General features: G+C 61.2%; 114 protein-coding genes and 1 riboswitch (2 of these 115 only partly in view). Of the genes, 74 read left to right on the top strand and 40 right to left on the bottom strand.

Going from position 1 to position 111878, the window contains the following annotated elements; genetic code table 11:
• A protein-coding gene (locus tag GTP45_RS04470; protein WP_161012644.1) for a pseudouridine synthase crosses the window boundary here: on the top strand, positions 1–89 show its 3' end. Its footprint begins 802 nt before the window's first position; only the last 89 of its 891 coding nucleotides appear in the window; the start codon falls outside the window, past its left edge; the stop codon is at positions 87–89.
• Positions 90–92: 3 nt separating this feature from the next.
• Here GTP45_RS04470 and GTP45_RS04465 read toward each other — a convergent pair whose 3' ends face one another.
• Together GTP45_RS04465 and GTP45_RS04460 are read right to left on the bottom strand one after the other, a co-directional pair.
• Positions 93–3089 carry a beta strand repeat-containing protein gene (locus tag GTP45_RS04465; protein WP_161012643.1) on the bottom strand — a complete coding sequence of 999 codons (2997 nt, stop codon included), beginning with the start codon at positions 3087–3089 and terminating at the stop codon, positions 93–95.
• 147 nt (positions 3090–3236) lie between these two features.
• Complete coding sequence (locus GTP45_RS04460; RefSeq protein ID WP_161012642.1) at positions 3237–4010, bottom strand: exodeoxyribonuclease III; 774 nt, start codon at positions 4008–4010, stop codon at positions 3237–3239.
• 76 nt (positions 4011–4086) lie between these two features.
• On the opposite strand from GTP45_RS04460, the gene pyrE reads away from it, so the two are divergent.
• The 3 genes from pyrE (at position 4087) to GTP45_RS04445 (ending at position 6061) form a co-directional block, all read left to right on the top strand.
• Entirely contained in the window at positions 4087–4764 is a 678-nt protein-coding gene (pyrE, locus tag GTP45_RS04455; protein WP_229258326.1) for an orotate phosphoribosyltransferase, read from the top strand.
• 74 nt (positions 4765–4838) lie between these two features.
• The gene (locus tag GTP45_RS04450) at positions 4839–5210 is read left to right on the top strand and encodes a hypothetical protein (protein ID WP_161012641.1); all 372 of its coding nucleotides are present in this window, start codon (positions 4839–4841) and stop codon (positions 5208–5210) included.
• On the top strand, positions 5210–6061 hold the full coding sequence (locus tag GTP45_RS04445; protein WP_161012720.1) for an alpha/beta fold hydrolase: 852 nt from the start codon (positions 5210–5212) through the stop codon (positions 6059–6061). Before GTP45_RS04450 ends, GTP45_RS04445 begins: the two co-directional genes overlap by 1 nt.
• A 3-nt stretch (positions 6062–6064) precedes the next feature.
• Here GTP45_RS04445 and GTP45_RS04440 read toward each other — a convergent pair whose 3' ends face one another.
• The 5 genes from GTP45_RS04440 to gatC all read right to left on the bottom strand — a co-directional run bounded on the left by GTP45_RS04440 (position 6065) and on the right by gatC (position 11156).
• Positions 6065–7186, bottom strand: coding sequence for a M56 family metallopeptidase (locus tag GTP45_RS04440; RefSeq protein ID WP_229258325.1), 1122 nt, complete (start codon positions 7184–7186; stop codon positions 6065–6067).
• 140 nt (positions 7187–7326) lie between these two features.
• Positions 7327–7698 carry a BlaI/MecI/CopY family transcriptional regulator gene (locus tag GTP45_RS04435; protein ID WP_161012640.1) on the bottom strand — a complete coding sequence of 124 codons (372 nt, stop codon included), beginning with the start codon at positions 7696–7698 and terminating at the stop codon, positions 7327–7329.
• Positions 7699–7823: 125 nt separating this feature from the next.
• A complete protein-coding gene (gene gatB, locus GTP45_RS04430) occupies positions 7824–9284 on the bottom strand; it encodes an Asp-tRNA(Asn)/Glu-tRNA(Gln) amidotransferase subunit GatB (protein ID WP_161012639.1) in 1461 nt (486 codons plus the stop codon).
• A 26-nt stretch (positions 9285–9310) separates the two neighbouring features.
• On the bottom strand, positions 9311–10783 hold the full coding sequence (gene gatA / locus GTP45_RS04425) for an Asp-tRNA(Asn)/Glu-tRNA(Gln) amidotransferase subunit GatA (RefSeq protein WP_161012638.1): 1473 nt from the start codon (positions 10781–10783) through the stop codon (positions 9311–9313).
• 70 nt (positions 10784–10853) lie between these two features.
• Positions 10854–11156, bottom strand: a complete 303-nt coding sequence (gatC, locus tag GTP45_RS04420) for an Asp-tRNA(Asn)/Glu-tRNA(Gln) amidotransferase subunit GatC (RefSeq protein ID WP_092279424.1) — start codon at positions 11154–11156, stop codon at positions 10854–10856.
• Between the two features lie 255 nt (positions 11157–11411).
• Here gatC and GTP45_RS04415 point away from each other — a divergent pair, with 255 nt between their 5' ends.
• From GTP45_RS04415 to GTP45_RS04390, 6 genes are read left to right on the top strand one after another with little or no spacing between them, the layout of a single operon-like run.
• Positions 11412–12455: a rod shape-determining protein gene (locus GTP45_RS04415; RefSeq protein ID WP_072789105.1), complete on the top strand. Its 1044-nt coding sequence runs from the start codon at positions 11412–11414 to the stop codon at positions 12453–12455.
• A 50-nt stretch (positions 12456–12505) separates the two neighbouring features.
• The gene (mreC, locus tag GTP45_RS04410; RefSeq protein WP_161012637.1) at positions 12506–13675 is read left to right on the top strand and encodes a rod shape-determining protein MreC; all 1170 of its coding nucleotides are present in this window, start codon (positions 12506–12508) and stop codon (positions 13673–13675) included.
• Positions 13672–14184 (top strand): rod shape-determining protein MreD, encoded by a 513-nt coding sequence (gene mreD, locus GTP45_RS04405; protein ID WP_161012636.1) that lies wholly within the window; start codon positions 13672–13674, stop codon positions 14182–14184. Before mreC ends, mreD begins: the two co-directional genes overlap by 4 nt.
• Positions 14185–14197: 13 nt before the next feature.
• A complete protein-coding gene (gene mrdA / locus GTP45_RS04400) occupies positions 14198–16246 on the top strand; it encodes a penicillin-binding protein 2 (protein WP_161012635.1) in 2049 nt (682 codons plus the stop codon).
• Between the two features lie 9 nt (positions 16247–16255).
• Positions 16256–17371 carry a rod shape-determining protein RodA gene (rodA, locus tag GTP45_RS04395; protein ID WP_161012634.1) on the top strand — a complete coding sequence of 372 codons (1116 nt, stop codon included), beginning with the start codon at positions 16256–16258 and terminating at the stop codon, positions 17369–17371.
• Positions 17371–18399 carry a septal ring lytic transglycosylase RlpA family protein gene (locus tag GTP45_RS04390; RefSeq protein ID WP_161012633.1) on the top strand — a complete coding sequence of 343 codons (1029 nt, stop codon included), beginning with the start codon at positions 17371–17373 and terminating at the stop codon, positions 18397–18399. The genes rodA and GTP45_RS04390 overlap by 1 nt, the downstream gene beginning before the upstream one ends.
• On the opposite strand, the gene GTP45_RS04385 is transcribed toward GTP45_RS04390, so the two are convergent.
• A complete protein-coding gene (locus GTP45_RS04385; RefSeq protein WP_161012632.1) occupies positions 18400–19554 on the bottom strand; it encodes a helix-turn-helix transcriptional regulator in 1155 nt (384 codons plus the stop codon).
• A 117-nt stretch (positions 19555–19671) separates the two neighbouring features.
• Between GTP45_RS04385 and GTP45_RS04380 the strand changes: the two genes are divergently transcribed.
• Positions 19672–20598 (top strand): hypothetical protein, encoded by a 927-nt coding sequence (locus GTP45_RS04380; RefSeq protein WP_161012631.1) that lies wholly within the window; start codon positions 19672–19674, stop codon positions 20596–20598.
• 5 nt (positions 20599–20603) lie between these two features.
• Here GTP45_RS04380 and GTP45_RS04375 read toward each other — a convergent pair whose 3' ends face one another.
• From GTP45_RS04375 to argS, 7 genes are read right to left on the bottom strand one after another with little or no spacing between them, the layout of a single operon-like run.
• Positions 20604–21278, bottom strand: coding sequence for an SPOR domain-containing protein (locus GTP45_RS04375; protein WP_161012630.1), 675 nt, complete (start codon positions 21276–21278; stop codon positions 20604–20606).
• Between the two features lie 12 nt (positions 21279–21290).
• Positions 21291–22043 (bottom strand): type III pantothenate kinase, encoded by a 753-nt coding sequence (locus GTP45_RS04370; RefSeq protein ID WP_161012629.1) that lies wholly within the window; start codon positions 22041–22043, stop codon positions 21291–21293.
• Entirely contained in the window at positions 22040–22828 is a 789-nt protein-coding gene (locus GTP45_RS04365) for a biotin--[acetyl-CoA-carboxylase] ligase (RefSeq protein ID WP_161012628.1), read from the bottom strand. The genes GTP45_RS04370 and GTP45_RS04365 overlap by 4 nt, the downstream gene beginning before the upstream one ends.
• Positions 22821–23603 carry an SDR family oxidoreductase gene (locus GTP45_RS04360; RefSeq protein ID WP_161012627.1) on the bottom strand — a complete coding sequence of 261 codons (783 nt, stop codon included), beginning with the start codon at positions 23601–23603 and terminating at the stop codon, positions 22821–22823. Before GTP45_RS04360 ends, GTP45_RS04365 begins: the two co-directional genes overlap by 8 nt.
• 2 nt (positions 23604–23605) lie before the next feature.
• Positions 23606–24289 (bottom strand): thiol:disulfide interchange protein DsbA/DsbL, encoded by a 684-nt coding sequence (locus GTP45_RS04355; RefSeq protein WP_161012626.1) that lies wholly within the window; start codon positions 24287–24289, stop codon positions 23606–23608.
• Positions 24290–24298: 9 nt separating this feature from the next.
• Complete coding sequence (locus GTP45_RS04350; RefSeq protein ID WP_161012625.1) at positions 24299–25000, bottom strand: SPOR domain-containing protein; 702 nt, start codon at positions 24998–25000, stop codon at positions 24299–24301.
• A 21-nt stretch (positions 25001–25021) separates the two neighbouring features.
• Positions 25022–26731: an arginine--tRNA ligase gene (argS, locus tag GTP45_RS04345; protein ID WP_161012624.1), complete on the bottom strand. Its 1710-nt coding sequence runs from the start codon at positions 26729–26731 to the stop codon at positions 25022–25024.
• 191 nt (positions 26732–26922) lie between these two features.
• On the opposite strand from argS, the gene rsmB reads away from it, so the two are divergent.
• The 8 genes from rsmB (at position 26923) to GTP45_RS04305 (ending at position 34911) form a co-directional block, all read left to right on the top strand.
• A complete protein-coding gene (rsmB, locus tag GTP45_RS04340) occupies positions 26923–28332 on the top strand; it encodes a 16S rRNA (cytosine(967)-C(5))-methyltransferase RsmB (protein WP_161012623.1) in 1410 nt (469 codons plus the stop codon).
• 64 nt (positions 28333–28396) lie between these two features.
• Positions 28397–28924, top strand: a complete 528-nt coding sequence (locus tag GTP45_RS04335; protein WP_229258324.1) for a DUF4390 domain-containing protein — start codon at positions 28397–28399, stop codon at positions 28922–28924.
• Complete coding sequence (locus GTP45_RS04330; RefSeq protein WP_161012621.1) at positions 28925–31216, top strand: sensor histidine kinase; 2292 nt, start codon at positions 28925–28927, stop codon at positions 31214–31216.
• Positions 31217–31276: 60 nt separating this feature from the next.
• A complete protein-coding gene (locus GTP45_RS04325) occupies positions 31277–31990 on the top strand; it encodes a response regulator (protein WP_161012620.1) in 714 nt (237 codons plus the stop codon).
• Positions 31991–32282: 292 nt separating this feature from the next.
• The gene (locus tag GTP45_RS29135) at positions 32283–32414 is read left to right on the top strand and encodes a hypothetical protein (protein WP_308494579.1); all 132 of its coding nucleotides are present in this window, start codon (positions 32283–32285) and stop codon (positions 32412–32414) included.
• A 99-nt stretch (positions 32415–32513) separates the two neighbouring features.
• Positions 32514–32771: a BTH_I0359 family protein gene (locus GTP45_RS04315; RefSeq protein ID WP_161012618.1), complete on the top strand. Its 258-nt coding sequence runs from the start codon at positions 32514–32516 to the stop codon at positions 32769–32771.
• A 39-nt stretch (positions 32772–32810) separates the two neighbouring features.
• The gene (locus GTP45_RS04310) at positions 32811–33584 is read left to right on the top strand and encodes a class II glutamine amidotransferase (protein ID WP_161012617.1); all 774 of its coding nucleotides are present in this window, start codon (positions 32811–32813) and stop codon (positions 33582–33584) included.
• A gap of 46 nt (positions 33585–33630) precedes the next feature.
• Complete coding sequence (locus GTP45_RS04305) at positions 33631–34911, top strand: EAL and HDOD domain-containing protein (protein ID WP_161012616.1); 1281 nt, start codon at positions 33631–33633, stop codon at positions 34909–34911.
• 24 nt (positions 34912–34935) lie between these two features.
• On the opposite strand, the gene metH is transcribed toward GTP45_RS04305, so the two are convergent.
• Together metH and GTP45_RS04295 are read right to left on the bottom strand one after the other, a co-directional pair.
• The gene (metH, locus tag GTP45_RS04300; RefSeq protein ID WP_161012719.1) at positions 34936–38697 is read right to left on the bottom strand and encodes a methionine synthase; all 3762 of its coding nucleotides are present in this window, start codon (positions 38695–38697) and stop codon (positions 34936–34938) included.
• A 141-nt stretch (positions 38698–38838) separates the two neighbouring features.
• Positions 38839–39420: a 2-hydroxychromene-2-carboxylate isomerase gene (locus GTP45_RS04295; RefSeq protein WP_161012615.1), complete on the bottom strand. Its 582-nt coding sequence runs from the start codon at positions 39418–39420 to the stop codon at positions 38839–38841.
• Between the two features lie 65 nt (positions 39421–39485).
• Between GTP45_RS04295 and GTP45_RS04290 the strand changes: the two genes are divergently transcribed.
• Both GTP45_RS04290 and GTP45_RS04285 read left to right on the top strand, forming a co-directional pair.
• Positions 39486–39935 carry a hypothetical protein gene (locus GTP45_RS04290; RefSeq protein WP_161012614.1) on the top strand — a complete coding sequence of 150 codons (450 nt, stop codon included), beginning with the start codon at positions 39486–39488 and terminating at the stop codon, positions 39933–39935.
• Positions 39932–40819, top strand: a complete 888-nt coding sequence (locus GTP45_RS04285) for a DUF2145 domain-containing protein (RefSeq protein ID WP_161012613.1) — start codon at positions 39932–39934, stop codon at positions 40817–40819. The genes GTP45_RS04290 and GTP45_RS04285 overlap by 4 nt, the downstream gene beginning before the upstream one ends.
• 4 nt (positions 40820–40823) lie before the next feature.
• Here the strand turns inward: GTP45_RS04285 and GTP45_RS04280 are convergent, their stop codons facing one another.
• The 3 genes from GTP45_RS04280 to def form a co-directional block, all read right to left on the bottom strand.
• Positions 40824–41462: an NAD(P)H-dependent oxidoreductase gene (locus tag GTP45_RS04280; protein WP_161012612.1), complete on the bottom strand. Its 639-nt coding sequence runs from the start codon at positions 41460–41462 to the stop codon at positions 40824–40826.
• 97 nt (positions 41463–41559) lie between these two features.
• Positions 41560–42513, bottom strand: coding sequence for a methionyl-tRNA formyltransferase (gene fmt / locus GTP45_RS04275; protein WP_161012611.1), 954 nt, complete (start codon positions 42511–42513; stop codon positions 41560–41562).
• A complete protein-coding gene (gene def, locus GTP45_RS04270) occupies positions 42513–43055 on the bottom strand; it encodes a peptide deformylase (protein WP_161012610.1) in 543 nt (180 codons plus the stop codon). The genes fmt and def overlap by 1 nt, the downstream gene beginning before the upstream one ends.
• A gap of 173 nt (positions 43056–43228) precedes the next feature.
• Between def and GTP45_RS04265 the strand changes: the two genes are divergently transcribed.
• From GTP45_RS04265 to GTP45_RS04250, 4 genes are all read left to right on the top strand, one after another.
• The gene (locus tag GTP45_RS04265) at positions 43229–44320 is read left to right on the top strand and encodes a LysM peptidoglycan-binding domain-containing protein (RefSeq protein ID WP_161012609.1); all 1092 of its coding nucleotides are present in this window, start codon (positions 43229–43231) and stop codon (positions 44318–44320) included.
• 8 nt (positions 44321–44328) lie between these two features.
• Positions 44329–45459 carry a DNA-processing protein DprA gene (dprA, locus tag GTP45_RS04260; RefSeq protein WP_161012608.1) on the top strand — a complete coding sequence of 377 codons (1131 nt, stop codon included), beginning with the start codon at positions 44329–44331 and terminating at the stop codon, positions 45457–45459.
• 43 nt (positions 45460–45502) lie between these two features.
• Positions 45503–45967 (top strand): Smg family protein, encoded by a 465-nt coding sequence (locus GTP45_RS04255; protein WP_161012607.1) that lies wholly within the window; start codon positions 45503–45505, stop codon positions 45965–45967.
• Between the two features lie 198 nt (positions 45968–46165).
• A complete protein-coding gene (locus tag GTP45_RS04250; RefSeq protein ID WP_161012606.1) occupies positions 46166–48817 on the top strand; it encodes a DNA topoisomerase III in 2652 nt (883 codons plus the stop codon).
• Positions 48818–48845: 28 nt separating this feature from the next.
• Here the strand turns inward: GTP45_RS04250 and GTP45_RS04245 are convergent, their stop codons facing one another.
• A complete protein-coding gene (locus GTP45_RS04245) occupies positions 48846–49445 on the bottom strand; it encodes a hypothetical protein (RefSeq protein ID WP_161012605.1) in 600 nt (199 codons plus the stop codon).
• 287 nt (positions 49446–49732) lie between these two features.
• Here GTP45_RS04245 and GTP45_RS04240 point away from each other — a divergent pair, with 287 nt between their 5' ends.
• From GTP45_RS04240 to GTP45_RS04205, 8 genes are all read left to right on the top strand, one after another.
• Complete coding sequence (locus tag GTP45_RS04240; protein ID WP_161012604.1) at positions 49733–50377, top strand: hypothetical protein; 645 nt, start codon at positions 49733–49735, stop codon at positions 50375–50377.
• A 43-nt stretch (positions 50378–50420) separates the two neighbouring features.
• Complete coding sequence (locus GTP45_RS04235; RefSeq protein ID WP_161012603.1) at positions 50421–50675, top strand: type II toxin-antitoxin system HicA family toxin; 255 nt, start codon at positions 50421–50423, stop codon at positions 50673–50675.
• The gene (locus GTP45_RS04230; RefSeq protein ID WP_161012602.1) at positions 50672–51004 is read left to right on the top strand and encodes a type II toxin-antitoxin system HicB family antitoxin; all 333 of its coding nucleotides are present in this window, start codon (positions 50672–50674) and stop codon (positions 51002–51004) included. The genes GTP45_RS04235 and GTP45_RS04230 overlap by 4 nt, the downstream gene beginning before the upstream one ends.
• 214 nt (positions 51005–51218) lie before the next feature.
• Positions 51219–51974: a formylglycine-generating enzyme family protein gene (locus GTP45_RS04225; RefSeq protein WP_161012601.1), complete on the top strand. Its 756-nt coding sequence runs from the start codon at positions 51219–51221 to the stop codon at positions 51972–51974.
• Between the two features lie 229 nt (positions 51975–52203).
• Positions 52204–52410 (top strand): DUF5076 domain-containing protein, encoded by a 207-nt coding sequence (locus GTP45_RS29270; RefSeq protein WP_161012600.1) that lies wholly within the window; start codon positions 52204–52206, stop codon positions 52408–52410.
• A complete protein-coding gene (locus GTP45_RS04215) occupies positions 52407–52754 on the top strand; it encodes a hypothetical protein (protein ID WP_161012599.1) in 348 nt (115 codons plus the stop codon). Before GTP45_RS29270 ends, GTP45_RS04215 begins: the two co-directional genes overlap by 4 nt.
• 25 nt (positions 52755–52779) lie before the next feature.
• Entirely contained in the window at positions 52780–53286 is a 507-nt protein-coding gene (locus tag GTP45_RS04210) for a DUF2199 domain-containing protein (RefSeq protein WP_161012598.1), read from the top strand.
• A gap of 2 nt (positions 53287–53288) precedes the next feature.
• Positions 53289–53630: a YciI family protein gene (locus tag GTP45_RS04205; RefSeq protein WP_161012597.1), complete on the top strand. Its 342-nt coding sequence runs from the start codon at positions 53289–53291 to the stop codon at positions 53628–53630.
• Positions 53631–53874: 244 nt separating this feature from the next.
• On the opposite strand, the gene GTP45_RS04200 is transcribed toward GTP45_RS04205, so the two are convergent.
• Both GTP45_RS04200 and GTP45_RS04195 read right to left on the bottom strand, forming a co-directional pair.
• Positions 53875–54549 carry a hypothetical protein gene (locus tag GTP45_RS04200; RefSeq protein ID WP_229258322.1) on the bottom strand — a complete coding sequence of 225 codons (675 nt, stop codon included), beginning with the start codon at positions 54547–54549 and terminating at the stop codon, positions 53875–53877.
• Complete coding sequence (locus tag GTP45_RS04195) at positions 54546–55565, bottom strand: NADP-dependent oxidoreductase (protein ID WP_161012596.1); 1020 nt, start codon at positions 55563–55565, stop codon at positions 54546–54548. The genes GTP45_RS04200 and GTP45_RS04195 overlap by 4 nt, the downstream gene beginning before the upstream one ends.
• A gap of 75 nt (positions 55566–55640) precedes the next feature.
• Between GTP45_RS04195 and GTP45_RS04190 the strand changes: the two genes are divergently transcribed.
• The 3 genes from GTP45_RS04190 (at position 55641) to GTP45_RS04180 (ending at position 58811) form a co-directional block, all read left to right on the top strand.
• Positions 55641–56561: a LysR family transcriptional regulator gene (locus GTP45_RS04190; protein WP_161012595.1), complete on the top strand. Its 921-nt coding sequence runs from the start codon at positions 55641–55643 to the stop codon at positions 56559–56561.
• A 55-nt stretch (positions 56562–56616) separates the two neighbouring features.
• On the top strand, positions 56617–57102 hold the full coding sequence (locus tag GTP45_RS04185; RefSeq protein ID WP_161012594.1) for a hypothetical protein: 486 nt from the start codon (positions 56617–56619) through the stop codon (positions 57100–57102).
• 128 nt (positions 57103–57230) lie between these two features.
• Positions 57231–58811, top strand: a complete 1581-nt coding sequence (locus GTP45_RS04180; RefSeq protein ID WP_161012593.1) for a methyl-accepting chemotaxis protein — start codon at positions 57231–57233, stop codon at positions 58809–58811.
• A gap of 40 nt (positions 58812–58851) precedes the next feature.
• Here GTP45_RS04180 and GTP45_RS04175 read toward each other — a convergent pair whose 3' ends face one another.
• The 4 genes from GTP45_RS04175 to GTP45_RS04160 form a co-directional block, all read right to left on the bottom strand.
• A complete protein-coding gene (locus GTP45_RS04175; RefSeq protein ID WP_161012592.1) occupies positions 58852–62436 on the bottom strand; it encodes a M1 family aminopeptidase in 3585 nt (1194 codons plus the stop codon).
• 9 nt (positions 62437–62445) lie between these two features.
• Complete coding sequence (locus GTP45_RS04170; RefSeq protein ID WP_161012591.1) at positions 62446–63339, bottom strand: ABC transporter ATP-binding protein; 894 nt, start codon at positions 63337–63339, stop codon at positions 62446–62448.
• A gap of 167 nt (positions 63340–63506) precedes the next feature.
• Positions 63507–64703, bottom strand: a complete 1197-nt coding sequence (locus GTP45_RS04165; protein ID WP_161012590.1) for an ABC transporter permease — start codon at positions 64701–64703, stop codon at positions 63507–63509.
• A gap of 3 nt (positions 64704–64706) precedes the next feature.
• Positions 64707–65486, bottom strand: coding sequence for an ABC transporter ATP-binding protein (locus GTP45_RS04160; protein WP_161012589.1), 780 nt, complete (start codon positions 65484–65486; stop codon positions 64707–64709).
• Positions 65487–65597: 111 nt separating this feature from the next.
• On the opposite strand from GTP45_RS04160, the gene GTP45_RS04155 reads away from it, so the two are divergent.
• Entirely contained in the window at positions 65598–66032 is a 435-nt protein-coding gene (locus GTP45_RS04155; protein WP_161012588.1) for a hypothetical protein, read from the top strand.
• A 35-nt stretch (positions 66033–66067) separates the two neighbouring features.
• Entirely contained in the window at positions 66068–66709 is a 642-nt protein-coding gene (coq7, locus tag GTP45_RS04150) for a 2-polyprenyl-3-methyl-6-methoxy-1,4-benzoquinone monooxygenase (RefSeq protein WP_161012587.1), read from the top strand.
• On the opposite strand, the gene GTP45_RS04145 is transcribed toward coq7, so the two are convergent.
• The gene (locus tag GTP45_RS04145; RefSeq protein ID WP_161012586.1) at positions 66706–67128 is read right to left on the bottom strand and encodes an OsmC family protein; all 423 of its coding nucleotides are present in this window, start codon (positions 67126–67128) and stop codon (positions 66706–66708) included. The two genes, coq7 and GTP45_RS04145, sit on opposite strands and share 4 nt — an antisense overlap.
• A gap of 224 nt (positions 67129–67352) precedes the next feature.
• Between GTP45_RS04145 and rplM the strand changes: the two genes are divergently transcribed.
• From rplM to GTP45_RS04120, 5 genes are all read left to right on the top strand, one after another.
• The gene (gene rplM / locus GTP45_RS04140; RefSeq protein ID WP_056157909.1) at positions 67353–67781 is read left to right on the top strand and encodes a 50S ribosomal protein L13; all 429 of its coding nucleotides are present in this window, start codon (positions 67353–67355) and stop codon (positions 67779–67781) included.
• Between the two features lie 9 nt (positions 67782–67790).
• Positions 67791–68183, top strand: a complete 393-nt coding sequence (gene rpsI, locus GTP45_RS04135) for a 30S ribosomal protein S9 (protein ID WP_092279325.1) — start codon at positions 67791–67793, stop codon at positions 68181–68183.
• Positions 68184–68353: 170 nt separating this feature from the next.
• Positions 68354–69391, top strand: coding sequence for an N-acetyl-gamma-glutamyl-phosphate reductase (gene argC / locus GTP45_RS04130; protein WP_161012585.1), 1038 nt, complete (start codon positions 68354–68356; stop codon positions 69389–69391).
• An 85-nt stretch (positions 69392–69476) separates the two neighbouring features.
• The gene (gene erpA / locus GTP45_RS04125; RefSeq protein ID WP_092279321.1) at positions 69477–69827 is read left to right on the top strand and encodes an iron-sulfur cluster insertion protein ErpA; all 351 of its coding nucleotides are present in this window, start codon (positions 69477–69479) and stop codon (positions 69825–69827) included.
• Positions 69828–69923: 96 nt separating this feature from the next.
• Positions 69924–70925 (top strand): DUF4351 domain-containing protein, encoded by a 1002-nt coding sequence (locus tag GTP45_RS04120; RefSeq protein ID WP_161012584.1) that lies wholly within the window; start codon positions 69924–69926, stop codon positions 70923–70925.
• A 17-nt stretch (positions 70926–70942) separates the two neighbouring features.
• On the opposite strand, the gene GTP45_RS04115 is transcribed toward GTP45_RS04120, so the two are convergent.
• Positions 70943–72064, bottom strand: coding sequence for an FAD-dependent oxidoreductase (locus GTP45_RS04115; RefSeq protein WP_161012583.1), 1122 nt, complete (start codon positions 72062–72064; stop codon positions 70943–70945).
• A gap of 72 nt (positions 72065–72136) precedes the next feature.
• Here GTP45_RS04115 and GTP45_RS04110 point away from each other — a divergent pair, with 72 nt between their 5' ends.
• Positions 72137–72799, top strand: coding sequence for a TetR/AcrR family transcriptional regulator (locus GTP45_RS04110; protein ID WP_161012582.1), 663 nt, complete (start codon positions 72137–72139; stop codon positions 72797–72799).
• Here GTP45_RS04110 and GTP45_RS04105 read toward each other — a convergent pair.
• Genes GTP45_RS04105 through GTP45_RS04095 form a run of 3 tightly spaced genes read right to left on the bottom strand, consistent with a single transcriptional unit; the run spans position 72796 to position 78315 of the window.
• Positions 72796–73893 (bottom strand): anhydro-N-acetylmuramic acid kinase, encoded by a 1098-nt coding sequence (locus GTP45_RS04105; protein WP_161012581.1) that lies wholly within the window; start codon positions 73891–73893, stop codon positions 72796–72798. The two genes, GTP45_RS04110 and GTP45_RS04105, sit on opposite strands and share 4 nt — an antisense overlap.
• Positions 73894–73924: 31 nt before the next feature.
• On the bottom strand, positions 73925–76882 hold the full coding sequence (locus GTP45_RS04100; protein WP_161012580.1) for a sensor histidine kinase: 2958 nt from the start codon (positions 76880–76882) through the stop codon (positions 73925–73927).
• 41 nt (positions 76883–76923) lie between these two features.
• Positions 76924–78315: a M23 family metallopeptidase gene (locus GTP45_RS04095; RefSeq protein ID WP_161012579.1), complete on the bottom strand. Its 1392-nt coding sequence runs from the start codon at positions 78313–78315 to the stop codon at positions 76924–76926.
• 158 nt (positions 78316–78473) lie between these two features.
• On the opposite strand from GTP45_RS04095, the gene tyrS reads away from it, so the two are divergent.
• The 7 genes from tyrS (at position 78474) to GTP45_RS04060 (ending at position 84923) form a co-directional block, all read left to right on the top strand.
• Positions 78474–79727 (top strand): tyrosine--tRNA ligase, encoded by a 1254-nt coding sequence (gene tyrS, locus GTP45_RS04090; RefSeq protein WP_161012578.1) that lies wholly within the window; start codon positions 78474–78476, stop codon positions 79725–79727.
• Positions 79724–80170: a D-aminoacyl-tRNA deacylase gene (gene dtd, locus GTP45_RS04085; RefSeq protein ID WP_161012577.1), complete on the top strand. Its 447-nt coding sequence runs from the start codon at positions 79724–79726 to the stop codon at positions 80168–80170. Before tyrS ends, dtd begins: the two co-directional genes overlap by 4 nt.
• Position 80171: 1 nt before the next feature.
• Positions 80172–80822: a histidine phosphatase family protein gene (locus tag GTP45_RS04080; RefSeq protein ID WP_161012576.1), complete on the top strand. Its 651-nt coding sequence runs from the start codon at positions 80172–80174 to the stop codon at positions 80820–80822.
• A 147-nt stretch (positions 80823–80969) separates the two neighbouring features.
• Positions 80970–81986 (top strand): tRNA dihydrouridine synthase DusB, encoded by a 1017-nt coding sequence (gene dusB / locus GTP45_RS04075; protein ID WP_161012575.1) that lies wholly within the window; start codon positions 80970–80972, stop codon positions 81984–81986.
• A gap of 110 nt (positions 81987–82096) precedes the next feature.
• Positions 82097–82330, top strand: coding sequence for a helix-turn-helix domain-containing protein (locus tag GTP45_RS04070; protein ID WP_072788986.1), 234 nt, complete (start codon positions 82097–82099; stop codon positions 82328–82330).
• Between the two features lie 90 nt (positions 82331–82420).
• Positions 82421–84007: a bifunctional phosphoribosylaminoimidazolecarboxamide formyltransferase/IMP cyclohydrolase gene (gene purH, locus GTP45_RS04065; RefSeq protein ID WP_161012574.1), complete on the top strand. Its 1587-nt coding sequence runs from the start codon at positions 82421–82423 to the stop codon at positions 84005–84007.
• A gap of 205 nt (positions 84008–84212) precedes the next feature.
• Positions 84213–84923, top strand: coding sequence for an SDR family NAD(P)-dependent oxidoreductase (locus GTP45_RS04060; RefSeq protein ID WP_161012573.1), 711 nt, complete (start codon positions 84213–84215; stop codon positions 84921–84923).
• A gap of 19 nt (positions 84924–84942) precedes the next feature.
• Here GTP45_RS04060 and GTP45_RS04055 read toward each other — a convergent pair whose 3' ends face one another.
• From GTP45_RS04055 to GTP45_RS04040, 4 genes are all read right to left on the bottom strand, one after another.
• A complete protein-coding gene (locus GTP45_RS04055; protein ID WP_161012572.1) occupies positions 84943–85614 on the bottom strand; it encodes a carboxymuconolactone decarboxylase family protein in 672 nt (223 codons plus the stop codon).
• A 90-nt stretch (positions 85615–85704) separates the two neighbouring features.
• The gene (locus GTP45_RS04050) at positions 85705–86118 is read right to left on the bottom strand and encodes a nuclear transport factor 2 family protein (RefSeq protein WP_161012571.1); all 414 of its coding nucleotides are present in this window, start codon (positions 86116–86118) and stop codon (positions 85705–85707) included.
• Positions 86119–86187: 69 nt separating this feature from the next.
• Positions 86188–86385: an SDR family oxidoreductase gene (locus GTP45_RS04045; protein ID WP_217363293.1), complete on the bottom strand. Its 198-nt coding sequence runs from the start codon at positions 86383–86385 to the stop codon at positions 86188–86190.
• A gap of 119 nt (positions 86386–86504) precedes the next feature.
• Positions 86505–87431 carry a LysR family transcriptional regulator gene (locus GTP45_RS04040; RefSeq protein ID WP_161012570.1) on the bottom strand — a complete coding sequence of 309 codons (927 nt, stop codon included), beginning with the start codon at positions 87429–87431 and terminating at the stop codon, positions 86505–86507.
• Positions 87432–87537: 106 nt separating this feature from the next.
• Between GTP45_RS04040 and ruvC the strand changes: the two genes are divergently transcribed.
• From ruvC to GTP45_RS04010, 6 genes are all read left to right on the top strand, one after another.
• Positions 87538–88089 (top strand): crossover junction endodeoxyribonuclease RuvC, encoded by a 552-nt coding sequence (gene ruvC, locus GTP45_RS04035; protein WP_161012569.1) that lies wholly within the window; start codon positions 87538–87540, stop codon positions 88087–88089.
• 19 nt (positions 88090–88108) lie between these two features.
• Positions 88109–88687, top strand: a complete 579-nt coding sequence (gene ruvA, locus GTP45_RS04030; RefSeq protein ID WP_161012568.1) for a Holliday junction branch migration protein RuvA — start codon at positions 88109–88111, stop codon at positions 88685–88687.
• A gap of 41 nt (positions 88688–88728) precedes the next feature.
• Complete coding sequence (gene ruvB, locus GTP45_RS04025; protein WP_161012567.1) at positions 88729–89784, top strand: Holliday junction branch migration DNA helicase RuvB; 1056 nt, start codon at positions 88729–88731, stop codon at positions 89782–89784.
• Positions 89784–90236 carry a YaiI/YqxD family protein gene (locus GTP45_RS04020; RefSeq protein ID WP_161012717.1) on the top strand — a complete coding sequence of 151 codons (453 nt, stop codon included), beginning with the start codon at positions 89784–89786 and terminating at the stop codon, positions 90234–90236. The genes ruvB and GTP45_RS04020 overlap by 1 nt, the downstream gene beginning before the upstream one ends.
• Complete coding sequence (locus tag GTP45_RS04015; protein WP_161012566.1) at positions 90229–91158, top strand: LysR family transcriptional regulator; 930 nt, start codon at positions 90229–90231, stop codon at positions 91156–91158. The genes GTP45_RS04020 and GTP45_RS04015 overlap by 8 nt, the downstream gene beginning before the upstream one ends.
• A 111-nt stretch (positions 91159–91269) precedes the next feature.
• On the top strand, positions 91270–92019 hold the full coding sequence (locus tag GTP45_RS04010) for an SDR family oxidoreductase (RefSeq protein ID WP_161012565.1): 750 nt from the start codon (positions 91270–91272) through the stop codon (positions 92017–92019).
• Here GTP45_RS04010 and GTP45_RS04005 read toward each other — a convergent pair whose 3' ends face one another.
• Entirely contained in the window at positions 92020–92391 is a 372-nt protein-coding gene (locus tag GTP45_RS04005; RefSeq protein ID WP_161012564.1) for a YbaN family protein, read from the bottom strand.
• A gap of 69 nt (positions 92392–92460) precedes the next feature.
• On the opposite strand from GTP45_RS04005, the gene GTP45_RS04000 reads away from it, so the two are divergent.
• The gene (locus tag GTP45_RS04000) at positions 92461–93222 is read left to right on the top strand and encodes a ThuA domain-containing protein (RefSeq protein ID WP_161012563.1); all 762 of its coding nucleotides are present in this window, start codon (positions 92461–92463) and stop codon (positions 93220–93222) included.
• Positions 93223–93225: 3 nt separating this feature from the next.
• Here the strand turns inward: GTP45_RS04000 and GTP45_RS03995 are convergent, their stop codons facing one another.
• On the bottom strand, positions 93226–93666 hold the full coding sequence (locus tag GTP45_RS03995; RefSeq protein ID WP_161012562.1) for a DUF2147 domain-containing protein: 441 nt from the start codon (positions 93664–93666) through the stop codon (positions 93226–93228).
• 112 nt (positions 93667–93778) lie between these two features.
• Here GTP45_RS03995 and GTP45_RS03990 point away from each other — a divergent pair, with 112 nt between their 5' ends.
• Together GTP45_RS03990 and GTP45_RS03985 are read left to right on the top strand one after the other, a co-directional pair.
• On the top strand, positions 93779–94405 hold the full coding sequence (locus GTP45_RS03990) for a helix-turn-helix transcriptional regulator (protein ID WP_161012561.1): 627 nt from the start codon (positions 93779–93781) through the stop codon (positions 94403–94405).
• 18 nt (positions 94406–94423) lie between these two features.
• Complete coding sequence (locus GTP45_RS03985) at positions 94424–95389, top strand: threo-3-hydroxy-L-aspartate ammonia-lyase (protein ID WP_161012560.1); 966 nt, start codon at positions 94424–94426, stop codon at positions 95387–95389.
• An 88-nt stretch (positions 95390–95477) separates the two neighbouring features.
• Here GTP45_RS03985 and GTP45_RS03980 read toward each other — a convergent pair whose 3' ends face one another.
• On the bottom strand, positions 95478–98273 hold the full coding sequence (locus GTP45_RS03980; protein WP_161012559.1) for a valine--tRNA ligase: 2796 nt from the start codon (positions 98271–98273) through the stop codon (positions 95478–95480).
• A 102-nt stretch (positions 98274–98375) separates the two neighbouring features.
• Here GTP45_RS03980 and GTP45_RS03975 point away from each other — a divergent pair, with 102 nt between their 5' ends.
• The 3 genes from GTP45_RS03975 to GTP45_RS03965 are packed head-to-tail and all read left to right on the top strand — an operon-like array spanning position 98376 to position 99706.
• Complete coding sequence (locus GTP45_RS03975; protein ID WP_161012558.1) at positions 98376–98597, top strand: CopG family transcriptional regulator; 222 nt, start codon at positions 98376–98378, stop codon at positions 98595–98597.
• A 3-nt stretch (positions 98598–98600) separates the two neighbouring features.
• Positions 98601–98876: a type II toxin-antitoxin system RelE/ParE family toxin gene (locus GTP45_RS03970; RefSeq protein WP_161012557.1), complete on the top strand. Its 276-nt coding sequence runs from the start codon at positions 98601–98603 to the stop codon at positions 98874–98876.
• A gap of 14 nt (positions 98877–98890) precedes the next feature.
• On the top strand, positions 98891–99706 hold the full coding sequence (locus GTP45_RS03965) for a crotonase/enoyl-CoA hydratase family protein (RefSeq protein ID WP_161012556.1): 816 nt from the start codon (positions 98891–98893) through the stop codon (positions 99704–99706).
• Here the strand turns inward: GTP45_RS03965 and GTP45_RS03960 are convergent, their stop codons facing one another.
• Positions 99707–101041, bottom strand: coding sequence for a M20 metallopeptidase family protein (locus GTP45_RS03960; RefSeq protein WP_161012555.1), 1335 nt, complete (start codon positions 101039–101041; stop codon positions 99707–99709). It abuts the gene before it with no gap.
• A 96-nt stretch (positions 101042–101137) separates the two neighbouring features.
• Positions 101138–101240, top strand: a riboswitch (TPP riboswitch).
• A gap of 81 nt (positions 101241–101321) precedes the next feature.
• Between GTP45_RS03960 and thiC the strand changes: the two genes are divergently transcribed.
• The 11 genes from thiC to GTP45_RS03905 form a co-directional block, all read left to right on the top strand.
• Positions 101322–103205 carry a phosphomethylpyrimidine synthase ThiC gene (thiC, locus tag GTP45_RS03955; protein WP_161012554.1) on the top strand — a complete coding sequence of 628 codons (1884 nt, stop codon included), beginning with the start codon at positions 101322–101324 and terminating at the stop codon, positions 103203–103205.
• 5 nt (positions 103206–103210) lie between these two features.
• Positions 103211–103414 (top strand): sulfur carrier protein ThiS, encoded by a 204-nt coding sequence (thiS, locus tag GTP45_RS03950; RefSeq protein WP_161012553.1) that lies wholly within the window; start codon positions 103211–103213, stop codon positions 103412–103414.
• Positions 103415–103535: 121 nt separating this feature from the next.
• Positions 103536–104327 (top strand): thiazole synthase, encoded by a 792-nt coding sequence (locus GTP45_RS03945; protein ID WP_161012552.1) that lies wholly within the window; start codon positions 103536–103538, stop codon positions 104325–104327.
• Positions 104324–105109 (top strand): bifunctional hydroxymethylpyrimidine kinase/phosphomethylpyrimidine kinase, encoded by a 786-nt coding sequence (gene thiD / locus GTP45_RS03940; protein WP_161012551.1) that lies wholly within the window; start codon positions 104324–104326, stop codon positions 105107–105109. The genes GTP45_RS03945 and thiD overlap by 4 nt, the downstream gene beginning before the upstream one ends.
• Positions 105110–105127: 18 nt before the next feature.
• Complete coding sequence (gene thiE / locus GTP45_RS03935) at positions 105128–105745, top strand: thiamine phosphate synthase (RefSeq protein WP_161012550.1); 618 nt, start codon at positions 105128–105130, stop codon at positions 105743–105745.
• A gap of 71 nt (positions 105746–105816) precedes the next feature.
• A complete protein-coding gene (locus tag GTP45_RS03930) occupies positions 105817–106449 on the top strand; it encodes an ANTAR domain-containing response regulator (RefSeq protein ID WP_161012549.1) in 633 nt (210 codons plus the stop codon).
• A gap of 201 nt (positions 106450–106650) precedes the next feature.
• Positions 106651–107103 carry a response regulator gene (locus GTP45_RS03925; protein ID WP_161012548.1) on the top strand — a complete coding sequence of 151 codons (453 nt, stop codon included), beginning with the start codon at positions 106651–106653 and terminating at the stop codon, positions 107101–107103.
• A 99-nt stretch (positions 107104–107202) separates the two neighbouring features.
• Positions 107203–108135 (top strand): Gfo/Idh/MocA family protein, encoded by a 933-nt coding sequence (locus tag GTP45_RS03920; RefSeq protein ID WP_161012547.1) that lies wholly within the window; start codon positions 107203–107205, stop codon positions 108133–108135.
• Positions 108136–108173: 38 nt separating this feature from the next.
• Positions 108174–109280 carry an S-(hydroxymethyl)glutathione dehydrogenase/class III alcohol dehydrogenase gene (locus tag GTP45_RS03915; RefSeq protein ID WP_161012546.1) on the top strand — a complete coding sequence of 369 codons (1107 nt, stop codon included), beginning with the start codon at positions 108174–108176 and terminating at the stop codon, positions 109278–109280.
• A gap of 76 nt (positions 109281–109356) precedes the next feature.
• Positions 109357–109791: a MarR family winged helix-turn-helix transcriptional regulator gene (locus GTP45_RS03910; RefSeq protein ID WP_161012545.1), complete on the top strand. Its 435-nt coding sequence runs from the start codon at positions 109357–109359 to the stop codon at positions 109789–109791.
• Between the two features lie 166 nt (positions 109792–109957).
• Positions 109958–111878, top strand: partial view of an efflux RND transporter permease subunit gene (locus GTP45_RS03905; protein WP_161012544.1) — the 5' portion only. Its footprint extends 1268 nt past the window's final position; 1921 of the gene's 3189 nt are visible here — the first part of the coding sequence; its start codon is at positions 109958–109960; the stop codon falls past the right edge of the window.

The raw sequence follows: 111878 nt of genomic DNA, 5'->3' as shown, positions 1-111878 counted from the left end.
AGCCCTTGCAGCTGCTGGCGCGCGCCATCAGCTTTATTGATCCCCTCAGCGGCGAATGGCGCGAATTCCGCTCGCGCCGCACGCTGTAGTCATTACGAGGTTTGCGTGAACATGTCCACCGTGATGTTTTGAGCGATCAGCAGCGTCATGCTGCCGCTGCCTTGGCCATCGTGATAGATGGTGTAGCCGTTTTGCGTGCCCGCCGCGCCCCAGACAAAACTTTCGAGGTGCACCGTCGAGCCGCTGGCGCTGGCCGAGATGGTCAAGTGGTCGGCGTCGCTGAAGTTGTGCAGGCTGGCAGAGGTGGTGATGGTCAGGCTATTGGCGCCGGTGTCGCTGAAGTGCAGGTTGTCGATGCCGGTGATGCCGCTCAGCGACGACAGCGAAATCGTGTTGAGGCCACTCAGATACAGGAGGTCGGTGCCGCCGCCGGCGTGCACGGTGGCGCCGCTGGCAGTGCCGATCGTGATCACGTCAGCGCCGTTGCCGGTGGTGATATTGGCGCCGCTGGTGGCAATCACGGCGTTGTTGCCGTTGCCGGTGGTGACCGTGGCGTTTGCGCCGACCGTGATGACGGCATCGTCGCCGGTGACGATGGTGTCGTTGTTGCCGCCGAATACGGCCGCGTGGTCGCCAAGCGTGATGGTGTCGGCGCCGCTGCCGCCGAACACCGGGGTGTAGGTGTCGCTCGGGTGATAGAAGGTGACGCCGCCGCTGGCGAGGTAGTAGGCCGGCTTGGATTCGGGCAGGCTGGCAAACGGCGTGATGTTGCCTGCCTGGTCGGACAGGCGCACGCCGAAGTTGTTGCCCAACTGGGCCGAAATGCCGCTCAGGCTCCAGGTCGCCGTGCCGGAACCGGTAAAGGTGGTGCTGGCCTGCACCCAGGTCGCGCCGTGGTCGAAGGTGACTTCGACAAATTCATTGCTGAAATCCGTGCTGTCGCTAACGGCGCCGTTGATGCTATTGGCGCCGGCGCTGAAGGTGGGGGTGGCGACCACCACGGCGCTGGACGGCTCGGTGTCGACGACGAGCGGGGTGTGGATGCGGCTGATATTGCTCTCGACCCCGGCCACGGTTTGCTTCACTTCGATCTGATCCATGGCATAGGTGCCGTCTTCGAGGTCGAAGCCGTCGCCATCGCCGAGGAGCCAGTTGCCGGTCGGGCTGAGGCGGTAGTACCACACGCCTTGCGGATCCAGGCCGGTCAAGCTGATGTGGCGGTTGTTGGTGATGCCGTCGTGGTGGAGCGTCGAGCTGGAATTGGTGTCCGAGGCTGGCGCGGTGTCGGTGTAGCCAATGACAGGCGCATCCGGCGCCGAGCCGCCGGAGCTGGCGCCGGCGGTGACAAAGTGCAGCATCGGCGTATCGCCGGTGACGCCGGCATTGCCCGCGATGTCGGTGATGATGGCGCCTTGTACCGTGTAATGGGTGCCGGCGGTGAGCGGGCTGGTCAAGTTGATGGTCAGCGTCTTGCCGCTGACCGCGCTGCTCGACAGCGTGATTTCCTGCACGTTGTCGCTGTTGCTATCGTCGCTGATGGTGACGATGGTGCCGTTGGCAATCGCGATGTTTTCGTTGAAAGTGAAGGTCAGCTTGGTCAAGCCGGTGCTGACGTCGATCTCGTCTTCCAGCGGCGCCGAGGTCGATAGCACCGGCGCGACATTATCGACGGTCACCGAGGTAGTGCCGCTGGCGGCCGCCGTGTTGCCGGCCACGTCAACAATGCGCGCGGCCAGCGTGTGCGCGCCTGCGGCCAGCGAGTTGAGATTGATATCGACCGTGGTGCGCTGGGCCGGGTTGTACTGGTTGATGCTGAAGTAGTCGTCGCCGTAGTACAAGTCGCTGGACTGGATCACATAGCTGCCCACCACCGCCGAGCTGTGGCTGGTGTCGACGATTTCGATGGTGTCGCCGGCGTGGAAGCCGTGCAGGCCGGCCACGTTCAAGGTGACCTTGCTGGCGCTTTGCGTAATGCCGTCGCTGGACGAGACGCCGCTGTCGGTGCTGCCCGGCAGCGTTAGCGCGTGGCCGGACAGCGATACCGTGCTGGTGATCAGCTTGTAGCTGGCCGATGCCACCTCGCTGGTGTTGCCGGCGCCGTCGGTCACGCGCGCCAGCACTTGGCGGTCGCTGCCGGTCAGCAGATTGAGCTTGGTGTTGCTCGACCAGGTGCCGTTGGCGGCGCTGGCATTGACCCAGGTGGTGCCGCCGTCCACCGACACTTGCACCACCTGGCCGCTTTCCAGCACGCCGCTGTAAGTGCCGCTGATGGTTTGGGCAGCCGTTTTGGTGATGCGGTCGCTAGTGCTGCTGCCGGTGTCGGCCGAAAGCGTGAAGTTGCTGCCGACCTCGATTTCGATCGGATGGTTGCTGTAGGTGTAGCTCTGGCTGGCCGTGGCGCTGCTGCCGCCGGCCGTGTTGCTGACGCGCGCCAGCAGCGTGCCGTGGAAGGAGCCGCCGCCGGCCTCGGTCAAATTATCTTCATTGACCTCTTCGCTGTAGCTCCAGCTCTTGTTGGCGCCCAGCGTGGCCTTGTGCCAGCTGGCGCCGTTGTCGAGCGACACTTGCACGAAATCGTTGGCGCCCAGCGTGCCGGTGTAGGTGCCGGTCAGGGTCTGGTCGAGCGTGGCGGTGACGTAGTCGCTGCTGTTGGTGCCGGTATCGACAAAGTGCAGGGTGGATGCCACCACAGCCGTTGGCGTCGCCACCGTGGCGGCGCTGCCGCTGGCCACAAAGGTAAACAGTTTGGGCGAAGTGATGGCGGCGTTCCCGTCCGTGTGGCCATCGGCGTCGATCACGCTGCCCATGCCCATGGTGACGCTGTAGCTGAGGCCGTTCTTGAGGGCGCTCGACAGGGTGATGGTGAGATCGTTGCCGTTGTAGCTCAGACTGCTGTTACCGGCGTCGAGGATGCGCTGGTCGGTGGCGCCGACCAGCCGCGTGGCCAGTCCGCTCGTGCCCACATAAGTCTGGAAGAAACCGTCGCTGATGACAATGCTGGGGTCGCCGGGAGAAATGGCGCGGTCGAAATGCAGGACGACAGTGGCGTTGTTGGACGAGGTAACGGACTGCAGGACAGGCGAGCTCATGGTGTTTTCATCGTTATACTGGGCGAAGCATCAATGATAACAATGAAACACACTTATTTCTGATTAGATAATTCCATAGACCCTAACTTGTGCGGCGATACAACGAACTTGCTGCGCCCGCAACGGCAGGCGCAGCGAAGTGGGTACTTACAAGGCGCCGTATTCGATGGTCAGCGGCGCGTGGTCGGAGAACTTTTCTTCCTTGTAGATGGCAACGGTGGTGGCCTTGGCGGCGATGCCCGGAGTCGCCACGTGGTAGTCAATGCGCCAGCCGACGTTCTTGGCGTAGGCCTGGCCGCGGTTGCTCCACCAGGTGTATTGCTCTTCGCGCGGGTCGAGGCCGCGGTGCACGTCGACGTAGCCGACTTCGTCAAAGATGCGGGTCATCCATTCGCGCTCTTCCGGCAGGAAGCCGGAATTTTTCTTGTTGCCTTTCCAGTTCTTCAGGTCGATCTCTTTGTGGGCGATGTTCCAGTCGCCGCAGATCACCACTTCGCGGCCTTCCGCGTGCAGTGCCTGCAGGTGCGGCAGGAACAAGTCCATGAAGCGGAACTTGGCTTCCTGGCGTTCCGGGCCGGACGAGCCGGACGGGCAGTAGACCGAGATCACCGTCAGCTTGCCGAAGTCGCAGCGCACGTAGCGGCCCTCGGCGTCGAATTCCGGCGAGCCAAAGCCGATCACCACGCGATCCGGTTCGATCTTGCTGTAGACGCCGGTGCCGGAGTAGCCTTTTTTCTCGGCATAGTGGAAGTGGCCGTGGTAGCCGCCCGGGTTGAGGAATTCCGGCGTCATGTCCGGCGCTTGCGCCTTCAGTTCTTGCACGCAGACGAAGTCGGCGTCCTGCTTGGCCATCCAGGTGAAGAAGCCTTTGGAGGCGGCGGAACGGATGCCGTTCAAGTTGGCGGAGATGATTTTTGGCATAGAAGATTCAGGGCAGAAAGTACGGAATGCGCTAGTGTAGCGGTAAAATACGGGCACTTTAAAGAAATGAGGCTTCATGATGGGTAATACCACTTCGTTACGTCAGGAATTTATCGCGTTTTCGGTCAACACCGGTGTGCTGCGCTTCGGCGAATTCACTACCAAGGCCGGCCGCCAGTCGCCGTACTTCTTCAACGCCGGCCTGTTCCATGACGGCGCCACGCTGGCTCAGCTGGCACAGTTCTACGCGCAAACGCTGCTCGATTCCGGCGTGCAGTTCGACATGCTGTTCGGCCCGGCCTACAAGGGCATCACGCTGGCTTCGGCCACCGCCGTGGCGCTGGCCGGCAAGGGCCGCAACACCTCGTTCGCCTTCAACCGCAAGGAAGCCAAGGATCACGGCGAAGGCGGCACCATCGTCGGCGCCAAGCTGCAAGGCAAAGTGGTGATCATCGACGACGTAATCTCGGCCGGCACCTCGGTGCGCGAGTCGGTGGAAATGATCCGCGCCGCCGGCGCCGAACCGTGCGCCGTGCTGATCGCGCTGGATCGCATGGAGCGCGCCGGCAAGGATGGCCAGATGTCCGAGCTGTCGGCCGTGCAGGAAGTGACCGAGAAGTACGGCATCCCGGTAATTTCGATCGGCAACCTCGACGACCTGTTCAGCTTCCTGAACGGCGCCGGCGCCGATCCGCAACTGGCACAATACAAGGATGCAGTGGCCGCTTACCGCACCCGCTACGGCATTGCCTAATTAGCTATATTGCTAGACTTTGATATTTCTATCGTGTAACCTTCTTAGGGTAGGAGACCATAAAAAGGTAGACCATGAATATCGCAACACTCAAGGTACACGGTGACGACGACGGCCTGGCGGACATCCGCGATGGTCTGCCGACCGAGCCGCACGGCGACTGGCAAAAGGGCGACGTCAAGCCCGATGGCCGCGTGCGCATCGATTCCGGCTTTTACGTCGCCATCGGTACCGAGCAAGATCCCAACGAACTGCTCAAGCAGATTCGCTTCTACCTCGGCGAATGCCGCGCGCGCGGCATTCACTTCGAACGTTCCGATGTTGATGCCGAACTGCGCGTGTCCTTCCCCTGCGATCAGGGCGCAGCGACGCCTAGCATCGACTTCTCGCTGGCCGATATGACCATGCTGGTAGAGATGGGCATTAATCTCAGCATCACCGCTTGATGCGGTTCTCCGAAGACCGGCTCACCGAGTTCGCTGCCGGGCAGGGCGCGCGGCGCCGTGTCCATGTGTGGGAACCGGCTGCGCCGCGCGCGGTCATCCTCGCGATTCACGGCGGCATGGCGCATGGCGGCGACTACGTCACGCCGGCGCTGTACTTCCGCCAGCACGGCATTGCGACGGTGGCTTACGATTTGTGCGGCCATCAGGATGCGCGCCGGGTCGACATTCCCGGTTTTGATGTATTCCTCGATGACAGCCAGCTGTTCCTGCAATGGGTCAAGCAGCAGTATCCCGGCTTGCCGATCTACGTGATGGGCCACTCAATGGGCGCGCTGATCGCCACCCACCTGGGCTTGGGCCATTTCGCCGGCGAGGCGGCGATCAAGGGCTACATCATGTCCTCGCCGTACTACGTGAATGCGATCAAGGTATCGCCGATGCTGCTGGCGCTGGCCGGCGTGCTGGGCGCGCTCGCGCCGCGCATGAAAGTGCCGCTGGAATCGCTCACGCATCAACTGACGCACGACAGCAGCATCACCGCGCGCCACTACGACGATGAACGCGATGCGATCCGCGCCACTGAAATCACCGTCCGCTTCGGCAACGCGCTGACCAAGGCGCAGCAAGGACTGGCGGCGCGCATGCCATCATGGACGCAGCCGCTGTTTGCGGTAGTCGCTGGCGCCGACCAGTTGGCTGACGCTGACGCGGGCGAAGCGCTGCTGAAATCCGTGCCGCCGCACCTGCTGACCTACCAGCGCCACCCGCAAAACTTCCACGAAAATTTCAACGAGCTCAATCGCGAGCAAATCTTTGCCGACATCCTGCGTTGGATGCCGGCCCAGACCTAAGCCTTATTCCAAGACCCAAACGTACTGCAGGCGCGTCCACGATTCGATGGCTTTGCCGGCTTTTGTGGCGGGCTTGAAGGTGCATTTTTCGATGGCGGTGCGCGAGGCTTCATCGAGGTCGGTGTGGCCGCTGGAACGTTCGACTTTCGAGTTCTTCACTTTGCCGCTGGTGCTGATCAGGAAGCCCAGATGCACGGTGCCGGTGCGCGACTCTGTGATGGCCGCCTGCGGGTATTCCGGCTTGGCGCATGTCTTGAAATCAACGATCGCCGGCATTTTGCCGGAGACGTTTTTATCGGCAGCCGTGGCCTCCGCGTAAATCGACAAGCAGGACAGCGCCATGCCCAGCATGGCAAGCGCCGCTTTCCAGTTCAAGGCCTGCGGGGCAGGACGCAGCAGGTGTTGGATACGCATCATCAGGTTTCCTCCGTTGGCCGCTTGGGCCAGTTGGTGAGTAGAGAACTGGAGCCGCTCCAGTTCGGACAGTGCAAGCGCCAGACGCCGCGGTTCGCCTAGCTGCCTTGCGGCGACATCGTCTGCTATCAGCTCGCGCTCAATACGGATGCGGTTCGAAATCCACCACACGGCCGGGTGGTAGAACAGCAGCGTTTCGATCACGTTCTGCAGCAGGTTAATCAGGTAGTCGTGGCGCTTGATGTGCGCCATTTCGTGCGCCAGCAGCGCCTCCAGCAAATCCGGCGGCATGCCGCCCACCAGCGCGGCCGGCACCAGCACCACGGGACGCCACCAGCCGGCCGTGATCGGACTACTCAGCGTATCGACCACGCGCAGGCGCACCTCGCGCGTGATGCCGAAGCGCTGCGCCAGCCGTGCGAGATCGGTTTCCCAGCGTAGTTGATCGTGGCGCTGGCAAGCCGATGGCTGCTTGCTGGTGCGGTCGATCCACAACAGCCCGGCCGCCATGCGCAGCGCTAGCGCGGTGGCGCATAGCGCCCACAGGCCGACGATGCCGCGCAGTGAATCACGCAGGCTAAACCAGGCATCTGCATCGCCGACAGCATCCGCGTGCCACGGCAGGCCGGCGATGCTGGCGCTAGAAGCCGCTGCCTCGCCTGCGAGGCGCTGGCATAACTCCAGCGCTGGCCAGCAAAGGCAGGCCAGCAAGGCACTGCAAGCGATGATGTAGCGGTACTCGGCGCGGCTATTGCGCAGCAGCGCAAGCGCGATGGCGGTGGCGCAGCCGATCAGCTAGCCTTGCCAAACGAATTGCATCAGCGTCAGCCCGAGGGCGAAAATGAAGGCGCTCATTTCTTCTCTTCCTTCAGCAGCTTCTCGATTTCTTCGCGCTCTTTTTTCGAGATGCCGGAACGGAGCGCCGCCAGCACCAGCGCCTTGGCCGAGCCGGCGAAGGCTTTTTGTACCAAGTCCTTGAGCAGGCTCGATTGCAGCGCAGCCTGCGCTTGCGCCGGTGCGTAGATGTGCGAGCGCTGGCTCTCGTCGCGGGTCAGGATGCCCTTGGTATGCATGATCTGCATCAGGCGCAGCACGGTGCCATAGGCGAGATCCGGCTTATCGGCCAGCATGGCTTCGTGGACTTGCTTGGCGGTGGCCGGGCCGAGAGGCCACAGTGATTGCAGCAGCTCTAGCTCGGCGGCGGTCGGCTTTGGAATACTCATGACATCTCCCTCAATGCGGTAGATGTAGAATATTCTGTCTAGACAAAAATGTATACTTTAATTTTTGAGGCGAAAAAAAGCCCCGCGAGCGTGAGCCGGCGGGGCGTTTCTTTAGGCCGAGAGAATTAGCCGGCCAGCTTTGCTTTCAGCAGTTCGGTCAGCTGTGCCGGATTGGCTTTGCCGCGCGAGGCTTTCATCGCTTGGCCGATCAGGGAGTTGATCGCGGCTTCTTTACCAGCGCGGTACTGCTCCACCGACTTCTCGTTGTTGGCAATGACTTCGTTGACGATGGCTTCCAGCGCGCCGGTGTCGGAGATCTGCTTTAGGCCTTTCGATTCGATCAGCGCGTCGACCAGATTGTCGTCTTCCGATTTCGCTGCCCACATGTCGCCGAACAGTTCTTTCGCGGTCTTGTTGTTGATGGTGCCGTCGGCGATACGCTTCAGCATCAGCGCCAGTTGCGCAGGCTTGACCGGCGCGTCGGCGATGTCCACGCCTTCGCGGTTCAGGGTCGACGAGACGTCGCCCATCAGCCAGTTGGCGGCGGCCTTGGCGTTTTCTTTGCCCGCTGCATCCACCACGGCCACGAAGTAGGTCGCCATCGCTTTCGATGCGGTCAGCACCAGCGAGTCATATTCCGGCAGCGCGTATTCGCTGACGAAGCGCGCGCGCATGGCGGCCGGCAGTTCCGGCATCGACGCTTTCACGGTGTCGATCCACGCGTTGGAGATGACCAGCGGCGGCAGATCCGGGTCTGGGAAGTAGCGGTAATCCTGCGCGTCTTCCTTGCTGCGCATTTCGCGCGTTTCTTTGCGGTCTGGATCGTACAGGCGGGTTGCTTGCACCACTTTGCCGCCGTCTTCAATCAGTTCGATCTGGCGGCGCACTTCCACGTGCACGGCTTCTTCGATGAAGCGGAACGAGTTCAGGTTCTTGATCTCGCAGCGGGTGCCGAATTCTTTCTGGCCTTTTGGGCGCACCGATACGTTGATGTCGCAACGGAAGGAGCCTTCCTGCATATTGCCGTCGCAGACGCCCAGCCACATCACCAGCGAGTGCAAGGCTTTGCAGTACGCGACTGCCTCAGCGGCGCTGCGGATCTCCGGCTCGGAGACGATTTCCAGCAGCGGCGTGCCGGCGCGATTCAGGTCGATGCCCGACATGCCTGCATAGTCTTCGTGCAGCGACTTGCCTGCGTCTTCTTCCAGGTGGGCGCGGGTCAGGTTGACCGTCTTGGTGACGAATTCGCCGTCCTTCTCGTAGCCGAAGGTCATCGAGCCGCCTTGTACTACCGGATCTTCGAATTGGCTGATCTGGTAGCCCTTCGGCAGGTCGGGGTAGAAGTAGTTTTTGCGGGCGAAGATCGATGCCGGCGCAATCTTGGCGCCAACGGCGAGGCCGAAGCGAATCGCGCGGTCTACCGCTTGCTTGTTCATGACCGGCAGCACGCCAGGCAGCGCCAGGTCAACCGGGCTGGCTTGGGTGTTGGCTTCGGCGCCGAAAGTGGTCGGCGAGCCGCTGAAGATTTTAGATGCGGTAGTGAGCTGCACGTGGTTCTCAATACCGATGACGACTTCCCATTCCATATGATTCTCGCTGTATTCGTTATTTTTTAGATGCCGGCCGGAGCGCGGGTGTGCCAGTCGGTCGCTTGCTGGTAGGCGTGAGCGACGTTCAGCAGCTTGGCTTCACCAAAGTGTTTGCCGATGATTTGCAGGCCGACCGGGCGATCTTTCGCGCCAAAGCCCACAGGGATCGACATGCCAGGCAGACCGGCAAGGCTGGTCGACAGGGTGTAGATGTCAGCCAAATACGCCGCTACCGGATCATCCGATTTATCGCCCAAGTCCCACGCCACGGTCGGCGCCACTGGGCCCATGATGACGTCGCATACTGCGTCCGGGCCGTTCAGCACTTTCTCGAAATCCTGCGCGATCAGGCGGCGGATTTTTTGTGCCTTCAGGTAGTAGGCATCGTAGTAGCCGTGGCACAGCACATAGGTGCCGACCATGATGCGGCGCTTCACTTCATTGCCGAAGCCCTGGTCGCGGGTCTTGCGGTACATGTCTTGCAGGTCTTTGTAGCCTTCTGCGCGGAAGCCGTAACGCACGCCGTCAAAGCGCGACAGGTTGGACGAGGCTTCGGCTGGCGCGATCATGTAGTAGGCAGGGATCGACAGCGCGGTATTCGGCAGCGAGATGTCGACTAGGGTCGCGCCCAGTTCCACATACTTCGCCAGCGCGGCGCGCACTGCATCTTCCACGTCTTTCGACAGGCCTTCACCGAAGTATTCTTTCGGCACGCCGATGCGCAGGCCGGTCAGCGGCTGGCCCAGTTCACGGGTGAAGTCTTCGTCCACGCCGCCCAGTTCCGGCGTCAGCGAGGTCGAATCGCGTTCGTCAAAGCCGGCCATGGCGTTCAGCAGCAGCGCGCAGTCTTCCGCGGTTTGCGCCATCGGGCCGCCTTGATCCAGCGACGATGCAAACGCGATCATGCCGAAGCGCGATACGCGGCCGTAGGTCGGCTTGATGCCGGTGATGCCGCAGAACGCGGCCGGCTGGCGGATCGAACCGCCGGTGTCGGTGCCGGTCACGGCAGGCGCCAGGCGCGCCGCGACAGCAGCAGCGGAACCGCCCGACGAACCACCCGGCACAGCTTTTTTATCCCACGGATTTTTCACCGCGCCGAAGGCCGAGTTTTCATTGGCCGAGCCCATGGCGAATTCGTCGCAATTCAGCTTACCCAGCGTGACCATGCCGGCCGCGCGGAACTTCTCGACCACGGTGGCGTCGAATGGGCTGACGTAATCGGCCAGCATTTTCGAGCCGGCGGTCGAGCGCCAGCCCTTGGTGACGAAGATATCTTTGTGTGCGATCGGCACGCCGGTCAGCGGGCCGGCGGTGCCGTCGGCGATACGTTTGTCGGCTTCGGCGGCTTGCGCCAGGGTCAGGGCGCGGTCGACGTGCAGGAAGGCGTTCAAGTCGCTCTTCTCGATGCGGTCGAGGAACTGGGTGGCCAGTTCGGTCGCGGTAATCGCTTTGCTTTGCAGGAGGGCGGACAGCTCTTTAATGGTTTTGGTGTGCATGGCGTTTCAGTTAATTCGTTGCGTCCCCAGCGTCATTCCGGCCTGCGCCGGAATGACGGCGGCGGTATTTTTAGTCGATCACTTTCGGCACCAGGTACAGGCCGTCCTGGGTCTTCGGTGCGACGGTTTGATAGTCGTCGCGGCGATTTGGTTCGCTGGCCACGTCTTCGCGCAGGCGCAGGGCGATGTTGTTCATGTGCGCCGCCAGCGGGTGGCTCAGCGGGGCGACGCCGTCGGTGTCAACCGCCTGCATCTGCTCGGCCAGCGCAAAAATGCCATTCAGTTGCTCCAAAGCGGTAGCGCTCTGCTGCTCGCTCATCTCAAGTTGGGCCAGTTTGGCAATGCGTGTTACGTCGGATAGGGTCAGGGACATGGCGGGATTAATTGTAATATTGATAAAAAACTTGAATTTCTGCCTATTCGCCTTCAACCACCGGCGAATGCCGCTTAAATCGCGGCCTCAAGCACCACACTTTTGCGTGGATTTTCGATAAATCACAGTCAAATTATAAGGTAGAATGGCGGGTTGATGCGTTGTCGGCGCTGAATCATTGCTGCCGCCGCATTTCGGACAGAATTTTTTACTCAACGGTTTACGCGCACACTGGTAGCGCCACAGGACACTTTAATGTTTGGTTTTTTACGTCGTTACATTTCCTCCGACCTGGCCATTGACTTGGGCACGGCCAACACCCTGATCTACGTTCGCGGCCAAGGCATCGTTTTGGATGAACCTTCGGTAGTCGCAATCCGCCAGGAAGGCGGCCCGAATGGCAAGAAGACCATTCAAGCAGTTGGTAAAGAAGCAAAGCAGATGCTGGGCAAAGTTCCTGGCAACATCGAAGCGATCCGCCCGATGAAAGACGGCGTGATCGCCGACTTCACCGTCACCGAGCAAATGCTGAAGCAGTTCATCCGCATGGTGCACGACTCCAAATTCTTCCGTCCATCGCCGCGCATCATCATTTGCGTGCCTTGCGGCTCGACGCAGGTGGAACGCCGCGCGATCCGCGAATCGGCACTGGGCGCCGGCGCCTCGCAGGTGTACCTGATTGAAGAGCCTATGGCAGCAGCCATCGGTGCCGGCCTGCCGGTGTCGGATGCAACCGGCTCGATGGTGGTCGACATCGGTGGCGGCACCACCGAAGTGGGCATCATCTCGCTGGGCGGCATGGTCTACAAGGGTTCCGTGCGCGTGGGCGGCGACAAGTTCGATGAAGCCATCGTCAACTACATCCGCCGTAACTACGGCATGCTGATTGGCGAACAGACCGCGGAAGCGATCAAGAAAGCCATCGGTTCGGCCTTCCCTGGCTCCGAAGTCAAGGAGATGGAAGTCAAGGGCCGCAATCTGTCGGAAGGTATTCCACGTTCGTTCACCATCTCGTCGAACGAGATCCTGGAAGCGCTGACCGACCCGCTGAACAACATCGTCTCGGCCGTGAAAAACGCGCTGGAACAAACCCCGCCAGAGCTGGGTGCGGACATTGCCGAAAAAGGCATGATGCTGACCGGCGGCGGCGCGCTGCTGCGCGATCTGGATCGCCTGCTGATGGAAGAAACCGGCCTGCCGGTGCTGGTGGCGGAAGATCCGCTGACTTGCGTGGTGCGCGGTTCCGGCATGGCGCTGGAGCGGATGGACCAACTGGGTTCGATCTTCTCCTACGAATGATCTGACGAAACGGGGCCGCGAAACAGCGGCCCCGATGCTTATTGGAAGTCATGGAATACAGTCCTCCGCCACTTTTTAAGCAAGGCGCCTCGGCCCGGGTCAAGATGACGGTGTTCGCGTGCATATCGATTGCACTGCTGCTGGTTGACTCGCATATGCGGACTCTGACGACGGTACGGCAGGTTGCCGGTACCGTGCTGTATCCGCTGCAAATGGCGGCCTTGCTGCCGCGCGACGCCATCTACGGCGTCGGCGATTATTTCTCTACTTTGTCATCGATGGAAAAGCAGGTGCGCGAGTTGCGCCGCCAGCAGATCCTCAGTTCGCAGGCTTTGCAGCAGGCGCAGTTGCAGGCTGCCGAGAATGCGCAGTTGCGCCGCCTGTTGGACGCGCGCCAGCATTTGCCGGTGAAGTCGATGCTGGCCGATGTGCTGTACGACGCGCGCGATGTCAACAGCCGCAAGATTATTCTCGATCGCGGCACGCGCCACGATGTGACGCTTGGCTTGCCGGTGATCGACAACCAGGGCGTGGTGGGCCAAGTCACGCGCGTGTTCCCGTTCACCTCCGAGGTAACGCTGCTGTCCGACAAGGAGCAGGCGATTCCGGTGCAGCTGCTGCGCAATGGCTTGCGTAGCGTGGCTTATGGCCGCGGCAAGGCCGGCAACCTGGAGCTGCGCTTTACTGCGCCGAATGCGGATATCCAGGTGGGCGATATCGTGGTGACTTCTGGACTGGACGGTGTGTATCCGGCCGGTCTGGCAGTGGCGCGTGTGACGCAGGTGGAGAACAGCGCCGGTGGTTCGTTTGGCGGTGTGATTTGCCAGCCGCTGGCCGGCATCATGAACAACACGCAGTTGCTGATTTTGATGTCGACGCCGGAGATGCCTGCGCGTCCGGCAGATGAAGAGCCGCGCGCACTGCGCAAGCACAATAACAAGATGGCGCCGATTAAGGACGTGCCGAAAGAGGGCGCTGAAGGTCAGCCTGCAGCCGGTGCTACACCTGCTGCCACCACCGCACCTGCCGCCGCTGCGCCCAACGGTGCGCCCGGCCTGATGCCGGTGATGCCGCCGCCACCAGCGCCCGCGCCGAAGCCTGCCGCCACCGACGCCGCAGCGGCCACGCCGGCAGCGACGCCGCCCGCCGGCGCCAAGCCTGCCGCTGCGACTGCGCCTGCCGCGCCGCACGCCAATCAATCCAAGGAGCCGGCACGATGAATCGTCCGCACTATATTCTGCTGCCGGTTAGCCCGCTGTTCATCGCGTTTAGCTTGTTCTGCGCCTTCCTTCTGAACCTGCTGCCGTGGGGCCAGTTCGTCGGCGTGCCCGATTTCGTGGCGCTGCTGCTGGTGTTCTGGGGCGTGCACCAGCCGCGCAAGGTCGGCATCGGCACCGCCTTCTTCCTCGGCCTGCTGATGGACGTGCACGACGCCACGCTGCTCGGCGAGAACGCGCTGTCGTACACGCTGCTGTCCTACTTCGCCATCATGCTGCATCGCCGGATGCTGTGGTTCCCGATCTGGACGCAAGCCATGCACGTGTTTCCGCTGCTGCTGATGGCGCAGTCGGTGCAACTGGTGGTGCGCTTCTTCGTGTCCGGTAAATTCCCCGGCTGGTTCTACTTCATCGAAAGCGTGGTGGCATCGGCCCTGTGGCCGCTGGCGACCTGGCTGCTGCTGGCGCCACAACGCCGCGCGGTAGACCGCGATCACACCCGCCCGATCTGACTGCGCGCTTAGCATGACTGAAATTAAGGACAATCAGCGCGAACTTCAACAGTTCCGCCTGCGCCTGACGGTGCTCGGCGGGCTGGTGTTTTTCTGTTTCGGCTTGCTGCTGCTGCGCTTCATCTGGCTGCAAGTCGTGAAGTACAGCGACTTTGCCGTGAAGGCGGAAGAGAACCGCATCGCCATCGTGCCTATCGTGCCGAATCGCGGCTTGATCCTCGATCGCAACGGCGTGGTACTCGCGCGTAACTACTCGGCTTTCACGCTGGAGATCACGCCGTCCAAGCTGCACACCACGCTGGATGAAGCGATCGACGAGCTGTCCAAGCTGGTGACGGTGGATATCAAAGACCGCAAGCGTTTTAAAAAACTGCTCGATGAATCCAAGGGCTTCGAAAGCGTGCCGCTGCGCACCCGCCTCACCGACGAAGAAGTCGCGCGCTTCACCGCGCAGCGTTTCCGCTTTCCCGGCGTCGAGGTGCAGGCGCGCTTGTTCCGCCAGTATCCGCTGGGTGAAACCGCATCGCACGTGATCGGCTACATCGGCCGTATTAATCAATCCGAAATCAAGGCCATCGAAGCCACCGACGACGGCCCGAATTACAAGGGCACCGACCATATCGGCAAAGAGGGCCTGGAAAAAAGCTACGAGAAGCAGCTGCACGGCCAGACCGGCTACGAGGAAGTGGAAGTCTCGGCCGGCGGCCGCGCCATCCGCACCTTGTCGCGCACCGCTGCTACGCCGGGCAATAACCTGATCCTGTCGATCGACATCGAACTGCAAAAGGTGGTGGAAGAAGCGTTCGGCGAATGGCGCGGCGCGTTTGTCGCCATCGAACCGGAGACCGGCGACATCCTCGCCTACGTCTCGCGTCCCGGCTACGACCCCAACCTGTTCGTGGACGGCATCGACTCGCAAAGCTGGAATGAACTGAATACTTCTCTTGATCGCCCGATGGTCAACCGTCCGTTGTCCGGCACCTACGCGCCGGGTTCCACGTTCAAGCCGTTCATGGCGCTGGCGGCGCTGGAGCTGGGCAAGCGCAATGCGGCCCAAGCCTATCCTGATCCCGGCTACTTCTACCTCGGCGGCCACAAGTTCCGCGACGATAAAGTGGGCGGCCACGGTAACGTCGACTTGCGCCGCTCGGTCATCGTCTCCTGCAATACCTACTACTACCAGCTTGGTAACGACATGGGTATCGATGCGATTACTACTTTCATGAAGCCGTTCGGCTTCGGTGAAAAAACCGGCATCGACCTCGATAACGAAAAGACCGGTGTGCTGCCGTCCAAGGAATGGAAGCGCAAACGCTTCAAGGGCAATGCCGGCAAGTGGGTCGGCGGCGATACCATCTCGGTCAGTAACGGTTCCGGCTTCAACTCGTACACGCCGCTGCAGATCGCTCACGCCATGGCCAACCTGGCCAACAACGGCATCGTGATGAAGCCGCACCTGGTCAAGATCGTCGAAGACGGCGGCACCCGCGCGCGCAAGCTCACCGTGCCGAGCGAAAGCTACCGCATTCCGCTCAAGCAGGAAAACATCGACATCATCAAGAGCGCGATGGTGGGCGTGAACTCGGAGCCGGGCGGCACTGCCTACCGCGCCTTCGCCAACGCTGCCTACACCTCCGGCGGCAAGACCGGCACGGCGCAGGTGGTGGGCATCAAGGCCAACGAGAAGTACAACGCCGCCGCACTGGCCGAACGCCTGCGCGACAACGCCCTGTACACCGCCTTCGCACCGGCCGACAAGCCGAAGATCGTGGTTGCCATGGTGGTGGAAAACGCCGGCTGGGGCGCGGAGATTGCCGCGCCGATCGCGCGCAAGGCTCTCGACTTCTATTTGCTGGGCAAGCGCCCAGCGGACAAGGAAACCACCAAGGTGCCGAAGGAAGACGCGGTCGAATTCGTGCCGATTGAAGACCCGGAGGCCGCCGAAGCTGCCGCCGCTGCGGCCGAGGCACGCCGCGAACCGGCGCCTGCACCGGCGCCGCCGCCAACGCCGGCCGCCGCACCTGCACCTGCGCCGGTTGCGCCGGCACGGAAGAAACAATAAGGATCCATCATGCGCATACACGAAAGACGTTCGCTGTGGCGTCGCATGCGGCCATACTTCACCGTCTTTGACGGCCCGCTGACCGCCATCATCATCATGCTGCTAACCGTCAGCATGATTACGCTATTCTCGGCCAGTATCGGCATTCCCGGCAAGATGGAAGACCAGATACGTAACATCTTCCTGTCCTTCTTCGTCATGTGGCTGGTGGCGAATATCTCGCCGCAGATGATGATGCGGATCGCCGTGCCGGCCTATGCCTTCGGCGTATTCCTATTGGTCTGCGTCGCGCTGTTCGGCACCATCAAGCTGGGTGCGCGGCGCTGGCTGCACATCGGCGTGGTCGATATCCAGCCGTCCGAATTCATGAAAATCGTCACGCCGCTGATGCTGGCGTGGTTCTTCCAGAGCCGCGCCGGCCACCTGACGTGGCAATCGTATGCGATTGCGGCGCTGCTGCTGGCGGTGCCGGTCGGCTTGATCGTGCGCCAGCCGGATCTTGGCACGGCGCTGCTGGTGGTCGCCGCCGGCTTCTGCGTGATCTTCCTCGCCGGCCTGGCTTGGAAAGCCTTGATCGGATTGTTTGTCGCCGCCGGTGCCGCGCTGCCGGTGATCTGGTCGGTGCTGCACGATTACCAGCGCGAGCGCGTGATGACGCTGATCGATCCAACCACCGACCCGCTGGGCAAGGGCTTCCACATTATCCAGTCGACGATTGCGGTCGGTTCGGGCGGCATCACCGGCAAGGGCTGGACGCACGGCACGCAGGCCCACCTGGAATTCATCCCGGAGCGCACCACCGACTTTATCTTCGCCGTGTACTCGGAGGAGTTTGGCCTGATCGGTAACCTGGTGTTGATGGTGCTGTACCTGATGCTGATCGGCCGCGGCCTGATGATCGCCGGGAATGCGCCCAACTTCTTTACCCGCTTGCTGGCCGGTGCAGTCACCATGATTTACTTCACCTACGCCTTCGTCAACATGGGCATGGTGAGCGGCATCCTGCCGGTGGTGGGCGTGCCGCTGCCGTTCATGAGCTATGGCGGCACTGCGCTGCTGACGCTGGGCCTCGGCGCCGGCATCTTGATGAGCATCCAGCGTCACCGCAAACTGGTGCAAACCTGATGCGCCCCCTTATCAAGCTTTCCACCTTGGCCACGGCGCTGGTCTTGGCCGGTTGCGGCAGCGCGCCGATTGCGACGCAGCCTACGCCGCGTCCCGTGCAAACCACGGGGCCGGTGATTAAATCGCCATCCACCTCCAAGCCCGATCCGTCGCTGCCGGTGCTGCCGCCCGCGAACTCGGGGCGCGGCGGCTACTACCAGGACGATGGCCCGGGCGATTCGCCGCCGCCGAACCTGGCCGATACGCCGGACGCCGACGTGCGCAACGATCCGCCGATCCCGCGTTCCAACCGGCCTTACGTCGTCTTCGGCAAGACCTACACGCCGATCACCGACGACAAGCCGTTCACGCAGATCGGCGTCGGCAGCTGGTACGGTAAAAAATTCCACGGCCAGCGCACCTCGTCCGGCGAACCGTACGATATGTACAAGATGACGGCGGCGCATCCGATCCTGCCAATTCCATCGTACGCGCGGCTGACAAATATGCTCAGTGGCGCAACCGTGGTGGTACGAATTAACGACCGTGGTCCGTTCCATGCGAATCGCGCGATCGACGTGTCGTACACGGCGGCGCTGAAACTGGGCTTGCTGGGCAAGGGCAGCCACGAGCTGAAAATCGAACGCATCCTGCCGGAAGAAATCGAGCGCATGCTGGCTTCGCGCGACGGCGTATCCGTCAGCACCAAGGCGCGCCTGACGCCGCAACCGCCGCTGATACTCACGCCAGCCGCACCGAAAGAAATCGAAACGCTGATGCTGGCCGACCGCGCGCCGGCCGGCTACGTTGCGCCGGTATCGGCGGTGGCGGGCGGCTTCTATCTGCAACTGGGCGCCTACTCGCGCGCTGAAAATGCGGAAGCGGTGCGCGACAAGCTGGCGAGCAAACTGAATGGCTTGGAAGTGGTGCAGGGCGGTTCGGTGTTCCGACTGTTCGGCGGCCCGTTCACCTCGCGCCAGGAAGCGCAGCAGGCGGCGCAAGGGTTGCCGTCGTCGCTGGGCCTCAAGCCCATCATCGTGCAGCGCTGATTACTTCCCTAGTACGGCTGGCCCGGTCAGAACTACGCGAACCAGATCCGATTGTCTCTTGACGCCGATCTTTGCGCATGCAGCCTTGAGCTGGGTACGCACGGTATTGATCGACAATTGCCGTTTGTCCGCGTATTCCTGCAAGGTGCTGCCGTTGACCAGCGCCTCGGTCAGGCGCGCTTCCGCTTCGGTCAATTGGTAGAACCTCGATAGGGCGCCACCCAGGCTCCGTTGCGCCTCGGCCGAATCCGTGAGGAAGACTGCCACCGCTCCGTTTTGACCGAACGGCGAAGACCAGGATGGCAACGGCGTTACCAAGAGCTGCAAAAAACTGCCATCTGCACGCGGGATGCGCATGGAGCCATCCGCGTTCGCCTGTTCCATGTTCCCCGAGCCGATGCCGCATGCGCGGTGCAGTATTTTTTGCAACCGCGCGTCATCGGCCGATCGCAAGCAGGACAATCTGCGGTGCGGAATGCAGGTCAATAGGAGGCTGTTCTCCAGCATTGCCAAGGCGCGCCGGGTGGCGTGCACCACGCGGCCTTGCGCATCCAAGAGAATGACGCCGCAGAACATGCGCTCCAGCGCTTCGGTTGCGGACTCTGAGATGACCTTTAGCTGGTGCAGTCTTCGATGTAGCGCGATGGCCGACTGAAAGTGCGGCATCAATTCGCGCAGCACGGCCAGTTCCGCCGGCGTGTAGGGGCCGGCGCGCTCGGAACGTACCAGCGTGACGTTGACGGAGCGGTTGTTGCGTTTTTCGACCACGGCCGCCGCGCTGTAAAAGATTTCCTGCGGCCTTAGCCAATCTCCCCAGTACTCGGTCTTCTTGACCTGGCTGTCGGGGAACAGCTGTGAACTGACCACGACCTCGCCCTCGTTGTGCAGGGACTCATCCTGCAGCCAGATATTGTGTTCCGAGTAGTAAGCGGTGAAGCTTTCGAGGGCGGCAGGGTCGAAGCCATGATTCACGAAAAAAGCGTCTCCCGGAAGCGCGATTTCGCCTTGTTTACGTTCAAAATCATTGGCCCAAATGACGCTGCCGTGCGAGTTTAAACGCTGCGCCAGTTCAACGAGAAATACTTCCCACTGCCCGGGATTGAGCGCTGAATCATAAATCTTGGCGACAAACTGCGAAAAATCCGAACCGGGCATGATGGCGTTTTCTCAAGTAGTCATGTTGTGAATATAACACTGCCTCATGCGTTTGGATGATGTGATTTTGCTACGCCCGCTTTAGTCTTTGCTGGTCTATTTCAACGAGGTGGGGTCATGAGAATGAATTACTGCATCGCGGCCGTGGTGTTGGGCGCTATTTCCTTATCCGCTTCCGCCGCAACCGTTGGCGGCACCGCCAGCCTGTCATTGACTGCCGGGGCGTGGTACGAGGTCGGCAACGAGTACTATGTCGATCAACTTCCGCATACGCTGGACATCGCGTATTCGGGCGACAAGGACAGCGGCGGTGGCCTGGTTGCGCCCTATACGATCCACTCGGTGGCCTCCGGCAGCGTGACCGGCGGGGTGCTGAAGGCGGCTGCGTCGACCTCGTACACGCAGGGGCCGCTTGGCAGTTCCGCGGGCGCATTCGGCCAATGGAGCGACAGCTTGACGGTCAATGTTCCGGGCCTGGAAGTCGGCACGCCGGTGAAAATCCATTACACCATCCAGGTATCGGGCACGCTGGCGGTGGACTACAGCATGGCCAATGGCCCGGGCAATGCGACGCACTCGATGGCCTATGCTTCCTGGAATTTCGATCATTACATAGGTAATACCCAGTTCAGGCTGAATGCCGGCCAGCGCGTGGATATCCTGAACAACGGGGCCAGCCTCGTCACCAACAATGCCAACTGGGCGGATGAAGATCCCTATGGCCTCTACACCTTCGACGGCTGGGTGCCGGCCAACATGGAGCTGTACACCCATTCCCAGCTGATAGTGCAAACCTGGGTGGGCGATGGCCGAACTGTCTCCACCGGCAGCGCCAGTGCCGACCTGGGACACTCGATTTATTGGGGCGGGATAGATGCTGTGAGCCTGGCCGATGGCAGCGCAGTGGATTTCACGATTTCATCGGCGAGCGGACTGGATTACGGTCACTCCTTCATCCCGTCCAGCGTTCCTGAGCCCTTGCCAGGCGTGATGTTCTTACTGGGAGTGCCCTTGCTGATGGCGATGCGCAAGCGCAGGATGTGAGTGACTTACTTGCAGCTGCGGGTCTCGGTATTCGGGAAGCCGGCGCGGATTTTTTCCAGTTTGGCTTTGAGGTCGGCGTCGACGTCGCGGAACTGGTAGGCCAGCAGCTTGCTGCCGCTCATGCGCGGCGCTACGCGCGCGGTGCGCACGCCTTGCTTCATCAGCGCGGCCAGCTGGTTTTGTGCTGCGCCTTCAGTCTTGAATACGCCCAGCGAAATCCCCCAGCGCAGCGGGGAATTGTCGGACATGATGAAGTAGTTGCTGACGCCAAGCGCGCGCAGTTCGCCGGCTTTCTTGTCGGCGCCTTCCTTGCTGCCTTGCGGCGGAATGTAAACGATGTAGCTCGATACCTCGCTGCCCGGCAGGTTGTGGCGCGACTGGCGGTCGCCCAGTTTCAGCGCTTCCAGCTGGCTTTCAAAGCGGCGCGCATCGGCCAGTACAAAACTGGCCACTTCCAGGCAGGCTTGTACCTCCGGCTTGGTTTCCGGCGCGGCTGTCGCGGCAGCGGCAGCGTTGTTGGCTTTTTCGGCCGAGATGATGGCCAGCTTGTCGGCGTTGAGCTGGTTGAGCAGGCGTTCCGGTTCGCGCTCGTTGCCGCTGAAGTGGCCCAGATAGCCGCGTCCATACGCAAACAGCGCAGCGTTCACGGCGAGCAGGGACCAGAAAATAAACTTCAGCACAGAGCTTTCCTCTTATTCGGCGCTGCTCACGGCAGCATGTAATCCGATCAGCACAATATTCTCGACGATACGGTACGGTACTTTCAGCATCGGCGCAATGTAGGGCGCGGCGCCGCCGGAGATGATGCACTCGGCGGCTTGATGCTGGGCGCAGGCATGTTCGATGGCGCCGCTCTGCGCGGCCAGGATGCCGCTCAGGATGGCGTCGTCGGTATTGTCGGCGAATCCATCCGGCAGCTTACCGTCTTGGGCGATCTGCGGCAACTGCGCGGTATTGCGCGCCAGGGCGCTGGCCATCAAGCCCAGTCCCGGCAGGATCATCCCGCCGAGGAAGACGCCGTCCGGCGTGACCGCATCGATGGTGGTGGCGGTGCCGCAGTTGACCACGATGGTGCGCGCGCCCGGCGCCAGCGCGTGGCCGGCAATGGCGGCGGCGAATCGGTCGCAGCCCAGCTGCGCTGGATTGCGATAGCCGTTGGTGACGCCGGCCAGCGCCGGCAGCGAGGCAAACCATTCCGGTTGCAGATCGGCGAGGCAGCGTTGCAGCACGTATTCCAGTTGCACGCGCAGCGCGTTGCCTGCCACGTTGGCGACCAAGATGCGGCTGACGCCATGCGTGGCGGCGGCCTCGCACCACGCCAGTTCCAGTTGCGGCATGTCGGCGTGGGTGGCGGCGCCGTGCGCGATCCACTCGCCCAGCGGCGCGCCAGCTGCCACCAGCGCCCATTTGACGCGGGTGTTGCCGGCGTCGATCAGTAAAATCATGTTGGTGCTCCAGATAAGCGCAGCGAGACGTCGCCGGATAAGACTTCTACGCGGCCTTGACCGGTATCCAGCATCAGGCGGCCGATGGCGTCCACGCCGGCGGCGCGGCCTTGTTGTACTACTTCGCCGTTGTCCAGCAAGACCACGTCTTTGCCTTGCCACGCGTGCAGCGCGTTCCAACGGTCGACGAAGGGTGCGAAGCCGGTGTCGTCGAATTCTTCCAGCACGGCGGCGAGGCGGCTCAGTAATGCCGCCATCAATTGGTTGCGATCCATTTGCGCCAGCCATGGCGCGCTGGCGACTTCGCGGCCGATGGCCGCTTCCAGTTCGTCCGGCATCAGCAGGTTGATGCCGCAGCCGATGACGGCCCAGATGGCGTCGTCGGTCTTCTGGGTTTCAACCAGGATGCCGGCCAGCTTGGCGCCGTCGCGCAGCAAGTCGTTGGGCCACTTGATTTGCACCGGCACGCCGAGCGAGGCGATGGTCTCGGCCAACGCAACGCCGACCGCCATCGGCAAGCCGCTCATTTTGTGCAGCGGGCCTTTGAAGCGCCACGCCAGCGAGAACATCAGCGCGGCGCCGGGCTTGGACAGCCACGAACGGCCGGCGCGGCCGCGGCCTGCGGTTTGGTTTTCGGCGATGCGCAGCGTCGGGCCTCGCAATGTGCCGATGCGGGCCAGCAGGTCGGCATTGGTGGAGCCGGTTTCGGCCACCACTTCAATCGCCACGTGGGTGGCGGAGGTGGCGCAGTGCGAGCCGATGGCCGCTGCGTTGAGATTACTCATGGTGCTTCTTGCGAGGTTTATGCGGCGCCTTGCCGAAGGCCCAATCGTAGACGGGATTCGGCAGCAAGCGCAGGATCTTGGCGACGATGCCCATCTGCCATGGAATGACGGCGTAGCTGCGGCCGGCGGCAATCACTTGCGCGGCAGCGGCGGCGAATTTTTCGGGCGCCATCAGGAACGGCATCGGATACGGATTCTTCTCCGTCATCGGCGTGTCGATGTAGCCGGGGCAGATGGTGACCACACGAATGCCGTGCGGTTTCATCTCCAGTCGCAGCGATTCGCAGTAGCTGATCACGGCGGCTTTGGAGGCGCTGTAGGCCTCCGCGCCCGGCAGGCCGCGTATGCCGGCCACGCTGCCGATGCCGACCAGGCGTCCCGGCGCGCGCTGCGAACGCATGGCGGTGATGAAGGGCGCGAAGGTGGCGGCAGTCGCCACCACATTGGTGGCGATGATATCGGCGAACACCGGAATATCTTCCGCATATTCGGTCAGCGTGCCGACCGAAATGCCGGCATTGGCGATCACCACATCAACGCCGCCCGCGTAAGCAAGGAAGGCTTGCGCCGCCTCGTTGATGGCGGCGTGGTCGCGCACATCGACAGCATAAGCGCGATGCAGCTGGGCGTTGGGGAGTGTGGCGATCAAAGCGGCGAGGCTGTCGCCGCGCCGCGCAAGCAGTCCTAGCGTGGCGCCTTGCGCCGCGTACTGGCGGGCCAGCGCAGCGCCGATGCCGCTGGAGGCGCCGGTGATGAAGACGCGCAAAGGCGCCATGCTTACTTCTTCTCTGCCTTGGCCTTGGCGACCAATACGTCCAGCACCTGCGCGACTTCGGTATGCAGGTCGGCCTCGGTCTTGGCGGTGTTGGCGCCGGCATCAGCCATGGTCGGGGAGGTGATGTACTTGCCGTCCACCGCCAGCGTCGGCCACGAGTCGATGGTGTAGGCATCCATCATGGCGGTGGCTTTGCGCACGCGGCCGGCCACGCCGAAGCCGCGGTAGGTGTCGATGAATTTCTGCTTGTCGACGCCTTGCTTGGCGATGAATTCAAACACCTGCTCGTCGCGGCGCAGCGGGTTGCGGTTGACGTGGATTTCCTTGAAGGCTTTGGTGTGCAGTTCCGGCGTCAGCACGCCCATCGCTTCCAGTGTGAAGAACATGCGCTGCTGCGGCAGGTCAGTGCCCGAGCGCGAGATGTGCATGCGCTTGAGAACCACGTTGTCGCCCTGTTTTTTCACCCATGCGTTCAGCGAGTCATCGAAGGCGCTGCAATGCGGACAGGCGTAGTCGAAGAATTCAATGATCTCGACTTTTTTGCCGGTGTCCACCGGCTGCGGTGCGGCCAGCGTTTTGTACTCGACGCCGTTTTTCGGATCGGCAGGGGAGGCCGATGCGGTCAGCGCTACAGCGCCGAATGTCACTGCGGTGATTGCAGTCAGGGCGAATTTCAGGAAGCGCATCGTTATTCCTTATTTTTGATTGCGTACGACGGCTACGTCGATGCCGTTTTCGGACAGTTTGCTACGAACCTTGTTCATCGCTTCGACCTGGTTGTAAGGGCCGAGGCGCACGCGATGCAGCACGCCGGTGTCGGTCGAACGATCGGAGATGTTGGCTTCAAAGCCCAGCAAGGCCAGCTTGGCGCGCGCGCTTTCGGCGTCGGCTACTTCGCGGAAGGCGCCAGCTTGCAGGTAGTAGATGAATTTGTCGTCGCCTGCGGCTGCATCGGCAGCAGCAGCTTTGGCGGCTGGCTGTGGTGCGACGTTGGCGGCGTTTGGCGCGGTAGCCGCTGCTGCCGGTTTAGCCGGTGCAGGTGCAGCAGGCGTAGCCTGAATCTTATCGACTACGGCTTGCAGCTGATCGGCCGCCGGCTTGGCTGGAGCCGCAGGCGCCGGTGCTGCCGGCGCCTGGTCTTTGGCAAAGTCCTTGGCCGCTTCGCGCGCCGCGTCCTTGTTGCCGTACATCGGCTTATTCGGATCGGCGATTTGTCCCGCCGTTGGTTCCGCTGCCTTGCTCGGATGGCCCTTGTCCGTGAACGGCGTCGAGCCCTTGGTAATCATCAGCGCCACGACGACAGCGATACTCAGGCCGATAACCAGGCCGATGACGATGCCGACGAAGGTGTTGCCCTGCTGCTGCGTACGAGGTGTAAAGCTGGAGCGGAAATTCATTGTGCGGGATGTCCTTCGCAATTACATTTTGTTAGGAGCCGAAACGCCGATCAGCGCCAGGCCGTTGCGCAGCACCTGGCGGGTGGCGACCATCAGGGCGATGCGCGCCGCCTTCAGCGCTTCGTCGTCCACCAGTACGCGCTCAGCGAAGTAGAAGCTGTGCAGGTTGGCGGCCAGGTCGCGCAGGTAGAAGGCGATTTGGTGCGGGCCCAGTTCCGCTTGGGCGCGCGCCAGCGTTTCTGGATAGGCGGCCAGGGTTGCCAGCAGCGCGGCTTCGGTTGGCGCGGTCAGCGGCGACAGGTCGACGTTGGCCAGCGAGGCTTCGTCGCCAGTCCATTGTTCCAGCATGCGGCAGATACGCGCGTGGGCGTATTGCACGTAATAGACCGGATTCTCGTCCGAGGTTTTCAGCGCGACGTCGACATCGAACACGAATTCGGTGTCGGCTTTACGCGAGATCAGGAAGAAGCGCACGGCGTCGCGGCCCTTGGTGATGTCGCCGCCGCCCGACCATTCGATCAGGTCGCGCACGGTGACGTAGGAGCCGGCGCGCTTGGAGATCTTGACCTCTTCGCCGCCTTTCATCACGGTGACCATCTTGTGCAGCACGTAGTCCGGGAAGCCCTGCGGGATGCCGACGTTGACCGCTTGCAGGCCGGCGCGCACGCGGGCGATGGTGCCGTGGTGGTCGGAGCCTTGCACGTTGATCGCTTGCTGGAAGCCGCGCTGGAATTTAACGATGTGGTAAGCGACGTCCGGCACGAAGTAGGTGTAGGTGCCGTCCTTCTTGCGCATCACGCGGTTCTTGTCGTCGCCGTAGTCTTCGGTGCGCAGCCACAGGGCGCCGTCTTCTTCGTAGGTCTTGCCGGACTTGTTCAGCATGTCGACGGCGGCATCCACTTTGCCGTCCGAGTACAGCGACGACTCCAAGTAGTAGTTGTCGAACTTGACGCCGAAGGCTTGCAGGTCGATGTCCTGCTCATTGCGCAGGTAGGTCACGGCGAAGGCGCGGATCGATTCGATGTCTTCCACGTCGCCCGAGGCGGTGGCTGGCGAACCGTCGGAGGCCGATACGGTTTTCTTGGCGGTGAAGTCGGCGGCGATGTCGGCGATGTAGTCGCCGTTGTAGGCCGATTCCGGCCATTCAGTGTCGCCCGGCTTGAAGCCGCGCAGGCGCGCTTGCACCGAGTTGGCCAGCGTTTGAATTTGCACGCCAGCGTCGTTGTAGTAGAACTCGCGGGTGACGTCGTAGCCTTGCGAGACGAACAGCGACGACAGCGCATCGCCCAGCGCCGCCTGGCGGCCGTGGCCCACGTGCAGCGGGCCGGTTGGGTTGGCGGAGACGAATTCGATGATGACTTTTTTGCCTGCGCCGGCATCGCCCGAACCAAAGGCGGCGCCTTGCGCCAGCACGGTCTTGACCACCGACTGCTTGGCGGCGGCGCTGACGCGCAGGTTGATGAAGCCCGGGCCGGCGATTTCGGCGCTGTCGATCAGGCCGTTGCGGGCCGGGTCGGCCAGCAGGGCATCGACCAGCTTGGTGGCCAGTTCGCGCGGGTTCATCTTCAGCTGCTTGGCCAGCTGCATGGCGACGTTACAAGCCACATCGCCGTGCGACGGGTCGCGTGGTCGCTCCAGCACGACGTTGGCGGTCACTTCGGTGCCGGCAAGGATAGGGGCGAGGGCGGCCTGGAACAGGGCGGTAATGTCTTGTTTTTGTTGGGCTAACATGCGCTTAAAAATTCATCAGATAGTGGAAACGGCGGGCGCGCCAGCGCCGGCCAAACAGCGGTAATTATACTGTGTTGCCCGGCCAACGGCGTCGGCACGGATACAAGTGTTTACATATGTCGTAATCGCCTTGTCATAGGCTCTCCTGTATACTGCGCGATCACAGCCGTCACCCATTCTGGAATTAACATATGAACAAGCGTCCAACGCTCTCTTTGAAGTCGCCCGCCCAGTCCAAGCCGGCCGCGCCGAAACTGCGCTCCAGCCATGCGCGCGACCTGAAACCAGCGTTGCAGACGAGTTTCCAGACCAATCTCAAGCAGGATTCGCTGGCATTCAGCCTGATCGGCGCCGCCAACGCCATCGCCCAGGTTAAAACCGGCACCAATTTGCCGCAGGCGCTGGCGCAAGTCTGGGCCAGGCAGGACACTACCCCGCAAGCGCGCGGCGCCATGCAGGACATCGCCTACCGCGCCATGCGCCAGCTGGGCCAGAGCGAGGCCTTGATCGCGCTGATGGCGCCGAAAGCACCGGAGCCGCTGGTCGGCGCGCTGCTGTCCTGCGCGCTGGCGCTGATGACGGCCCCGGACGACACGCCGCCCTACGAAGAATTCACCGTGGTCGACCAGACCGTGACGGCGGCCGACGCCCACCCGGACACCGCCCGCGCCAAGGGCATGGTCAACGCCGTGCTGCGCCGCTTCCTGCGCGAGCGCAAGGCGCTGCTGGACGCGGCCCTGCTGCAACCGGTAGCAAAATGGAACTATCCACAGTGGTGGATCGACGCTGTTAAAACCGCATGGCCGCAAGAGTGGCAAGGCGTGCTGGCGACCGGCAACAGCGCGCCGCCGCTGACCCTGCGCATCAACGCCCGCAAAACCAGCATGGAGCAGTACCTCGCCAAGCTGGCCGAGGCCGGCATGGCCGCCGCCCAGATCGGCCCGTACGCCGTGCGGCTGGCCAAACCGGTCGGCGTGCAGCTGATCCCCGGCTTTGCCGAAGGCCTGGTCTCGGTGCAGGACGCCGGCGCCCAGCTGGCCGCGCCGCTGCTCGACGTCAAAAACGGCATGCGCGTGCTGGACGCCTGCGCCGCCCCGGGCGGCAAGACGTGCCACATCCTGGAACTGGCCGACGCCCACGTTACCGCGCTGGACGCCGACGCCAAGCGCCTGGCCCGCGTCGGCGAGAACCTCGAGCGTCTGCAATTGCAAGCCACGCTGAAGCCGGCCGACGCCCAAAATAAAGACTGGTGGGACGGCCAGCAGTTCGACCGCATCCTGGCCGACGTGCCGTGCACCGCCTCCGGCATCGTGCGCCGCCACCCGGATATCCGCTGGCTGCGCCGCAAGGGCGACACGCTCCAACTTGCAACACTTTCCGGCAAAATCCTCGACAACCTTTGGCAGATGCTGGCACCGGGTGGTAAATTGCTATTCGTGACATGTTCCTTGTGGCCGCAGGAATCCGAGGCGCAGGCGGCCGCTTTTGCAGTTCGCAACAAGGCTGTCCGACTGGATGCGCCCGGTCAATTGCTCCCCGCCGGCGGCTCCGGGCAGGATCACGATGGTTTGTTCTACGCGCTGTTTGAGAAAAATGCGTAACCTCTTGAGTACCGGCCCACACGTGACACTACGATTTTTTCGCCTCCTAGTCGGATCCCTGCTGATGCTGCTGGCATTGTTGCCGCAGCCATCGCGCGCGGCCGAGGGCGTGGAAATCCGCCGCTACCTGGTCGAGTCCACCGAGGACGGCTACCGCCTCTCCGCCACCTACGGCTTTGAACTGAGCCGCGAGATGGAAGACGCGCTGCAATACGGCAAGACGCTGTACTTCTACACCGAGATCGAATTCACCCGCCCGCGCTGGTATTGGTTCGACGAAAAAGCCATTACCGCGCGCCAGACCATCAGCCTGTCGTACAACGTGCTGACACGCCAGTACAACGTGGCCATCAGCGGCAATGTGCACCAGAGTTTCTCCACGCTGGAAGACGCGCTGTTCCTGATCCGCCGCCCCAACCGCTGGCTGGTGGCGCCGCGCGGTGCGCTCAAGGTGGGCGAGAACTACAACGTCAAGCTGAGCATGGGCCTCGATCCCAATTACGTGCCCAAACCGCTCAAGGTCAACGCCCTGAACAACAACGAGTGGCGCCTGGCGTCCGACAAGAAGTCCTTCCAGTACAGGGCCGAGTAAGTGAAGACGGCCCTGCGGTATTTTTCTGTCGTTGGCGGCGGCATCGTCAGCATCCTGTTATTCCTGCTGGCCTCGGCCTCCGACAATTCCGGCTTCTTCGACCGCTACTATGGCTGGCTGCTGGGCCTGAACGCGGCGGTGGCCGTCTCACTGCTGCTGCTGGTGGCCGTCTCCCTGTTCCGCTTGTACGCCCGCTTCAAGGCCGGCAAGTTTGGTTCCAAGCTGATGACGCGGCTGGTGCTGCTGTTTGCCGCCATCGGCGTGCTGCCGGGGCTGGTGATCTTCCTGGTCTCGGTGATGTTTGTTTCCCATTCGATTGACTCCTGGTTCAACGTGCCGGTGGAAGAAGCGCTGGAATCGGGCATCAACCTCAGCCGTGCCGGCCTCGACCGTGCAGTTGCTGAACTGACCGTCACCGCCAACCGCACCGTGCAGGAACTGGCCGACCGCCCGTTCGGCACCGAGCGCGCCACCCTGGCGGCCCTGGTGAAGAGCCAGCCCGGCATGCAGAACGCCATCATCGTCGATGCCGAAGGCGGGCTGGTGGTCAGCGCCCGCGCCAGCCGCAGCGGCAACCTGAGCGCCGACTTGCCGACCCGCGACATGATGGCCAAGGTGCGCAAGGACGATGTCTACGGCGCACCGGAAGGCGGTAACGAACTGCACAGCGACCTGGTCAACGCACCGCTGCCGGCCGAAACCCTCAACCAGCTGCGCCTGCGCGTGCTGGTGGCAATTCCCGACCACGTGCAGCCGAACGGCACCCACCTGGCGCCGCGCTACCTGCAATTGCTGCAACTGGCGCCGGCGCAATTGGCGGCCGACGGCGAAACCATCCGCGCCGCTTACGCCGATTACAAAGAGCGCTTCGACGCCCGCGTCGGCTTGCGCAAAATGTACATCGTGACGCTGACGCTGACCCTGCTGCTGGCGGTGTTCGGCGCGATTGCCAGCGCCTTCCTGATCGCCAACGACCTGGCGCAACCGCTGCTGCTGCTGGCCGAAGGTACGCGCGCGGTGGCGGAGGGCGACTTGTCGCCGCGTCCTATCGTTGCTACTTCCGATGAACTGGGCACGCTGACCCAGTCGTTCAACACCATGACGCGCCAGCTGTCGGACGCCCGCAGCGCGGTCGAGCGCAACCGCTCGGCGCTGCAAACCGCCAAGGCCCACCTGGAGTCGGTGCTGGCGAATATGTCGGCCGGCGTGATGGTGCTCGATCACGAGTTTCACCTGGTCAGTTGCAACGACTCGGTCGAGCGCATCTTGCAGCAGGCCGGCGTTACCATGATCGGCCAGAAGCTCGACGAGATCGAAGGCTTGCAGGAATTCGGCGGCGCCATCGTCGCCGCGTTTGCGGCGCAGAATGCGCAGTCGGCGGCCGGCCGCAACATCGCGCGCCTGCACTGGCAGCGCCAGATCGAAGTGCCGCGCCAGGCCATCGGCGTCGAAGGTAACGACCTGACCTTGCTGACGCGCGGCTCGCGCCTGCCGGTGGAAGGCGGCAGCGGCTACCTGGTGGTGTTCGACGATATCTCCGACGTGATCTCGGCCCAGCGCTCGATCGCCTGGGGCGAGGTGGCGCGCCGCCTGGCGCACGAAATCAAGAATCCGCTGACGCCGATCCAGCTATCGGCCGAGCGCATGCAGATGAAGCTTGAAGACAAGCTGATGCCGGGCGACGCCGAGCTGCTCAACAAGGGCACGGCCACCATCGTCAACCAGGTGGCGGCCATGAAGCGCATGGTGGACGACTTCCGCGACTACGCCAAAACGCCGCCGGCGGTGCTGGAATCGCTGGATCTGAACGCGCTGATCGACGAGATCCTGCACCTCTACATCAGCGGCGAAGGAAACGACATTATTCACCCGCAACTGGCTGCGGGCTTGCCGCTGGTCATGGGCGATCCGACCCAGCTGCGACAAGTGATCCACAACCTGCTACAGAACGCGCAGGACGCCATGGCCGAGTTGCCGGAGGGCGCACCGCAGCCACGCATTGACGTGATCACCGAAGCCATTCATTATCAGGGCGCGGACGGAAACGCGCGCACGGCGGTGCGGCTGGCGATCTCGGATAACGGCCCCGGTTTCGCACCGAAAATCCTGGCGCGCGCGTTTGAACCCTACGTGACCTCGAAGGCGCGCGGCACCGGCCTCGGCCTGCCGATGGTCAAAAAAATTATCGAAGAACATGGCGGACGGATCGATATCCAGAACCATGTCGATAGAAGTGGCGCGTCAGTGTTGATTTTGCTGTTAAAGTTAGCACCGGCGTCGCAAAATAGCTAAAGTGCTATGAATTACAAAAATCATTGCTGTCTATCGACGGCGAAATGAGGACAAGGGAAGATGGCAAACATTCTGGTTGTTGACGATGAGATGGGTATCCGCGAGTTGCTCTCGGAAATCTTGAGCGACGAAGGACATGCAATACAACTGGCGGAAAACGCCCAGCAGGCGCGCGAGGCGCGTGCCCAGGGTGCGCCTGACCTGGTGCTGCTCGATATCTGGATGCCGGATACCGATGGCGTCACGCTGCTCAAGGAATGGCAGCGCGACGGTTTGCTCACCATGCCGGTGATCATGATGTCGGGCCACGCCACGATCGATACGGCGGTCGAAGCGACCCGGATCGGCGCCTTGAACTTCCTGGAAAAACCAATCGCCCTGCAAAAACTGCTGAAAGCGGTGCAGGCCGGCCTGACCCGTGCACAGGAAACCGTGCGCGCCCCGGCGCTGGCGCCGCGCCCGGTAGCGGCAGCGCAGCCGGAAGAATCGGCGGCGCCGGGCTTTGCCCAGCCGGTGGCCTCGGCGCAGATCGCGGTGCGCGGCGGCGCCACCGTGGCCGGCGCCGACAACCACATGTTCAACCTGTCGTTCGACCTGCCGCTGCGCGAGGCGCGCGACGCATTCGAGCGCATGTACTTCGAGCACCACCTGGGCCGCGAAGGCGGCAGCATGACGCGCGTGGCCGAGAAAACCGGCCTCGAACGTACCCACCTGTACCGCAAGCTCAAGCAACTGGGCGTCGAGCCGGGCAAGCTGGCAAAGAAGGGCGCCTAGCCCCGTGACCAGCGCAGCCGAAACCGGGGCCGCCCATCACCGGCCGCCGGTGCCGGCCTGGCTGGTCACCGGCCCCCGCGCCGGTGCGCGCGAGGCGGCCATTGCGGCCCATCTCCCATCGGAGGGGGCCAGCGTTATCATCCTTGAGGGTTTGTCGGACGGCAGTTCGGCCTTATCCTTTGATCCTGTGGATGGCCCATTTCCCTTCGAAACCACGCCACAAGTGTTGCGTATCGCTCCAGGCTGCCTCCATTGCAGCGGTAATCTGATTTTGCGAGTAACATTAAACCGTGTGCTGCGCCGTCCCCCCGCGCGGCTCTACATCAGCTTGGCGTCCGCCGAGCACTTGGAACAGCTGCGTACCTGGCTGTCCGAAGCGCCCTACGGAGCCTTGCTGGAACTGCAAGACGACATCGCGGCCTAGCCCCAGCCCGCTGATTGGCCTTGAAATGGCCCGTTTTCGACCCATCTGTGGGGAGAAGGCGGAAACGCAGGTGTTTCGCCCCTTGTGAAAGGAAGCAAAATGAACCTCATCTACAACAGCGAGCAATACAGTGTTGTCGAATTCGGCGCCGATCGTAACTTGGATGCATTGCGCTTCGGCGGCTATGAAATCGTCGACAAGGGCGGCAAGCGCGAAATCTTCATCGCCGGCATTCTGGCGCAGAACTTCCGCCGCGACGTCAACGAGCTGATTGCCGGCGAGCCCACCATGGCGGAAATCGATGAATTCCTCGGCAGCTACGATGCGCTGATGAGCCAGCCCGTATTGCTGCATTAAAAGGGGCCGGTTAGCGCATGGCGTGGTTATAATCACGCCATGTGCCAACTTCTAGGAATGAACTGCAATGTCCCGACCGACATTGTGTTCAGCTTTACCGGCTTTGCCATGCGTGGCGGCCAGACCGATACCCATCACGACGGCTGGGGCATCGCCTTTTTTGAGGGCGCCGGCGTGCGCCACTTCGTCGATCACCAAGCCGCGATCAGCTCGCCGATTGCCGAGCTGATCAAGCGCTACCCGATCAAGTCCACCAACGTCATTGCCCACATCCGCAAGGCCACCCAGGGCCAAGTGGCATTGGAGAACTGCCATCCCTTCGTGCGCGAACTGTGGGGCCAGTACTGGGTGTTTGCCCACAACGGCGACCTGAAGGAGTTTGCGCCGCTGCTGAACGGCGCCTTCCGCCCGGTAGGCACGACCGACAGCGAGTTAGCCTTCTGCTACATCCTGCAACAGCTGCGTGCCCGTTTCGGCGAGCAGCGGCCGCCGCTGGATCAATTGCGCTCGGTGCTGAGTTCGCTGGTGCACGAGATCGCCACCCACGGCACCTTCAACATGATGCTGTCCTCGGGCGGCGAGCTGTTTGCCCATTGTTCGACCAATCTGTTCTACCTGGTGCGCCAGCATCCGTTTGATACGGCCAAGCTGTCCGACGAAGACGTCAGCGTGGATTTCTCGCAAGTGACCACGCCCAACGACCGGGTTGCCATCATCGTCACCCAGCCGCTGACAACCAACGAACAATGGACAGCCTTCCAGCCGGGCGAACTCAAACTGTTTATCGACGGGATCCCACAAGCGGTAGATTGAGATTATTTTGCAAGACACAGCCGCCCATTGCTGTCAAAATAGGCAAATGATCGATCTAACTCTACATGACACTGGGCCCCGTAGCTTGCGCGTGCGCGAGTTCTACCTGGGACGCCAGCCCATTTTGGATCGCAACCAGGCCCTGTTCGGCTATGAGTTGCTGTTCCGCAACGCTCCGGTCGGGCCGGCCCATGTGACCAACGATTTGACCGCGACTGCTGCGGTGATCGCCCACGCCTCGCAGCTGGGCATGGAAAAGACCATCGGCGACGCGCTCGGCTTCGTCAATGTTGACGCCGATGTGATCATGAGCGACATCTTCCCCTTCCTGCCGCGCGAGAAGGTGGTGCTGGAGATTATCAACACCATGCAGGCCACGCCGCAAGTGGTGGCGCGTATCCGCGAGCTGGTCGGCCACGGTTTCAGCTTTGCGCTGGACGACGTTACCGGCGAGAACCCGGACGTGCTGGAACTGCTGCCGCTGGTGGACTACGTCAAGATGGACATGCGCAACATCCCGCTGTCGGCGCTGATGAAGCTGGCGCCGCGCTTCCGCCAGGAGAAGAAAAAGCTGGTGGCGGAAAAGGTGGAAACGCGCGAAGAATTCAAGAACTGCCTCGACCTCGGTTTCGATTATTTCCAGGGCTATTATTTCTCCAAGCCGGTGATCATGAGCGGCAAGAAGCTGTCGCCGTCGCAGCTGGCGGTGATGGAGCTGATGACCTTGGTCACCTCGGATGCCGACAACCAGGAAATCGAACGCGCCATCAAGCGCGACGTGTCGCTAGCGCTCAACCTGCTGCGCCTGGTGAATACGCCGGCCGTGGGCGCGCGCCAGCGCATCGATTCGCTGAGCCAGGCGGTGACCATCCTCGGCCGCCGTCAGTTGCAGCGCTGGCTGCAAATCATGCTGTACGCCGAGCCGAGCAAGCGCGGTCACAGCATGACGCCGCTGCTGATGCTGGCCACCACCCGTGGCCGCCTGCTGGAGCTGTTGGCCGGCAAGCTGCGGCCCAAGCAGCGCGAGTCGGCCGACATCGCTTTCACGGTCGGCATCATGTCGCTGATGGATACGCTGTTCGGCATCTCGATGGCCGAGATCCTGGAACAAATTCCGGTCACGGAAGACGTGCGCTCGGCGCTGTTGCAGCGCGAAGGCTTCTTCGGCGACCTGCTCAAGCTGGTCGAATGCATCGAGCGCATTGAAGAAATGGACAACCACATCGTGCCGACCCTGCGCGACCTCGCCATGTCCACCGACGAACTGGTGGAACTGGAAATGGCCGCGTTTGAGTGGAGCGATAACGTGGTGCGCTACGCTCTGTAACGCAGCAGCACACTGCCTAGCCTCTTAGGAGAGGTTAGGCGCCAGCCAGCGCTCCACATCTTCCTTGGCGACACCGCGGCGCTTGACCATATCTTCCACCTGGTCGTTACCGATTTTGCCAACCACGAAGTATTTCGACTCCGGGTGCGCAAAGTAGAAGCCTGACACCGCCGCGCCCGGATACATGGCGTAGGAGTCGGTCAGTTCCATGCCGATCTCGCCGGCCTGCATGGTGTTGAACATCTCGCGCTTGACGGTGTGCTCAGGGCAAGCAGGGTAGCCCGGCGCCGGACGGATGCCGAGGTACTTCTCGCCGATCAGCTCTTCATTGCTCAGCTTTTCATCGGCCACGTAGCCCCACAGGTCGGTACGCACGCGCTCGTGCAGGTACTCGGCAAACGCTTCGGCCAGGCGGTCGGCCAGCGATTTCAACATGATCGACGAGTAGTCATCGTGCGCATCTTCAAAGCGCTTCTCGTGCTTCTCGATGCCGAGACCGGCGGTGACGGCGAACATGCCGATGTAATCCTTGATGCCGCTGTCTTTCGGCGCAATGAAGTCGGCCAGGCACTGGTTAGGACGCTGCACGCCATCGACCACCGGCTTCACGCCTTGCTGGCGCAGGCCGTAGTAGGTGAAGTCCACGGTGCTGCGCGTATCGTCGGTGTAGACCTCGATATCGTCGTCGTTGACGCTGTTGGCCGGCAGCAGCGAGATGACGCCGTTGGCGGTGAGCCAGCGGCCGTCGATCAGCTTCTTCAGCATCGCCTGGCCTTCTTCGAATACTTTAGTCGCCGCTTCGCCCACCACTTCATCGTTCAGGATGGCAGGGAAGGGGCCGGCCAGATCCCAGGTCTGGAAGAACGGGCCCCAGTCGATGTACCTGGCAATGGTGCCGAGGTCGACGTTCTTGAATTCGCGGCGGCCGATGAACTTCGGCTTCACCGGCGCGAACGACAGCTTCATCTTGTTGGCGCGCGCGTCGGCCAGCGACAGCATCGGCAGCGCTTTCTTGTTGGCGTGCTGTTCGCGGATGCGCTCGTAATCCTGTTCCAGTTCGGTGATGTACTGCTCGCGCGATTCCGGCGTCAGCAGCGATTGCGCCACCGAGACCGAGCGCGATGCATCCGGCACGTAGACTACCGGGCCGTCGTAGTTGTGGGCGATCTTCACTGCCGTGTGGGCGCGGCTGGTGGTGGCGCCGCCGATCAGCAGCGGGATCTTCAGCATGCGGAAGTGCTCGTCGCGCTGCATCTCCTTGGCGACGTGGGCCATTTCTTCCAGCGATGGCGTGATCAGGCCCGACAGGCCGATGATGTCGGCGTTCTCCAGCTTGGCCTTGGCCAGGATCTCTGAGGCGGGCACCATCACGCCCATGTTCACCACTTCGAAGTTATTGCATTGCAGGACTACCGAGACGATGTTCTTGCCGATGTCGTGCACGTCGCCCTTGACGGTGGCGATGACGATCTTGCCCTTCGGCTTGGCGACGATGCCGGTGCGTTTTTCCTCCGCCAGCTTTTCTTCCTCGATGAACGGGATCAGGTGGGCCACGGCCTGCTTCATCACGCGCGCCGATTTCACCACCTGCGGCAGGAACATCTTGCCCTGGCCGAACAGGTCGCCGACGATGTTCATGCCGTCCATCAGCGGGCCTTCGATCACGTGGATCGGGCGGCCGCCCTTGGCTGCCACGGCGGCGCGCATTTCTTCGGTGTCGTCGGTGATGAACTGGGTGATGCCGTGCACCAGCGCGTGCGCCAGGCGCTTTTCGACCGGGCCGTTGCGCCATTCCAGATTGGCGGCGTCCTGCTTGCCGGCGCCGGCTTTCAGCGTGCCGGCGAATTCGATCATGCGTTCGGTGGCGTCTTCGCGGCGGTTCAGCACCACGTCTTCCACGCGCTCGCGCAGTTCCGGTTCCAGGTCGTCGTAGACGCCGACCATGCCGGCGTTGACAATGCCCATGGTCATGCCGGCCTTGATGGCGTGGTACAGGAACACGGTGTGGATCGCTTCACGCGCCGGGTCGTTGCCGCGGAAGGAGAACGAGACGTTCGATACGCCGCCCGAGATTTTCGCGTGCGGCAGGTTCTCTTTAATCCAGCGGGTGGCGTTGATGAAGTCCACTGCGTAGTTGTTGTGTTCTTCGATGCCGGTAGCGACCGCGAAAATGTTCGGGTCGAAGATGATGTCTTCCGGCGGGAAGCCGACTTGCTCGGTCAGCACCTTGTAGGCGCGGGCGCAGATTTCGATCTTGCGCTCGAAGGTGTCGGCCTGGCCTTTTTCATCGAAGGCCATGACGATGACGGCGGCGCCGTAGGCGCGGCACAGTTTCGCCTGGCGGATGAATTCCTCCTCGCCTTCCTTCATCGAGATGGAGTTGACGATGGATTTGCCTTGCACGCATTTCAGGCCTGCTTCGATCACCGACCATTTCGACGAGTCGATCATGATCGGCACGCGCGAGATGTCCGGCTCGGAGGCGATCAGGTTGAGGAAGCGCGTCATCGCGGCTTGCGAGTCCAGCATCGCTTCGTCCATATTGATGTCGATGACTTGCGCGCCGTTTTCCACCTGCTGGCGCGCCACGCTCAGGGCTTCGTCGTATTGCTCGTTCAAGATCATGCGCGCGAAGGCCTTGGAGCCGGTCACGTTGGTGCGCTCGCCGACGTTGACGAACAGCGAGTCGTCGTCGATGGTGAATGGCTCCAGGCCAGACAAACGCTGCGCTACCGGCACTTCCGGCACGGTGCGCGGCTGCACGGTGGAGAGGATTTCGCCGATAGCCTTGATGTGATCCGGCGTGGTGCCGCAGCAGCCGCCAGCCACGTTGATGAAGCCCGCTTCGGCGAATTCCTTCAACAGGGCCGAGGTGTCTGCCGGTAGCTCGTCGAAGCCGGTGTCGCTCATAGGGTTAGGCAGGCCGGCGTTCGGGTAGATGCAGACGAAGGTGTCAGCGATCTGCGACAGCTCTTCGGCGTAGGGACGCATCAGCGCCGCGCCGAGTGCGCAGTTGAGGCCGATGGTCAGCGGCTTGGCGTGGCGTACCGAGTTCCAGAAAGCCGGCACGGTTTGGCCGGACAGGATGCGGCCCGAGGCGTCGGTCACGGTGCCGGAGATCATCAGCGGCAGGCGTTCTTGCGCCGGGTGATTGGTGTAGTACTTTTCGATGGCGAACAGGGCGGCCTTGCAGTTCAGCGTGTCGAAGATGGTTTCGACCAGCAGCAGATCAACGCCGCCTGCGATCAGGCCTTTGGTTTGCTCGTAGTAAGCATCGACCAGCTGATCGAAGGTGATGTTGCGCGCGCCCGGATCGTTGACGTCTGGCGAGATCGAGGCGGTTTTCGGCGTTGGGCCGAGCGCGCCGGCGACAAAGCGCGGCTTGTCCGGCGTGCTGTACTTGGCGGTGGCATTGCGCGCCAGCTTGGCCGCTTCCACGTTCATCTCATAGGCCAGCTCGCCCATGTAGTAATCGTCCTGCGCGATCCAGGTGGCGCCGAAGGTGTTGGTCTCGATGATGTCGGCGCCGCCGGCCAGATAGCGCTCGTGGATCTCCTGGATGATGTGCGGCTGGGTCAGCGTCAGCAGCTCGTTATTGCCCTTGACGAACAGCTCGCGCGCGCCGCTGCCGGCGGGGGCAGCGAAGTCAATGAACTTGCCGGTCGGGCCGCCGCGATAGGCGGTCTCATCCAGCTTGTACTGCTGGATGATGGTGCCCATGGCGCCGTCGAGGATCATGATGCGGCGGGCGAGGATCTCGCGCAGCTGCGCATCGGTCTTGGACATGACGGTATGGGACACGGTGTTATTCATTTGATATCTCTAAGGTCGTGGGAAGCGCGCCTGAAGCTGAGGGCGGTCTGAGATTATACGGCATCCCTGAATAAGCTTCAGCCAACAGCGGCATCCCCGCAACAATCTGCTATTTCAGCGCGTGGCGTAGGCGAGGGCGTCGCTGAGGCGGTCGTTGCCCCAATACATTTCGGGGCCGACGAAGAAGGTGGGGGCGCCGAAGATGTGGAGGGCGCGTGCTTCGTCGCTGCGGGCGTGGAGGCGGGCTTTGTTGTCGGGCGATTGGGCGGCGGCTAGCAGGGCTTCAGCATCGAGGCCGATGCTGGTCAGGATGGCGGCAATGCATGCCTGGTTGCCGATGTCTTCATCGTGCTCGAAATTGGCCAGCATGACGCGGGCGCAGAATTCGGCGATCCATGGCTGGTGCTCGCCCAGCAAGGCCACGCGCGCCGCCAGTATCGAGCGGCGCGGGAACGCGGACGGCTGGCGCCACGGCAAGCCGTACTTGGCACACTCGCGCGGCATGTCCTTCCAGACGTAGTCGCCCTTGTCTTTTTGCAGTACGAACGGCGAGTTGTCCCAGCCTTGCTCCTTGAAGATCGGCCCCAGCAGGAATGGCTTCCAGTGGACGATGACGTCCTGTTGCCGCGCCAGCCGCAGCACGCTCAGGTAGCTGTAGTTGCTGGCGAAATCGAACCAGCAGGTGATTTCACTCATGGCTAACTCCTAGGCATAGACCAGCACGATTATAATTCCTCATTTGCTGAGTTGAGGAGTTGTTGATGAAGTGCTCTTTACGTTTGATCGCCGCCATCGGCGCATTGGGTTTGGCCTTGACCGCGCAGGCTGAAAGCATAGCGTCGTCGGCCTCCAGCGCCGGCTCCGCTTCCAGTGGCAGTGTGTCGGATTCACTGTCCAGTTCCAGCAACAGCTCGCACAACGGCAACAAGGTGGCCGATGGCGATTACCGCATCATCCAGATTGCCGCTACGCCGGAACGCGCCGGCCGCACCCGCGTCACCATGCAGGCTGACGATCCAGAGCAGCGCATTGTGCTTGACCTGCCGCAGTCGACTTTCGATCAGCAGCAGCTGGCCGTCGGCGATGCAATGTACGCGCACAACCGCGTCTACGGCATCGAGTTCGGCCGCGCCGACAATCGCCAGCCGTTCTACCTCGTGCTGGCCGATGAGTGGCACGGCGAGCTGGCCTCACGTCCGCTGAGCCTTTGAAACCAGCACCTACGCTGGCGCTGTGCTTGTTGTTCGCGGCAAGCACAGCCCACGCATCCTCTGCGCGCTTCTGCGACCGTTCGCAAGAACTCAGCGCTGCTGAACAAGACCGCCTGCTCCGCTTTGCCGCCGTGCTGCGCGACGAACTGGCCGCCACCGAAGAAAACGTCGCGCTGGTCAGCCGCTCCGGTCTCGATCTATCGCGCTTCAACATCCGCTATTCGCATGCCGCCATTGCCTGGCGCTCGGAGCAGGGCCTTTGGTCGGCGCGTCAGCTTTACTACGCTTGCGATGAAGGCCGGCCGCGCATCTACGATCAGGGCTTGGCCGGCTTTGCGATGGGCACCGACGATCCCAAGCTCGGCTACCTGAGCATCGTGCGCCTGCCGCCACAAGCGGTGCTAACGCTGCAACCCGATACGCCGCGCGCACTGCATCTGCTGGCCGCGCAGTACAGCGCCAATGCTTACGCCTACAGTCTGCGCTACCAGAACTGCAATCAATGGCTGATCGAAATGCTGGCCGCTGGCTGGGGCAATCTGAAAGATGGGGAAGATTTACGCGAACGCGCGCAACGCTGGCTGCGCGATGAACACTATGTGCCGGAGCCGGTAGAAGTAGGCTCGCGTTTCTGGATGCTGGCCTCAGCCTTCGTGCCGCTGCTGCACCTGGACGATCATCCCGATGAAGACCGCGTCGCGCTCAAGCTGCACATCAGCCTGCCGACCACGATAGAGAGTTTTGTGCGCGCCCGCTTTCCGCAAAGCGAGCGCGTGGAGCTGTGCCACGATGAAAAACAAGTCGTCATCCATCGCGGCTGGACACCGATCGCCGACGGCTGCAAGCCAGCCGACGGCGACCGCGTCGTTTCCTTAATCGACTAAGCGTTTAAACGATCTCGCTAACGAACTTGTCTTTCGGACGGCGAACTTTTTTCAGGTTCACCAGCCAGTCGCCTTCTTCCTGGCGATAGCCCAGCGGCAGGATTACCACGCTGCGCAGGTTGCGCTCTTTCAGGCCCAGGATTTGGTCGACGGCCGCTGGATCGAAACCTTCCATCGGGGTGCTGTCCACGCCTTCAGCGGCAGCAGCCACCAGTGCGACGCCGAGGCCGATGTAGGCTTGTCGTGCTGCGGCGTCGAAGTTAGCCACGTCGCCGCGTGCAGCAACGATGCCGTGCAACTGCTTGCGATAAGCTTCCCAGCCTTCGTTGATGAAGCCGCGCACTTCGTTGGTGTAATCAAAGGCAGCGTCGATGCGTGCCGGGGTGATGTTGTCCCAGGCCGCGAACACCAGCAGGTGCGAAGCTTCGGTCACTTGCGATTGACCCCATGCCACTTCGCGGATCTTGGCGCGCAGGCCGTCGTTCTTCACTACCAGGATTTCAAACGGCTGCAAGCCGCTCGACGTCGGCGCCAGGCGGATCGCTTCCAGGATGCGGTTCAGCTTCTCTTCATCGAGCTTTTTCGATGCGTCGAATTTCTTGGTGGCGTAGCGCCAGTTGAGGTGATTGATCACGTCGCTCATATGCATATTCCCTTTGAGTATAAGGCCCGGTGTGAAATTCACCGGGCAATAAACCATCATAACGAATATGCGGCGATCGTGCTTGAGACCGCTATTTTTAGCTGAAGCGCAGGCCTTCGAGCGGGAAGCCCTTGATGAATTCCGCCGCAGGCAGGCGCTTGCCGCCGGGCTTTTGCAGCTGCGTCAAGCGCAGCGCGCCAGTGCCGCAAGCGACCACGATGCCATGCTGCGCATCGGCCGACAGCACTGTGCCGGCTGGCGCGTTGCCGCCGTCCAGCACCTCGGCGCCCCACAGCTTGATGTGGACCTCGTTGACCGTGCCGTACGCGCCGGGGAAGGGATTGAAAGCGCGGATCTTGCGGCTGATCTCCGCCGCCGATTGGGTGAAGTCCAGCGCCGCTTCTTCCTTGCTGATCTTGGACGCGTAGTTGACGCCTTCCTCCGGCTGCACGGTAGCAGGCAGTTGGCCGGCCTTCATCTTGTTGAGCGCCTCGACAATCATCTTGCCGCCCAGCGCGGCCAGCTTGTCGTGCAGGCTGCCGGTGGTGTCGCTGTCTTCGATGGCAACGCGTTCGATCAGCAGCATCGGGCCGGTGTCCAGGCCTTCTTCCATCTCCATGATGGTGATGCCGGTTTCCGTATCGCCCGCTTCAATCGCGCGGTGAATCGGCGCAGCACCGCGCCAGCGCGGCAGCAGCGAACCGTGGATGTTGAGGCAAGGCTTGATGTCGAGCGTGGAGCGCGGCAGGATCAGGCCGTAAGCGGCCACCACCATCACGTCGTACGGCGTGGACAGCAGGCGCTGATGCGCGGCCTTGGCTTCTTCGGCGCGCTGCGGGTCTTTGCTGTCCATGCGCAGCGACAGCGGCTGCAATACCTCGATGCCTTTCGACACCGCGTACTGCTTCACCGCCGACGGCTGCAACTGCATGCCGCGGCCGGCAGGGCGGTCGGGCTGGGTCAGCACCAGCGGGATGTCAAAGCCAGCCTCATGCAGCGATTGCAGGGCTACGGCGGCAAATTCCGGCGTGCCGGCGAAGATGACTTTCATCAGAAGCGACGGCCTTGTGCGCGCAGCTGGGCTTCGCGCTGCATGCCGCGTTCTTCTTTTTGCAGCTTGGTCTTGATGCGGTTGCGCTTCAGCGGTGACAGGTATTCAACGAACACTTTGCCTTGCAGGTGATCCATCTCGTGCTGGATGCACACGGCCAGCAGGCCGTCGGCGTCCACTTCAAACGGCTGGCCCTTGACGTCAAAGGCGCGCACTTTTACTTTGGATGGACGCTCAACGCCGTCGTACACGCCCGGCACCGACAGGCAGCCTTCGTCGTAGACCTGCTTGTCATCGCTGCTCCACAGGATTTCCGGGTTGATGTAGGCGACCAGACCGCTCTTGTCTTCGGTGATATCGATCACTACCACTTGCTCGTGCACGTCCACCTGCGAGGCGGCCAGGCCGATGCCCGGCGCGTCGTACATGGTCTCGGCCATGTCGGCCACCAGCTTTTCCAGGCGCTCATCGAACACGGTGACCGGTACGGCCACTTTGTGCAGGCGTGGATCGGGGTAACGCAGAATATTTAAAATTGCCATGATGACTAAGTGAAAACTATGTGAATGCCTTGCTAATGCCCCTGTCGCAGCACGGTTTTCCCGAGCGTGGTTTCGCTTGCTAGTTCAGGGTTTTATGGGCAGAATTTGATTCAATTTGGCAAGCTTTACTAGCCTGCTGCCGTGTGCTTGCGGCGCACTTACTGGATCTATTAATGAAAAATTTTAGCACAGTCGGTACCCGCTTCGCACTGGCCGCCCTGTTTGCCGCCGCCTCGGCCGCCTCGGCCGCTCCCCTGAAATGCGAATTCCGGCCCGATGCGCCCGACCGCCACGTGGTGGTCAAGGGCGACACCCTGTGGGATATCTCCGGCGTGTTCTTGCAAAAACCGTGGTGCTGGCCCACCGTCTGGGGCATGAACCGCGACGAAATCGCTAACCCGCACTGGATTTATCCGGGCCAGATCATCTGGTTCGACCGCGCCACAGGCCGCCTGCGGCTGGGCAACCAGCTGGGCGAGGGCTTGAATGATCCGTCCACGCAAAAGCTGGAACCGCGCGTGCGCACCGAGGGCTTGGGCAAGGACGCCGTGCCGTCGATTCCGCCGGGCGTGATCGAACCGTTCCTGACTCAGCCGCTGATCATTGAAGACGACGAGTTGAAAGGCGCGCCGCGCATCATCGCCACGCAGGAAGGCCGCGTGTTCCTTGGCAAGGGCGACAAGGCTTACGTGCGCGGCGATCTCAAGGACAATAGCTCGTTCCAGGTGTTCCGTCCCGGCGCGCCGCTGAAAGATCCGGTCACCAAGCAAGTCATCGGCTACGAGGCCTTTTATTTAGGCACGCTGAAATTACAGACCGAGGCCAAGCCCGGTTCTGACGTGCACACCTTCACCGTGGCCACCGCCAATCAGGAAATGGGCAAGGGCGACCAGCTGCGCGCCGTACCGCCAACGCCGATGCAAAACTACGTGCCGCATCCGCCGGAGCGCGCGGTTGATGCGCGGGTGGTGGCGGTGTATGGCGGCGTGACCCACGCCGGTCAAAATCAGATTGTCAGCATTAATCGCGGAAAGCTTGACGGACTCGATGTCGGCTCCGTATTGCAGCTGTACCATGCAGGAAGAACTGTGAGCGATTCCACCGGCCAGAAAAGCTGGTTTGGGCGCGAGCAGCAGGTCAAGCTGCCGGATGAAGAAGTGGGCAGCTTGTTTATCTTCCGCACGTTCAAGCATATTTCTTACGGCTTGATCATGCAGGTGACAGCGCCGGTGGAAGTGGGCGACGTCGCCAAGTCGCCGGAGTAAGCCGCGCCGTGCAAGCCACGGATACCCCTGCCGAATTGACAAGGCCAGCGCTGGCGGGCTGGCTGCGTCTGCAACAGACCGGCGGTGTCGGCCTGCTGACGGCGCACAAGCTGCTGGAAGCGCTGGGCACGCCGCAAGCCATCTTTGAAGCGAGCCGAGAGCGCTTGCTGGAGATCGTCACGGCGCGCCAAGCTGCCAACCTGCTGTCGCCGCCTACTGGTGCGGCCGCCGACGAGATGGAATCCCGGCTGGACGCCATGCTGGCGTGGCAAGCGCAGCCCGGCCACCGCCTGTTGCCGGTCACCCATCCCGATTATCCTGACTACCTGCGCAACATCGTGGCCGCGCCCCTGCTGCTGTACCTCAAGGGCGACGCCTCGCTGCTGGCGCGCCGTTCGATCGCGGTAGTCGGTTCGCGCAACGCCAGCCGGCAGGGCGTGCTCAATGCCGAGCGCATGGCGCAGACCTTGTCCGAGGCCGGCGTGACCGTGGTGTCCGGGCTGGCGCTCGGCATCGACGCGGCGGCTCACCTTGGCGGCTTAAACGGCCCCGGCGGCACCATCGCCGTGCTGGGCACCGGCATCGACCGCATCTATCCCGCCCGCAACGGCGCACTGGCGCGCCGCATTGCCGAGGAAGGCTGCGTGGTGAGCGAATATCCGCTCGGCACGCCGCCCTCGCGCGACAACTTCCCGCGCCGCAACCGCATCATCAGCGGCCTCGCGCGCGGCGTGCTGGTGGTGGAGGCGGCAGAAAAGTCGGGCTCGCTGATTACCGCGCAGCTGGCGGTGGGGCAGGGACGCGATGTGTACGCCGTCCCCGGGTCGATTCATGCGACACTATCCAAAGGCTGCCACCAACTGATCCGCGAGGGCGCGCGGCTGGTTGAATCCGGCTACGATGTCTTGAGCGATATGCAAATGCTGACCGATGGCGAAGCCGGTGCGCGTTCCGCGCTGGACGACAGCTTTGTCGATCTTGTGCTGGATGCAATGGGTGCTGATCCGGTGCAAGCCGAGGTGCTGGCGCTGCATTTGAACCAGTCGCCCGGCGAGTTGCAAGGCCAACTGCTGGCGCTGGAACTGGCCGGCCTGCTCGAACGCTTGCCGGGCGGAATGTTTCAACGGCTGCGGCTTTGAACAGCACTTGTCTCCGATTCGTTTTAACTGATAGAGTAGAGCCATGTTCGACGTCCTTGTTTATCTCTACGAGACTTATTATCGTCCCGATGCCTGCCCGGAACCGGCTGCATTGGCCAAGAAGCTGTCGGCCGTTGGTTTTGACGATGTTGAGATCTCCGAAGCACTGGTATGGCTGACCGACCTGACGGAAATGGCCGGGATTGAACATGCGCTGACCGCCGCCTCCACCGGCACCCGCTTCTACGTTGACGAAGAAACTGACGCGCTGGGCGGCGCCGCCATCGGCTTCATCCAGTTCCTCGAATCGGCCAAGGTCTTGTCGCCGCTGCAACGCGAGATCGTGATCGAGCGCGCGCTGGCGCTGGACGAAGCGCCGGTATCGCTGGGCAAGCTCAAAGTCATCGTGCTGATGTTGCTGTGGAGCCAGGGCAAGGAACCGGACGCGCTGATGTTTGACGACCTGTTCGGCTCGGACGAAGACCAAGCGCCGCGCCTGTTGCATTAAGTCCGCATAAAAACTTCCCTTTAAGCAACACAACAGGCCATAATTGTTCCTGTGATTCAGTACGCTTGCAGTTCGCCAAGCAATCCGCTTATTATTATCGCCTTGATAAGACTGTGACGGAAACATGTAGATTGCGCCGCGATCCATGTATGATGCGCATGCTAATCCCCCAAAGTGTTAAAAACGAGATACTAAAATATGAGCAAAACCCTCATCATCGCCGAAAAACCGTCTGTCGCGAACGACATCGCGAAGACGCTGGGCGGCTTCACCAAGCACGATGAGTACTTTGAATCCGACGAGTACGTGTTGTCCTCCGCCGTCGGTCACCTGCTGGAAATCGCCGTCCCGGAAGAACATGACGTCAAGCGCGGCAAGTGGAGCTTCGCGCACCTGCCGATGATTCCGCCGTACTTTGCGCTGAACCCGATCGCCAAGACCGAGGCCCGCCTCAAGGTGCTGAACAAGCTGATCAAGCGTAAAGACGTCACCACCTTGATTAACGCATGTGACGCGGGCCGCGAAGGAGAACTGATCTTCCGCCTGATCGCGCAGAACGCCAAGGCCAAGCAGCCGGTCAAGCGTTTGTGGCTGCAATCGATGACGCCGACCGCGATCCGCGACGGCTTCGCCCACCTGCGCACCGACGAAGACATGATGCCGCTGGCCGACGCCGCGCGTTGCCGCTCGGAAGCGGACTGGCTGATCGGCATCAACGGCACCCGCGCCATGACCGCCTTCAACTCGAAAGAGGGCGGCTTCTACCTGACCACCGTGGGCCGCGTGCAAACGCCGACCCTGTCGATCGTGGTCGAGCGCGAAGAGAAGATCAAGAAATTCGTCCCGCGCGACTACTGGGAGGTGCGCGCGGAATTCGTCTGCGCCGCCGGCGTGTACGAAGGCCGCTGGCTGGACACCAAGTTCAAGAAAGACGAGACCGATCCTGAGAAACGCGCCGAGCGCCTGTGGAGCAAGGCTGCGGCCGACTCCATCGCGCTGGCCGTGCGCGGCAAGCAGGGCAACGTCACCGAAGAAGCCAAGCCGACCACCTCGATGGCGCCGGCGCTGTTCGACCTGACCAGCTTGCAGCGCGAGGCTAACTCGCGTTTCGGCTTCTCGGCCAAGAACACGCTGGGCCTGGCGCAAGCGCTGTACGAAAAGCACAAAGTGCTGACCTACCCGCGTACCGATTCGCGCCACCTGCCGGAAGATTATCTGGCGACCGTGCAGCAGACGCTGGAAGTGGTGAAAGAGAACAACAACTATCACCAGTTCGCCAAGCAGATCCTGGACAAGGGCTGGGTCAAGCCGAACAAGCGCATCTTCGACAACACCAAGATTTCGGATCACTTTGCGATCATTCCAACCACCATCGCACCGAAGAACCTGTCCGAGCCTGAGCAGAAACTGTACGACCTGGTGACGCGCCGCTTCATGGCGGTGTTCTTCCCGGCGGCCGAGTTCCAGGTCACCACCCGCTTTACCGAAGTGTCGGGCCACACCTTCAAGACCGAAGGCAAGGTCATGACCAATCCGGGCTGGCTGGCGATCTACGGCAAGGAAGCCGACAGCGACGACAAGGAGAAGGAAGGCAACAACAAGAGCCTGGTTCCGGTTGCCAAGGGCGAGAAAGTGTTGACCGACAAAGTCGACGCCAACGGCCTGGTCACCAAGCCGCCTGCACGCTACACCGAGGCGACCTTGCTGTCCGCCATGGAAGGCGCCGGCAAGCTGGTGGAAGACGACGAACTGCGCGACGCCATGGCCGGCAAAGGCTTGGGCACGCCAGCCACGCGCGCCGCCACCATTGAAGGTCTGATCAGCGAAAAATACCTGCTGCGCGAAGGCCGCGAGCTGATGCCGACCGCCAAGGCGTTCCAGCTGATGACCTTGCTGCGCGGCCTCGGCGTCAACGAACTGACCGCGCCAGAGCTGACCGGCGAGTGGGAATACAAGCTGTCGCAAATGGAGAAGGGCCGCATCTCGCGTGACGAATTCATGCGCGAGATTGCGCAGATGACGCAGGTCATCGTCAAGCGCGCCAAGGAATACGACAATGATACGATTCCGGGCGATTACCACACCATGCACACGCCTTGCCCGAATTGCGGCGGCGTGGTCAAGGAAAACTATCGCCGCTTCGCGTGCACCAAGTGCGATTTCTCGATGAGCAAAACGCCGGGCGGCCGCCAGTTTGAAATCGACGAAGTGGAACAGCTGCTGAAGGATCGCACCATCGGCCCGCTGCAAGGTTTCCGCTCCAAGATGGGCCGTCCGTTTGCGGCCATCCTGCGCATCGTGCGCGACGAGGACATCAACAATTTCAAGCTGGAGTTCGACTTCGGCCAGAACGATGACTCGGAAGATTCGGAACCGGTCGACTTCAGTCAGCAGACACCGCTGGGCCCATGCCCGAAGTGCAATGGCGGCGTGTACGAGATGGGTCTGGCTTACGTGTGCGAACACAGCGTGGCGAAACCGAAGACGTGCGATTTCCGCAGCGGCCGCATCATCTTGCAGCAAGAGATCCTGCCGGAGCAAATGGCCAAGCTGCTCAACGACGGCAAGACCGACCTGCTGCCGGGCTTCATCTCGCAGCGTACGCGTCGTCCGTTCAAGGCCTTCCTCGTGAAGGGCAAGGATGGCAAGATCAGCTTCGAGTTTGAGGAGCGCAAGGCAAAAGCGCCGGCTAAAGGTAAAGCAGCCGCTGCTGCCGATGGCGACGAAGGCGCCGCCGCACCGGCGAAAAAAGCACCGGCGAAAAAAGCCGCTGCGGTGAAAAAGCCAGCCGCCAAGAAAGCGGCAGCGAAGAAACCAGCGGCCAAAAAAGCTGCTGCTACCGCAGAGTAAAAAAAACGGGACCTTCGGGTCCCGTTTCTTATTGCGTCGCGCCTTTTTCCAGCGCCGCCAGGTAGGCGCTAGACGCCATCGCCCGCGCCAGCTTTTCCTTCATGTGCGCGACTTCGTACTCGTGGATGTCGTTGATGACCTGCTGCGCGGCCTCGTAGCGGTCGATCACTTCCTCGTCATGAAAAAGTAACTGCCCCTCTTCCACGCTGATGACATCGCGGTTCTCATCAACGATGTCAAACATCTCGCGCACAGCACGGATCCAGCGATCGCGGTTAGCGAAAAACTCCGCTTGGCTGGACAGCGTGCTATTCAGCGAAGGAATGAACCCCTGCTCATACTCACACGCCTTCTCCGGTGGCAGCATGGCGATGGCGCCGGTCAGCTGCTGCATTGCCGCCGTCACGAACTTGGCAAATATCTGCTGATGCGCCTGATGCAGTTCGGTGAGCCGATCCACAGTCTCGAGCGCCTGCCGCGTGCCTTCCTCGGTGGCGATGCTATCGAGCGTAAACAGCCGCTCCAACTGCAACGCCGCCTGCGCCTGCTCATAAGCCAAAGCCGCCTGCTGCGCCATGCTGCCAACCTGCTGCGCCAGTTGAATCAATTGAAGTTCCGTCGGGTGCATAAACTGATCCCAATAATAGAGTTGCAAATAATATCACCTCATTGGTTATTTTTTGCCCACTAAAAACTGAAAATCAAAGGATTGCCAACTTGGCTCACCTTGCGAAAACTTGGGGAAAATCAGATTGTAAAATCGGCAGGGATCTAAGCTATCATTGTGCTGATCAGTCCTCATCTTAGCCTTTCCTTTAGCTGGATTCCTGCAGCCAATTACTTTAAACGTTAGGTTCCATGGATAGCTTTGTACGACTCTATGCATTGTATCGATCGGTTACGAGATGGCAGATCGTGATGCAAATCTATCGGCATGCCAAATTTCGATGGAAACTCTGCTTATGGGGCGGAAAGTGTTTGTTTGCTTTGTGTAGCGTGCTTCAGTTCTTCCTCCAACCGCTATGGCTGTACTTCGTCAGTATGTTACTGAGCGCTTGCCTCTGGGCTTGGTCTTTTGATCGGACACGACGATCGGAATTTGTAGAACAGGATCGCTTGTATCCAGATCGAGTAACATACTTCGCACATGATTATCAGTACATCCGATACCTGCAATTTCGGGAAAAGCTCCAGAGCTCCTATACTGGTAGCGTTGGGGATGCTCTTTTGTTCTTGAACGAGCTAATCGATACCGACTCCAAAACTTCGACTGCAACCCATCCAGTCATGTCATTCTTTCTTGGTGCAACACTTGCTGTTCTGGGCGGTGCAGCTGGCCAGTGGGATGCCAAGTATGTTGTCGCAACTCTCCTGTTTTTAGTAGTCGGTTGGTACATTTTCTACATGATTCTTTGTGTAGTGCCAACTCGCCAATCGCATCTCAAAGAGTTCAAGCGCTTCTTGCTCTGGGCAAAAGATGAACAGTTGGAGCTTAATTCAGTAGTTAACGTAATGAGCTCCGCGCCGCACATTCCGGCGGCCTGTCCTGTTATCTCTTGATCGGACGTGAAATTCCAGTGCTATTTAATGGTACCATTTTCCCATGAGGCGAAAGCATCAACGCACCCTTGAAGCTATCTATGCGCATCCGGCCAGCGCGAATGTTTCATGGCGCGACATTGAAGTCCTGTTTATTGAACTCGGTGCGGAAGTTAGTGAGCGAGAGGGAAGTCGCGTTGCGGTTGTGCTGTTTGGCGAGGTGCGAGTGTTTCACCGTCCTCATCCATCTCCCAATACGGACAAAGGTGCGGTGGCCAGTATTCGCCGGTGGATGGAGCAACACGGAGTAAAACCATGAGTGTCATGACCATAGATGATTTTCAGGCCAAGATTGAGTATGACCCGGAGCTAGACCTTTTCCGCGGCGAGATTCTTGGACTAAACGGCGGCGCAGACTTTTACGGCAAAAATCCGAAAGAGCTGCGTGCAGAATTTAAGAAGTCGCTCGAAGTGTTCCTTGCTGTTTGCCGAGAACAAGGGATCGAACCACGCCGGCATTTTTCAGGAAAGTTCAACCTCAGAATTTCTCCCGAGCTTCACGAGAAACTGGCGATCACAGCGCAGGTAGAAGGCAAAAGCATCAATGCGATAGCGCAAGAAGCGCTGCAGAAGCGAGTCGCTCCGTGAGGGCTTTGCTCCATCCAAAGTAGTCATCGGGCCGCTTACTGCGCTTGAGTTTCAGCAGAAATCTATTGAACTGAAACTTCCCAAATTTTCGAAAGTGCTGCCGTCGCTGGAGTGATCCATGTAGATGAAATGTCTATGCTACCGTGACTTGTCTCAGCTGATCCAGATTGTCCTAAAATCACACACAAATCAAAACTTCTGAGTGAGCAAATTCATGAAACCTTTTGCACTCCTGTTTTTTATATTGGCGTGTTTCGCCGGCAGCCCTGCGTGGAGCGACGATGCTCTACCTGCGATGGAAATGGTTCGCGTGCCCGGTGGTTGCTTTCAAATGGGTACTCAAGTCTATGAAAAACATGAGCGCCCAGTGCACAAAGTGTGCTTGGACAGCTTCGAAATCGCCAAGTACGAAGTCACGCAAGCGCAGTGGCGCGCGGTGATGAAAACTAGCCCCTCCAAATTCTCTGAATGCGGTGAGCAATGCCCGGTTGAGCGGATTTCGTGGAATCAGGCGCGGGAGTTTATTCGAAAGCTCAATGCGCAGGATAAAGGCGGGTACCGGTTACCTACCGAGGCCGAGTGGGAATACGCTTGCCGCAGCGGTGGCAAAGAAGAGAATTGGGCTGGAACCTCGAAGGATGCCGAGGTTGTTGAATATGCCTGGTTTGACAAGGACGCCGTCGGCAATCAAACCCATCCGGTAGGCACCAAGAAACCGAATGGCTTGGGTATTCACGATATGTCCGGGAACGTCTGGGAATGGGGGGCGGACAAATTCGCCACGCCGTATCCGACCGAGGTGGAAAACAATCCGCGCATCGAGACCAACGCCGAAGATAAGCGTGTCATTCGTGGCGGTGCATGGTATGGCAAGGTCAACTACGTTCGATGCGGTCTTCGCGGGCGCTACGCGGCCGACTTTACCGATACCCGCATCGGCGTGCGTTTTGTGCGCGACATCCCGCGATAGAGCAGGGAAGTTCTGTAGAGCGATCAGCTTACTGTTCACTCGATGATTTCTAGAACTCAGAATGTTGATTGGCCCAGGATTTCACCGTCCGCATCCTAGCACAAGAAGCGCTACAGAAGAGAGTCGCGTCGTGACTGCTCTGCGTTGGACGGCCGTCAACTACTTTCCAAATTTGGAATACTGTTGCGCAGCTATGCAGCGGCATCGTTCACATTAACGTTCCTAGCCCATGAAGACTTTAGTAATTCCACCGGCAGCACAGCGAGACGAAAACTCTATCCAAATGATTAGTGCATGGAGTGCGGAGCAAAGCCTCCATTGCACACTGAACGTAGGAATGTGGGATGAGGTTGGACACGACGAACCAACAGCGTGGAGAATATTGTTGGCCGATGTGATCCGTCACGTCGAAGATTTCGGTTGGAATGTCACATGAGCCGACACTCGTTTTTTCTCTTAGCGGCGCTGATGGCAATCGGCACGGTTCGCGCGCAATCCGGTCACCCTTATAAATTGAATTGGAATGTGGCAGGCGAGGAACTCGTATATCGTTCTTGCGGCTGTGCCGATTCCTGTTGGGTTGCTGAAGTGCGTCGCATCAAACAAAAACAGAGCATCAAGGCCACCCTTCGATGCGACTGTGAAAAGCTGTACTTTTCAGAAGCCAAGGGCGTAGAAAAAATGGTGGCGGAAGACTGCGATGCCTTCAACGGTGATGAGAAAATGGAGCAGATCCCCAAGCGTATCAAAGAGCTACAGTCAGCGGAAAGAGAGGAATAGTAATGGCAGGGAAGGGTGGTAACTCATGACCTTCGAATTTTCTTGTGCATCGTGTGGCGAAATTCATCGCGGGATGCCTGGCTTTGGGGCGCGAGCTCCACTAAGCTACTACCTGATACCTGCCGAGGAGCGCGATGCGCGCTGCTCTCTTGGATCAGATGATTGCGTTATTGACGAAGAGTTTTTCTTTATCCACGGATGTGTCGAGATTCCCGTTCATGGGGAGGAAGAACCATTCTCTTGGGGTGTTTGGGTCTCGTTGAGCAAGAAGAGCTTTACTCAGTGGGCCGCTTGCTACGATGAGAAAGAGCGTGCACATATAGGTCCATTCTTCGGTTGGCTAAACGCAGCATTGAGACCTTACCCAGAGACCGCAGGATTGAAAACGCAAGTGTATTTGCGAAATGATGGCATCCGTCCATACATCGAAATCGAACCGATAGATCATCCTTTGGCCGTTGAGCAGCGAGAGGGTATCTCAGTTGCACGGGTGGCTGAAATCTACGCCCAGATCATGCATGAGAAAAACTGACTATGGCCAAGTACCTCATCTCTTTCCCTAGTGCGGCGATGGTTGTTCCTGATGGGGACTGGGAAGCCGTGGGCCGTGACGCGCACGCAGTAATCGATGACGCGAAGGCCGCCGGCGTTTATGTCTTTGGCGGCGGCATTGATGAGGCGGTGCCGCCGGTGCTCGTCTCAGCCGATGGCTCTGTTAGCGAAGGCGGTTATCCGTGGGCACCGGCGCTTGATGGTGGCTTCTGTGTACTCGAACTCCCGTCGCGCGATGACGCCATTTCGTGGGCCGCGCGCATCGCCAAGGCCTGTCGCTGCGCTCAAGAGCTGCGCGTTTTTCAGTTTGATCCGCAGTCTTGATGGCTATCTATTCAGCCATTTCTCTAGTTTTCGATGGACTTCCTTTGGTGAGCGGATTCTTCCTGCCTTAACGCGCTTCTGACTCTGTTTAACTTTCGTGAGGACATACAAATGGTATTGAATATCCTCAAGCGTGCAGTCGTCGGGCAAGGCGCCGAGAAGCTTGATGACGGCTTGTTTTGCGGCTGGCATGGCGAGCTCCCTGAAATCGGCCTGTATAACTTTAGTCCTTTTTCAGAGAGTGCTATTTCAAATCGTCGGTATAGAAGTAGATGGTGCCTTTGATAGCGTCGCTGCGGGTGTGGAGGGCGGTGGCTAATTCGGCGGGGCTGGGTTGGCGCAGGTCTTGTTTGATGACGGTGATGTCGTCGGTCGCAGCGCCCGGCGCGGCGCGGTAGGACAGGATATGGTCGTAGTCGGGGCGGCTGTCGATTTGCTTTACGAGGTAGCGCTGCTTGCCGTTGCCGATTTGCGTGTAGGTCGCTGTGCCGCTGGCGCGCTGTTCTGGCGAGAGCTTGCGGTACATGATGACTTTGTCGACCACGATGGTCGAAGCGGCGTACTGCGTTTTGCCGCCTTGTTCGAAATGGCCCAGCACCAAGTCGGCTTTGAATTGCTTCAGCGGAGTGGATGCTTGCGGCGCCAAGCGCGATAGTTCAAACTTTTCCGGCGCCACAGTCCACAAGGCGGTCTTGCCGTCGAGGCGGCGGCGCAGCGCTGCATCGGTGGCCGCATCGGCCACGTGCACTTGCAGGATCACTTGATAGTCATGCGGTGCATGGAACATCGGCAGGTGCGATGCGTACAAGCCATCCTTGCCGCCGAACAGCGCCATGCCGTGCTCGCCGTAAGTGACGTCGGTTGCAAACGCTGCGCCGCTCAGTAGCAGCGCAGCGAAGAGGGTGGAGGCCTTCATCATGCCTTTACCAGCAGTTTGCCGCGATGGTCGCCGGTGAACAGTGAGTTCAGCGCCGATGGCAGTTGCTCAAAACCATCGATCACGGTTTCCTCAAACACGATCTCGCCCGCTTTCACCCACGGCCCAACGATGCGGATCATTTCGTCCATGCGGTGCAGGTAGTCGCGCGCCAGCATGCCTTGAATCGTGGCGCGCTGATACAGCATGTGGTGCAGCAAGCGCGGGCCCAGTTCCGGCGTTTCCAAACCGCCGCTGTACTGGCTGATCTGGCCGCAGATCACGATGCGCGCGCGGCGGTTGATCAGCGGGATGATGGCATCAGTCACCATGCCGCCCACGTTGTCGAAGTAGACGTCCACGCCGCCGGTCAGACGTTTGATTTCCGCACCCAGCGCCTCAGCGTTGTTGAAGGCTTTGTAGTCGATGGCCCAGTCAGCGCCTAGCGTGTCGCGCACCCAGTTGCACTTGGCCAAGCCGCCGGCGATGCCGAGCACGCGCGCACCGTGGCGCTTGGCGAACTGCACCACCAGCGAACCGACCGCGCCAGCCGCACCGGACACAACCACCACTTCACCCGCATGCGGCTTGCCCGATTCGGTCAGGCCGAACCATGCAGTGCGGCCCGGCATGCCAAGCACGCCCAGTGCCGTGGTCACCGGCGCCAGATCGGGATCGATGCGCTTCAATGCGCTGGCGTGCACGCGGGCGTGGGTTTGCCAGCCGGTGTAGCTTTGCACCCAGTCGCCTTCGGCAAAGCCGGGCGCGTTGGAGGCTAGCACTTGCGCCACCACGCCGCTTTGCTGCACGGTGTTGAGTGGATGCGGATCGGTGTCGTAAGTCGGCTTGCTGGACTGGCCGATGCGCATATAGGGATCAACGCTGAAATAGCGCGACGCGATCAGCACTTCGCCATCGGCCAGCGTGGTGTCCAGCGCTTGCTCAACGAGTTCGTAGTGGTCGGTGGTGATCTGGCCCGTCGGCTGGCGGCGGTAGATCCATTGTTTGGTCGTAATCATAGGCCGGAATGGTAAGATGACGGTTGTATCCAGTAAAGCAACTTAAATTCACCTTTTGTATCCCATTAGGAAACAATGAATCTCAGCGATTTGCGCATCTTTGTCAGCGCGGCGCGCCGTCCTTCGCTGGGCGCGGCGGCGCAGGAGATGCATTTGACGCCGTCGGCCGTATCGAAAGCCCTCAAGCGGCTGGAGGATGTGCTGGGCAAGCCGCTGTTTGACCGCAGCGCCAAGCAGCTGGTGCTGAACGACAGCGGCCAGTTGCTGCTGAGCCGCGCGCAAACCCTGCTGGCGCTGGCCGACCAAGCCAAGGCCGATCTGATGGGTGAACAAGCCGCCATCGATAGTCGCATCGGCGGGCCGGCGATTTTGCTGTGGCGGCATGGCGAGATGCTGTCACAAGCGCTGCACGCTTATCCCGAGGCCAGCCTGCGAATGCAGGCGATGTTTGAAGACGAGGCGCTGGCCGCCTTGGCGCGCGGCGACATCAACGCCGCCATCGTCACCAGCGATGTGATCGAGGGTCGCGGCGAGCATTGGTCGGATGAGTGGGAGGTCACGCCGCTGGGCAGCATCACCTTGCACCTGATGGCGGGCAAGCAGCACCCGCTGGTCAAGGCACGCAAGCTGAAGGCCACTAACGCCGAGGTGCTGAAGCATGACTTTGCCTGCCCGTCCCGTTCGCTATTTTGCGGCGTGCAGCGCGGCGCGCATTCGGACGGCTGGCGCGATGACCAACTGCCGCGCAAAATCCGCTACTGGACCGATGACCTGCAATTACTGCTAACGCTGGTAAAAGCCGGCCAAGCGCTGGCCTACCTGCCGGACTTCGCGTTGGCAGATGGCGAGTTGCGCCGCATCCAGGTGACCGACTGCGCGTTCGAGTGCGTGGAGCACGTAGCGCTAGTCTGGAATCGCGTTCAAGCGAGCGCGTGGCAGCGCGACCTAGCCGCAGCGTTGGCCAAAACCGGGGTCAGTTCTGCCATTGGTACATGAGCTCGTGTGCGATTGGCAGAACTGACCCCGGTTTTGGTGCTATATTGAAGTCATCATGACTGTCTCGCTCAACACCGTTACCTCCAATGCGGCGTACCAGCCGTATGTGCCGACCGTCGCTCCGGCGTCGTCGGCTGCAGCGGCTTTGTCGTCGCAGGCGGTGAGCTTGTCGGCGCAGTCGGCGGTGGTGGCTTCGCTCGGCGGCTCTACTGGCGCGACCGTGTATTCGCCTAGCGGCTTGCTCACCACTTTGCAGCAAGCCGGGACGGTGGAAGAAACCATCAGCGTACCGGAAGAGAGCAGCAATGTTGACACTTCGACCTCGGCGCAATCGGCGCTGAATCAAGGCATTGTCTCCACGCTGGCGGGCAGCGCCTCCGGTTCCGGCGTCTACACCGGCGCGGGCACAGTCAGTGGCCTGTCCGAACAAGCCGCTGCCAACTGGGCGGAACTGCTAAAAACCAATCCCAATCTCGCCAGCACAGTCATCTCCAGCTCCTATGATATGGGCTTGGTAAGCTCGCTTTCTGTCACCGCGTAAGCATTAAATTATTTGCTGTGGTAAACTATTGATTCCTTTGGGTAATCAAACTTCTTCTACCCGAATCCCGGTTTCAACAGTAGTAACGCTTCTTTAATTCCAACATTGCCTTCGCGGGCGCACCTATCATGAAAAACTTGAAAATTGGCACGCGCCTGGCGGCGGGCTTTGGCTTGGTATTGGCTTTGATGATTTTGATGACCGTCATCGGCATTCGTCACATGGGCACAGTTGCGGCTGAGACCCGCGACATGATGCAGCAGCCGCTGGCGAAAGAGCGCATGATCTCAGACTGGTACCGCCTGATCCACACCAGCGTGCGCCGTACCTCGGCCATCTCGAAGAGCTCGGATCCATCGCTGGGTCCGTTCTTTGCCGAGGAAACCGCGTCCTCCACTGCCGAGGTGAACGGCTTGCAGAAGAAGGTGGAACCGCTGCTGGAGAGCGAGGAAGAGAAGGCCATCTTCAAGGGCATGATGGATAACCGCAAGCGCTATCTGTCGTCGCGCGACGCCATCGTCGCGCTGAAGAAAGAGGGCAAGATTGAAGAGGCGGCTGAAGTGCTGGAGAAGCGCTTCACGCCGGATGGCAAGGCCTACCTCGGCTCACTGAGCAGCCTGCTGGAGTTGCAGCGCAAGAGTATCGATGCCAACGCCGAGCGCATCGAGCAGGTGTACCTGAGCAGCCGTACGTTCATGATCGTGTTCGGCCTGATCGTGCTGGCGCTGGGCGTGGTGTGCGCGTGGCGCTTAACGCGCGGCATTACCGTGCCGCTGAGCCAAGCGGTCGATATCGCGGTGGCCGTGGCGCAGAAGGATTTGACTACGCATATCGAAGTCACCAGCAAGGATGAAACCGGCCGCCTGCTGCAAGCCTTGCAGCAAATGAATGATGGCTTGATCAGCATCGTGACCGAAGTGCGCAATGGCACTGAGAGCATTTCGACCGCATCGAGCCAGATCGCTGCCGGTAATTTGGATTTGTCGGGCCGTACGGAAGAACAGGCGTCCAGCCTGGAAGAGACCGCCTCGTCGATGGAAGAATTGACTTCGACCGTGAAGCAGAATGCCGACAACGCACGCCAGGCGAATCAGCTTGCGGTGAAGGCATCGGAAGTCGCGCAGCGCGGTGGTGGCGTGGTGTCGGAAGTGGTGAATACCATGGAAGCGATTACCGGTTCCTCGCGCAAGATTGCCGACATCATTAGCGTGATTGACGGCATCGCGTTCCAAACCAATATTCTGGCGCTGAATGCGGCAGTGGAAGCAGCGCGTGCCGGTGAGCAGGGCCGTGGTTTCGCGGTGGTGGCATCGGAAGTGCGTAACCTGGCGCAGCGCAGCGCGGCGGCGGCCAAGGAAATCAAATCGCTGATTGATGATTCGCTGGAGAAGGTCAACACCGGCAGCGCTTTGGTCACGCAAGCTGGCAGCACCATGACCGAAGTAGTGGACAGCATTCAGCGCGTGACCGACATCATGGGGGAAATTACCTCCGCTTCGCTGGAACAAAGCAGCGGTATCGAGCAAGTGAACCAAGCCATCGGCCAGATGGACCAGGTGACGCAGCAAAACGCCGCGCTGGTGGAAGAAGCTGCCGCCGCTGCATCGTCGCTGCACGATCAGGCGGATGCGCTGACGGCCATCGTGGCAGTCTTCAAACTGCAGGAAGCACCAGCCGCGCGCACCAAGCGCTTGCAGCTCTCGGCATAAACGACGCACAAAAAATCAAAGGGGCCGATGGCCCCTTTTTTTATTGCGCTTGCAGTTCCACGTTAATCATATTGTCATCCGGCTTGCGGTCGATCAGTTTGTTGTCTGGATCGATGCCGGCTTTGGCCGGGCGGCCGTTGACGATGACTGTATAGCGGTTGTCTTTCTGCGCAATCAGCTTGCGTTCGCGTAGCAGGCTGTTGCCGTCTTTGTCGTCGACGCCGATGTCGATCCAGTCTTTCAGCGCCACGTCTTTTTCCTCGCCTTGCTCGCCGGCCCGTACTTTGGCTGCGCTGACCGCGAAGCTCACCTCATAACGCCCATCATTCAGCTTGCGTGCCGTCGCCGAAGTCGCATGGTTTTCGTACAGCACGATGTGGTTGAACAGGTCGTCAATCAGATACGCCTGATCGTCCGGCGTAATCTTGCGCAGCGCATCGACCAGCACCGTTACGCTCGGATACGGGCCGGACTTGCGGCCATACTGGTTCAGAATCTCTTTCAGCGCGCCGTTGATCTTGGCCTCGCCCAGCATGTCCTGCAACTGGTACATCGCCAGGCTGCCCTTGCGGTACTGGATGTAGTTCTGGTTTTCGTTTTCCGCCAGCGGCAGTTCTTTCTTGCGTTCCAGCGCGCGGCCTAGCAGGTACTGATCCAGGTCGTAGTGCAGGAAGCGGCGCATTTTGCTTGCGCCGAAATTTTTCTTCATCACCATCAGCGCCGAGTATTCGGCCAGCGTTTCGCTCAGCACCGTGCCGCCGCGCGTGTCGCCGCCTACTAATTGATGGCCCCACCACTGGTGCGCCACTTCGTGCGCGGTGACGTAGAACGGGTAGTCGAGATCTTTCGGATTCTTGTCGTTGACCTTGGCAATGAAGCCCACCGATTCCGAGTACGGAATGGTGTTCGGATACGACTGCGCAAACTGCGCGTAGCGCGGGAATTCAACGATGCGCACCAGCTTGTGCTGGTACGGCCCGAAGTTCCTGGTGTAGTAATCGAGCGATTCCTTGATGCCCTTGTCCATGCGCTCCAGGTTGTACTCGTGGCCCGGATGGTAGTACAGCTCGATGCCCACGTCCTGCCACCAGTCGCGCTTGACCAGGTAGCGCGCCGACTGCACCGCGTACATATTCAGCATCGGCTGATCCACCTTGTAGTGGAAGTAGCGGCGGCCTTTGCTGGTCCAATCCTTGACCAGCATGCCCGGCGCTATCGCGGTCTGGTCGGCGCTGGTGCCAACCGTGGCGTCAAAGGTGATCCAGTCAGCGTCGTTGCCGGTGAAGTTGTTGGCCAGACCGGCCGGATCGTCGCGCGGCAGCATGCGTTCGCGCGCTACCAGATTGTGCTTCTTGCGGTCGCGCGCATCGCTCAGTTCCCAATCCTGCTGGTAGCCGATGTGCGGCATGATGCCGTTGTTGAAGAAGGTGCCGTTGCCGACCACCGGCGTGTCGCGCCCGAGACCGAAGATGCCCTGCGGCGAGTAGCTGATTTCAAAATCCATCGCCAGCTGTGCGCCGGGCGCCAGCGGCTTGCTCAGCTTGTAGCTGTAGAAGCCAAGGTCGCTATCCTGCAAGCCGTTGCGCACCTCCTGGCTGAAGCGCACGTGGTACTGGGCTACGCTATTGTCCTGCGAGATGATGACGTCGGTGACTGGCAGCGCCGTCTTGTTCTGCAATATGTAGCGGCCCTTGGCGATCAAGGCGCGCTTCTCCGGCCACAGCTCGATGTTGAGCTTGACGTCGGTGATGCGCGGCTGCGGCAGCACGGCGTATTGCTTGTACTTGCGCTCGTAGTCGGCCTTCTCGGTTTCCTTGTGGTAGGCCGATTTGAAGCAGTCGGCCACGTACTGGTTGTAGAACAGCACGCCGCCGGTGCCGGCGAAGATCAGCACGCCCACGGCGATGGTGGCCAGCACCGGCGCCGTCAGCGCGTGGCGCGCCAGTTGCAGGCGCTGGCGCCAGCCGTCATTGGTGCCGCGTGCCCAGAATAGCAAGGACAGCACGATCAGCAACAGCGCTGCGCCGGCCCAGTAAGCCTCGTACCAGCGCTCGCGGATCAGGAAGTGGCCGTAGCCATTCATTGCGGAATAGGTAAAACTCGGCAGGTTGCCGTAGATGAGCATCGGATTGTCCAGCCCGATGCCAGCGGCCGTCACGCTGATGATGTAGTAGACGATCATCGCAAAATAGGCGAGGTAGCGCTGGTTGATGATCACTTGCAGCGCAATCGCCAGTACCGCTGTCAATGCGTAGCCCGGCATCTGCACCAGGAACAGGTGATAGAGGTACAGACCCGGCTCCAACAGGAAGTAGCCTTGGAAGATTTGTACCGCCATGCCGGTCAGCATGACGATCAGCATCAGCAGCGCTTGCAGGCCGATCAGCGCGAACAGTTTGGCCAACAGCGGCAGCCAGCTCGGCACCGGCAGCGCGTCCAGCATTTGCCCCATGTGCGCTTCGCGCTCGCGCCAGATCAGTTCGCCGGCGTAGAAGGTGGTAATCACCATCATGAACAGTGCAAAGGTGTTGCTGACCACTTCCAGCACCTGGTAGGTGACTGGATAGGTGTTGGTGCCCCACATCGAGCCGAGGTCGATGGTGGAGGCGCCCATCATCATCACGCCGGCCAGCACGATGACGAGGAAGTAGATGTTCTTGGTGGTTTCGCGCAGGTTGAGCCAGCTGGAACGCAGCAGCAGCCAGCCCAGGCTGCGTGCCTGGAAGTCCGGCTTTTCTTGCGTGTTGGCGGAGGTCTGCGACAGATGCTGCGGCACCTCGCCTTCGCCGGTGCTGGTGCGTTTGCCGTGGCCGCTATCGCTGGTGGCGATAAAGTGGAAGCGCCAGTAGCCGACCAGCAGGCCTGCCAGCGCGGCGCCGGCCCAGATCACGCGATTCAGCAGGTACACGCCTTCCGGCAGGAACAAGCGGGTATTGCGTTCGATGATGGGCCAGTACTCTGTCAGGCGGATTACGGCGGTGGTGCCGAACGGATCGATCAGGGCGGCGAAGGTCTTGTAGTCGAGGTCGCGCGCCAGGCCCGGCGCCACCATATAGCCGACCAGCATTACCACGCTGGAAATGTAGACCGGCAGCATGCGCCGGGTCAGCGCCGCCAGGATGAAGAACACCGCGCCAAAGATGAAGATGTTGGGCAGGATGACGACCAGGTATGGAATCACATAGGCAATCGGCTCCGCGTGCGCCAGCCGCTCGGGATCGATGCCGGGAATGAAGCTGCCCAGCCACGCGCCGAGCAGAATGCTGGTGAAGATCACCGCCAGCGTCAGGTAGGCGCCGAGGAAGCGGCCAAACATGTACTGGTGTTTCTTAATCGGCGCACTGAAGAAGAAGTGCTGCATGTCGTACTCGAAGTCCTGCTGCACCGAGCGCCCCATCATGGCGGCAATCACGATCACGCCGATCGAGCCGAGGAAGCTGGTGGTGAACATCAGCGAGCGCGGCGAGTCGATCAGCTGGCTGCCGAAGGTCACCGAGGCGCCCTTGAAGAAGCCGCCGGCGGCCGCCATCCACAGCATGGTCAGCGCCAGGAAGCCGAAGAAGTAGACCCAGGTGGACAGCAGCTTGAGGCGCTGGCGCGCTTCAAAGAGGGCGATGGCAAACATGATGCGCCCTTAATCGCAGGTGCCCGCAGCGCGATGGCGGCCGGCGATGGTGGCGAAGTAGACGTCTTCCAGGTCGCCGATGGCTTCCTCGAAACCGTCGCCGGGATCGGTGTCGCTATAGACGTGGATCAGCGTGCGGCCCGACAGCAGGCGCGACGAGATCACCGGGTGGCGCAGCTGGAACGAGGGCAGGTCGGCCTTGTTGATGAAGCGGGCCCAGATCTTGTCGCTAACCTCGTGGATCAGCTCCTGCGTCGGCCCGCACAGCAGCAGGTGGCCCTTGTTGATGATGGCCATGTTGGCGCACAGGTCGGCCACGTCGCTGACGATGTGGGTGGACAGGATCACGGTCTTGTCCTCGCCGATGTCGGACAGCAGGTTGTGGAAGCGCACGCGCTCTTGCGGGTCGAGGCCGGCGGTCGGCTCGTCGACGATGATCAGTTTCGGATCGCCCAGCAGCGCCTGCGCGATGCCGAAGCGCTGGCGCATGCCGCCCGAGAAACCGCCGAGGCGCTGGTGGCGCACCTCGAACAAATTGGTTTGCTGGAGCAGGCCATCGACCACCTCGCGGCGGCGGTTGCGGTTGCTCAGGCCTTTCAGCACGGCGAAGTGGTCGAGCAGTTCGTAGGCGGTTACTTTCGGGTAGACGCCGAAGTCCTGCGGCAGGTAGCCAAGCAGGCGGCGGATTTCATCTTTTTCGTCCAGTACGTCGAGGTCGCCGAAGAACACCGAGCCGGAATCGCATTCTTGCAAAGTTGCCAACGTACGCATCAGCGTCGATTTGCCGGCGCCGTTGGGGCCGAGCAAGCCGAACATCCCGGTCGGGATGGTGAGCGAGATGTTGTCCAGCGCAACGACACCGTTGCTGTAGGTCTTGGACAAGTTGCTGATGCTTAATTCCATGCTAACTCCTGATTCTGCGCGACAAACCACTTTTCACATGATGGCATTGTATTGAATTTGATCCATAGTCGGGGCGCCATTGCGATGGGCCGCACAATGGTGCGCCAGAGTGCAGAATTGGCGGAATAGGCCGGTAGGGGATGGTCATGGTTGAATAGACAACTTATTCAATTCCTGAACAAAACCTGCTCGCGGTTGAACCACCAGCGGCACAGGGCCAGCAGCAGGCCGGCAGTCAGGGTTGTTGACAGTAATATCACGGAGAACATCCGGTAGTCCATCGTTCCTTTGACCAACTCCTTCATCGCCAGCGAGACATTGGTCAGCGGCACCATGGCCCATTTCCAGTTCAGCTCCACGCCCGGCAGTAGCGCCACGAAGGTCGGCAGGATGGTGACCAGGATCAGCGGCGAGATCAGGCCGGCCGCTTCCTTGTAGCTCTTGGCGTAGACCGAGATCGACAGCAGGATGGCGGCAAAGATAGCGGCGGTCGGCGCCAGCATCAGCGCCACCATGGCAAGGTCGAGCACGCCGATGGCGCTGACCATCTGCACCAGGTCGCCGCCGATGTGCGGGCCGAAGAAATGCAGCAGCAGGCCGACACTGACAATCATCAGCAGCGATGAACTGAGGCCTACCGTGAACAGTGTCAGGAACTTGGCCAGCACGATGGCGGTGCGCGAGACCGGCGCCAGCAGCAGGGTTTCCAGCGTGCCGCGCTCCTTCTCGCCGGCGCCGGTGTCGATGGCCGGGTACATCGCCGCCATCAGGCACACCATCAGCAGCACGTAGGGCAGCATGCCGCCGACCACTGCGCCCATCTGCTCGCGCTTGTCGGCGGTGGAGTGGTCTTCCAGCGTGATCGGATCGAGCGCGAAGGCCAGCTGGTGCTTGTTGAGGTTGAGTGCGGACAGGGCGTGCTCGCGTTGTTCGCGGTTCTCGCCGCCGATCACCGACATCACGCGCTTGCGGGTCAGGTCGACGGTGGCGGCGCTGTTGTAATGCAGCTGGATCACGCCTTGCTGCTGCGCTTGCAGTTGTTCGTTGAGGCCGGGCGGAATCACCAGCGCGAACTTGATGCGCTCGGCGGCGATGGCGGGCTTGATCTCGTCGGAGCTGGTCAGCACGATCTCGTGGAAGCCTTTTTCCTTGGCGAAGCGTTCGGCCAGTTGCGGCGCGTGCTGCTTGCCGAAGATGGCGTAAGTCAAATCGGCTTGGCTGGCGCGCTTGAACATGCTGGTGGACAGCAGGCCGAAGCCGGCAAAAATCAGCGGCATGCCGAACACGGGAATGAACACGGTGAAGAAAAAGGTGCGGCGGTCGCGCGCCAGTTCCAGCAATTCCTTGAGGTAGATAGTCCACATGGCTCAGCCTCCGTGATTGATGATGCCGACGAAGGCGTCGTACAAATCGGCGCTGCCGCCGCGCTGGCGCAGCTCGTCCATGCTGCCGTGGAAGGCGGTCTTGCCGTGGTTGATGATGCACACGCGGTCGCACAGTTTTTCCACCTCGTGCAGGTGGTGGGTAGAGAAAATCAGCGGAATGCGCAGCGCCTTGTAGCTGGCGATAAAGTCCAGCAGGATTTTGGCCGACATCACATCGAGACCGGTGGTAGGCTCATCAAGAATGACGATCTGCGGTTCGTGCACCACGGTGCGGGCGATGGCGCATTTCTGCTTCATGCCGGTGGAGAGCTGGTCGGCCCGCTTGTTGCCGAACTCGTGCATTTGCAGCAGCTCGAACAACTCGTCGCAGCGGCGCTTGAGGTAGGCCGGGCTCATGCCGTGCAGGCGGCCGAAGTACTCGATGTTTTCGCGCGCCGTCAGGCGGCCGTACAGGCCGGTTGAACCGGATAAAAAGCCGATGTGCTTGCGCGCGGCGAGGGGATTTTCCAGCAGGTCGATGCCGTTGGCGTGGATGCTGCCGGCGTCGGGCTTGAGGGCGGTGGAGAGCAGTCGCAGGGTAGTAGTCTTGCCGGCCCCGTTGGGGCCGAGCAGGCCGAGCACTTCGCCTGGCGCGCAGCGGAAACTGACGTCGCGCACCGCGTGGAACCAGCCGTTGTGATCGCGCGGGTCGCGTGCCGCAGCGGTTTTGCTGGCGCGCGCAGGCAGGCGAAAGCGCTTGGCCAGGCTCCTTACCTCGATCATCGTGGACGTCCTGTAACGGAAAGTTTCAAGAATAGCATGTGAAAATTCTGGCACGCAAGCTACTGGTTTGAGAAAACTCTTGCTATAGTCGCACAGGGGAGCTTGGTAAAAATGAATGCGCAACTCAAGGAAAAAATACTGGCGGTGATGCAAAGTGGCGTCGACCGCGAAGAGTCCACCGGTTTCTTCCGTGTGGCGCTGGGTTTGTATTACCTGTCCGGGCTGATGACCAAGGAAACGCTGGACTTCAAACAGCTGGACCGCGATTTCAACCGTTTCATCTATCACAGCATCGGCAAAGGCCACAGCATTACCAGCATCTTGCAGTACATGAGCGGCGAGAAAGTGGTGCGGGTGGTTGAATCCAAGCGCTTTTTGAAAGCCTTTGCCGAGCATTGCGTCGAGGTGCCGGTGGAGAACATCCCGTTCCTGCTGGGCTTGAATCTGGGCGTGGCAAAAGACATCTCCAAGATCGATGTGCGCGGCCCGGTGGCCGATTACATCGAACGCCAGCGCCAACTACGCGAAGAGGCCGACGCAAGTTAAAATGTGGTTTTCCAACTGAAGACACGAGCTTGCACATGGCCGCACATCATCACACTCCATTGGACCGATTCATTGCCGGCGCCGACAAGGCGCTGCGCGTGGTAACTGGCGTCGCCTCGGCTTCCCGACCGACGCCGGCCGCGCACGCGGCCGATGCGGAGATGAGCGAAGCGGAGCGCCGCCATGCGGCCGGTCTGATGCGCGTGAATCACGTGGGCGAAGTATGCGCGCAAGCCTTGTACAACGCCCAGGCGCGCTTTGCCCGCACGCCGGAAATCCGCGAGCAGTTCGAGCATTCGAGCCGCGAGGAAGAAGATCATCTGGCGTGGACTGCGCAGCGCCTGGGCGAGTTGAACTCGCACATCAGTGTGCTGAATCCGCTGTTCTATGCTGGCGCTTACGCGCTGGGCACGGTGGCCGCCGTGCTGGGCGATGCCCGCAGCCTTGGCTTCGTGGTGGAAACCGAGCGCCAAGTGGAAGCGCACCTGGAAAGCCACCTCGATCGCCTGCCGCCGCAAGACGCCAAGTCGCGCGCCATCGTCGACCAAATGCGCATCGATGAAATTGAACACGGCGCCGCCGCCCAGCGCCTCGGCGCCGCCAACGTGCCAGCGCCGGTACAGCAAGTGATGTCGGTCATGGGCAAGGTCATGACCAGCACTGCTTACTACGTTTAAGCTTCGACGATCTCGAACGAGTGGGTGATCTCGGCGGTTTTGCCGAGCATGATTGATGCCGAGCAGTATTTGTCGTGCGACAGGGTAATCGCGCGTTCCACCGCTTCCGGTTTCAGGCCTTTGCCGGTCACCACGAAGTGGAAATTAATCTTGGTGAAGACTTTCGGCTCCGTGTCAGCGCGCTCGGCTTTGAGCGTGCATTCGCAGCCGCGGATGTCGGCGCGGCCTTTTTTCAGGATCAAGACCACGTCGTAAGCGGTGCAGCCGCCGGTGCCCAGCAACACCATTTCCATTGGACGCGCCGCCAGGTTGTGGCCGCCGCCTTCCGGGGCGCCGTCCATGTTGACCAAGTGGCCGGAGCCGGTCTGGGCCAGGAAACTCATGCCCGATGGGCCGTTCCAGCTAACTTTGCATTCCATTGCATTCTCCGTGATAAGAAACTTTGTCCACATTGTAATAGACCGCGCCGGGCCTGTGTTTCTGCGGCCTGAACGCTATATCGGGCTTGACTTGGCAGCCTTCAAGCGGTTATGATTGTCGGCTTTCCATTCGCTCAGGAAAGTAAATAAAAAGGCCGAGTCCGCTGAAGTTGCTAGCGGAACCACCATTTGAGCGGTAATTTCTATATACAGAAAGTCATCACATGAAAACTTTTTCCGCTAAAGGACATGAAGTCCAGCGCGACTGGTTCGTGATTGACGCGACGGACAAAGTCCTCGGACGTGTTGCCAGCGAAGTGGCACTCCGACTGCGCGGCAAGCACAAGCCTGAGTTCACCCCTCACGTCGATACCGGCGATTTCATCGTCATCATCAACGCAGGCAAACTGCGCGTGACCGGTACCAAAGCAACCGAGAAGACCTACTACCGTCACTCGGGCTACCCAGGTGGCATCTACGAGACCAACTTCCTGAAAATGCAACAGCGTTTCCCAGGTCGTGCTCTGGAGAAGGCCGTTAAGGGCATGCTGCCAAAAGGCCCACTGGGCTACGCAATGATCAAGAAGCTGAAAGTGTACGCCGAAGGTTCGCACCCGCACGCTGCTCAGCAACCTAAAGCACTCGAAATCTAAGGAACTGACATGATCGGTAACTACAATTACGGCACCGGCCGTCGCAAGAGTGCAGTAGCTCGTGTGTTCATCAAAGCTGGCACCGGCCAGATCATCGTTAACGGCAAGCCAGCGTCGGAATACTTCTCGCGCGAAACCGGCCTGATGGTGATTCGTCAACCACTGGAACTGACCGGCAACGTTGAACGTTTCGACATCAAAGTCAACGTACACGGCGGCGGCGAGTCCGGCCAAGCTGGTGCAGTTCGTCACGGCATCACCCGCGCTCTGATCGATTACGATTCGGGCCTGAAAGGTGACCTGGCACGCGCTGGCTTCGTAACCCGCGATGCACGTGAAGTTGAACGTAAAAAAGTTGGTCTGCGCAAAGCACGTCGCGCAAAACAATTCTCGAAGCGTTAATTTTTACGCTCTGGTGCGCTGCTTGCGGCGCACTGCCAAAAAAGCCGCCGGCCTTGGGTCGGGCGGCTTTTTTTCCATCTGGCTACGCATAGTCTGGCGTAATACGCCGGTAGCCATTGCCTGATAAAATGGCACCCATTTCTCCACGCACCTCACCTCAAGGAAAGAACATGATCAAAGTTGGCATCGTCGGCGGCACCGGATACACCGGGGTAGAACTGCTGCGTTTGTTGGCAGTCCACCCGGATGTGGAACTGACGGCAATCACCTCGCGCAAAGAGGACGGCTTGCCAGTTGCTGATATGTTCCCTTCGCTGCGCGGCCGCGTGAACATCGCTTTCTCGTCGCCGGATAAGGCCGACCTGACTAAATGCGACGTGGTGTTCTTCGCCACCCCGCACGGCGTCGCCATGGCGCAAGCGCCTGAACTGCTGAAAGCCGGCGTCAAAGTCATCGACCTGGCCGCCGACTTCCGCATCAAGGACAAGGCTGTCTTTGAAAAATGGTACAAGATCGACCACACCTGCCCGGAATTGCTGGAAGAAGCGGCCTACGGTTTGGCCGAACTGAACCGCGACAGCATCAAGAACGCGCGCCTGGTTGCCAACCCTGGCTGCTACCCAACCACCATGCAGCTGGGCTACTACCCGCTGCTGAAAGCCGGCATCGTCGACGCCGGTTCGCTGATCGCCGACTGCAAGTCGGGCGTGTCGGGCGCCGGCCGCAAGGCGGAAATCGGCACCCTGTTCTCGGAAGCGTCGGACAACTTCAAGGCCTACGGCGTGGCTGGCCACCGCCACACCCCGGAAACCTCGGCCCAGCTGCAAAAGTTCACCGCTGACAAGGTCGGCCTGATCTTCACTCCGCATCTGGTGCCAATGATCCGCGGCATGCACTCGACCCTGTACGCGCGCCTGACCAAAGAGATCAGCAACGAAGACTTGCAGAAGCTGTTTGAAGACCAATATAAGGACAGCGCCTTCGTTGATGTGATGCCGTTTGGCTCGCACCCGGAAACCCGTTCGACCCGTGGCTCCAACATGCTGCGTCTGGCGCTGCACCGCCCGGACAACGGCAACACCGTGATCGTACTGGTGGTGCAGGACAACCTGGTCAAAGGCGCATCGGGCCAAGCGGTGCAATGTATGAACCTGATGTTCGGTCTGGAAGAAACCACCGGCCTGACGCAAATCGCCCTGTTGCCGTAAAACCCGCTGTTTTTGCGGGGTGCGGAGCATAAATCACACCAAGGGTCTATAATGGCCCTTAATTGTTTTCTCGTAGGAGTTAGAAATGAATGCTGTTGCCGAAATGCCAGCACCTATCGTCTTCACCGATAGCGCTGCTGAAAAGGTCGCCCAACTGATCGAAGAGGAAGGCAATCCCGACCTGAAACTGCGCGTATTCGTGCAGGGCGGCGGCTGCTCCGGCTTCCAGTATGGCTTCACTTTCGACGAAATCGTCAATGAAGACGACACCACCATGGTCAAGAACGGCGTCCAGCTGTTGATCGACTCGATGAGCTACCAGTACCTGGTTGGCGCGGAGATCGACTACAAGGACGATCTGGAAGGCGCCCAGTTCGTGATCAAGAACCCAACCGCGACTTCGACCTGCGGCTGCGGTTCCTCGTTCTCGGTTTAAATTCGGACTTGTCCACAAGGACGGCGGCCTGCGGGCCGCCGTTTTTTATTGCGCCTTGTCAAATGGTGCTGCAGAGTACGGTCATAGACTGGGCTGATGCAGATCCTTGCCCCTCCCGCCCGTTATGATGTTCCCTGGAAGGCTGTATTAACGCACGCGTTCCGCGACTTCATATCGTTCTTTTTTAGTGAGCTATCCCCCAAGGTCGATTGGTCGAAACGCCCGCGTTTTCTTGACAAGGAGCTGGCTGGGATCGGCTTTGGTTCAGCGCCGGACGGTATGGTGGCCGACAAGCTGGTCGAGGTGCGCTTGCGTGATGGCACACTGGGTTTGGTGCTGATCCACGTTGAAGTACAAGCTCAGCATGATGCCTCGCTGGGGCGCCGCGTGTTTGAATACAACTACCGTATTTTCAGGGAGCACAAGCGGCCGGTGGCTAGCCTTGTGCTGTTAGCCGATGAAAATCCGAACTGGCGTCCTAATAGCTTTCATATTGAGACGCTGGGGACGACGATGGGCATCACTTTCCCCGTTGCCAAACTGCTCGATTACGCTGGCCGCGATCAGACCTTGCTCGCCTCGGACAATCCATTTGCCTGGGTGACGCAGGCCCATCTACTTGCACAGCAAGCTCGTCATGACCCGGATGCACTCTACGCAGCCAAGTGGCGCTTGACCAAACAACTGTACCAACATGGCTGGCGCAAAGAGCGCATAATTATTTTGTTCAAAGTGATTAACTGGATGATGGCCTTACCTCTGTCTTACCAGGAGCGCTACTGGAGGGAGACCGTCCAATTGGACAAGGAGCACAACATGGAACTACTCAATCCATTAGAGCAGATGTTCTTCGACAATGGCCTGGAAAAAGGCCTGAAGCAAGGCATGGAAAAAGGTTGGGAAAAAGGTTTGGAAAAGGGCCTGGAGCAGGGGCGTAAGGAGGGGGCTATCGCGTTGTTGGAGCGGCAAATTACGTGGCGTTTTGGCCCGCTATCGAAAACTGCGCGGAAGAAGCTGACCAAGGCTAGCTTGGCTCAACTGGAAGCCTGGAGCGATGCGCTATTCGAAGCGCAATCGTTGAAGCAGGTGCTGGGATAGAAGGTTTGGTGCGCTTTTTATGGCGTGAACATTTTCACGAGGCTGTGCGGAGAGTGATTGCCGTACAGGACTTGGTTGACGTCGTCGGCTTCGGCGGCGGCCTTGGCGCTGCGGGGGAAGAGTTCGCTCTCGTAGGCAGCCAGCGCGGCATCGAGGTTGCCGGGATGGGCGGCGATGGCCTTGGCGAGTTCGGCGCCGTCGTACATGGCGAGGTTGGCGCCATCGCCGGATGGCGCCATCAGGTGCGCGGCGTCGCCGACTAGCGTGACGCCGGGGATACGCGGCCAGCGGTGCTCGTTTGGCAGGGCGTGGATCAGGCGCAGCACCGGTGCAGTATCGCTGTCGGTGATGAGTGCGGTCAGCGCCGGCGACCAGTTTTCAAATTCTGCGGCGATGCGTGCCTTGGCGGCGGGGGCGTCGTTGAAGTCGATCTTGGTAAGCCATTCTTCCGACCGGCTGAGCGCGATGTAGGCATGGACTACACCGTTGGGCTCGCGGTGCGACAGGATGCCTTGCCCCGGCGCCAGCGCGAACATGGAGCCGCCGCCTGCCGCAGCGGCGCTGGCTGGATGGCGCTGGTCAGCGTCGTGCAGCCATGCTTCGATCAGCGCGGTGCCGGTGTAGACCGGCTTGGCGTCGGACAGCAGCGGGCGCACGCGCGACCACGCGCCGTCCGCGCCCACCAGCAAGCCGCAGATGACAGTTGAGCCGTCGGCAAAGTGCAGTTGGTGCTGACCGCTGCCTAGCGGAGTCACCTGCGTCAGCTTGCGGCCCCATTGCACAGTGCTTTCCGGCAGCGACTCCAACAGGATGCGGCGCAGGTCGCCACGCTGGACTTCGGGACGGCCACCGGTGCCGTCGTCGTGCTGCTCGAACAGCACGTTGGCCTCGCGATCCAGCACGCGCGTGGCTTGGCCGCCGTGCTGGATCAGCGCGGTAAATTCTTCAACCAAGCCGGCGTCCTTGAGCGCGAGCTGGCCATTGAAATCATGGATGTCGAGCAGGCCGCCTTGTGTGCGGGCCGCAGCCGAGGCTTCGCCCTCGTAGACGGTGGCGGCAATGCCATGGACGTGCAGGACGCGGGCCAGCATCAATCCACCGAGCCCAGCGCCGATAATAGAAATTGGTGTGTTTTTCATAATTCATCGATAATGGAACGTTGTTCCATTTGGATTTTGCGGCAATGGCGCAGGTATGTCAACATAGCGGCCATGATGAAAAACACACCGCGCCGCGAGGATGGCCTGTCCCGCGAGCGCATTATTGAAGAGTCGATTGCGCTGCTGGACAGCAGTGGCGAGAGCGGTCTCACGTTCCGCGCCTTGGCTGAGCGGCTGGCGACGGGAGCAGGGGCAATCTACTGGCACGTCGCCAACAAGGGTGATTTGCTGACAGCCGCTTGTGATGCGATTGTCGCCCGCACGCTGCTTGCCGCACCGGTGGCGGACGCCGCGCCGCAGGAAGTGATTCGCGCGCTGGCGCTGGGATTGTTTGATGCGATTGATGCGCATCCATGGGTGGGCCCGGCGCTCACGCGCGCGCCGCTGCAGATGCCGATGGTGCGCATCCTTGAACGGCTAGGCCAACAGGTGAGGGCGATGGGCGTGGCGGAGGCGGGGCAGTTTGCTGCGGCGTCGGCGCTGTTGAGCTACATCGTCGGCGTCAGCGTGCAGAACGCGGCCAATGCCCAGATGGGCCGTGCGCTAGGCGGCGACCGGACTGCGATATTGGGCGAGGTGGCCTCTGCGTGGTCGGCGCTGGATGCGGACGAGTATCCGTTCACGCGCAGCATCGCCGCGCAGTTTCCCCAGCATGATGACCGCGCCGATTTCCTGGCGGGGATAGAGCTGATCCTGCGCGGGATTGCGCGTTAGCGCGGGTAGAGCGCACCCAGCACGCGCTCACCCTGCGCGCCGGTGACGGCCGGCAGATTGCCCGCCAGCCGCTCGCTGAATCGGTAGCCGAGCCATGCAAAGGCCAGCGCTTCGACGCGATTGGGCGCAACGCCCAGTGCTTGCGTGGACGCCACCAGTACCTGCTTGCCCAGCTCTGTGCCGAGCGCATCCATCAGCACGCTGTTGTAGGCGCCGCCGCCGCAGATGTAGACAGCATCTGCACCGCCGCCATAGGCCTTGATCGCATCGGCCAGCGTGACGGCGGTGTACTGCGTCAAGGTGCGCTGCACATCTTCCGGCGCGGCCGGGCGATGCACGGCCAGACGCGCATCCAGCCAATCGAGATGGAACAAATCGCGGCCCGTGCTTTTCGGTGCAGGCAGCGCGAGGTAAGGCTCCTTCAGTAACTCAGCCAGCAAATCAGGAATGACCTTGCCGCTAGCCGCCCAAGCGCCATCCGCATCGTATTCCTGCCGGCGATGGCGCGCGATCCAGCCATCCATCAACACATTGCCCGGCCCCGTATCGAAACCAGCCACGCGCCCATCGCGGCTCAGCACGCTGATGTTGGAGATGCCGCCGATATTCGCCACTACGCGCGCCTGTCCCTGCTTGCTAAACAAGGCCTGATGGAAAGCCGGCACCAATGGCGCACCTTGCCCGCCAGCGGCGATATCGCGGCTGCGGAAATCTGCAATCACATCGATTCCGCACAACTCGGCCAGCAAGGCAGGATTGTTGGTCTGGCGCGTGAAGCCTAGCTCGGGACGATGGCGTATGGTCTGCCCATGCACCGCCACCGCGCGCACATCCTGGGCCTGCTTGCCGGACTCGCGCAGCAATTCAGCCACACACTGAGCGTAATACTGCGCCAACTGATTCGCGGCCAGCGCCTCGCGCTCAATCTCATTCGCACCGCTAGCCTGCAACGCCATCAACTCCGCCCGCAGCGATGGCGGGAACGCAATGTAAGCGGCCTCCAGCGTAGTGATCGCCTCGCCATTAAACTGCGCCAGCGCACCATCCACACCATCCAAGCTGGTGCCCGACATTAAACCGATATACAAAGCCATAGCGTCTCCCGAGTGAACGCCTGATTATAGTTCAGTAGGCCTTCTTGGCTGGGACGGTTACTGTGACGATGGTGCCTTCGCCGGCTTCGCTGGCGATCGTCAGCGTGGCGCCGATGAGGTTGGCGCGCTCGCGCATGCCTTGTAGGCCCCAGTGGCCGGGACGGCAGCCCGAGGCCATGACTGACTCGTCCAAGCCGCAGCCGTTGTCGCGGATGTGCATGGCGAAGGCGCTGCTGCTGTAGCCGATCTCCAGCGTGATGCGGCTGGCGTCGGCGTAGCGCGAGGCGTTGAACAGCGCTTCGCGGGCGATGGCATAAATTTCGTCGTGCACATCCGCGCGCAATTGCCGCGCCGTGCCGCTGACCTTGATTTCGAACAGGTGCGCGCGGTGCTCGGCCAAGCCTTTGCCGAATTGCTCCAGCGTCAGCGCCAATACCTCGGGCGACGAGCAGGCGCGCAAGTCCATGATTTGGTCGCGGCCCTCCACCAGCAATTGCTCGGCCAGATTCAAGGTTTGATCCAGCCGAATGCGCTCTTGCGTGCCTTCCTTCAAGTGCCGGCTGTGCGCATCGAACGATAGCAGCAGCGACTGCATGCTTTGCAGCAGCGTATCGTGCAGGGTACGGGCGATGCGGGTGCGCTCGGCCAGGCGTTCATGCAAGCGCTCTTGCAGGCGCTGCGTCAGGTAGCGGATGCGCAGCGCATAGGCCGCGTATAACAGCAGCAGGCTCAGCGCCACCAGCAATACCTTGAACCACGCGCTCTGTACAAAGGTCGGTGGAATGTCGATCTCCAGCACCGCGCCCTTGTCGTTCCAGACATTGTCTTCGTTGGAGGCGATTACTTCAAAGCGATACTTGCCCGGCGCTAAGTTGGTGTAGTAGGCCTGGCGCCGCCCGACCGGCTCTTGCCAGGCGCGGTCGAAGCCCACCAGCCGGTAGCGCAGGCGCACGCGCTCCGGCAGCGACAGGCCCAGCGCGGTAAAGTCGATCTGGATATCGCGCGTGCCTTGCGGCAGCGCCATGACGTCGCCGTGCGGGATAGCCTGGCGTACGCCGTCCGCCAGCAAGCCGACCACCTCCACCGGCGGCGGCAGCGGGTTGCGCAGGATGTTGGCCGGATCGATGGTGCCAATGCCGCCCGTGGTGGCGTACCACAGCAAGCCGTCGCGCGAACGCTTTAGCGACGGCACCGGGCGCAGCTGCGGCGCGTGGCCCTGCATGCCATCTTGCGCATCGAAGCGCTCAAACGCCACGCTGCCGCGCTCGTCCTTGAGCCACTTGGCAAGATCGGCGGCGGCAAGGCGATACAAGCCCTCGGCGCCGTTGATCCACAGGTCGCCGCCGGGAATGTGGACGATGCCGGAGGCGCCGCGAAACGCTTCGTTGTTGGTGCCGAGCAAGGTGGTAAAGCGGCCGTTGCGATACAGCGCCACGCCGTTCTCGCCGCCGACCCACATGGTTTGATCTTCCACTTGCAGCGACAAGATGGTACCGAGTTGCAGGCCTTGCGCCGGCCCCAGCACGCGCACGCTGCTATCGCCGACCACGGTGATCTGGCTGCGCAGGTGGCCCAGCCACAAATCGCCCGCGTGGTCGAGCGTCATGGTGGTGGTCAGTAGCTCGGACAAGCCTTGCCGTCCGCCGGATTTAACCCACTGCCCGTCGCTCAACTGGTAGACGCCCTTGCCGGCCGAGAAGGATGCCCACAGGCGCCCGTGGCGATCCTGCTGCAGCGCATGCACGCGCAGATTTTTCACTGCGTTCGGGAACGGCGCGTAGATGATGCTGCCATCGCGGTCAAGCCGCCGCACGCCATCGAGGTTGCCTAGCCATACCGCGCCGTCGGGGGCGGTGTAGCTGGCGGTCAGCGCTCCCTCTGCCTGGCGGCGCAGGCGGCCGTCCGGGCTAAAGCTCCACAAGTCGGCCGTGCCGTAGTCGCCGACCCACATCTCGCCGTCCGGGCCGCCCACCAGCGCCGGGTATTCCAGCTGCTTGACCACCGGCGTGGTGTGCAGGCGATTGCGGCGCAAGCGGTCGACGCCGCGCGAGGTGCCGATCCATAAATTACCCTCGCGGTCTTCAAAGGTGGCGCCCAGCATCGGGCCGCTGAGGCGCTCGGACTTGGAGACGTGCTGGTCGCCACCGCCGCCCGGCAACTTGCGTTCTATGCTGTAGGAGTGGGTGACCCACATGGTGCTGCGGCGATCCCAGCGCACGGCGTCGCCTTCGAACTCGGGCTGGATGGTGACGCCGGCGGCCGGTTCGGTCACGCGCACCTTGTAGTTGTTGTGCTTGAAATCGTTGGCCCAGATCGTGCCGTCCGGCGCTTCATTGAGTGCCACCAGCGCCGTGTCGCGCGGCCATGCCTGCGTGAAGCGGCTGTCGCCGCGCTTGCGGAAGAACGCGCCGATGTTGGTGCCGATCCACGTCGTGCCATCGCGCGCGAACAGCACTTGGAATACGCCCAGCGCCGGCACGCCGGCGTCAGCCGGCAAGTACTGGAAGCGCTGGCCGCCTTTCGGCAGGATCGCCAAGCCGTCGCGCATGGCCGCCCATACCGCGCCGTCCGGCGCGACTTCAATATGCATGACGCCGACCGGTTGCAAGCCGTCCGCTTCCACGTAGGTATGCGCGCCATCCTTGCGGAACACCGAAACCCCGCCGACGCGATAGCCGACCCACACCGCACCATCGGGCGCTATGGTCAGCGCCATGATGTTGCTGGACGCGAGTGGCTGGCCGTAGACCGTGGTAACGCGCTCGAAGTGCACGCCGTCAAAGCGATACAAGCCGGTCGGCGTGGCGATCCACAGCCAGCCATCGGCGCCTTGCGCGAACTTGGTGGCGCCGGTAGGCGCGCCGTCCAGTTCAGTCCAGGCGGTGTGGGTGTAATCGGTGAGCAGCGGCCGCGCCTCGGCAGCGTGAACGCAGGGATGCCCGGCAAGCAGGCACAGGAGCAGGGCGTTGAAGGTCGCGCGTAATGTCATCGAGTGAAAAAAAACAGGCCAGTCTGAACTGGCCTGCGATGTTATTTTGCCGCGACGCGGGTGGCGGCGCCACCACCGCCCGCCGGACGCAGCAGCGCGAAGCGGTGCATCATGTCGTTGGCGTAGACCTTGAAGCGGCCCATTTCAGCGGCGGTCAGCGGCGCTTGCGCCTGCACGTTCATCTTGCTTGGATCCTTGGCCTCGCCACCGACGCGGAATTCGTAGTGCAAGTGCGCGCCGGTCGACCAGCCGGTGGTGCCGACATAGCCGATCACATCACCCTGGTTCACCTTCGCGCCTTTTTTCATGCCATTGCCGAAGCGGCTCATGTGGGCATAGGCGGTGGTGTAGTTGTTCCAGTGCTTGATGATGATGAAGTTGCCATAGCCGTTCATGGTGCCGGCAAAGTCGATCACGCCATCGCCCGCTGCGCGGATCGGGGTGCCGGTCGGCGCCGGGAAGTCGATGCCCTTGTGCTGTTTCCACTGGCCCGAAATCGGGTGCACGCGCATCGCGAAGCCGGACGAAATACGCGAGAACTCCACCGGCGATTTCAGGAAGGCTTTCTTCAGCGATTTGCCGTCGAAGCTGTAGTAGCCGCCGCCTTGCTTGCTTTGCGGATCTTCAAACCACACGGACTGGTAAGTGGTGCCCTTGTTGGTGAACTCGCCCGCCAGCACGCGGCCGGCGCGCACAAACTCGCCGTCCTGCCAGAAGGTTTCGTACACCACGTTGAAAGTGTCGCCGCGTTTCAGGTCGCCACGGAAGTCGATGTTGGTCGAGAACATCTCGATGATTTGCTTGACGATGGTGTCCGGCAGCTTGGCGCCGTCTTCGTTGGAGTCGGTGGCCGCGTACAGCGAACCCGAGCGAATGGTACGCGCGTGCATCTCGACGCGGCGCTCCAGCTTGGCTGGTTCGGCGGTGGCGACAAAACCGTCGCCCTTGCGGGTGACTTTGATGTTGGTGACCGGATCGTCCTTGCCATCGACCACGGTGGCGCGCAGCCACTGCAGATTGCCTTCGTCATCGGTCTGCGCTTGCACGCGCTTGCCGGTCTTGAGCTGCATCACGCCTTTTGCGACCTTGTCCTTCTTGATGAAGTTTTCGGCCGCATCGTCGTCCACGCCGAGGCGGGTCAACAGCGTGGCCAGCGTGTCGCCGGCGCGGATTTTCTCTTCGTGGACGAATTGGGCAGTGGAAGACTGCTGTTCCAGCGCGTTGATCTGCGGCGCCAGATCCGGTGCAACCACGGATTCCTGCACAGTTTTCACCGGGAGATCGGACGCATCAGGGGCGAGCGGCGCTACGCCGGCGGCACCAAAAGCACATACTGCGAGAAACAATGCAGACGCGCTGATGATGCGCGCCTTGCGCGTGGAACCTAGCAGACTGAACAAGCGTGAGCTCGTGAATTTATGTATTTGGTTCATGCAATCAGTTAAAATTTGCCGCTTGAACGATTCAGGAACGTTTTATTTCTTCTAATTATGAGTTTTGTTAGTTATCGTACAGCAAGATTGATGGATCGAGGATTATAGCAAACTCCTGAAGCTGCCTACCTTTTTCTGAAAAATACGCTTAAATAACCATGACTACCTCTTCTTCGATACCGCCGGCTCCCTCTAAAGCGTTGCCGTTATCCGACAACGTCCAGGAGGCGCTCGCCATCACCAAACGCGGTGTCGACGAGTTGCTGATTGAAAGCGAGTTCGCCCAAAAGCTGGCGCGCTCGGAACAAAGCGGCGTCCCGCTGCGCATCAAGCTGGGCCTGGATCCCACCGCGCCTGACCTGCACCTTGGCCACACTGTGGTGCTGAATAAAATGCGCCAGCTGCAAGACCTCGGCCACCAGGTGATCTTCCTGATCGGCGACTTCACCTCGATGATCGGCGACCCGTCGGGCCGCAACGCCACCCGTCCGCCGCTGACCAAGGAACAGGTCGAGCAAAACGCCATGACCTACTTCAAGCAGGCCTCGCTGGTGCTCGATCCGGCCAAGACCGAGATCCGCTACAACTCGGAGTGGTGCGATCCGCTGGGCGCGCGCGGCATGATTCAGCTGGCATCGCGCTACACCGTGGCGCGCATGATGGAGCGCGACGATTTCACCAAGCGCTTTAAAAATGGCACGCCGATTGCCGTGCACGAATTCCTGTACCCGCTGATGCAGGGCTACGACTCGGTGGCCCTGAAAGCCGACCTCGAACTGGGCGGCACCGACCAGAAATTCAATCTGCTGGTGGGCCGCGAACTGCAAAAGGACTACGGTCAAGAGCCTCAATGTATTTTGACCATGCCGCTGCTGGAAGGTTTGGACGGCGTTGAAAAAATGTCCAAGTCGAAGAACAACTACATCGGCATCACCGAGCCGGGCAACACCATGTTCGCCAAGATCATGAGCATCTCCGACGACATGATGTGGAAGTACTTCGATCTGCTGTCGTTCCGCTCGATCGCCGACGTGGCTGCGCTGAAGGCCGAGATCGCCGGCGGCCGCAACCCGCGCGACGCCAAGGTCGCCATCGCACAAGAAATCGTGGCGCGCTTCCACTCGCAGCAAGCGGCGGAAGATGCACTGGCCGACTTCGTCAACCGCTCGAAAGGCGGCATCCCGGACGACATCCCGGAAGTGGCGCTGGCCGGCGCACCGCTGGGCGTGGCGCAACTGCTGAAGCAAGCCACCCTGTGCGCTTCCACTTCGGAAGCCATGCGCATGGTGGAGCAGGGCGGCGTGCGCGTTGACGGCGCTGTCATCAGCGACAAGGCGTTGCAACTGCAAGCCGGCACCTTCGTGCTGCAAGTCGGCAAGCGCAAGTTTGCGCGCGTGACCCTGTCCGCATGATCGCGCTGCTGCAACGCGTCAGCAGCGCCAGCGTGGTAGTCGATGGCGTGACGATAGGCGCCATCGACGCCGGTTTGATGGTGCTGGTCTGTGCCGAGCGCAACGACACGGAAAAAGAAGCGGACGCGCTGCTCACGAAGCTGCTCGGTTACCGTGTGTTCGCCGACGATGCGGGCAAGATGAACCGCAGCGTGACCGATACGCAAGGCGGCCTGCTGCTGGTGCCGCAGTTCACGCTGGCGGCCGACACCAAGTCTGGCACGCGGCCGTCGTTCACGCCGGCTGCTGCGCCTGCCGATGGACTGCGTCTGTTCAATTACTTTGTCGAACAGGCGCGCTCGAAACATCAGACAGTACAGACCGGCCAGTTTGGCGCCGACATGAAAGTGTCACTCACCAATGATGGCCCGGTGACTTTCTGGTTGCAAACCAACGCCAAATAAAATGACTGACACCACGATTTTATTGATCCGCCACGGCGAGACGGCATGGAATGCTGTGCGCCGCCTGCAAGGCCATATCGACATTCCGCTGAACCAGGAGGGCGAGCGTCAAGCCGCCGCCCTGGCACGCGCATTGGCCGCTGACAAGCTGGACGCCATCGTCTCCAGCGACTTGCAGCGCGCCATGCAAACCGCGCAAGCGGTCGCCGCGCTGCACGCCGGCCTGGGCCTGCAAACCGACGCCCAATTGCGCGAGCGCGCTTACGGCGTGTTTGAAGGCATGCTGTACCAGGACATCCAGCAGCAATACCCGGACGACTTCGCCCGCTGGCAGGCGCGCGACGTTGAGGCCGTGATGCCGGCCGGCGACCGCGTGGCCGAAAGCTTCCACCAATTCTACGACCGCGCCATCGCCGGCCTGCGCGCCGTGGCCGCGCGCCATGTGGGCCAGACCGTGGCGGTGGTAGCCCACGGCGGCGTGCTGGAGTGCGCCTACCGCGAAGCGCGCGGCATCCAGCTGGACAGCCCGCGCGACTTCCAGGTCAAGAATGCCAGCATTAACCGGTTCACCATTTCTGAGGGAAAACTGGTGCTGGATAGCTGGGGCGAAGTCGGGCACCTTGCCCTGGCAGCGATGGACGATGTGATCTAACGTTCGTGCTTTAAATTTACGCACGGAAACAACAGTTCATAACATTCAGACTGCACATTTGCCGAATTCATAAAAAATAGTGCTTATTATTTGAGCAGGGCTTCGGTTAAAATAGAAGGTTCCTTCTCCCCCTTTTAGGTATTGTCAGTGCAAATCGGCCCTCATTTACTGCGCAACAACGTTTTCGTCGCCCCCATGGCGGGAGTCACGGATCGTCCTTTCCGCCAGCTGTGCAAGGAGCTGGGCGCGGGGTATGCGGTGTCTGAAATGGCGGCCTCCAACCCGCGGTTGTGGGCGACCGAGAAGAGCTCGCGCCGCACCGACCACACCGGTGAGATGGAGCCGAAAGCCGTGCAAATTGCCGGCGCCGACCCCAAAGACCTGGCCGACTGCGCCCGTTTCAACGTCGAGCGCGGCGCCCAGATCATCGATATCAACATGGGCTGCCCGGTCAAGAAAGTCTGCAACGCGTGGTGCGGTTCGGCCCTGCTGCAAGATGAGGAGCTGGTCAAACGCATCGTCGATGCCGTGGTGGGCGCGGTCGCCGTGCCGGTCACGCTGAAATTCCGCACCGGCTGGGATCGCGAGAACAAAAACGCGCTGACAATCGCGCGCATTGCCGAGGACGCCGGCATTGCCATGCTGACCTTGCACGGCCGCACCCGCGCCGACGGCTACAAAGGTGACGCCGAGTACGACACCATTGCCGCCGTGAAGAAATCGGTTTCAATTCCAGTAGTGGCCAACGGCGACATCACCTCGCCGGAAAAAGCCAAGTACGTGCTGGATGTCACCGGCGCCGACGCCGTCATGGTGGGCCGCGCCGCCCAAGGCCGACCGTGGATCTTCCGCGAGATCGACCATTACCTGCGCACCGGCAAGCACTTGCCGGCCCCGTACGTGGACGAAGTGCGCGCGCTGATGGATGAACATTTGCGCGCCCACTACGCCTTCTACGGCGACTATCTCGGCGTGCGCACCGCCCGCAAGCACATCGGCTGGTACGTGCGCGATCTGCAAGGCGGTGAAGAATTCCGACAACGGATGAACCTACTGGAATCCACTGAAGAACAATTGCTTGCCGTGGATCAATTCTTCGAATCTCAATGGAGTTACGGCGAACGGTTACAATACCGCCTCTCTGAAGAATTGCAGGTCGCCTAAACGGTGCGAGATAGTACTAAAAAAGCCACAATATCAGAAGGGTAAACGTTTCCAGCCACAAGCCGGATCGATTTGCCAGCGTCAACAGATTACATAGCGAACGAAAAAAAATGAGCAAAGAAAGTATCCAGGAAGTAGTCCAGAAGAGTCTCGAAGAGTACTTTGCCGATCTGGGCGAGCAACAGGCATCGAACATTTACGACATGGTTGTGCTGACCGTTGAAAAGCCGATACTGGAAGTGGTCATGACCCGTGCCGACGGCAACCAGTCGCACGCGGCGCAGATGCTGGGCATCAACCGCAATACCTTGCGCAAGAAATTACAAGAGCACGGCCTGCTGTAAAAGCGCCTGTTCCATCCGGCATTGAGTGGCTGGGGACGGCCGCGCTGCCGGCCCGCACGAATTATTTAACCACCCTAGTCATTCATAGCCATGATTAAACAAGCTCTCATCTCCGTATCCGACAAAACCGGTGTGCTGGACTTCGCGCGCGCGCTGTCCGCCATGGGCGTCAACATTCTGTCGACCGGCGGCACCGCCAAACTGCTGGCCGACAACGGCGTTGCCGTGACCGAAGTTGCCGACTACACCGGCTTCCCGGAGATGCTGGATGGCCGCGTCAAAACGCTGCACCCGAAAGTCCACGGCGGCATCCTGGCCCGCCGCGATTTCCCAGAGCACGTGGCTAAACTGGAAGAGCACAGCATTCCGACCATCGACATGGTGGTGGTCAACCTGTACCCGTTCCAGGCCACCGTCGCTAAAGACGACTGCACCCTGGACGACGCCATCGAGAACATCGACATCGGCGGCCCAGCCATGCTGCGTTCGGCAGCCAAGAACCACAAGGACGTGGTGGTGATCTGCGATCCAGCCGACTACGGCGTGGTGCTGGCGGAAATGAAAACCACCGACAACGCACCGGGCTATGTCAGCTACGACACCCGTTTCACCCTGGCCACCAAGGTCTACTCGCACACTGCGCAGTACGACGGCGCGATCGCTAACTACCTGACCAGCCTGGATGCTACCCGCGCCCATGCGACCCGCAGCGCCTACCCAGCCAAGCTGAACGTGGCCTTCGAAAAAGTGCAGGACATGCGCTACGGCGAAAACCCGCACCAGTCGGCGGCGTTCTACCGCGACGTGGTGACCACCCCTGGTGCACTGGCCAACTACAAGCAGCTGCAAGGCAAGGAACTGTCGTTCAACAACATCGCTGATGCGGACGCGGCGTGGGAATGCGTGAAGAGCATGGGCGGCTTCGACCAGTCGGCTGCTTGCGTGATCGTGAAGCACGCTAATCCGTGCGGCGTGGCGCTGGGCGCGAATGCTGTCGATGCGTACAAGCGCGCGCTGCAAACCGATCCAACCTCGGCGTTCGGCGGCATCATCGCCTTCAACGTGGAAGTGGATGCGGCTGCTGCAACTGAACTGGCCAAGCTGTTCGTGGAAGTGTTGATCGCGCCTTCGTTCACCGCTGAAGCCAAGCAAATCCTGTCGGCCAAGCAGAACGTGCGTCTGCTGGAAATCCCGCTGGGCGACGGCGTCAACGCCATGGACTTCAAGCGCGTGGGCGGCGGCCTGCTGGTGCAGTCGGCTGACTCGAAGAACGTGCTGCTGAACGACGTGCGCGTAGTCAGCAAGAAGCAGCCTACCCAGCAGGAACTGCAGGACATGATGTTCGCATGGCGCGTGGCCAAGTACGTGAAGTCGAACGCCATCGTCTTCTGCGGTAACAACATGACCCTGGGCGTGGGCGCCGGCCAGATGAGCCGCATCGACTCGGCACGTATCGCGTCGATCAAGGCGCAGAATGCCGGCCTGTCGCTGGCGGGTTCGGTGGTGGCGTCGGATGCGTTCTTCCCGTTCCGTGACGGCCTGGACGTGGTGGTCGATGCGGGCGCGACCTGCGTGATCCACCCAGGCGGCTCGATGCGCGACCAGGAAGTAATCGACGCCGCCGACGAGCGTGGCGTCGTCATGGTGTACACCGGCACCCGCCACTTCCGTCACTGATCCATTACCGATCGCCGGCCGCGTGCCGCACAACCCCAGGCGCCGCCCGGCCCCTGGGGTTTTTTCATGCCCGGACAAAAATGCTGTTTCAGCAAAAATGAAATGCGGCGCGGGCGGATTGTTGCTGTGCATGGCTGCACCTATTATTTCTGCACGGGCCGACGCTTTGATCGGCCTGAACGCAAAACTTTCAGGAGCAATCAGCATGAGCACAGCAAAAAAAGTCGTTATCGTTACGGGCGCATCGCAGGGTATCGGCGCCGCCATCGTCAAGGCGTATCGCCAGCTGGATTACCGCGTGGTGGCAACCTCGCGCACGATCAAGCCGTCCGACGATCCTGACATCGTGACCGTGGCCGGCGACATCGGCGACCGCGCCACCGCACAACGCATCGTGGCCGAAGCGGTTGCGCGCTTCGGCCGTGTGGACACACTGGTCAACAATGCCGGCATTTACATCGGCAAGCCGTTCACCGAGTTCACCTTCGACGACTACAACGCCATCATGAACGTGAACATGGCGGGCTTCTTCCACATCACCCAGCTGGCGCTGGCTGAAATCGAAAAGCAGGCGGGCGGCCACGTGGTGACGGTGACAGGCAGCATCGACAATGGCATGAGTGGCGGCGTCTACACGGGCCTGGCGGGCCTGACCAAGGGCGGCCTGAACGCGGCCACCCGCGCGCTGGCGATCGAGTACGCCGACCGGCGCATCCGCTTCAACGCCGTGGCGCCCGGCGTGATCCGCACGCCGATGCACGCTGAGGAAAACCTGCAGTTCTTTGGCAAGTACCATCCGCTGGGTCGTGTCGGCGATGCGAGCGAGGTGGCCGGCGCCATCGCTTACCTGGAAACCGCGGAATTCGTCACGGGCGAAATCATCCACGTGGACGGCGGCCAGCACGCCGGCCGCTAAGCCCGCAACACCGGGCCGGTCAGTCAGGCCGGCTCTCCAATACCTCCTTCATGACCGCAAGCGCCGTATAGACGCTCGACCAGCCAGAATACAACGCCAGCTGCGTCATCACTTCCGACAGCTCCGCCCGGCTCACGCCGTTATCCATGGCCCGGTTCAGGTAAAACGCCAGCTGTGCAGTCTGGGCAGTCGCAATCACAGAACAAATCGTCACCAGGCAACGATCGCGTAGCGACAGTTCCGGTTGCAGCCACAGATCCTGGAAGATCACATCCCTGGTCAGCTGCACCAGGCCCGGCGCAATCGCCCCGTATTTGCGCTCGACGATGGCGTGGCGCCGTTGCTCCGCGCTGTCGTCCAGGGGCAGCGGTGCGGCCGGCGCTGGCGCGTTCGCCTCAATACCGCGCCGGGCAAAGACGGCTTGCACGGCTTCCGCCGCCGCCATCGCGTTGCCCCAGCCTGAATAAAACGCGAGATGCGCGAGCATGGCGGAGATCTCGCTGGGCCGCACGCCATGATCGAGCGCGAGGTCGAGGTAATGCGGCAGCGCTGCACTCTGGTTACGGGCGATCAGCACGGACAGGGTGATGATGCTGCGGTCGCGTCTGGACAGTTGCGGGCGGTTCCACACATCGCCCAGCAGCACCTGTGCCGTATAGCGTTCAAGCGCTTGGTAGTTTGAATTGGTCATGATGTTCACACTCGTGAAAATGAATTGAAAAAGGGCGGCGCCGCCGGTGAAGGCACGCGCCGCCCTGGGGACGTTGCAGCGAAAAAGCGATCAGACGGCAGCGTTGGCCGATACCAGCCGCATCGGTTCAAAGCCCAGTTTATGCGCGAAGATTTCCTGGATGCGCACCGCGTCGGGCAGCGGTCGCCATGCCACTTCAATCTGGTCGATCAGGCCGTTCTCATCGAGGTGAAGGTGCTCGTTGCCCTTGACCGTGATGCCGTTGCACGAGAAGCTGAAGAACACGGCCACGTCGCGCCCGGATGCAAACGTGAGGTTGACTTCGAGCGTGTCTATCGTGGCAAGGAAGCCGGACAGTATCTGTACCACCGCCTCCCTTCCTGCCGTCGGCTCCGGGAAGATCGGTCCCAGCAGGACGATGTTTTCCGCCAGGTGGGGAACGATGCCTTGGGTGTCCTTGTTGCTCAAGGCCTTGAAATAGTCGGCCACATGCGTGGTGTTCATGGAAGTACTCCTTGTAAAAATCGGATCGGGTGGGCTCACCCGTGATGAGCGATGCGGCGCGAAGGCGGTTCAGCGGCCGGCGTGACGGCCGCCGTCGACGTGGATGACTTCGCCCGTGACAAACGTCGCCTGTTCGAGGAAGATGATGGCGTCGGCCACTTCGCGTGGTTCGCCGATGCGGCCCAGCGGGTGGAAGGCGCCCAGCGCATCGTGATTTTTCCCCGCCTGCATGGGCGTGTTGGTGGCGACTTTATTTGCCCCTGTCATGCTGCTCTCCTATGGATTCAATGACAGGGAAAATGATAGGGCTGGCCCTGCGCCCGGACAATCCGTGGCGCCGGCATTTCAGTTTTGCGGAAACTGCATTTTTGCCGCCACGCGCTACGCTAAGCGATCGCGTCCCAATACGGCGGCGAGCCGATCGCTTCGGCCAGGAAGGCGGACACCGCGCGCACTTTTTGCGAGCGCAGCCTGTTCTCGGGCGACAGGATCTGGATGTGCACCTCGTCCGCGTAGGGGGCCAGGTCCCAGTCGGCCAGCAGCCGCACCAGCCTGCCGTCCTGGAAGCTGCTCGGCGAGTAGATCCAGGTGGGGAAGAGCACGATGCCGCGGCCGGCCATGGCGGCGTTGACCAACACCTCGGAATTGTTGCTGCGTAGCGGGCCGCTCACCACCAGCGGCTCAAAGGGCTGCTGCGCGGACTGGCGGAAATGCCAGCGCTGCGGTTCGTAGACACCTTTGTACAGCAGGCAACTGTGCTGCAGCAGGTCTTCCGGGGTCTGCGGCGTGCCGTGTTCCGCCAGGTAGGCCGGACTGGCGGCAAGCACATAGCGTTGTGTGCACACGACCTTGCCGATCAGGCCGGAATCGACCAGGCGCCCCACCCGTACCGTAATGTCGGCGCCTTCCTGGACCGGATCGATGTAGGTATTGCTCAGGGTGAGTTCCACCTCCAGCTCGGGGTATCTGGCCTGCAGCTGGTTGACCAGGGCGCCCAGGTGCAGCCGGCCCAGCGATTCCCCGGCGTTGATCTTGACGAGCCCGCGAATGGCGCTGGCGGCGTTGTCGAACTGCTCGGCGGCGCTGTCGAGCAGTTCGACCGCCTGGCGCACTTGCGCGTAGTAGCGCTGTCCCTGCTCGGTCAGCCGGACCGCGCGCGTGCTGCGGTAAAACAGCTGCTGTCCCAGTTCCTTTTCCAGCGACGCGATGAAACGCGAGACCGACGATGCCGGTACCTCGAAGTGGCGCGCGGTGGCGAGGAAGCTGCCGGTGGTGGCGACCATCAGGAAGTAACGTAAGGTCTGGACATGCATGTCGGGCGGCGCAATCGGCAGGAGTAAAACAGCACTATATACCAGCCTGGTGCGCCGGCCGGGGGAAACGCTTGCGGGCTTTTTCTTTACTGCATACAATCCGTAAATGATTATTCTCGGCATCGACCCCGGCTTGCGCACCACTGGCTTTGGCGTCATACAAAAGCAGGGCAACAAGCTGCGCTACATCGCCTCCGGCACCATCAAGAGCGGCGAAGGCGATTTGCCGACGCGGCTCAAGGTGATTCTGGATGGCGTGGGCGAAGTCGCCCGCACCTACAATCCAGACTGCGCCGCGATTGAACAAGTGTTCGTCAACGTCAATCCGCAATCGACTCTGCTGCTGGGTCAAGCACGCGGCGCGGCGATTTGCGCGCTGGTGTCGGCCGACCTGAGCGTAGCCGAGTATTCCCCAACACAAATCAAAAAAGCCATCGTCGGCACTGGCCGCGCGGTGAAAGCGCAGATGCAGGAAATGGTGGTTCGCTTGCTGTCGATGCCGGGCATGCCGGGAACCGATGCGGCTGATGCGCTCGGCATCGCCATCTGCCACGCGCACAGCCGCGAAACACTGACCCTGATCGCCGGCGGCACCAACGCCACCGCCAACGGCCCGCTGGCTGGCTTGCGCATGCGCCGTGGCCGCCTGGTCGGCTAACTTCTTCTAAAGGTAAAACATGATCGGACGTCTCTCCGGGATTCTGCTTGAAAAAAATCCGCCGCAACTGCTGGTGGATGTTGGTGGCGTCGGCTACGAAGTCGACGTCTCGATGAGCACCTTCTACAACCTGCCGGGCGTGGGCGAGAAAGTAGTGCTGTTCACGCATCAGGCGATCCGCGAAGATGCGCACCTGCTGTTTGGCTTCGGCAATGCCGAAGAGCGCGCCGTGTTCCGTCAACTGATCAAAATTACCGGCGTGGGCGCGCGCACCGCGTTGTCGATCTTGTCCGGCATGTCGATTGCGGACTTGGCGCAAGCGGTGACTCTGCAAGAAGCCGGCCGCCTGGTGAAAGTGCCCGGCATCGGCAAAAAAACCGCCGAGCGTCTGCTGCTGGAACTGAAAGGCAAGCTCGGCGCGGACATTGGCGCGGGTGGTGCGCACGCTGCGCCGGACTCGCAATCGGACATCCTCAACGCCCTGCTGGCGCTGGGCTACTCCGACAAAGAAGCGCTGCTGGCGCTCAAAACTGTACCCGCCGGCGCTTCCGTCTCCGACGGCATCAAACAAGCCCTCAAAGCCCTCTCCAAGGGGTAATTGATGACGGCGTGATCGTCAAGGCAGGGTAAAATAACTGTATGAGCATACAGACCGATAATTTTACCGAGCAGCGCATCATCGACGCGGCGCCGTCTTCTCCCAATGAAGAGGCGATCGAACGCGCCCTGCGTCCCAAGCATCTCGATGAGTATGTCGGGCAGGCCAAGATCCGCGATCAGCTGGAAATCTTCATTTCCGCCGCCCGCAAGCGCAAGGAAGCGCTCGATCACACCTTGCTGTTCGGCCCACCGGGCCTCGGTAAAACCACGCTGGCCAACATCATCGCCCGCGAGATGGGTGTGAACCTGCGCCAGACTTCCGGCCCGGTGCTGGAGCGTCCGGGCGACCTGGCCGCGATCCTGACCAACCTGGAAGCCAACGACGTCTTGTTCATCGACGAGATTCACCGCCTGTCGCCGGTCGTGGAGGAGATTCTGTACCCGGCGTTGGAAGACTACCAGATCGACATCATGATCGGCGAAGGCCCGGCCGCGCGCTCGGTCAAGCTGGATTTGCAGCCGTTCACGCTAGTCGGCGCCACCACCCGCGCCGGTATGCTGACCAATCCGCTGCGCGACCGCTTCGGCATCGTCGCCCGTCTTGAGTTCTACAACACTGCCGAGCTGACGCAAATCGTCACGCGTAGCGCCGCGCTGCTGAAAGCCCACATCGACGAAGATGGCGCACACGAGATCGCCCGCCGCGCGCGCGGCACGCCGCGTATCGCCAACCGCCTGCTGCGCCGCGTGCGCGACTACGCGGAAGTAAAGAGCAACGGCGAAATCACCAAATCCGTAGCCGACGCCGCGCTGGTGATGCTGGACGTGGACACGGTCGGCTTCGACGTCATGGATCGCAAGCTGCTGGAAGCGGTGCTGTACAAGTTCGGCGGTGGCCCGGTCGGCATCGGCAACTTGGCCGCAGCCATCGGCGAAGCAGCTGATACGATTGAAGACGTATTGGAACCGTACCTTATCCAGCAAGGCTTCCTGCAACGCACGCCACGCGGCCGCGTTGCCACGGCAGCAGCCTACAAGCACTTCGGCGTCACGCCGCCGCGCACCAATCCTAACGGCGAATTGTGGGATCAATGATGCAGATCTGGGTTGATGCTGACGCCTGTCCTGCCGTCATCAAGGATATCCTTTTTCGCGTGGCAGACCGCGTGCAGATGCAAGTGACGCTGGTGGCCAACCAGTTGCTGCGCGTGCCGCCATCGCGCTTCATCCGTTCGGTGCAAGTGCCGTCCGGCGCCGACGTGGCGGATCAGGAAATCGTGCGCCTGCTGGAGCCGGGCGACCTGGTGATCACCGGCGATATCCCGCTGGCATCCGATGTATTGAAGAAGGGTGGCCACGCGCTGAATCCGCGCGGCGAGTTCTACACCAACGACAACATCGCGCAAATGCTGACCATGCGCGCTTTCATGGATGAACTGCGCGGCAGCGGCGTCGACACCGGCGGCCCGGCCGCCTTCAGCCAGTCCGACCGCCAGAATTTCGCCAACAGCCTTGATCGGCATCTCGCCAAGCGCAAACATGGATGAACTGCGCGCCATCTCGACCTTCATCAAGGCTGCCGAACTGGGCAGCTTTAACAAGGTCGCCGAAGCGCAGGGCACCACGCCGCAAGCCGTCAGTAAAACCATCCGCCAGTTCGAACAGCATCTGGGCGTGCGCCTGTTTCACCGCACCACGCGCAATAGCTCCTTGACCGAGGAAGGCCAGCGGCTGCTGGAATCCATCAAGCCCAGCCTCGAAGGCGTGGTCGGCGCACTGGCCCGCGCACGCAACGCGGCGCGCGAGGATGAGGGCCTGATCCGCGTCGCGGCCTCCGGCTCGATGGGCCGCAAAATCTTGATGCCCTTGCTGGCCGAGTTCCAGGCCAAATATCCCAACATCCAAATCGACCTGATTCAAGAGGATGGCTTTAGCGACTTGGTGCACGACCGTATCGATGTCGGCTTCCGGGGCGGTAATCCGCCGGATGCACAAATCGTCAGCCGCCGTTTATTCCCGGTGCAGCAAATCGTCTGCGCCACGCCCGCTTACCTGAAGCGCCACGGCACGCCGCGCACCGTGCACGACTTGCAGTCGCATCGCTGCACGGCCTATCGCCAGCCGGGCAGCGGCCGCCCTATGGCATGGGAATTTGAGATCGACGGCGACACCGTGTTCCACCACGTCACGCCAGTCTTGCTCAGCAACGATCCCGACACCGAAATGCACGCCGTGCTGGCCGGTATCGGCATCGGCCAGATCGACAGCATCAACGCCGCCGCCGCCATTCGCGCCGGCTTGCTGAAACCGCTGCTGGCCGATTACGTCAGCGAGCGTATGGGCTTCTTCCTGTACTTCCCACAACGGGCCGATATGCCGGGCCGGGTGCGGCATTTCATTGACTTCATTATCGACCGCCTGCTGGACAGCAAGCAGTTCTATCTGTCGCCAAAAGAGCTGCGTGTATAAACTTTTAGTTGCGACTAAAACGGATTTTTGCGACTACTTTGGTTGCGGTCATTTGCCTATAGTTCACCTGTCGCCGGCGCTTTCCGGCATTAACCAAACAGGAGAACTACCATGGAAAATCGTGTTGCTGTCATTACCGGCGCCTCCAGCGGCATCGGCTTCGCCACCGCTAAACTGCTGGCCGCGCGCGGCGCCAAGGTGGCCGTGCTGGCCCGCCGCAAAGACGTGCTGGATGAATTGGTGAATCAGATTCGCGCCGCCGGCGGCGAGGCAATGGCCTTGGCGGTGGATGTCACCAGCCAAGCTTCGGTGGACGCCGCTGCGGCTGCGGTCGAAGCAGCTTACGGCCCGGCCGATCTGGTCTTCAACAACGCCGGCGTGATGCTGCCAGGCGCGATTGAAGAACGCCAGATCGACCAGTGGGAACACCAGATCGACCTCAACGTTACCGGTGTGATGCGCGTGATTTCTGCCTTCATTCCGCAACTGGCCGCGAACGCCGCAGCCGGCGCCACCGTGGATCTGATCAACACCTCGTCCATCGCCGGCCAGAACATCTACCCGTATTTTGCAGTCTACAGCGGCACCAAGGCCTACGTCAGCCACCTGACTCGCCACCTGCGCGCAGAACTGGGATCGAAGAATATCCGCGTCTCGATGATCGAGCCGGGCATCACCGAGACCGAGCTGCAAGGCCACTGGACGTTCCAGGGTGCGAAAGACTGGCTGGCCGGCGCGCAGCAAAGCATGGAGTTCCTGCAACCGCAGGATATCGCCGAAGTCGTGGGCTTCCTCGCGGCGCAGCCTAAGCACGTGAACTTGCAGCAAGTGGTAGTGATGCCGACCAAGCAAGCGACGTAATTACTTCTTCTCGATGCGCATGGTCGGCACGTAGCGGGTCAGGTAGATGGTCACGCACGTGCCGATCAGCACAACCAGCAGGCGCAGCCACAGCGCCTCCGAACGCCAGATCGAGTAGCTCATCGAGCCCCACATGAAGATCAGGATCCACACCTTGCCGCGCAGGGGAATGCCGGCGCCGTTTTCGTAGTCGCGCAGGTATTTGCCGAAGGCGCGGTTGTTGCGCAGCCAGTTGTGCATGCGTGGCGAGGCGCGCGCGAAGCAGGCCGACGCTAACAGCAGGAAAGGCGTGGTTGGCAGCAAGGGCAGGAAGATGCCCAGCACGCCCAGGATCACCGCCACGATACCGATGAAGTTGAGAATTATTTTCATTTGGCCAAATCGTATCACCTTGGGTTAGACTACAGCAAAATGGTAGCGCTAACTTTAACGGAGGAGACGATGAAAAAACTGGTGCTGGCCGCTGCGGCCGGGGTAATGATGATGTCCAGCGCATGGGCCGACACGCAGTACAAAATCCTGGTGCTGGCCATGCCGAGCAAATACCACTACGAATACATCCCGATTGCCCGCGAGAGCTTCGAGCGACTGGGCAAGCTGCACGCTTTCGAAATGACCTACACCAACAAGCCGGAAGTGTTCGACGGCGACCTGTCGCAGTATGCCGCCGTGATGTTCCTGAACACGCCGCCGGAAGAACTCAACGAAGCGCGCCGCAAGAAGTTCGAGGATTACATGAAGGCCGGCGGCAACGCCATGCTGGTGCACCGTTCGCTGATCATCCCGGCCAACACCTGGCCGTGGTATGAAAAGCTGGTCGGCCGCCGCACCGGCAATCACCCGATGCTGCAAACCGGCGTGGTCGATGTGGTCGACAGCAAATTCCCCGCCGCCTTCGGCTTGCCGGATCACTGGATCTGGAGCGATGAGTTCTACGTGTTCGACAATCCCTACCAGGTCAAGATCAACCCGGTGCTGAACGTCGATGAGAGCAGCTACGACCCCACCAAGATCTGGCCGGGGCAGGTGTCGCATGGCATGGGCAAGGAGCACCCGCTGAGCTGGTATCACTACGCGGAGAAGGGCCGCGTGTTCGTGACGGCCCTCGGGCATGACGGCAATATGTACCGCGATCCGCAGTACCTTGCGCATTTGATGGGTGGTATCTACTGGACTGCCACCGGCAAAGGCATGAAGCAGTAGGAATTACTGCTCGCGTACCCAGGTCTGCGAGCGGCCCAGCATTGGCACGCCGATGTAGCCGCGCACGCTCAGCTTCTTGCCGCCGTCGGTCAGGTGCAGCTTGCTTTTGTAGACCTTGCCGTTGTTCGGGTCGAGGATCTCGCCGCCGGCGTATTCATCGCCGTCTTTTTTCAGGTTCGACAGGATGGTCATGCCAAGGATCGGTTGATCCTTGCGCGCGTCGCTGCATTTTTCGCACTTCGGATTCTGGTCTTCGTTGGCGTCGCGGAACAGCTTTTCGATTTGGCCGGTCAGCACGCCGTTGGTCTCGGTGATGCGGATCAGTGCTTTCGGCTTGCCGGTTTCATCATCGATGTTTTTCCACAGGCCAGCCGGCGTGGTGTTTTGGGCGAAGGCCGGGGCAATGCTCAGGGCCGTTGCGGCGATGAATGCGAGGAATTTCATTTGCGTCTCCAAAGGTTGTAGTTGTCTACCGATTATACGAACGTGTGGCGGCGTGAAATTAGAGGCTGACATCCAATTAAACAAAAAATCTAAAATAAGATAAAATGTTCGGATGAAGAAAACTGCCGAACATCAAAACCTGCTGGCGCAGATGCAGCACGTGGCGGACGGACTGGGCAAAACCCTCGCGCCGTTCTGCGAAGTGGTGCTGCACGACCTGACCGAGCCGGAGCACGCCATCCTGGCGATCCACAACAACCTGTCCGGGCGCAGCGTGGGCGCGCCTGCGACCGAGCTGGGTCTCGCGCGCGCGGCTGATCCGGCGTTTGAGCAGGTGATTGCCAACTATCCCAACACTTTCCCTGACGGCCGTCTGGCCAAGAGCACCTCGATCGGTATCAAAGACAGCCAAGGCCGGTACGTGGCCGCGCTGTGCCTGAACGTCGACCTGACCGTGTTCCGCAGTCTGAACACCATGCTGACGCAGTTCGGCAGCGTGGACACGGCAGCGGCTGTCAGCGAAACCATGGGGCCTTCAGGAGCCGACGCTATCCGATTGCGCATCGACCAGTTTGCGGCGCGTCTCGGCACCACGCCGCGCGCGCTGAAAGCCGACGAGCGCAAAGCCCTGATGCGCGAGCTGAAAGAATCGGGCCTCAGCGACGTGCGGCGGGCCATGGACATTGTCGCCGCCTATCTCAACGTATCCCGCGCCACCGTATACAACGACGCGCGTTAATCCACCCAGGAATCCATCATGAGCGAACTGAAACTCCCAACTTTTGCCGACGTGGTTGCAGCGTCGGAGCGCATTGCTGGCGTGGCGCACGCGACGCCGGTGCTGACCTCGCGCACCGTCAACGAGGCGCTGGGCGCCGAGGTGTACTTCAAGTGCGAGAACTTCCAGCGCATGGGGGCGTTCAAATTCCGCGGCAGCTACAACTCGCTGGCCAAGTTTACGCCGGCGCAGCGCAAGGCCGGCGTGGTGGCGTTCTCGTCGGGGAATCACGCGCAGGGGATTGCGTTGTCGGCCAAGCTGCTGGGCATTCCGGCCACCATCGTGATGCCGCATGATGCGCCGCCGGCCAAGATTGCCGCCACCAAGGGCTATGGTGCGCAGGTGGTGATTTACGACCGCTACAAGGAAGACCGCGAGCAAATCGGCCGCGACCTGGCGGCCAAGCATGGCTTGACCTTGATTCCGCCATACGATCATGCGGACGTGATTGCGGGGCAGGGGACGGCGGCCAAGGAACTGTTTGAAGAAGTGGGCTTGTTGGACGCGGTGTTTGCGCCGCTGGGCGGCGGTGGCCTGTTGAGCGGCACGGCATTGGCGACGCGTGCCTTGTCGCCTGCGGCCAAGCTGTACGGCGTGGAGCCGGAGGCGGGCAACGATGGCCAGCAGTCGTTCCGCAGCGGCAGCATCGTGCACATTGAAACCCCGAAGACCATTGCGGATGGCGCGCAGACGCAGCACCTGGGCAAGCTGACCTTCCCGATTATTCAGCGCGATGTGGATGATATTTTGACGGCCAGCGATGAACAGCTGCGTGCCGAGATGCGCTTCTTTGCGGAGCGCATGAAGATGGTGGTGGAGCCGACGGGGTGTTTGGGCTTGGCGGCTGCGCGCGCGATGAAAACCCAACTGCAAGGAAAACGTGTAGGCATCATCATCAGCGGGGGCAATGTAGACATCGCCCGTTACGCCGAACTACTGGCCTGAGACCCACAACCTAAGTGATACGCATGCCGTACCACTTAGGGGTCTGACCCCGTACGGGGTCAGACCCCGCATGGCAGTGCGGGTCTGATTAGGCTGCCGGCAGTTTGGCAATCTGCTCTTGCATCTTGGCCAGCGTAGCCGAGAAGTTGGCCACGCGTTCTTTCTCCTGCGCCACCACTTCCGCTGGCGCGCGCGCCACAAAGCTTTCGTTCGACAGCTTGCCGTTGGCCTTGTTGATCTCGCCTTCCAGACGGGTGATCTCCTTGGTCAGACGCTCGCGCTCGGCCTTCACGTCGATTTCCACTTTCAGCATCAGCTTGGTCGTGCCAACGATGGCCACGGCGGCTGGAGAATCCGGCAGCGCGTCCACAATCTGCACTTCCGCCAGCTTGGCCAGCGACTGCACGTACGGTGCAAAGCCTTCCATCGCAGCTTTGTCAGCAGCATTGCCCGGCTCGACGATCAGCGGCACGCGCAGCGACGGCGCCAGCTGCATCTCACCGCGCAGGTTACGGGTCGCATCGGTCAGCGCCTTCAGCTGCTGCATCCAAGCCTCAGCCGATTCATCGATGTTGGCCGTGTTAGCGATCGGGTACGGCTGCAGCATGATCGAATCGCCAGTCTTGCCGGCCAGCGGCGCAACAGCTTGCCACAACGCTTCGGTCACAAACGGAATCACCGGGTGCGCCAGGCGCAGCACCACTTCCAGCACGCGCAGCAGCGTGTGACGGGTGGCGCGCTGCTGGCCTTCGGTGCCGCTCTGTACCTGCACCTTGGCGACTTCCAGATACCAGTCGCAGTACTCGTCCCACACGAACTTGTAGATGGCCGAGGCGATGTTATCGAAGCGGTAGTCTTCGAAGCCCTTGGCCACGTCCAGCTCAGCCTTTTGCAGCAGCGAGATGATCCACTTGTCGGCGTTCGACAGGTCGGCTTCGGAAGCCGAGCAATCCTTGCCTTCGGTATTCATCATCACGAAGCGGGTCGCATTCCACAGCTTGTTGCAGAAGTTGCGGTAGCCTTCAGCGCGGCCCAGATCGAAGTTGATGTTGCGGCCCAGCGAGGCGTACGACGCCATGGTGAAGCGCACCGCGTCGGTACCGTAGGCAGCGATACCTTCCGGGAATTCCTTGCGGGTAGCCTTGGCGATTTTTTCAGCGGCTTTCGGATTCATCAGACCGGTGGTGCGTTTTTCCACCAGCGCTTCCACGCCGATGCCGTCGATCAGGTCGATCGGATCCAGCGTATTGCCCTTGGACTTGGACATCTTCTGGCCTTGCGAGTCGCGCACCAGACCGTGCACGTACACGGTTTCGAACGGCACTTTGCCGGTGAAGTGCGCGGTCATCATGACCATGCGCGCCACCCAGAAGAAGATGATGTCAAAGCCGGTCACCAGCACCGACGATGGCAGGAAGGCCTTGATATCAGGCGTCTCTTCCGGCCAGCCCAGGGTCGAGAACGGCACCAGCGCGGACGAGAACCAGGTGTCCAGCACGTCGTTGTCGCGGCGCAGCGGCGCGGTGATGCCTTTGGCCGCAGCTTGCGCCTTGGCTTCTTCTTCGGTCTTGGCGACGAAGATGTTGCCGGCGTCGTCGTACCATGCCGGGATCTGGTGGCCCCACCACAGTTGGCGCGAGATGCACCAGTCCTGGATGTTGTTCAGCCACTGGTTGTAGGTGGTGGTCCAGTTCTCTGGCACGAATTTGATTTCGCCCGACGATACTTTTTCCAGCGCCACTTCGGCAATCGATTTGCCCGGATTGAAAGTGCCTTCCGGTGCAGGTTTGCTCATGGCGACGAACCACTGGTCGGTCAGCATCGGCTCGATGACCACGCCGGTACGGTCGCCGCGCGGCACCATCAGCTTGTGCTTTTTAACTTCTTCCAGCAGGCCTTGCGCTTCCAGATCAGCGACGATTTTCTTGCGCGCTTCAAAGCGGTCGAGGCCACGGTAGGCTTCCGGTGCGTCGTCAACGATCTTGGCTTCCAGCGTCAGGATCGACGGCATGGCCAGCTTGTGGCGCTGGCCGACAGCGTAGTCGTTGAAGTCGTGCGCAGGGGTGATCTTCACGCAGCCGGTGCCGAAGGCTTTGTCGACGTATTCGTCGGCGATGATCGGGATTTCGCGGCCGACCAGCGGCAGGGTCAGCATCTTGCCGACCAGCGGCTGGTAGCGCTCGTCGGTTGGATCCACGGCCACGGCGACGTCGCCCAGCATGGTTTCAGGACGGGTGGTGGCGACGGTCAGGTGGCCGCTGCCATCGGCCAGCGGGTACTTGATGTACCACATCGAGCCGTCTTCTTCTTCCGACACCACTTCCAGGTCGGACACGGCGGTGCCCAGCACCGGATCCCAGTTGACCAGGCGCTTGCCGCGGTAGATCAGACCTTGCTCGTGCAGGCGCACGAACACCTCGGTGACGACCTTGGAGCGCTCGGCGTCCATGGTGAAGTATTCGCGCTTCCAGTCCGGCGAGGCGCCCAAGCGGCGCATCTGGCCGGTGATGGTGGAGCCGGATTTCTCTTTCCACTCCCAGACTTTTTCGATGAATTTTTCGCGGCCGAGGTCATGGCGCGAGACTTTCTGCGCGTCGAGCTGGCGTTCCACCACGATCTGGGTGGCGATACCGGCGTGGTCGGTGCCCGGAATCCAGGCCGTGTTATGGCCGAGCATGCGGTGGTAGCGGGTCAGGCCATCCATGATGGTCTGGTTGAAAGCATGGCCCATGTGCAGGGTGCCGGTGACGTTCGGCGGCGGCAGCTGGATGCTGAAAGAAGGTTTGCCGGCGTCGAGGGTGGCGGTGTAGTAACCGCGCGACTCCCACTCGCTGCGCCAGAATTGTTCAATGTCGGCAGGCTCGAAAGACTTGGCTAATTCCATGATATGGCAGATTTAATTTGCGAAAACAGCCATTATAGATGACGCAGCCCCTGCTGCGCATTATTGTGGCAGCTACAATGGGCTAACCCGTAGGAGGATTCCATGGCCCTGACCCTAGCCGAAATAGAGGAAAGTATCAAATCATTAAGCTTGACGGATAAGCAGCGCATCCTCGATGCTTTGAGCCGAGAGCTGGCAGAAGCTCGCCACGCGATGACGCTGGAGGCACTGGAAGATGTCGACGCTGGACGTTTTGTCGATCAGCAGGATGTGAAGAGATGGGCAGATAGTCTGGGCACTAGCAAGCCGCTGCCACGGCCATGAGTCATGGACATCCAGTGGACTAACAAGGCGCTGTCCGATCTTGATCGACTGCATGAGTTTCTTGCGCTGATCGATCAGGATGCCGCCGCGAGGGCCCTTCGTGCCTTGGTGTCTGCTCCTGATGTATTGCTGGCAAACCCTCGTATCGGGGAGTTGCTGCCTGAGTTCTCACCAAGAGAGGTGCGCCGGATTCTGGTGCGCCAATATGAAATCCGCTATGAAATAAAAAATACGGCGATCTACATTTTGCGTGTATGGCACACAAGAGAGCATCGCTAAAAGGAGACATAGGTATGCCAAGCTTTGAAACGGTGACGTTGAGCATTGAGGGCGGGATTGCGACGGTGCGCTTGAATCGGCCGGAGAAGTTGAATGCGATGAATTTGGCGATGTGGAACGATATTCGTTCGGCGTTCCGCTATGTCGATGAGACGCCCGAGATTCGTGTCGCGATTCTCGAAGGCGAGGGCAAGGCCTTCACCGCTGGCATCGATCTGCAGATGATGATGGGCGTCGGCGCGCAGGTGCGCGATGACTGCGATGGCCGTACGCGCGAAAACTTGCGTCGCGTGATACTGGATTTGCAGGATACGCTGACTAGTCTTGAACGCTGCCGCAAGCCGGTGCTGGCTGCCGTGCATGGCGCTTGCGTGGGCGGCGGCATCGATTTGATCAGCTGCGCCGATATGCGCTACTGCTCGTCCGACGCCTGGTTCACCATCAAGGAAATCGATATCGGCATGGTGGCCGACGTGGGCACCCTGCAACGCCTGCCGCGCCTGATCGGCGAAGGCATGGCGCGCGAGCTGGCCTACACCGCCCGCAAGTTCGATGGCGCGGAAGCCAAGGAGATGCGCTTCGTGAACCGCGTGTTCGAGTCGCCGGAGGCACTGCGCGAGGGCGTACGCGCAATCGCCGCCGACATCGCCGCCAAGTCGCCGCTGTCGGTACGTGGCGTGAAGGAGATGATCAGCTACGCGCGCGACCACTCGGTGGCCGATGGCCTCAATTACGTCGCCACCTGGAACGCCGCCATGCTGATGTCGGCCGACCTGCAAGCGGCCATGATGGCCGCTATGAGCAAATCCACGCCGGCCTTCAAGGACTGATTACTGCAGCAGGGCCGTGGCCACCGAGGTCATGGCCTTCACGCCGGTGCGCAGGCTAGGCTCCGGTTCCGGCTTGAAGCGGCTGGTGTGGGCGCCGGGGACGGACTTGCCGGCCGCCTTGGCTGCCGCCAGGTCGGCCGGATCGGACACGCCCAGGCCGAACATCACGGTCGGGATCTGACGGCCGGGGAGGCCGAACAGGCCGAAGTCTTCGCTGTTCATTACCGCGTCGTCTTCAAAGACGTTGGCGGCGCCCAGCGCGCTGGTCAGCGCCTTCGTCACTTTCGCATTCAGCGCCGGGTTGTTGTGCATGGACGGCAGCGTTTCTTTCTCCACCACCGTTACGATGGGCATGCGGTCTTCCGACACGCCGGCCGAAATCGCCACGCCGCGCGCGATGCGTTTCACGCCGTCGATGATGATCTGGTTCGCCTTGTCGCTGAAGGAGCGCGTGGTCAGTTCCAGTTTCACTTCATATGGAATGATGTTGCGCTTGGTGCCGCCGTGGATGGAGCCGATGGTGACCACGGCCGGATCGCGCGGATCCTGCTCGCGGCTGACGATGGTTTGCAGCTGGACGATGAACTGGCCAGCCATCACCACCGGATCTTTAGCGTTCTGCGGTTCGGCGCCATGGCCGCCGATGCCGCGCATGACGACGTCAATCGAGGTCACGCCGGCGGTGGTCGGGCCGCTGGTGACGGCCACCTGGCCGGCGGCACGGAACGGCGTGTCGTGCAAGGCGATGGCGAAGTCCGGCTTGCCGAAGCGCTCGTAGAAGTTATCCGCCAATAGAGCCTTGGCGCCGTCGGCAGTTTCCTCGGCCGGCTGGCCGACCAGTACCAGCGTGCCTTTCCACTGCTTGCGGGTAGCCGCCATCATGCGCGCGGTGCCGATCAACGTGGTGGTGTGGATGTCGTGACCGCAGGCGTGCATCACGCCGATGTCCTGGCCGGCGGCGTTCTTGGTGCGCACCTGGCTGGCGTAGGGCACGCCGGTTTCTTCGATGATCGGCAGGGCGTCCATGTCGCCGCGAATCAGCAGGCGTGGGCCGGGGCCGTTTTCAAGGATGCCGACTACGCCGTAAGCCTGCGTGCCATCGGGGAATTTGCCAACGCGTTCAGTGACCTTGAAGCCGGCTTTGCGGAACTCTTCCGCCACCATCGCCGAAGTCTTCACCTCCTGGCGCGACAGTTCCGGGAACTGGTGGATTTGCTTGTAGATGCCGACCAGCGATGGCAGATTTTCTTCCAGCGGCTTATCGAGATAGCTGGCAGCAAAGGCGGAGGAGACGGACAAACACAACACGGTCAAAGCACAAGCAAATTTCTTCATGGCGTTCCTTATGTAAGCGGTTCGCCAGCAAGGATAGCAGAAGATCGTTGTCGGATCGGGAAAGACGGGCGTATAATCGGCGCGCTGCCGCAAGGTGGCACACGCTAGGGGTCCTGCGGCGCGCGAGCGCAGCGGGTGAGAAATACCCTCCGAACCTGATCTGGATAATGCCAGCGAAGGGAAGCTTAGGATAACGCCGCGCCGCCGTTCCATCGTTGCACCTGCGCGCGCCGTCGTCCAACCTCCTTTGCTGGCTCCTGTAGCCCAACAAAGGAGCCAAATGAACGCCAACCCGAAATTCATGTCCGCCACCGCCACGGTGGACGAGGCAGCAATCAAGCCACTACCCAATTCCCGCAAGGTCTACGTGCAAGGCAGCCGCGCCGATATCCGCGTGCCGATGCGCGAAATCTCGCAGGCCGATACGCCCGCATCGTTCGGCTTTGAAGCCAACCCGCCGATTTACGTCTACGATACTTCCGGCCCGTACACCGACCCGGACGCGCATATCGATATCCGCTCCGGCCTGACCGAAACGCCACGCCTGCCGTGGATACTGGAGCGCGACGATACCGAGGAGTTGGATGGCCCCACCTCGGTCTACGGCAAGGCGCGGCTTGCTGATCCAGCGCTGGAAGAACTGCGCTTTAACCTGCACCGCAAGCCGCGCCGCGCACGCGATGGCAAGAACGTCACGCAGATGCATTACGCCCGTCAGGGCATCGTCACGCCGGAGATGGAGTACGTCGCCATCCGCGAAAACCTGCGCCGCAAGGAGTACATCGAGAGCTTGAAAGCCTCCGGCTCGACCGGCCAGCGCCTCGCTGATTTGATGGGCCGCCAGCATCCGGGCCAAGCTTACGGCGCTGCGATTCCTGCCGAGATCACGCCGGAATTCGTGCGCGATGAAATCGCCCGTGGCCGCGCCATCATCCCGGCCAATATCAATCACCCGGAAGTGGAACCGATGATTATCGGCCGTAATTTCCTGGTCAAGATCAACGCCAATATCGGCAACTCGGCGGTGACCTCGTCTATCGGTGAAGAAGTCGAGAAGATGACGTGGTCGATTCGCTGGGGCGGCGACACGGTGATGGATCTCTCCACCGGCAAGCACATACACGAAACGCGCGAGTGGATTATCCGTAATTCGCCCGTACCTATCGGCACGGTGCCGATCTACCAGGCGCTGGAGAAGGTCAACGGCAAGGCCGAGGATCTGACCTGGGAGATCTACCGCGACACGCTGATTGAACAGGCGGAGCAAGGCGTCGATTACTTCACCATTCACGCTGGCGTATTGCTGCGCTATGTGCCGCTGACGGCCAAGCGCATGACGGGCATCGTATCGCGCGGCGGATCGATTCTCGCCAAGTGGTGCCTCGCGCATCACAAGGAGAACTTCCTGTACACGCACTTCGAAGAGATTTGCGAAATCATGAAGAAGTATGACGTGTCGTTTTCGCTGGGCGACGGCTTGCGTCCGGGTTCGATTTATGACGCTAACGATGAAGCGCAGCTGGGGGAGTTGAAGACGCTGGGCGAACTGACGCAAATCGCGTGGAAGCACGATGTGCAGGTGATGATTGAAGGCCCGGGCCACGTGCCGATGCAGCTCATTAAAGAGAATATGGATCTGCAATTGGAGCAGTGCCATGAGGCGCCGTTCTACACGCTGGGGCCTTTGACCACGGACATCGCGCCGGGCTATGACCACATCACCTCCGGCATCGGTGCCGCGCAAATCGGCTGGTATGGCACGGCGATGCTGTGCTACGTGACGCCGAAGGAGCATCTTGGTTTGCCGGATAAGAATGACGTTAAGGATGGCATTATCACTTACAAGATCGCGGCGCATGCGGCGGATTTGGCGAAGGGCCATCCCGGTGCGCAGATTCGCGATAACGCTTTGTCCAAGGCGCGCTTTGAATTCCGCTGGGAGGATCAGTTCAACATCGGTCTCGATCCTGATAAGGCGCGTGAATTCCACGATGAGACGTTGCCGAAGGATTCCGCCAAGGTCGCGCATTTCTGCTCGATGTGCGGCCCGCATTTCTGTTCGATGAAGATCACGCAGGAGGTGCGCCAGTATGCGGAAGAGGGCATGCAGGTGAAGGCGGTGGAGTTCATCAAGAACGGCGCTGAGTTGTACAGCAAGGCGTAACGATCATGATTGAGATTGAATTGAACGGGGCGCCGCGCATGGTGCCGCCGCAGCAGACTTTGAATCAGCTGGTAGATGCGCTGGAGCTCACTGGACAGGCGCTGGCGCTGGCGGTCAATCGCAATGTGGTGCCGCGGCAGATGTGGCCTGAACGTGTCCTGCAAGCGCAGGACAAGGTGGATATTGTGCGCGCCATCGGCGGCGGCTGATTTTTTCTTTAACCCGCACGGCCAGGTGGGGTCAGACCCCGTACGGGGTCTGACCCCTAAGTGGTAACGCTGATGTCGAGGCAAAAGCGTGTGGGGTAGATTTGTGGAGGATAGCTATTTTATGAACGCTTTAACCCAAGATTCGTTGATTATCGCAGGCAAGGAATACAAGTCACGCTTGCTGGTGGGGAGTGGGAAGTATAAGGACTTGCAGCAGACGCGCGAGGCGACCGATGCTGCGGAAGCTGAAATCATCACGGTGGCGATTCGCCGCGTGAATATCGGACAGGATCCGAAGGCGCCGTCGCTGCTGGACGTTCTGCCGCCTTCGCATTACACGATTTTGCCAAATACCGCCGGCTGCTATAACGCCAGGGATGCGATCTACACGTTGCAAATGGCGCGTGAGCTGCTCAACGGCCATAAGCTGGTGAAGCTGGAAGTACTCGGTGACGAGAAGACGTTGTTCCCCAATATGCCGGAGACCCTGGTTGCGGCCGAAGCGCTGGTCAAGGATGGTTTCGACGTGATGGTGTATTGCAGCGATGATCCGATCCAGGCGCGCATGCTGGAGGATATCGGCTGCGTGGCGGTGATGCCGCTGGCTTCCTTGATCGGCTCGGGCATGGGGATTCTCAATCCTTGGAATCTGTCGCTGATTATCGAGCAGGCCAATGTGCCGGTGCTGGTGGATGCCGGCGTCGGCACGGCTTCGGATGCGGCGATTGCGATGGAGCTGGGTTGTGATGGCGTGTTGATGAACACCGCCATCGCCGGTGCACAGAATCCGGTGCGCATGGCGCGGGCCATGAAGCTGGGCGTGCAGGCTGGCCGCGAGGCGTATCTCGCCGGCCGAATCGCGCGCAAGTTCGCCGCATCGCCGTCGTCGCCGATGGCGGACCGCTTGGCATGAGGCCATGCGTACTGGTGTTCGCCGGCCTCGATCCGTCCGGCGGGGCGGGGCTGTCGGCGGACTTGCAGGCGGTGGCGGGGCAGGGGGCGCATGCGCTCACTGTGTGCACTGCGCTGACGGTGCAGGACAATGACCGTGTCTACGGCGTGCAGCCGGTGGATGCGGGCATGGTGCTGCGCCAGGCGCAGGCTTTATCGCGCAAGATGTCTATCAGTGCGGTGAAGATTGGCATCACCGGCAGCGCCGCCAATGCGCTGGCGATTGCGGAGGTGATCATGCGCTTGCGTGAACGCCAGCCGGAGTTGCCGGTCGTGCTGGATCCGGTGCTGGCCAGCGGTCATGGCGACCTGCTGTCGCGCGATGATGCGGCGCAGGCGTTGGCGCCGCTGCTGCCGCTGGCGACGGTCATCACGCCTAACGGGCCGGAGGCGCAAGCGCTCAGCGACGCCACGCAACCGGACGCGCAAGCACGGGTTCTGCGCGCGCGCGGCTGCCGTCACGTCCTTATCACCGGCGGCCATGGCGAAGGCGACGAAGTCTTCAACCGCTGGTACGGCCCCGGCGCAGCGGGCGGCGAGGGCGGGCTTCGGCGCGAGTGGCGGTGGACGCGGTTGGCGGGCGAGTTTCATGGCAGCGGGTGCACGCTCGCTGCCGCCATCGCCGGCCAGCTTGCGCTGGGCATGCCGACCGCTGTCGCGCTGGAGAACGCCCAGCATTACACCTTTCACGCGCTGCGCGACGCTTACGCCATCGCCGCCGGCCAGCGCATTCCGCTGCGTTAATCGAAAAGAGAGCACATCATGCAAGGACTCTATCTCGTCACTCCCAACTGGGATGACACCAGTCGCCTGCTGCAACTGACCGAGCAGGCCTTGCAAGCCGCGCCGATCGCGCTGCTGCAATACCGCCATAAGGAAGCCGGCCCGGTGCTGCGCCGTGAACAAGCCGCGGCGCTGCTGGCATTAAGCCGCCGCTACCGCGTGCCTTTCATCATCAATGACCACGTCGACTTATGCGCCGAACTCGATGCCGACGGCGTCCACCTCGGCGGCACCGATGCCGAAGTGGCCCACGTTCGCATGAAACTGGGTCAACGAAAAATCATCGGCGCCTCCTGCTATGGCGACCTGCCGCGCGCGCTCGCCGCGCAAGACGCAGGCGCCAGCTACGTCGCTTTCGGCGGTTTTTACCCGTCGCGCGTGAAGCAGTATGCGGTCACTACCCAGCCCACCATCCTCGACCACGCGCGCGAAGTGATCCGCGTACCCACCGTGGTGATCGGCGGCATGACGCCGGAAAACGCCGCCCCGCTGGTCGCGCGCGGCGCCCACATGGTGGCCGCCATCAGCAGCGTGTATCAAGCTGAAAGTGTCGGGCAGGCTGTAGGCCAATTTCAATCGCTTTTCACCCAGCAATAAAAACGCTTGAAGTGTGGGGGGGATTCGGTTTTATAATTGGGGCGTTAGTATTAGCCCAAGGTTCCCGCCCCATGACCGCATCTACTCCTGCCCCGAAGCGCCTGATCCTCATCGTCGACGACGATCCCCTGCTGCTGGACTTCCTTGGTGAAGTACTGGGCCATGCCGGCTACGAAGTGTCCAAAGCATCGTCGGCGGAACAAGCCCTGCAAGCCATCGCCCAGCGCGAACCCGACATGGCTCTGCTCGACATCCACATGCCCGGCATGAACGGCCTGGAACTGGCCAAGCAACTGCACGCCACCAGCTCGGTGCCGTTCATGTTCCTGTCCGGCCGCGGTGACGCCGACGCTGGCAAGCAAGCCGCTTCGTACGGCGCGGTCGGCTTCCTGGTCAAACCGGTCGATGAAAAACACCTGATGCCCGCGTTCACCGCCGGCCTCGCGCGCGCCGACGAAATCCGCCAGCTGCGCCGCACCGAGCTGAACCTGAACGCCGCGCTGGCTGCCGGCCGCGAAACCAGCCTCGCCGTCGGCCTGTTGATGTGCAAGTTCCAAACCGACCGCAACACTGCCTTCGAAGTGCTGCGCGATCACGCCCGCTCGAACCGCCGCAAGGTCAACGAGGTGGCGGATCAGCTGTTGGCGGCCGAAGAGACCCTCAATAGCTTGCATGCTGCATTCAACAACCGTCTGAAAAAGTAAACGGCGCGGGCAATTTTTCTTGCCCTGCGACATTTTTGTTATACACTATCGCCTGAGCGGCGGATAACGCTATCCGCCCGCCTCAAGTGCGACAGGGCCACAAACTGCTCCTGCCGCCCACTGGCCGCCTGTACCCTGCGCCACTCACGTCCTTTCGGCCCAACTCCGCCGAGCTTGTTCAGCTTTCCAGCGGAGACCGTCATGACCAATGATTTCCCTACCAGTACCTATCGTCCTTTTACCGAAGACAGCGGTGGCGCCATCGGCTTTTCCATTTTTGCCGAGGCGCCGCGCGTGCTGCATGTTGACAGCGACCACGACGCCGCACTGGTGCTGGCTGCGCTGCTGGTGCCTGAAACCCAGGTAACCCATGTGCCTACCTTGGCCGCCGCGCAGGAGATGCTGCAAAAAGGGAAGTTCGCGCTGGTGGTGCTCGATCCCGATCTGCCGGATGGCGACGGTGTCGACCTGCTGTACGACCTGCGCCGCCAGCAAGCCGAGGCGCGCGTGCTGATGTATTCGGCCCGTCATCCCGAGCAGCATCATGCCGGTAACGCCTTCCTGCCCAAGCCGTGGACTTCGCCACGCCAGCTGTGGCGCACGGTGTCGGATTTGCTGGGCATCGGCCCTGCGATGCCGGTTGAACCCCAATAATCGCAATATTGATAATAAATACTCGGTGACGTCCGTCCGCGCTTGTTGCGCGGCTGCTTGAGGTGATAGGCTCCCGCATCAACTCAATCAGGACTCAAGATGACGTCACCAATCAAACTCGCCATCGTCGGTGTGGGCAAGATCGTCTACGATCAGCACGTGCCGGCGATTGCCGCCAATGCCGGCAACTTCACGCTGGTCGCCACGGCCAGCCGCAACAACACCATCGACAATATTCCGAGCTTCCCGACCATCGAGGCAATGCTGGAAGCGCGCCCGGATATCGAGGCGGTGTCGCTGTGCATGCCGCCGCAGTACCGTTACGCCGCCGCCTACAAGGCGCTGGCCGCCGGCAAGCACGTGTTTCTGGAAAAACCGCCGGGCGCGACCTTGTCGGAAGTGGCTGATCTGGAAGCCTTCGCCGCCAAGCAGGGCGTGAGCCTGTTCGCCAGCTGGCACTCGCGCTATGCGCCGGGCGTGCAGCCGGCCAAGGCGCACCTGGCGGCCAACAAGCCAACCGCCATGCACGTGATCTGGAAAGAAGACGTGCGCCAATGGCACCCGAACCAGGACTGGATCTGGCAGGCGGGCGGTCTGGGCGTGTTCGATCCGGGCATCAATGCGCTGTCGATCGTGACCGAGATTTTGCCGTCGGCCGTGTTCCTGACCAAAGCTGCGCTGGAGTTCCCGGAGAACCGCGATGCGCCGATTGCCGCCGACCTGCATTTCCAGGACGCGGCAGGTATCAAGGTGCATGCGGAGTTCGACTGGCGCCAGACCGGCCCGCAAAGCTGGGACATCATCGTCACCACGGCCGACGGCGAAGTGCGCCTGGCCAATGGCGGCGCGCGTCTATGGATCAATGGCGCCGAGCAGGCGCTGGAGAAAGAGGCCGAGTATCCATCGCTGTACCAGCGCTTTGCCGACATCATCCGCGCCGGCAAGTCGGATGTGGACGTGGCGCCGCTGCGTCACGTGGCCGATGCGTTCATGCTCGGCCAGCGCAAAGTGGTTGAGGCTTTCCACGACTGATTTTGCTATCATGACGTTCCCACGCGAAAGGAACATTCATGAAAACCAAAGCAGCCGTTGCATGGCAAGCGGGCAAACCCCTGACGATTGAAGAAGTCGAACTGGGCGGCCCGCGCGAAGGCGAAGTGCTGGTGGAAATCAAGGCCACCGGCATTTGCCACACCGATTACTACACCCTGTCCGGCGCTGACCCGGAAGGTATCTTCCCAGCGATTCTCGGCCACGAAGGCGCGGGCGTGGTAGTGGACGTTGGCCACGGCGTGAAATCGCTGAAAAAAGACGACCACGTCATTCCGCTGTACACGCCGGAATGCCGCCAGTGCAAATTCTGCCTGTCGCAGAAAACCAATCTGTGCCAATCGATCCGCTCGACCCAGGGCCGCGGCCTGATGCCGGATGCGACCAGCCGCTTCTCCATCGACGGCAAGCCTATCTATCACTACATGGGCACGTCGACCTTCTCCAACTACATCGTGGTGCCGGAAATCGCGCTGGCGAAAATCCGCAGCGATGCGCCGTTCGATAAAGTTTGCTACATCGGTTGCGGCGTGACCACCGGCGTGGGCGCAGTACTGTTCACCGCCAAAGTGGAAGCGGGCGCAAACGTGGTGGTGTTCGGCCTGGGCGGTATCGGCCTGAACGTGATCCAGGCGGCCAAGATGGTGGGCGCGGACAAGATCATCGGCGTTGATATCAACCCGGCGCGCGAAGCGATGGCGCGCAAGTTCGGCATGACCCACTTCGTGAATCCAAATGAAGTGGAGAACGTGGTCGACCACATCATCCAGCTGACCGACGGCGGCGCCGACTACAGCTTCGAGTGCGTCGGCAACACCACCCTGATGCGCCAGGCGCTGGAGTGCTGCCACAAAGGCTGGGGCAAGTCGATCATCATCGGCGTGGCAGCTGCTGGCCAGGAAATCTCCACCCGTCCGTTCCAGCTGGTGACCGGCCGCGAGTGGAAGGGCTCCGCTTTCGGCGGCGCGCGCGGCCGTACCGACGTACCGAAGATCGTTGACTGGTACATGGAAGGCAAGCTGAATATCGATGACCTGATCACCCACCGCCTGAAACTGGAAGACATTAATCAGGGCTTCGACCTGATGAAGAGCGGCGAGTCGATCCGCTCGGTTGTGCTGTACTAAAAGCCAGATCGCCGCGCCTGCCTGGCGCGGCGATCTGGCCTATAATGCGCGAATTGTAGTCAGCAAGGAGCCGGCCATGGAGCCGATGTTTGAATGTAGCTGCGCCGCGGTGCGCTGCGCGGCGCGGGCAGTGACCCGCGCTTACGATGAGGCCTTGCGTCCCATGCAACTGCGCCTCACGCAATTTTCCATTTTGAACAAGGTTGACAAGGAAGGCCAGCTGGCGCTGAGCGACCTGGCCGAGCGCATGGTGATCGACCGTACCACCATGGCGCGCAACGTCAAGCCGCTGGAGCGCGATGGCTGGATCACCGTATCGGTGGGCGCCGACCGCCGCGAACGCCTGTTGACCATCACGCCAACCGGCAAGGAAGTGCTGGAGCGCGCCCGCCCGCTATGGCGCGCCGTGAGCCAGCGCTTTGAGCAAACCTATGGCGCCGACCGGGTGGACGCGCTGCGCTCTTCCATGGTGGAAGTGGTGCGCGTGGCGCGCGACATCACCCCCGCCTGATATACCCCTGTCCTATCCGTAAGGCAGGGAAGGATTGACTTTAGGTGTATGTGCACCTATTATTCGGCCAACTCATGAAACCAAGTTGACGGCGTTCAGGGGAACCTGTGCCCGTCAATTTTTTTACCCAAAACGTGTATATGCACGTTATTGCGAAAGGTATCCTATGTGGATCGTTATTACGGCGCTGCGGCGGCCGTACACTTTTCTGGTGCTGGCAGTGCTGATCGTGTTGGCGGGGATTTACTCCATCGCCAAGACCGCCACTGATATTTTCCCCAACATTAAGATTCCAATCACGGCCGTGATCTGGAAGTACAACGGCTTGCAGCCGGAGGAAATCGCCAACCGCATCGTGCTGTTCTCGGAGCGGGTGGCGCAGACCATCGTCAACGATATCGAGCACACCGAGTCGCAGTCGGTGACCGGCACCTCGGTGGTCAAGTATTATTTCCAGCCGAACGCCAAGGAGGAACTGGCGTTCTCGCAGATCACCGGCGCCTCGCAGACGCTGCTCGGCTTTTCGCCGCAGGGCACCACGCCGCCGCTGATCCTGGCCTACAACGCGTCCACCGTGCCGATCCTGCAACTGGCGCTGTCGAGCGACAGCCTGCCGGAATCGCAGATCTATGACCTCGGCAATAACATCCTGCGCACCGCGCTGGCCACCGTGCCGGGCGCGGCAATTCCATTCCCGTACGGCGGCAAGCAGCGCCAGGTGCAGGTGGATCTGGACCTGAACGCGCTGCGCGCGCGCGGCCTGTCGGGCAACGACGTGGTGGCGGCGATCAGTGCACAGAACCTGGTGATCCCGGCCGGCACGCAGAAGATCGGCGAGTCGGAATACTTCATCAAGCTCAATTCCAGCCCGCGCAATATCGAAGACCTCAACAACCTGCCGGTGAAGACCGTCAACGGCAGCGTGGTGTATGTGCGCGACGTCGCCCACGTGCGCGACGGCTATACGCCGCAGACCAATATGGTGCGGCTGGACGGCCGCCGCGCGGTGCTGATGAACGTGCTGAAAACCGGTAACGCCTCGACGCTGGACATCATCAATGCCGTCAACGAGAAGCTGCCGCAGATCCGCGCCCAGCTGCCGCCTGAGCTGAAGATCGAGGCGCTGAGCGACCAGTCGATCTTCGTGCGCGCCGCCATCAAGGGCGTGGTGCACGAGGCCATCATTGCCGGCGCGCTGACCGGCGCGCTGATCCTGCTGTTCCTCGGCAGCTGGCGCAGCACCCTGATCATCACAGTGTCGATCCCGCTGTCGATCCTGGCCTCGATCGCGGCGCTGTCGGCGCTGGGCGAGACCATCAACATCATGACGCTGGGAGGGCTGGCGCTGGCGGTCGGCATCCTGGTCGACGACGCCACGGTGACGATCGAGAACATCAACTTCCACCTGGAGCAGGGCAAGCCGGTGGAGCAAGCCATCCTCGACGGCGCGCAGCAGATCGCGCTGCCGGCGCTGGTCTCGACGCTGGCGATCTGCATCGTGTTCGTGCCGATGTTCATGCTGGCCGGCGTGTCGAAATTCTTGTTCGCGCCGATGGCGGAAGCCGTGGTGTTTGCGATGCTGGCCTCGTACCTGCTGTCGCGTACCCTGGTGCCGACCCTGTGCAAATTCCTGCTCAAGCCGCATGCTCCGGGCGCTGCCCACGATGGCCAAGGCGTGCTGGCGCGCTTCCAGGCCAGTTTCGAGCGCGGCTTCGAACGCACGCGTGAACGCTACAAGGCCTTGCTGGAATCGGCGCTGCGCGGCGGCCCGTGGTTCGCCGGCGTGTTCCTGGCGGCGATGGCGCTGAGCGCACTGATCGCCTTCCCGATCGGCCCGTTGCCGGGCCTGGGGCAGGACTTCTTCCCTAGCGTGAACGGCGACCAGATCAAGCTGCACATGCGCGCCCGCAGCGGCACCCGCATCGAGGAAACCGCAGCGCTGGCCGACCGCATCGAGAAGGAAATCCGCGCCACCATTCCGGCTGCCGACATCAAGAACGTGGTCGATAACCTCGGCCTGCCATACTCGGGCATCAACCTGGCCTACAGCAGCTCGGCGCCGGTTGGCCCGGCCGATGCCGACATCT

This window comes from Duganella rivi (assembly GCF_009857435.1).
Taxonomy (GTDB): domain Bacteria; phylum Pseudomonadota; class Gammaproteobacteria; order Burkholderiales; family Burkholderiaceae_D; genus Rugamonas; species Rugamonas rivi.
Note: the sequence above shows the minus strand (reverse complement) of the source record. Positions and strands in the feature narration are given on the sequence as shown.

Bases quoted from the DNA above. Each gene is read 5' to 3' on its own strand.
- GTP45_RS04465 (WP_161012643.1), bottom strand. From the start codon at position 3,089: ATGAGCTCGCCTGTCCTGCAGTCCGTTACCTCGTCCAACAACGCCACT.
- GTP45_RS04460 (WP_161012642.1), bottom strand. From the start codon at position 4,010: ATGCCAAAAATCATCTCCGCCAACTTGAACGGCATCCGTTCCGCCGCC.
- pyrE (WP_229258326.1), top strand. From the start codon at position 4,087: ATGATGGGTAATACCACTTCGTTACGTCAGGAATTTATCGCGTTTTCG.
- GTP45_RS04450 (WP_161012641.1), top strand. From the start codon at position 4,839: ATGAATATCGCAACACTCAAGGTACACGGTGACGACGACGGCCTGGCG.
- GTP45_RS04445 (WP_161012720.1), top strand. From the start codon at position 5,210: ATGCGGTTCTCCGAAGACCGGCTCACCGAGTTCGCTGCCGGGCAGGGC.
- GTP45_RS04435 (WP_161012640.1), bottom strand. From the start codon at position 7,698: ATGAGTATTCCAAAGCCGACCGCCGCCGAGCTAGAGCTGCTGCAATCA.
- gatB (WP_161012639.1), bottom strand. From the start codon at position 9,284: ATGGAATGGGAAGTCGTCATCGGTATTGAGAACCACGTGCAGCTCACT.
- gatA (WP_161012638.1), bottom strand. From the start codon at position 10,783: ATGCACACCAAAACCATTAAAGAGCTGTCCGCCCTCCTGCAAAGCAAA.
- gatC (WP_092279424.1), bottom strand. From the start codon at position 11,156: ATGTCCCTGACCCTATCCGACGTAACACGCATTGCCAAACTGGCCCAA.
- GTP45_RS04415 (WP_072789105.1), top strand. From the start codon at position 11,412: ATGTTTGGTTTTTTACGTCGTTACATTTCCTCCGACCTGGCCATTGAC.
- mreC (WP_161012637.1), top strand. From the start codon at position 12,506: ATGGAATACAGTCCTCCGCCACTTTTTAAGCAAGGCGCCTCGGCCCGG.
- mreD (WP_161012636.1), top strand. From the start codon at position 13,672: ATGAATCGTCCGCACTATATTCTGCTGCCGGTTAGCCCGCTGTTCATC.
- mrdA (WP_161012635.1), top strand. From the start codon at position 14,198: ATGACTGAAATTAAGGACAATCAGCGCGAACTTCAACAGTTCCGCCTG.
- rodA (WP_161012634.1), top strand. From the start codon at position 16,256: ATGCGCATACACGAAAGACGTTCGCTGTGGCGTCGCATGCGGCCATAC.
- GTP45_RS04390 (WP_161012633.1), top strand. From the start codon at position 17,371: ATGCGCCCCCTTATCAAGCTTTCCACCTTGGCCACGGCGCTGGTCTTG.
- GTP45_RS04385 (WP_161012632.1), bottom strand. From the start codon at position 19,554: ATGCCCGGTTCGGATTTTTCGCAGTTTGTCGCCAAGATTTATGATTCA.
- GTP45_RS04380 (WP_161012631.1), top strand. From the start codon at position 19,672: ATGAGAATGAATTACTGCATCGCGGCCGTGGTGTTGGGCGCTATTTCC.
- GTP45_RS04370 (WP_161012629.1), bottom strand. From the start codon at position 22,043: ATGATTTTACTGATCGACGCCGGCAACACCCGCGTCAAATGGGCGCTG.
- GTP45_RS04365 (WP_161012628.1), bottom strand. From the start codon at position 22,828: ATGAGTAATCTCAACGCAGCGGCCATCGGCTCGCACTGCGCCACCTCC.
- GTP45_RS04360 (WP_161012627.1), bottom strand. From the start codon at position 23,603: ATGGCGCCTTTGCGCGTCTTCATCACCGGCGCCTCCAGCGGCATCGGC.
- GTP45_RS04355 (WP_161012626.1), bottom strand. From the start codon at position 24,289: ATGCGCTTCCTGAAATTCGCCCTGACTGCAATCACCGCAGTGACATTC.
- GTP45_RS04350 (WP_161012625.1), bottom strand. From the start codon at position 25,000: ATGAATTTCCGCTCCAGCTTTACACCTCGTACGCAGCAGCAGGGCAAC.
- argS (WP_161012624.1), bottom strand. From the start codon at position 26,731: ATGTTAGCCCAACAAAAACAAGACATTACCGCCCTGTTCCAGGCCGCC.
- rsmB (WP_161012623.1), top strand. From the start codon at position 26,923: ATGAACAAGCGTCCAACGCTCTCTTTGAAGTCGCCCGCCCAGTCCAAG.
- GTP45_RS04335 (WP_229258324.1), top strand. From the start codon at position 28,397: ATGCTGCTGGCATTGTTGCCGCAGCCATCGCGCGCGGCCGAGGGCGTG.
- GTP45_RS04325 (WP_161012620.1), top strand. From the start codon at position 31,277: ATGGCAAACATTCTGGTTGTTGACGATGAGATGGGTATCCGCGAGTTG.
- GTP45_RS04315 (WP_161012618.1), top strand. From the start codon at position 32,514: ATGAACCTCATCTACAACAGCGAGCAATACAGTGTTGTCGAATTCGGC.
- GTP45_RS04310 (WP_161012617.1), top strand. From the start codon at position 32,811: ATGTGCCAACTTCTAGGAATGAACTGCAATGTCCCGACCGACATTGTG.
- GTP45_RS04305 (WP_161012616.1), top strand. From the start codon at position 33,631: ATGATCGATCTAACTCTACATGACACTGGGCCCCGTAGCTTGCGCGTG.
- metH (WP_161012719.1), bottom strand. From the start codon at position 38,697: ATGTCCAAGACCGATGCGCAGCTGCGCGAGATCCTCGCCCGCCGCATC.
- GTP45_RS04295 (WP_161012615.1), bottom strand. From the start codon at position 39,420: ATGAGTGAAATCACCTGCTGGTTCGATTTCGCCAGCAACTACAGCTAC.
- GTP45_RS04290 (WP_161012614.1), top strand. From the start codon at position 39,486: ATGAAGTGCTCTTTACGTTTGATCGCCGCCATCGGCGCATTGGGTTTG.
- GTP45_RS04280 (WP_161012612.1), bottom strand. From the start codon at position 41,462: ATGAGCGACGTGATCAATCACCTCAACTGGCGCTACGCCACCAAGAAA.
- fmt (WP_161012611.1), bottom strand. From the start codon at position 42,513: ATGAAAGTCATCTTCGCCGGCACGCCGGAATTTGCCGCCGTAGCCCTG.
- def (WP_161012610.1), bottom strand. From the start codon at position 43,055: ATGGCAATTTTAAATATTCTGCGTTACCCCGATCCACGCCTGCACAAA.
- GTP45_RS04265 (WP_161012609.1), top strand. From the start codon at position 43,229: ATGAAAAATTTTAGCACAGTCGGTACCCGCTTCGCACTGGCCGCCCTG.
- GTP45_RS04255 (WP_161012607.1), top strand. From the start codon at position 45,503: ATGTTCGACGTCCTTGTTTATCTCTACGAGACTTATTATCGTCCCGAT.
- GTP45_RS04250 (WP_161012606.1), top strand. From the start codon at position 46,166: ATGAGCAAAACCCTCATCATCGCCGAAAAACCGTCTGTCGCGAACGAC.
- GTP45_RS04245 (WP_161012605.1), bottom strand. From the start codon at position 49,445: ATGCACCCGACGGAACTTCAATTGATTCAACTGGCGCAGCAGGTTGGC.
- GTP45_RS04235 (WP_161012603.1), top strand. From the start codon at position 50,421: ATGAGGCGAAAGCATCAACGCACCCTTGAAGCTATCTATGCGCATCCG.
- GTP45_RS04230 (WP_161012602.1), top strand. From the start codon at position 50,672: ATGAGTGTCATGACCATAGATGATTTTCAGGCCAAGATTGAGTATGAC.
- GTP45_RS04225 (WP_161012601.1), top strand. From the start codon at position 51,219: ATGAAACCTTTTGCACTCCTGTTTTTTATATTGGCGTGTTTCGCCGGC.
- GTP45_RS29270 (WP_161012600.1), top strand. From the start codon at position 52,204: ATGAAGACTTTAGTAATTCCACCGGCAGCACAGCGAGACGAAAACTCT.
- GTP45_RS04215 (WP_161012599.1), top strand. From the start codon at position 52,407: ATGAGCCGACACTCGTTTTTTCTCTTAGCGGCGCTGATGGCAATCGGC.
- GTP45_RS04210 (WP_161012598.1), top strand. From the start codon at position 52,780: ATGACCTTCGAATTTTCTTGTGCATCGTGTGGCGAAATTCATCGCGGG.
- GTP45_RS04205 (WP_161012597.1), top strand. From the start codon at position 53,289: ATGGCCAAGTACCTCATCTCTTTCCCTAGTGCGGCGATGGTTGTTCCT.
- GTP45_RS04200 (WP_229258322.1), bottom strand. From the start codon at position 54,549: ATGATGAAGGCCTCCACCCTCTTCGCTGCGCTGCTACTGAGCGGCGCA.
- GTP45_RS04195 (WP_161012596.1), bottom strand. From the start codon at position 55,565: ATGATTACGACCAAACAATGGATCTACCGCCGCCAGCCGACGGGCCAG.
- GTP45_RS04190 (WP_161012595.1), top strand. From the start codon at position 55,641: ATGAATCTCAGCGATTTGCGCATCTTTGTCAGCGCGGCGCGCCGTCCT.
- GTP45_RS04185 (WP_161012594.1), top strand. From the start codon at position 56,617: ATGACTGTCTCGCTCAACACCGTTACCTCCAATGCGGCGTACCAGCCG.
- GTP45_RS04180 (WP_161012593.1), top strand. From the start codon at position 57,231: ATGAAAAACTTGAAAATTGGCACGCGCCTGGCGGCGGGCTTTGGCTTG.
- GTP45_RS04175 (WP_161012592.1), bottom strand. From the start codon at position 62,436: ATGTTTGCCATCGCCCTCTTTGAAGCGCGCCAGCGCCTCAAGCTGCTG.
- GTP45_RS04170 (WP_161012591.1), bottom strand. From the start codon at position 63,339: ATGGAATTAAGCATCAGCAACTTGTCCAAGACCTACAGCAACGGTGTC.
- GTP45_RS04165 (WP_161012590.1), bottom strand. From the start codon at position 64,703: ATGTGGACTATCTACCTCAAGGAATTGCTGGAACTGGCGCGCGACCGC.
- GTP45_RS04160 (WP_161012589.1), bottom strand. From the start codon at position 65,486: ATGATCGAGGTAAGGAGCCTGGCCAAGCGCTTTCGCCTGCCTGCGCGC.
- GTP45_RS04155 (WP_161012588.1), top strand. From the start codon at position 65,598: ATGAATGCGCAACTCAAGGAAAAAATACTGGCGGTGATGCAAAGTGGC.
- coq7 (WP_161012587.1), top strand. From the start codon at position 66,068: ATGGCCGCACATCATCACACTCCATTGGACCGATTCATTGCCGGCGCC.
- GTP45_RS04145 (WP_161012586.1), bottom strand. From the start codon at position 67,128: ATGGAATGCAAAGTTAGCTGGAACGGCCCATCGGGCATGAGTTTCCTG.
- rplM (WP_056157909.1), top strand. From the start codon at position 67,353: ATGAAAACTTTTTCCGCTAAAGGACATGAAGTCCAGCGCGACTGGTTC.
- rpsI (WP_092279325.1), top strand. From the start codon at position 67,791: ATGATCGGTAACTACAATTACGGCACCGGCCGTCGCAAGAGTGCAGTA.
- argC (WP_161012585.1), top strand. From the start codon at position 68,354: ATGATCAAAGTTGGCATCGTCGGCGGCACCGGATACACCGGGGTAGAA.
- erpA (WP_092279321.1), top strand. From the start codon at position 69,477: ATGAATGCTGTTGCCGAAATGCCAGCACCTATCGTCTTCACCGATAGC.
- GTP45_RS04120 (WP_161012584.1), top strand. From the start codon at position 69,924: ATGCAGATCCTTGCCCCTCCCGCCCGTTATGATGTTCCCTGGAAGGCT.
- GTP45_RS04115 (WP_161012583.1), bottom strand. From the start codon at position 72,064: ATGAAAAACACACCAATTTCTATTATCGGCGCTGGGCTCGGTGGATTG.
- GTP45_RS04110 (WP_161012582.1), top strand. From the start codon at position 72,137: ATGATGAAAAACACACCGCGCCGCGAGGATGGCCTGTCCCGCGAGCGC.
- GTP45_RS04105 (WP_161012581.1), bottom strand. From the start codon at position 73,893: ATGGCTTTGTATATCGGTTTAATGTCGGGCACCAGCTTGGATGGTGTG.
- GTP45_RS04100 (WP_161012580.1), bottom strand. From the start codon at position 76,882: ATGACATTACGCGCGACCTTCAACGCCCTGCTCCTGTGCCTGCTTGCC.
- GTP45_RS04095 (WP_161012579.1), bottom strand. From the start codon at position 78,315: ATGAACCAAATACATAAATTCACGAGCTCACGCTTGTTCAGTCTGCTA.
- tyrS (WP_161012578.1), top strand. From the start codon at position 78,474: ATGACTACCTCTTCTTCGATACCGCCGGCTCCCTCTAAAGCGTTGCCG.
- dtd (WP_161012577.1), top strand. From the start codon at position 79,724: ATGATCGCGCTGCTGCAACGCGTCAGCAGCGCCAGCGTGGTAGTCGAT.
- GTP45_RS04080 (WP_161012576.1), top strand. From the start codon at position 80,172: ATGACTGACACCACGATTTTATTGATCCGCCACGGCGAGACGGCATGG.
- GTP45_RS04070 (WP_072788986.1), top strand. From the start codon at position 82,097: ATGAGCAAAGAAAGTATCCAGGAAGTAGTCCAGAAGAGTCTCGAAGAG.
- purH (WP_161012574.1), top strand. From the start codon at position 82,421: ATGATTAAACAAGCTCTCATCTCCGTATCCGACAAAACCGGTGTGCTG.
- GTP45_RS04060 (WP_161012573.1), top strand. From the start codon at position 84,213: ATGAGCACAGCAAAAAAAGTCGTTATCGTTACGGGCGCATCGCAGGGT.
- GTP45_RS04055 (WP_161012572.1), bottom strand. From the start codon at position 85,614: ATGACCAATTCAAACTACCAAGCGCTTGAACGCTATACGGCACAGGTG.
- GTP45_RS04050 (WP_161012571.1), bottom strand. From the start codon at position 86,118: ATGAACACCACGCATGTGGCCGACTATTTCAAGGCCTTGAGCAACAAG.
- GTP45_RS04045 (WP_217363293.1), bottom strand. From the start codon at position 86,385: ATGACAGGGGCAAATAAAGTCGCCACCAACACGCCCATGCAGGCGGGG.
- GTP45_RS04040 (WP_161012570.1), bottom strand. From the start codon at position 87,431: ATGCATGTCCAGACCTTACGTTACTTCCTGATGGTCGCCACCACCGGC.
- ruvC (WP_161012569.1), top strand. From the start codon at position 87,538: ATGATTATTCTCGGCATCGACCCCGGCTTGCGCACCACTGGCTTTGGC.
- ruvA (WP_161012568.1), top strand. From the start codon at position 88,109: ATGATCGGACGTCTCTCCGGGATTCTGCTTGAAAAAAATCCGCCGCAA.
- ruvB (WP_161012567.1), top strand. From the start codon at position 88,729: ATGAGCATACAGACCGATAATTTTACCGAGCAGCGCATCATCGACGCG.
- GTP45_RS04020 (WP_161012717.1), top strand. From the start codon at position 89,784: ATGCAGATCTGGGTTGATGCTGACGCCTGTCCTGCCGTCATCAAGGAT.
- GTP45_RS04015 (WP_161012566.1), top strand. From the start codon at position 90,229: ATGGATGAACTGCGCGCCATCTCGACCTTCATCAAGGCTGCCGAACTG.
- GTP45_RS04010 (WP_161012565.1), top strand. From the start codon at position 91,270: ATGGAAAATCGTGTTGCTGTCATTACCGGCGCCTCCAGCGGCATCGGC.
- GTP45_RS04005 (WP_161012564.1), bottom strand. From the start codon at position 92,391: ATGAAAATAATTCTCAACTTCATCGGTATCGTGGCGGTGATCCTGGGC.
- GTP45_RS04000 (WP_161012563.1), top strand. From the start codon at position 92,461: ATGAAAAAACTGGTGCTGGCCGCTGCGGCCGGGGTAATGATGATGTCC.
- GTP45_RS03995 (WP_161012562.1), bottom strand. From the start codon at position 93,666: ATGAAATTCCTCGCATTCATCGCCGCAACGGCCCTGAGCATTGCCCCG.
- GTP45_RS03990 (WP_161012561.1), top strand. From the start codon at position 93,779: ATGAAGAAAACTGCCGAACATCAAAACCTGCTGGCGCAGATGCAGCAC.
- GTP45_RS03985 (WP_161012560.1), top strand. From the start codon at position 94,424: ATGAGCGAACTGAAACTCCCAACTTTTGCCGACGTGGTTGCAGCGTCG.
- GTP45_RS03980 (WP_161012559.1), bottom strand. From the start codon at position 98,273: ATGGAATTAGCCAAGTCTTTCGAGCCTGCCGACATTGAACAATTCTGG.
- GTP45_RS03975 (WP_161012558.1), top strand. From the start codon at position 98,376: ATGGCCCTGACCCTAGCCGAAATAGAGGAAAGTATCAAATCATTAAGC.
- GTP45_RS03970 (WP_161012557.1), top strand. From the start codon at position 98,601: ATGGACATCCAGTGGACTAACAAGGCGCTGTCCGATCTTGATCGACTG.
- GTP45_RS03965 (WP_161012556.1), top strand. From the start codon at position 98,891: ATGCCAAGCTTTGAAACGGTGACGTTGAGCATTGAGGGCGGGATTGCG.
- GTP45_RS03960 (WP_161012555.1), bottom strand. From the start codon at position 101,041: ATGAAGAAATTTGCTTGTGCTTTGACCGTGTTGTGTTTGTCCGTCTCC.
- thiC (WP_161012554.1), top strand. From the start codon at position 101,322: ATGAACGCCAACCCGAAATTCATGTCCGCCACCGCCACGGTGGACGAG.
- thiS (WP_161012553.1), top strand. From the start codon at position 103,211: ATGATTGAGATTGAATTGAACGGGGCGCCGCGCATGGTGCCGCCGCAG.
- GTP45_RS03945 (WP_161012552.1), top strand. From the start codon at position 103,536: ATGAACGCTTTAACCCAAGATTCGTTGATTATCGCAGGCAAGGAATAC.
- thiD (WP_161012551.1), top strand. From the start codon at position 104,324: ATGAGGCCATGCGTACTGGTGTTCGCCGGCCTCGATCCGTCCGGCGGG.
- thiE (WP_161012550.1), top strand. From the start codon at position 105,128: ATGCAAGGACTCTATCTCGTCACTCCCAACTGGGATGACACCAGTCGC.
- GTP45_RS03930 (WP_161012549.1), top strand. From the start codon at position 105,817: ATGACCGCATCTACTCCTGCCCCGAAGCGCCTGATCCTCATCGTCGAC.
- GTP45_RS03925 (WP_161012548.1), top strand. From the start codon at position 106,651: ATGACCAATGATTTCCCTACCAGTACCTATCGTCCTTTTACCGAAGAC.
- GTP45_RS03920 (WP_161012547.1), top strand. From the start codon at position 107,203: ATGACGTCACCAATCAAACTCGCCATCGTCGGTGTGGGCAAGATCGTC.
- GTP45_RS03915 (WP_161012546.1), top strand. From the start codon at position 108,174: ATGAAAACCAAAGCAGCCGTTGCATGGCAAGCGGGCAAACCCCTGACG.
- GTP45_RS03910 (WP_161012545.1), top strand. From the start codon at position 109,357: ATGGAGCCGATGTTTGAATGTAGCTGCGCCGCGGTGCGCTGCGCGGCG.